This is a genomic window from Isorropodon fossajaponicum endosymbiont JTNG4 (genome assembly GCF_016592615.1).
Classification (GTDB): Bacteria; Pseudomonadota; Gammaproteobacteria; order PS1; family Pseudothioglobaceae; genus Ruthia.
Map to the genome: position 1 here is coordinate 575,151 of NZ_AP013043.1, position 113,119 is coordinate 688,269.

Below are 113,119 nucleotides of genomic sequence, written 5' to 3' on the forward strand. Positions count from 1 at the left end.
AGAAACAACTTTGGCGCGCACAAAGGGACAATGAAATCTTAAAAAAGGCAACAGCCTTGTTCGCTGTGGACAATCACCAAGTGATATGATTATCAAGATAAACAAGGCTTGCCAACAATACAATACTAAAGAATTATGAGCATTACTCAAACTTCCTCGCAGTAGTTATTACTATCAAGTCAAAGATAAGCGAGTAAACAACAACACCAACGCTATGATTAAATTAATCAAACAAACTGCTATTGAAGTTGGATACACCTATGGCAAACGCAGAATGCGAGTAGTTTTGAATAACCAAGGTTATAACATTGGTATTTACCAAACTGCAACGCTAATGAAAAAAGCCAATGTAGTTGCCATACGCCCAAGAAAGCGTCATTATTACCCTAATACTAGATTGATGTTTAAAAAGGCAAAAAACCTATTAAATCGTGTGTTTGAGCAGCAATCAATTAATACGCATTGGGTTGGTGATATTACCTATATCAAAACCTATCAAGGTGGGAGTTATTTAGCCAGTGTGTTGGATTTAGGCTCAAGACAAGTTGTTGGTTGGGCATTGTCAAAACAGCCTAATGCTCAGTTGGCAAAGGATGCGCTTAGTAATGCTGGTGTCTAGACACCAGCCCAATACAAATAAACACATGTTCCACTCTGATCAAGGGACTCAATACTCTTCTAAAGTTTTTATTGATTATTGCAACAAGAACAACATTACTCAAAGCATGAGCAGGCGAGGTAATTGTTGGGATAATGCGGTCATGGAGCGTTTCTTTAGAAGTCTGAAGACTGAGAGATTAAATTATCAAAGTTTTGCAAATCATAGTGAAGTCGTGCAAAATGTAGAGGGTTATATCTACTTGTATAATTACAAAAGGATTCATTCAGCGATTGGGTATTTAACACCTGCTCAAGAGATGGCTGAATTGAAAAAAGCGGCTTGAAATGTGTCCAAGTAGGTTAGAGCATTGCAACTTTTTTTACTAAAGGAGCTGCAAATCCAATAAAATATTTGAATTGTTAAAAGTGTAATGGCGTTAACTTACTTATGGTTTTAATAGCATTAGTAATGACTGATAATTCATCATCAGTAATGGTAAACGGTGGCATAGTGTAAAGTAGTTTTCCGTAAGGTCTTAACCAAATACCATTTTCAATTAAATAGTTTTGAGTTTTTTCTATATCGATTTCATCTACCAATTCTACAACACCAATAGCACCTAAAATTCGCACATCTTTGACTTGTGCGTGCTTTTGAAGAGGTAATAACTCTGTCTTTAATATTTTTTCAATATTAGCAATGTTGCTTCGCCAAGGGGAATTGAGTAATAATTCAATACTGGCATTTGCTACCGCACAAGCTAAGGGGTTAGCCATAAAAGTTGGTCCATGCATTAATGTGCCTATCACACCTGAAACATCATCGGTTGTTAGTGTGGCTGCAAGAGTCATATAGCCACCTGTTAGTGCTTTGCCTAGACATAAGATATCAGGCTTAACATTAGCATGTTCAAGTGCAAATAATTGTCCAGTGCGACCAAAGCCAGTAGCAATCTCATCTAAGATGAACAAAACATGATATTGCTCGCAAAGTGCTTTGGCTTTAAGTAAATATTGAGGGTTGTATGTTCGCATACCACCTGCATTTTGTATAACAGGTTCTAAAATCATGACTGCAATTGAATTAGCACTTTGCTTTAATACAACCTCTAAATCTGCTAATGCCTCATCCATGAATACGATAGATGGGCTTTTAACAAAAAAGTGTTGTGGCAATACGCCTGAAAATAAGTGATGCATGCCGTTATCTGGATCGCACACGCTCATGGCGCCAAATGTATCGCCATGATAGCCTCCCCGAATGGTAATAAATTTTTGCTTGTTAGCTTGGTGCTTATTATGCCAATATTGGAGCGCCATTTTGAGTGCAACTTCTACTGATACTGAGCCAGAATCGGTAAAAAATACCTTGGTTAAATTATCAGGCGTGATCCTCAATAACGTTTTAGTAAGCTCAATCGCAGGCTGGTGGGTTAGCCCACCAAACATCACATGGGACATTTTCCCTAGCTGGGTTTCAATTGCTTTATTAAGTACTGGATGGTTATAACCATGAATGGCTGACCACCACGAACTCATGCCATCAATAACGCGCTTACCACCTTCTAAAGTTAAATAAACGCCTTTGGCTGATTCAACTAAATAGGTGGGAAGCTCGTTAGGAATTTTGGCATATGGATGCCAAATATGTTGGTTATCAAATGTATTCATATGGATACATTTTACTGATACTGGCTATAAATAATCTTTAAGTTCAGCCATTGAATCAATCACCAAATCTGGATTGGCATTTCGAATATCCTCGCCGTGATTGTACCCATACGACATACAAATAACTTCAAATCCAGCAGCGCGTGAGGCGGCTACATCGCTGATTGAATCACCAAGCATTAAGCAATCTTGTGGATTGATATTAAAAAATTCAGCACTGTGTAATAGTGGCAATGGGTCTGGCTTTTTCTTTGCCAAAGTATCGCCAGAAACCACCAGCCCAAAATAATCAAAAATACCCAAATCTTTTAAAATTGGCAAAGTGAATTGCTCGGCCTTATTGGTCACACAACCTAGTATATAACCTTGTTTTTTAAAATAATCCAGACCCTCTTTTACGCCACTATATAAACACGAACGCACAGAAGTATTAACACTATACAGCTCTAAGAAAATTGGATAGGCTTTGTCAAAATCTTGTTTATTAACGCTTGCTTCAAGCTCGCCAGTGAGTGAGCGTTCTACTAGTTTTGGAACGCCATTACCAACCCAATGACGTACCTTGGCCTCGCCCCATGGTGCTCTATTCATTGCTTTCATCAATTCATCAACACAATAGGCCAAATCTGGAACACTATCAACCAAGGTTCCGTCTACATCAATCATAATTAATTTGGGGTTAAAATTTTTCATTGTCATCCTTGTATTTTTTAACAACACTATTTTGGTAGAATATACATTATATTATTTCTTTAAACATTCGTTATGCAAAACTCACTCATCGGTTTTATCGGCGCTGGCAACATGGCACATGCTATCATTTCTGGACTTATTAACAATGGTACTAAGCACAATCAAATCAAAATTAGTGACACCAATGAGGCGTTATTATCCTTTCGAAAGGCTGAATTTAACCTTGAGGTTTTTACGGATAATGCCAAACTCGCAACACAGTGTAACGTTATTGTTCTTGCTGTTAAACCACAGGTATTATCTAGTGTTTGTAAAGACTTAAAAGACAAACTTACAACCAACACGCTCATTATATCCATTGCTGCAGGGGTTAGATTGCGTGATATTGAACGCTGGCTAGGTGATAGCCAAGCCATTGTACGCACAATGCCCAACACACCTGCCTTGCTTAATCAAGGCATCACAGGTTTATTTGCTAATGAGCAAGTGTCAGACAAACAAAAATCTTTAGCAGAGAACATACTCAACTCTGTGGGCGAATGCTTATGGGTAGACGATGAGGACTTATTAGATGCAATCACGGCAGTTTCTGGTAGTGGTCCTGCGTATTTTTTCTTAATGCTTGAGTCAATGACTAAAGCTGGTGCGGCATTAGGGCTAGATGAGGCAGTGGCACAAAAATTAAGCATTCAAACTGCACTGGGTGCAAGCATGATGGCAAGTAGCTCTGAAGATTCACCTCAACAACTCCGCAATAAAGTCACCTCAAAAAATGGCACAACTCAAGCGGCAATTGAGTCTTTCCAAGATCAAGATTTTGAAATGATTATTGCCCATGCAATGCGTGCTGCTTTTGATAGAGCAAATGAGATAGGTATAGAACTGGGTCGTGATAAGTGAATCATTAAACATTAAACATTTTTCTTAAACCCTCAAAAAGTTATTTTATTTTATCAACGCTGTTACACCTATTAACTTTGTTTGTTGCTTGGCAGTACGCATTTAATTTATACACCAGTATTGTTATTAGTGTATTACTTGTTGCACATTGGTATTATTTGAATAGGCAAATTTTATTACTAACAAACAATGCCATTAAAGAAATCAACCTTACCAAAGGCTTAGTTAAAACAACAAATAACCATCATCAGACTCATGAATATCCTCAAGCTTATTGTGTATATCAATCTAGATTTTTAGTAATAATCAACCTTGGTAAGCAGTCACTGGTGATTTTTAAAGACTCTGTTGCCAATCACTCATTATCACAACTCAATAGGATTTTAAATGCTGAGCACTGAAGATACTCTTAAACTAAATGTTCTGATTGCCACCTCAATTGCAATTCGTATTGATACTTATAAATTGGTCGTCGTTGGACTCAATGCACAATTCAAAGAACGAGTGATTGATTTAAACCCAACGGGTGATAGCGACGCCTATATTAAGGCAGTTAAAAAACTTCTGATTAACCAAATACTAGGTACAATAGGTGGCTATCCATCGTATTTAAAACGCTGGTCAAGAATGGGGCAAGTAGCATCATCAAACCTTGCATCATTACTCAAGCTGGGCGAGGTTGAAGCAGTTGTGGCGGTGTCAAATGCAACCAACCTTGATAAAGATGTGCTAAAATTGGCTTGGTGGTGTGCCACTAATACTGACAATCAAGCCGAAATTGGACGCTTCCTGCTTACTAAAGATTTGTGTGTTAATACCGAAGTTGGCAAAGATATTGCCCACTATTTACTAGAGTTTTTGCCATTTACACAGGATGTAGAACAATTAATTGATACCACTAATTTAATATTACAAAAAGATTTGATTAGCAAGGAAGAAAAGGCTAAATTATGGAAACAAGGTCAAAGGAAAACAGCAATTTTGGTTGGTTTTATTGAGCGCATGAAAAACAATCTACCCAGCAAAGTTAACATAATTTCGCTTGATTTCAAACATCAAGACCTGCAAATCGTTTCTAGCGAACAGGCGCAATTACTATTAGAAACTTCGATTCACATCTTAAAAAAAATCAACCAAGAAACTATTTTGTATCGCACATTGGACGCGCTTGGACAGTATTTATCTCACCCCTTAATGACTTGTAAAGAATCTATTGACGATATTATTAATCAAGCCAATGTCATCACTCATGATGTCAAAGATGAAAAAGAAAAACTCTTTGCTAGAATGTTATTAGCAGGTGTGAGTGAACGCTTAGTCGTCAGTACCATTTCAGCGTACCATTTAACAGGCTCTGCTATTCGTAAAAAACTCTCTAATGTGCTTGAGCCTATTCAAAATGCTTTAAAATTACTAACAAACCAATAGCATTCAAATCTATGCGCTACAGAAAATGCAGGCATTATTATATTCCTGCCTATAAAGTCCAACCTGAATAACCAACAATCTATTGATACAACAATACAAAACACCATTTTTCATTGGCAAAAATTGCAACTTTTTGGTAAAATAGACCCCAATTCCTTGCAAATATTTTGTCAAAAATGAAGCCTAAAAATACCCTCATACCTCAAGATGATTTGTTTAAAAATCGACTTGAAAATATGATTGATACTAAACACAAATTAGTTGCTCTATCAAAGCTAATTGATTGACAAAGCTTTGACAAAGCTTTGATCAAGACTGGGGCAGTTGTTTCTCTCAGACCAAGGTGCGCCAGCCATACCAACAAGAATGATTGCAGGGTTGCATTACCTTAAGCACCTTTATGATTTATCTGATGAACAAGTTGTTGAACGTTGGGTTGAGAATCCGTACTGGCAGTACTTTACTGGTGAACATTTCTTCTTACACATTCTGCCCATCCATCCAACGTCAATGACCAAATAGCGTAATCTCCTTGGCAAAGACGGTGTTGAAAAGCTATTAGTGGAAACCATCAATACTGGACTTAAAAGCAAAACCATCAAACCAAGCAGTTTGACAAAAGTAACGGTTGATAGTACTGTACAAGAGAAGAATATCACCTTCCCAACCGACTCAAAGTTGTTTAACAAAGCTAGAATAAATTTAGTCAAAGTCGCCAAAGCACACAACATCAATCTCAGACAAAATTATAATCGAAAATGCAAAACCTATGCCTTAATGGCAGGACGCTATGCGCACGCTAAGCAATTCAAAAGAATGCGGGCAATGAATAAGAAATTAAAGAGCAGACTGGGTAGAATTGTTCGAGACATTGAACGCCAATTACCAGTAGACAATCCATTGCTGCAACAAGCCTTTAATCTGGGTTTAGCGCAAGCCAAGCAACTGATTAACCAACAACAAAATAGCAAAGGCAAGCTCTATTCATTACACGCCCCAGAAGCTGAGTGTATCAGCAAAGGCAAGGCGCACAAAAAGTATGAGTTTGGGATTAAGGCATCAATTGCTGTTACCAACAAAGGTGAAATGGGTGATATGCAAAATGTTATTTTATGTGCTAGTGGGCACAACTTAAGGAAGATTCTTAATAAGTTGGTAGATTCTTCTAGGGATTTTTTGTCTCAATTTACAGAGCCTGGTTTTGGATTGTGGACGGGCTTAAAAGACCAAACATAGTGCCATTGGCTGGTTAAGTTTTTGGTTTATTCAGGTTGGACTACTTAATCGCCCGATAATTAATTGAAAATATCTTGATCAAAATATTTTATATAATCTACACTATTTTTAATAAAAAAAGTGATAATATAAAATATAGTATTAATTTAAAAATACCAAAAGGCACTGTTGACTATTTAAACGCTGGTAACTTTGAATTACAAATTTTCAAAGGGGTGGTTACTCCAAGCAATAGTAATGTTTCGACATGCGTTTGGGCAAAAGTAGCTTTTCCAATTGAAACCATTAACATTTCGTGGGATGAAAATTACAATGGGTATTTTAGCACCTCAGCTCTTAACCCTGGTGTTACTATTAATATGAGTAACTATGATGAAATGGATTTAGGTCAGAGATACAATTTAACTAAAACGGGAAGTGCTCATATAGAAAAAAGTTCTCAACTAGACGCATATGAATTTATGATGGAAAAAGAAGAAGCAAGAAGGAATTGGGCTTGCCGGGGATAGCGAGCGTTAGTAAAACTCCTAATAATACAGATTTGGTTCCGCTTGTAGGGGTTGATATTAAGGTAACCTTTACTTATTTTATGTCACCTCATGAAAAAATATTAATGTTCTTCTCTATTGAAAAAATGGATCTTGGGACTGTAAGACTTTTATCTGAAGGTGATTGCATTATGATGGATTTTCCAGCCGATGATAGGAGTATTGGTCTTCTTTTTTGATGCAGATGATGGGTGGAGTTCTAAAAACTTTCATTTCATGGATTATCATTTAATTCATCAAGATTCAATTGGCATTGTCTTGGACAATGCACGCCAATATCGAGCTTTACGCGAACCAGATTTGGCAATTAGTATTCATATTGATGCGATTGCGTTGAGTGATAATCAAGATGCTTTGGTGGTCTATATTTTGGCTTTAACAGACCAGTATTCACATGACGGTACTAAAGTAAAAGATAAGAAAATTATCCAAACCATTGCTAAATTAGACTCAGAATTTCATCGGCATTATTACACAGGGATTTTTCTTGAGCGAAAAGCTAGGGCCTGGCTTAAAAACCCAATGTCTCAATCTTTTGCTTATGAGGGGTTAATAGAGGCAATTGGTCAGTATGAAATGGCTGAAAAAATAGCACCATCTCATTGTTCAGACCCTATTTTGCGTTATAACAGTTGCCTTAGAACCATTGAGAAGGAACGTTTGTAGTCTAGAGTGGAGTTTGATGAGCTTTACTAGTGCTACTTTAAAAAAACTGATGGCCTTTGCAGGGCTTTTTTGGTTTTCTTATATTATTTTTCACATGCTAAGCTTGTTAAATTTTCACTTTGGCCAAAGTGCTTTTGATGGTTTTTATGATTGGCTTAACCAGTTGTTGGCTTACTATTTAATGGTACTAATATTGATTGTGTTGCTTGGTTTTCATGTTATTGTGGCATTGTCTCGTCAACTTGTTAATAATATTAGCAAAGGGCAGGCTTATCAAAAATCTTATCCTCAGGGCGTTCCTAGATTTGTTGCTTGGACTGGCGCTGGTACGTTATTTGTGTTTATCATTTTTCATTTTATACAGATGAAATTTTCAGGTGAGCCGAGTTTGTACCAATGTATGGTTGAGTTATTCTCCCAACCTGTGATGTTAGTAATTTACACACTAGGTGTGATAACGCTTAGTGCGCACCTACATCATGCGTTGCCTAGCGTATTGCAAACGTTAGGCATTTCAAGCAAACCCTACCATTTAGTGGTTATTTTGCTTGTATTAATTTTGTTGGTTGGTTTTATTTCTATTCCAATGAGTGTGGTTTTATGAGTCAATTAAATTCAAACGAACCTGTTGGGCCTTTAGAAAATCGCTGGAAAAAGCACGTATTTGATTTAGCATTAATCGCACCACAAAATTGAAAAAAGCACAAAATTATTGTGATTGGCATAGGGCTTGCAGGTAGTTCATTATCTGCAACACTGAGTGAAGCTGGCTAAAAGGTAAGCTCATTTTGTTTTCAAGATTTTGCTAGGCGGGCGCATTCTATTGCTGCTCAAGGCGGGATTAATGCCACTAAAAATTATCAAAATGATGGCGATAGCGTGCGGCGTTTGTTTTATGACACCATAAAAGGCGGGGATTTTAGAGTAAGAGAGCCTAATGTTTATCAAACAAGTCACACATAGGTGTCTTACTTAGCATCTCTTGCTAAAGCTTGTAGTAGTTGATTGCCAGTTTCATCACCTGCTTGTTCTCCTATTGTGAGTGTGCAATGCTCTAACCTACTTGGACACATTTCAAGCCGCTTTTTTCAATTCAGCCATCTTTTGAGCAGGTGTTAAATACCCAATCGCTGAATGAATCCTTTTGTAATTATACAAGTAGATATAACCCTCTACATTTTGCACGACTTCACTATGATTTGCAAAACTTTGATAATTTAATCTCTCAGTCTTCAGACTTCTAAAGAAACGCTCCATGACCGCATTATCCCAACAATTACCTCGCCTGCTCATGCTTTGAGTAATGTTGTTCTTGTTGCAATAATCAATAAAAACTTTAGAAGAGTATTGAGTCCCTTGATCAGAGTGGAACATGTGTTTATTTGTATTGGGCTGGTGTCTAGACACAGCATTACTAAGCGCATCCTTTGCCAACTGAGCATTAGGCTGTTTTGACAATGCCCAACCAACAACTTGTCTTGAGCCTAAATCCAACACACTGGCTAAATAACTCCCACCTTGATAGGTTTTGATATAGGTAATATCACCAACCCAATGCGTATTAATTGATTGCTGCTCAAACACACGATTTAATAGGTTTTTTGCCTTTTTAAACATCAATCTAGTATTAGGGTAATAATGACGCTTTCTTGGGCGTATGGCAACTACATTGGCTTTTTTCATTAGCGTTGCAGTTTGGTAAATACCAATGTTATAACCTTGGTTATTCAAAACTACTCGCATTCTGCGTTTGCCATAGGTGTATCCAACTTCAATAGCAGTTTGTTTGATTAATTTAATCATAGCGTTGGTGTTGTTGTTTACTCGCTTATCTTTGACTTGATAGTAATAACTACTGCGAGGAAGTTTGAGTAATGCTCATAATTCTTTAGTATTGTATTGTTGGCAAGCCTTGTTTATCTTGATAATCATATCACTTGGTGATTGTCCACAGCGAACAAGGCTGTTGCCTTTTTTAAGATTTCATTGTCCCTTTGTGCGCGCCAAAGTTGTTTCTCAAGCAGTTGTATTGTTTGTTGTTCAGAAGTCAGCGCTTTGCCTGACTCTGGTGTTTGTCCACCAAGCTCTGCTAGGTATTGTTTTCTCCATCTGCTAACTGCTGAGGAGCAAGCTCCTGATATTATCATGATTTTTTTTATTGGTGTAATTCTCATGCACCATGAGTTTGGCATAATCTAGTGTTCCCCCTCAAGGGGGTATTGAACAGAATGTTCAACGGTAAAAGTCACTCGTTGTTTTCTTGATTTATATTGTGTCATTACTGACCTCCTTATGGTTTGTATTATAAGGCTATCTTTGTGTCCAATAAAATTAGACTATTGCACCGGCTCACATGCTATAGGTAAGTGGGTAAATAAACCACAGACTGGTTATATCAGTGATTATGATGTTTTAGTGATTGTTAATCAATTTGACTTTGGTCATAAATTATGACTTGTGGGATACCATTGAGGATAAAGTTAGAATCTTCTTGCCACCACCTTTTAAGCTAGAGTGTAATTTAATTGTACACACCTTGGACGAGGTAAACAGTGCCTTAAAAGAAGGACAATACTTCTTTACTGATATTAAAGAGCAAGGGATCATTTTCTATATGAGTTAAGTAGAAAAGAATTGGCAATACCGGAGGACTTAACCCAAGAAAAATGCAAAAAGATGGCGGTTCGAGATTATGAGTGCTGGTTTGGTATTGGAAGTGATTTTTTTGAACAATACCAACACACATTCAAACGCAAAAAGTTAAATGTAGTAGCCTTTGAACTCCATCAAACTACTGGACACTATTATTCTTGCTTATCTTTAGTGCTAACTCAATACAAACCCTATACTCATAATTTAAAACAACTTAGCTCAATGGCAATCCATCAAAATGAAGTATTAATTGATATCTTTCCACAAGATGATAAGTTTAAACGTCGTTGTTTCCAGTTACTTAAACAAGCCTATGTTAAAGCACGTTACTCGGAACATTATAAAATCAAAGAAGAGGAATTAAACTAATTAAGTGAAAGAGTGATTCACTTACAAGCTTTAACCAGACGGCTTTGTGGAGAAAAGATTAAGTCGTTTGATTAACTCGTGTATCGGGTTTTTATGACAGATAAATCAAGCGTAGGTTGTTTTGACTACTTTATCTTGGCTAATAACTCCTCTTCAGTTTCAACACGATCAGGGTCAGACAAACAACAATCAACTGGGCAGACTTCAACGCATTGTGGTTCGTCAAAATGACCTTTGCATTCTGTACACTTATCGCCATCAATCTCATAAATTTCATCGCCCATATAAATGGCGTCATTGGGGCATTCTGGCTCACAAACATCACAATTAATGCATTCGTCTGTAATCAATAAGGACATGGTCTTTTCCTAAAAAAGTTGTAACAACAAATTTATTTGTCTTATTTTACCGTACTGTTGGTATCTTGTCTAATCAGTTTTTAGGTATCATAATTGTTTTTCATCAACCATATTATTAATATGATATATCGCTTATTCTTACTGTTAGCATTGATTATTTCACTGCCATCACAAGCCAAATTAGAAGAGGGTTTGTATGCCAATTTACACACCAATCAAGGGGATATTATTGTCAAACTTGAGTTTGAAAAAACACCACTAACCGTGATTAATTTTGTGGGTTTAGCGCAAGGCAAAAAGCACTCAAACATTCAAATCGGAAAACCTTTTTACAATGGCTTAAAATTTCATCGAGTGATTGATAGTTTTATGGTTCAAGGAGGCGACCCAAAAGGCAATGGCACTGGTGGTCCAGGTTATCAATTTATGGATGAAATTACCGACCTGAAACATGATGGTGGCGGTATTTTATCCATGGCAAATTCTGGCCCTAATACTAATGGCTCGCAATTTTTTATCACTCATAAAACCACACCTTGGCTAGACGGCAAGCACACTATCTTTGGTCGTGTTGTTAAAGGTATGAATGTGGTTAATCGTATTAAACAAGATGACTTTATTCGCAAAGTTAATATTATTCGTATTGGCGACAAAGCAAAAAACTTTCAAACTGACGAAGCGGCATTTCAAGCAACTAATGCAAAATACACAAGTAAAGAAGAGCAACAACTGACTCAGAAAAGACAGAGCTTAGTCAAATTTGTCAACCAAACCTATCCAAATACCAAACTGATGACAGCAGGACATCTTGTTGAAATTAACCAAATAGGTAAAGGCAATCAACCCAAAAAAAAGATTTAGTTAAGGTTAATTTATCCATTGATTTAGGCGATGGAACAAGTATGCGAAAAGCTGAAAAACCATTGCCGTTTGCTGCAGGTTCTGGCACTATTATCAAACTTATTGATGATGAAGTACTGCAAATGACACCTGGTGAAAAGCGCACCATTATCGCCCCTTTTAACCAAATTTATGGCAACAGCAAGCGTGGTAATCTCTCTCAAGACTCTATTTTAATTTTTAAGTTAGAGTTGTTATCAATTAACGACATTCACTAAACTCTATGTTTTTAGAATTAATCAACTTTCTTGCTCAGTTTGACGCTGGATTTAGCGTCTTAAACTACTTAACTGTTCGAGCTGTACTGGCCATGCTAAGCGCTTTGTTTATTAGTCTTATGCTAGGGCGTGTTTTTATTAATCGCTTGCAACAATACCAAATTGGACAAATTATTAGGACTGATGGCCCTGAATCACATCTAATCAAAGCAGGCACGCCAACCATGGGTGGCATACTGATTTTATTTGCATTTATGGTTAGTGTTTTAATTTGGGGTGATTGGTCTAATATCCATCTATGGATTGTTATTGTCACTGCTATTATATTTGGCGCTATTGGTTTTACGGATGATTATCTCAAAATCAGACATAAATCATCAAACGGTTTAAGTTCTTCAATAAAATTTCTAACTCAATCATTAGGTGCTATTGTGATCAGTACTTGGGTTGTGCTAATCTCTCAAGATTCTATTCAAACGCAATTACTTATCCCATTTTTTAAAGATGCAATGCTACCATTAGGTGTTGTTGGTTTTTTAATATTGTCATATTTTGTCATTGTTGGGAGTTCTAATGCGGTTAATTTAACTGATGGTTTAGACGGCCTTGCCATTATGCCGGTCATACTTATATCAGGTGCGTTGGCTATTTTTGCCTATCTTAGTGGTCATTATAATTTTTCAAGTTATCTTAATATGTCCTTCATGCCAGGCACTGGTGAATTGTTTGTTATTTGTGCAGCACTCATTGGTGCTGGATTGGGATTTTTGTGGTTTAACACCTATCCTGCTGAAATCTTTATGGGCGATGTGGGTTCGTTGTCTTTAGGTGCTATTTTGGCAGTCATTGCTATTTTAATTCGCCAAGAGATTTTATTATTTATTATGGGCGGTGTGTTTGTGGCTGAAACCTTATCTGTGATTATTCAAGTAGGCTATTACAAGCGATATAAGAAACGTATTTTCCTAATGGCGCCTCTTCACCACCACTTTGAAAAAAAAGGCATGTCTGAGCCAAAAATTATCGTGCGTTTTTGGATGGTGACTTTAATCTTAGTACTGGTTAGCTTGGCATCTATTAAAATACGCTAATTATGAGCATATTAGACAAATGGGATGAGCGCTACTTATCACTAGCAAAAGAGGTTTCTACTTGGTCAAAAGACCCTTCTACACAAGTAGGTGCCATTACTGTAGGTCGCAAAAAAGAGGTTTTATCCCAAGGATTTAATGGTTTCCCAAGAGGGATTCATGACACTGATGAGCGTTATAATCATCGGGAAACCAAATATCAATTTGTGGTCCATGCAGAAATGAACGCTATTTATAATGCCACTTATTCTGGCACTTCTCTTGATGGTGCAACCTTGTATGTTTACGGACTGCCTATTTGCTCAGAATGTGCCAAAGGTATTATTCAAGTTGGCATTAAAAGAGTGGTGATAGAAAAATCAAAAGAGTTAGACAATTGGAACCAAAGCGTTGGACTCTCACAAGAAATGTTTATTGAGGCTGGTGTTGAATTGGTAATTAAAGATCAATGAACGAGATATCCAAACGCCGCACTTTTGCGATTATTTCTCACCCTGATGCCGGCAAAACCACAGTCACCGAAAAACTGCTATTGTATGCAGGTGCGATTAAAACAGCGGGTAGTGTTAAGGCACGCAAAGCCAGCATACACGCGACGTCTGATTGGATGGAAATGGAAAAAGAAAGAGGAATTTCTATCACTTCATCCATCATGCAATTTGAATATGATAATCATGTGATTAACTTATTAGACACACCAGGACATGAGGATTTTTCTGAGGATACCTATCGCACCCTCACGGCAGTAGATTCAGCACTTATGGTTATTGACGTTGCTAAAGGCGTAGAAATGCGGACTGTTAAGCTTATGGAGGTGTGTCGTTTGCGTGACACACCAATTCTAACTTTTATCAATAAGCTAGATCGTGAAGGCAAAGCGCCAATTGATTTACTAGATGAAGTAGAAACCGTACTTAATATTGAATGTGCGCCCATTACTTGGCCAATTGGCATGGGTAAACGCTTTAAAGGCGTTGTTCACTTGCTTGAAGATAAAGTTTATTTATATGAAACTGGGAAGAATTCTGAAATTGGTGAACATATTATTATTGACGGTGTTAACAATTCTCAACTTGATGAAATTTTAGGTGAAGATGTCACTCTTGAAATGCGTGAAGAGGTTGAGCTTATTCGCGAGACAACTACGCCATTTAGTGTAGATGCGTTTCTAGCTGGCAAACAAACCCCAGTATTTTTTGGCTCAGCCATTTCAAACTTTGGTATTCAAAATCTGCTTGATGGCTTTATCCAGTACGCACCTATGCCAAAAAATCGTGAATCAGACACGCGAGAAGTCAAGCCCGATGAAGACAAACTGACTGGCTTTGTTTTCAAAATTCAAGCTAATATGGATCCAAAACACCATGATCGTCTTGCTTTTATGCGCATTGTTAGTGGGCAGTACAAAAAGGGCATGAAAGTCCTGCAAGTATCAACCAACAAACAAATCAAAATTAGTAATGCAGTGACTTTTATGTCGCGCGAACGCACCTGTACAGAGGCGGCCTACGCTGGCGATGTGATTGGTATTCACAACCATGGTGGTATTAGCATTGGCGATACCTTTACCCAAGGCGAAAAACTCACTTTTCAGGGTATTCCAAATTTTGCACCAGAGCTGTTCCGTCGCGCTCAACTTAAAGACCCACTCAAAGCCAAAGCCTTACAAAAAGGCTTAAATCAGCTTTCGGAAGAAGGCGCAACCCAAGTATTTCGTCCAATTATCAACTCATCGCAAATTCTAGGTGCTGTTGGTATTTTGCAATTTGATGTAGTTGCACATCGCTTAAAATATGAATACGGTGTTGATTGTCAATTTGAAACCATTAACATTGCAACGGCGCGCTGGGTGATAGGCAGTGACAAAGACATCGAGCAACTTAAAATCAAAGCAGGTAATAATGTTGCTATTGATGCAAAAGGCATGCTCACTTATCTTGCACCATCTAGTGTTAACTTGCAATTAACCATAGAACGCCACCCTAACTTGGTTTTTTCAGCAACCCGTGAGCATTAATTAAAAAAATTGCTTGAATGGCACACAAGGCTTCACCACGCCATTTACTCTTAAATTCTCTTACCTAGCATCCTTTTTAAAGTACTGTCTTTATCCATGAAGTGATGCTTAATAGCACCCGCTAAATGTAGAAAAATAGCGATAATCATAGTCCAACCAGCATTGGCATGAGTGCCACTCATAAAACTAGCAAGAGCAGCATTATGTGCAATTGCTTTTTTAGCCACTGGATCAAAATTAGCGGCAACAATTTCCAAACCAAACACTGAAACGCCATAACCGCCTGCGCCTGACATAATAAATCCTGAAATTGGCATAACAATCGTTGCAATAATTAACACCCAGTGTACAATTTTTGATAAATTATATTCAATCTTTGTGTAATTAGCTGCAGGTTGCAACCAGCCATTAACAAAACGCCAATAAATTCTAATAACAATCACGACAAAAATCAAAACACCAATTGACTTATGGATAGGATAAAGTGTAAACACTTCATTCTCGCTCATATAAACACCAATTACCTCTAAAGTGATGATTACCAAGCCAACTACCCAATGCAACAGCACTGTCAAGCCAGATAATTTTTGTTTCGTATCTTTATTTATCATAATATTTACTTTTCATCCTTAAAAAATTATTAAGGCGTGCAAAAAACTCTTAAACCTGTTATCACTTCTCAAATTTAAAAAAGAAGATTTTTATAATCCAATTGCAAACTGTGATATTTGAAAAGATTGCTAAAATACGACAACTTTACATTTTGCTCATTAATTTGAGATTCTATCACGTATCTAAGTTCGGTATTGCCATTGGCATATTTTTTTTCGAACTCTTGTGTTTTTGTTGTATTAATTATGAGTTGCTCCTTATTTATATCAAGAATTTTTTCAAAGCGCTTAATTGCATCAAGGTACTATCATTACTATCTTGTAACTCTAAGATCTTATCTTTCCTACTTAAATTTAATATTCTTAACTCGTTTTTTTTGAAATCAAACCACTATTAAGAGATTTTTTTAATGGAAAAGCAATGCTAAACCCTACATTCAAAATATTATCATTTCTAGTACTACTAAAAATAGATTTACTACTTCTAACTGTTTGCGTACCTAGACTTAAATCCACTTTTGGCTTACTTTGATTGCTCAAACTACGTATCTTTCTATGAATTTTAGTTTTTTTAAATTCTAAATTTTTAATGGTGTTTAAATTATTAATTTTCAACCCATCAACCACATCTATAATTTTTCTAGTTTTAGATCATTATTTTTAATTTTAATGCCTGTTAAATTTTGTAATTCTTTATTAATACTTTGTAATTCTCGCTGGACCTCCTCTATCAGGCTAATATTTTGATTTTGATAATTATTTGTTTGCAACAACACATCTGACTTATCTACCAAATTACTTTTAAATCTTTGGTTTATCAAATTTAATTGTCTTTTTCCATTGGCAAGGCTTTTATTGGCGATATTTACCTTGTGTTCTAAAAATTTCATTTTCCAAAACTTTTTTAGACTATTGTTAATAAAATTATTTGTATTAATTTCCACTTGCAAATTACCTATTTTTTGATTGATAAGCGCTAAATCTGTATCAAGCGTGGTATTGATGCCTGCTTTATTTTTTGCCAAGCCGTTAGAAGTGTCTATTTTTCTAGAAAAGTTCCAATCAAGATATGAATTTGCAATATTATTATCAATCGACAAACCATCATTAATACTATTTTGAATTTCAATATTGATTAAATACAAGCAGGGCAATAAAACCAGTGTTAATATTGAAGCAAATAACAAGCCATTGCCCATTGCCATTGGTCTAAGCAATAAATCTATGCCCCCGAACCATACACCATTGGTAAAATTCCAGCCAAGGTTGTTAGTGTTGTTAACACAATCGCTCGTAATCTATCTTTAGTACCAGAAGCAATTAACCCAATTATTTCTTCCTTTTCTTGTGTTGGATTAATTTTCTTGTGATTTAAATGATTAACTAATACAAGAGAGCCATTAACAACAACACCCACTAATGCCAACGTACCCAACATTGAAAAGAAACTTAACGAGTCACCATGGAGGAAAAATGCCCAAATAACGCCAATTACCCCAGAAGGGATTGATAACAAAACCAATATAGGTTGTGAGTAGGAATTAAATAATAGACTTAATAACAAAAACATTGCTAATATAAAAGCATTTTTAAAGTCTTGCATGGATTGTTTATCCTCTTTGCCGCCGCCTTCTACCACGGTACGAATGTTGGGAAATTTCTGTTTGATGTTAAATTTTTCAAAAATATCTTTAATCGCAATGGATGAACTTGTTGCTTTATCATCAATACTGGCGCTGATTAAAACTGATTGCTGCCCTTGATAATGGTTGTAATCTGACTCTCCACTGATGTGTTGTAATGTTGTAAATTGAGCAAATGCAATTGCTTTTAATGTGCCTGCAATATGTTTCGCTTATTCTTTATTCATGAAATTATTTTATCATTCAAATAGAAAAAAAATTAATCATTGACTTGTTTCTTAAAACAATAAAGAAGTAATATCAAAAAAACCAAATTCATTTTGAATTACCCACAACAACCTGAAATAGCACATACCATACTGCAATAGTCTAATTTTATTGGACACAAAGATAGCCTTATAATACAAACCATAAGGAGGTCAGTAATGACACAATATAAATCAAGAAAACAACGAGTGACTTTTACCGTTGAACATTCTGTTCAATACCCCCTTGAGGGGGAAACACTAGATTATGCCAAACTCATGGTGCATGAGAATTACACCAATAAAAAAAATCATGATAATATCAGGAGCTTGCTCCTCAGCAGTTAGCAGATGGAGAAAACAATACCTAGCAGAGCTTGGTGGACAAACACCAGAGTCAGGCAAAGCGCTGACTTCTGAACAACAAACAATACAACTGCTTGAGAAACAACTTTGGCGCGCACAAAGGGACAATGAAATCTTAAAAAAGGCAACAGCCTTGTTCGCTGTGGACAATCACCAAGTGATATGATTATCAAGATAAACAAGGCTTGCCAACAATACAATACTAAAGAATTATGAGCATTACTCAAACTTCCTCGCAGTAGTTATTACTATCAAGTCAAAGATAAGCGAGTAAACAACAACACCAACGCTATGATTAAATTAATCAAACAAACTGCTATTGAAGTCGGATACACCTATGGCAAACGCAGAATGCGAGTAGTTTTGAATAACCAAGGTTATAACATTGGTATTTACCAAACTGCAACGCTAATGAAAAAAGCCAATGTAGTTGCCATACGCCCAAGAAAGCGTCATTATTACCCTAATACTAGATTGATGTTTAAAAAGGCAAAAAACCTATTAAATCGTGTGTTTGAGCAGCAATCAATTAATACGCATTGGGTTGGTGATATTACCTATATCAAAACCTATCAAGGTGGGAGTTATTTAGCCAGTGTGTTGGATTTAGGCTCAAGACAAGTTGTTGGTTGGGCATTGTCAAAACAGCCTAATGCTCAGTTGGCAAAGGATGCGCTTAGTAATGCTGTGTCTAGACACCAGCCCAATACAAATAAACACATGTTCCACTCTGATCAAGGGACTCAATACTCTTCTAAAGTTTTTATTGATTATTGCAACAAGAACAACATTACTCAAAGCATGAGCAGGCGAGGTAATTGTTGGGATAATGCGGTCATGGAGCGTTTCTTTAGAAGTCTGAAGACTGAGAGATTAAATTATCAAAGTTTTGCAAATCATAGTGAAGTCGTGCAAAATGTAGAGGGTTATATCTACTTGTATAATTACAAAAGGATTCATTCAGCGATTGGGTATTTAACACCTGCTCAAAAGATGGCTGAATTGAAAAAAGCGGCTTGAAATGTGTCCAAGTAGGTTAGAGCATTGCAAAGCGTGGTGTGATATACAAATGGCAGAAAAAGATGCCAGCCTAAATGATAAGGAAAAAAGTGACATCAAGCCAATAGAACGCACCAAAATGGTTATGACCAGAAGCAAGGACGATCCTAAAGAAATGTATGATTGGCTAGGCACAAAAGAGTACCGTAAAGAGTTGGACAAGCAATTTAAAAATGAAAAATCTAATTTTAAAATAGCCATTGTGGTGGATATGTGGCTGACAGGGTTTGATGTGCCATTTTTGGACTCAATTTATATTGACAAGCCAATCAAACAGCACAACTTGATTTAAACCATTTCTCGAGTTAATCGAAAATTTAAAGGAAAAAAACAAAGGCTTGGTGATTGATTATATTGGTATTAAAAAGCAAATGAACCTTGCTTTAGCTAAATACAATCAAGGCGAAAGAGAAGACTTAGAAGAATCTTTAATCATCGTTAGAAATCATTTGGATTTGTTGGATAAAGTTTTTCATCAATTTGATGGCTCGAACTATTTTAATGATACCGCATTAGAACAGCTAGATACTTTGAATGGGGCAGTTGAATACGTGCAACTCACCAAAGTGCTTGAAATTCGTTTTATGGGGTTGGTAAAACACTTAAAAGCCGCTTATGATATTTGTGCAGGTAGTGAGTAATTAACGCCAATAGAAAGGGATTTTGTGCATTTTTATTTAGCTATTCGTTCAATCGTTTTTAAGCTAACAAACGACAATGCACCTGACACCACCCAAATGAATGCTAAAGTTCGTGACATGATAAGAAATGCTTTAAAAAGTGATGGCGTTGAAGAAATTTTTAAACTTGGTAATGAGGCAGAAACTGAGCAAGATATTTTTGATGAAGATTATTTGGCAAAAATTGATAAAATAAAACTACCCAACACAAAGATAAAGTTACTACAGCAACTCTTAGCGCAAGCCATTGCAGAAATTAAAAAAGTTAAAAAAGTTAAAGGGGTTGATTTTTCTAAAAAATGCAATCTTTAGTTGAACGCTACAATGAAAGAAAAGAAGACGACGTATTGCGTGGTGAAGTTTACGAAGAAATGGCCAATCAACTCACTGATTTAATTTGTCAAATTAAACAAGAGTTTTCAGCAGGTGATGTGCTGGGGATTGATTTTGAGCAAAAAGAATTTTACGATATTTTAAAAGACTTGTGCATTAAATATGATTTTAAATACCCTGAGGACAAGCTTATTGAATTGGCAAAATCAGTTAAAAATTTAGTCAATGAACAAGTCAAATTTTCAGATTGGAACAAACGAGATGATATTAAATCTGCTTTAAAGGTGGGACTGATATTATTGTTAGATAAATACGGCTATCCACCTGTGGAGCGGGACGAAATTTACAAGGATATTTTTGAACAGGCTGAAAATTTTAAAAAATATCATTCAGGCGATTCAATAAAGTAAAATACCCATCTTTTATTTTTATAATTTTTTTCATGCCGATTATCACCCTGCCAGACGGAACCCAAAAAACATTTGAGCAGGCGCTTAGCGTTGCGCAAGTGGCAAAGTCTATTGGCTCGGGTTTGGCTAAAGCTGCATTGGCTGGTGAGGTTGGTGGTGAGTTGGTTGATACGTCGTTTTTAATCAAGACAGATGTTAATCTTGAGATTATTACGGCGAGTGATGACAAAGGGCTTGGGGTTATTCGCCATTCTACAGCGCACTTATTGGCACAAGCCACGCAAATGCTTTATCCAAAGGCACAAGTGACAATTGGTCCTGTGATTGACAATGGTTTTTATTATGATTTTGCATATTCAGATGGCTTTTCAGAGGGTGATTTAGCCAAAATTGAAAAAAATATGCACAAACTGGTTAAGCAAAATCTTAAGATTGAAAGATTTGAGATGGGTCGTGATGAAGCGATACAATTTTTTAAAGATAAGGGCGAGTATTACAAAGCTGAAATTATTGAGTCAATTCCTGTGGATCAAACATTATCTTTGTATAAGCAAGGGAATTTTATTGACCTTTGCCGTGGACCACATGTACCTTCGACTGCTAAGTTAAAAGCCTTTAAATTAATGAAATTGGCAGGTGCTTACTGGCGTGGTGACTCTAATAATGAAATGTTACAACGTGTGTATGGCACAGCTTGGGCAACCAAGCAAGATTTAGAAACACATTTGCACAGATTGGAAGAAGCTTCAAACCGCGACCATCGTAAAATTGGCAAAATTCAAGACTTGTTTCACATGCAAGAAGAAGCACCAGGCATGGTATTTTGGCACGCCAAAGGTTGGACATTGTACCAATTGGTTGAGCAAACTATGCGCGGTATTTTCAAAGATAATGGCTATCAAGAGGTACATACACCACAATTAATTGATAAAAGCCTTTGGGAAAAATCAGGCCATTGGGATAAATTTGGCGATGCTATGTTTACCACCAGCTCTGAAAATCGTGATTATGCAGTGAAACCCATGAATTGTCCTGCACATATCCAAATTTATAACCAGGGCTTAAAATCTTATCGTGATTTACCACTGCGCTTGGCAGAGTTTGGCTCGTGCCATCGCAATGAGCCTTCAGGTACGTTGCACGGTATTATGCGTGTGCGTAATTTTGTACAAGATGATGGCCATATTTTTTGTACGCCTGAGCAAATTCAAGTTGAGGTTTCAACCTTTATTGATTTGACTTTTGCTGTGTATAAGCATTTTGGTTTTGATAACGTTGATATTAAACTTTCAACTCGTCCAGAAAATCGTGTGGGTTCAGACGAGGTATGGGATAAAGCCGAGGCGGCATTAGCAGAAGCACTTGATGCCAAAGGTATTAAATGGGAATTGCAAGAAGGCGAAGGTGCATTCTACGGGCCTAAAATTGAGTTTGTATTAAAAGATTGCCTAGAACGACAGTGGCAGTGTGGTACATTGCAAGTAGATTTTTCTATGCCAGAGCGCCTAGGCGCGCAATTCATTGATGAGAATAGTGTAAAGCAAACCCCTGTCATGTTGCACCGTGCAATTTTGGGTTCGCTAGAACGATTTGTGGGTATTTTAATTGAACATTACGAGGGCGCGTACCCTTGTTGGTTAGCACCTATTCAAGCAGTTATTATTAATATTTCTGAAAAACAAGCAGATTTTGTTATCGGTACAACTAAAAAGTTAAAAAAACAAGGACTTAGAGTCATTTCGGACTTGCGGAATGAGAAGATAGGCTTTAAAATACGCGAGCATTCATTACAACGTTATCCTTATATTTTAATCGTGGGTGATCGTGAAATGGAAAATAGTCAAATTTCAGTACGGCAACGTGGCGGTGAAGATTTAGGTGCAATGAGTATTGAAGCGTTTGTAGAAAAGGTAAACCAGGAGACATTATTAAAAAAACAAATAAAGTAAAAACTCGAATTAATGACACCATTAGAGTAGCAGAAGTTCGACTGATTGACGCTAAAGGCGAGCAACTTGGTATTGTTGATACCGATATTGCGAAGCAAAAAGCAACGCAGGCTGGGCTAGATTTAGTAGAGGTTTCTCCCAATGCTCAGCCACCTGTTTGCAAGATTATGGATTTTGGTAAGTTTCTTTATGAATTAAAGAAACAAAAGAAAGAAGCTAAGAAGAAACAAAAAAGAAACACAGTTAAAACCATTAAGTATCGTCCAGGCACCGAAGAGGGTGATTATCAAATTAAATTTAAGAATTTGGTGAAATTTTTAGACAATGGTGACAAGGTTAAAGTTAGTATTTGGTTCCGCGGTCGCGAAATGCAACACAAGGAACTAGGCATGGAAATGCTAGACAGAATTGAAAAGGACACAGAAGAATTTGCCAATGTAGAGCAAAAGGCAAAATTAGAGGGTCGTCAGCTAGGCATGATGCTGGCACCCAAATCAAAGAAAAAGTAAGACTTAAAAAGTCTGAAAATAAAAAAAGCCTGATAGGGCAATAAAAGGAGTAAATGATGCCAAAGTTAAAAACCAATAGAGGGGCTGCAAAGCGCTTCAAAAAAACTGCCAGTGGTGGTTATAAATGTAAACACTCTCACCTACGTCATATTCTGACCAAGAAGAGTACTTCTAGAAAACGCAGTTTGCGCGCACCAGACACGGTTGAGAAAGCCGATGTACCAATGGTTCGTAAAATGTTACCGTATAGTTAATTTAGGAGTATAAGAAAATGGCAAGAGTATCAAGAGGTGTGCAAGCACACGCTAAACATAAGAAAATTTTAAAGAAAGCCAAGGGTTATTATGGCGCAAGATCTAAAGTATATCGCGCTGCTAAACAAGCGGTTATTAAAGCAGGGCAGTACGCGTATCGTGATCGTCGTCAAAGACGTCGTCAATTTCGCCGGCTTTGGATTGTGCGTATTAATGCTGAGGCACGTAATAACGGTTTAAGCTATTCAAGAATGATTGATGGCATGAGCAAAGCAGGCATTGAAATTGATCGTAAAGTTTTATCAGACATTGCTATTTTTGATAAAGCGGCATTTGCAAAAATTGCAGATCAGGCAAAACAGGCTTTAGTTGCATAATAAATAATAATAGGAGTTAGATATGAAGAATAAAATTGTTTTATTAGCGTTATCCGTTATATTTTTATCATCTTGTCAATCGTCAATGAATCGATTTACTCAAGATGAAAGAGGTGCAAATACGTATTCTTCTGCCGAAACTGGTCAATTATCTAGCGTACTAGAAGGGCGCATTATTTCTATTAAACCTATTAAATTATCAGGCTCTAAAGCTTTAGGCGCTGGTGTTGGTGCAGCTTTAGGCGCTGGTGTTGCGGCAAGTGCCGTGGGTGGTGAGAGAGATAAGATACCTGCTGCTATTGTAGGTAGTCTACTTGGCGCTATGGCAGGTCGAGCTATTGAAGAAAATGCAACTGCTGAAACTGGATTTGAATTTTTGATTAAGTTGAGTAGTGGGCAAATCAAAGCTTTTGTGCAAAAATCTCAACAAGAGCTAAGAGTAGGCGGATCAGGTTTATGTTATTCATGGTGGACAAACAGTGCGTCTGACACGTCAATAGTTTGATTGTGATAGGCGCTATTCTTGATAGGGCTAAGACCTCTATTGCAAAAACACAAAACCTACAAGAGCTTGAAGATTTAAGAGTCAGTTTTTTAGGTAAAAAAGGCGAACTAACTGCTTTATTAAAAGGCTTGGGTAAACTCTCAAAAGAGCAATGCCCTAAAATGGGCGAAGCCATTAATCAGGCTAAAGTTAGCATACAAACACTACTAACTGATAAAAAAAATCATTTAGAGCTTATTGCATTAGAAAAGCGCTTATTAGCAGAAAAAATTGACGTCTCCTTACCAGGGCGACATGCTGAAATGGGTGGGTTGCACCCAATCACAATAACGCTTAATCGCATTCAATCTCTATTTGCAAAAAATGGTTTTGAAGTGGCGATAGGCCCTGAAATAGAAGACGATTTTCATAATTTTACCGCGCTTAATATCCCTGAACATCATCCAGCACGTGCTATGCATGATACGTTTTATTTTGATAAAAATACGGTACTAAGAACACACACATCCCCTGTGCAAATTCGCACATTGGAAAAACAAAAACCACCAGTGCGTATCATTGCACCTGGGCGGGTTTTTCGTTGTGATTCAGATATTACACACACCCCGATGTTTCACCAAGTTGAAGGTTTGATTGTTGATAAACATGCAAATTTTGCACAGCTTAAGGGTTTATTGATTGATTTCTTGCGTGCTTATTTTGAAAAAGAAGCATTGAAAGTACGCTTTCGTCCTTCGTATTTTCCATTTACTGAGCCATCTGCAGAAGCTGATATTGAATGCGTTATTTGTAGTGGTAAAGGTTGTCGAGTGTGTAAAAAAACAGGCTGGCTTGAGGTGTTAGGTTGTGGCGTTGTTCATTCTAATGTGTTGTCATTAGTCAATATTGATTCAGAGGTTTATACTGGGTTGGCATTTGGCATAGGGATTGAGCGTTTGGCAATGTTGCGTTATGGTGTGAATGATTTACGTCTTTTCTTTGAAAATGACAGTCGTTTTTTAAGGCAATTTAGATGAATATTTTATCAAACTGGTTACGTGAATGGGTAAATCCTAATGTAACTGATGAAACATTAGCAGAACAATTAACCATGGCAGGGCTTGAGGTTGATGGTATTACACCTATTGCACCAGCTTTTAAAGGTGTTGTTGTGGGTCATGTTGTTTCTTGTGATAAGCATCCTGATGCTGACAAGCTAAATTTGTGCCAAGTTGATGTGGGTGAGGCTGAAAATTTGCAAATTATTTGTGGTGCTAAAAACATCCATTCAGGCTTGAAAGTAATTGTTGCTACGGTTGGCGCTAAGTTGCCAGGTGGTTTAAAGATTAAAAAAGCCAAATTGCGGGGCGTTGAGTCGTTTGGCATGATTTGCTCAGAATCTGAATTAGGCATGATTGATTCATCACAAGGCATTGCTGAGCTTGAAGATGATGCGCCCATTGGGCAGGATATTAGAGCGTATTTAAATCTTGATGATCATGTTATTGAATTAGACATTACACCTAATCGTGGTGATTGTTTTTCAGTTTTAGGTGTTGCCCGTGAAGTGAGTGCTAACTATAATTTGGCTTTTGATTTGCCAGAATTTGAAGTATTTTCGCAAGGCGATTGCGCCATTGGTGCTAGTGTTAGTAATACGCAAGCTTGCCCAAAGTATTTAACAAGAACCATCACAGGTATTGACAATACAGTTAAAACACCTAAATGGATAGCTGATAAGCTAGTACGCTCTGGTCAACAACTTCATTTCCCTGTGGTTGATATTACCAACTTTGTTTTATTAGAATTGGGTCAGCCCATGCATGCGTTTGATTTGTCAAAGTTAACAGGTGATGTTAAAGTTAGAATGGCAAAATCTGGTGAACGACTTGAGTTGTTGAATGAAACCACGCTAAAGCTAAAAGAAGATACCCTGGTCATTGCTGATAGCGATTCAGTGCTTGCTATTGCAGGTGTTATGGGCGGCATGGCCAGCGCTACTCAAAATAATTCTAGCAATATATTATTAGAAAGTGCTTTTTTTGAGCCAGTATCCATTGCAGGAAAGGCCAGAAGTTATGGCTTGCATACCGAGTCATCCTTGCGTTTTGAGCGTGGTGTGGATTTTAATATGACTGAGTTGGCAATGGAGCGCGCCACACAACTTATTGTTGAAATTTGTGGCGGTCAGGCAAGTAAAGTTAATGCTTGTATTGACAAGAGTGCATTGCCAGAATTAAAGCCAATTACCATTAGTCAAGAAAAAATTCAAAAGATTTTAGGCTTTGAGTTAGATGCCAAATGGATTGAGCAAAAATTTATTAATCTTGGGTTTGAAATATCACAACAAACCAATAATTCATGGACCATTATTCCGCCAAGTTTTAGATTTGACATTCGCATTCCTGTTGATTTAATTGAAGAATTGGCAAGGCTGTATGGCTATGACAAATTACCCGTACAAAAACTGTCTTTAGAATCCAATATTAGCACCACTTCTGAGGCTGATATTGACCAGTATGATATTATGCAAAGCTTGGTTAATCGTGGTTATCAAGAGGTTATTACTTATAGTTTTATTTCTGAAAAGTATCAAAATTTAATCAGCCCAGATGCAAAAAAAATCAGACTTTCAAACCCAATTTCAGCTGATATGTCAATCATGCGCTCCTCGCTTATATCAGGCTTATTGCAAACAGTAGAATCTAACCAAAGGCGCGGACATGTAGATGCTAGGTTCTTTGAAATTGGCCTGTGTTTTGATGGTATTAAGGCGGATGAACAATCTAATAAATTAGCCGCTATCGTGACCGGTAATCGCTTTGATGCACAGTGGTCGGCTGATTTACAGCCCCTAGATTTTTTTGACATTAAGGCCGATTTGGAATCATTACTGGCATTAACGAGTGCTGAACTTTCCTTTGAAGCAGCGCAACACACAGCCTTACAAAAAGGGCAAACAGCCAAAATTATATTAAATGGTGAACAAGTAGGTTGGATAGGTGCACTATCACCGATGGTGCAAAAACAATTGTTATTACCTAAATGTTATTTGTTTGAAATTGACTTGGCCAGTATAAAATCGCGCAATATTGCTCAATATAAAGCACTTTCAGCGTATCAACAATCTGGGCGTGATATTGCTTTAGTACTTGATGAAGCTGTGCCTGTGGCTGAGTTAATTCAAAGCGTTAAGGCCATGCAGCAGCAATATCTTGTTGATGTTAACTTGTTTGATGTTTACATAGGAGAGGGGGTTGAGTCAGGCAAGAAAAGTGTTGCACTTAGTTTAACTTATCAGTCACTAGAAGGCACATTAACAGAGACTCAGCTTAATGCTAAAGTTGATGAAGTACTGGTGTTAATGCAAGTTCAATATTCAGCCACACTTAGATAATGTCAATTACTAAAAAAGATATTGCCAGAGCATTGGTAAAAAGCATGGACATAACCCATGTCCATGCATTGGCAATTACGCATGATTTTTTTGACCAAATCAAACAAACGCTAGCCTCTGGAGAGTCAGTAAAACTGTCTAGCTTTGGTAACTTTGTGATTAGAGAGAAATCTGCCAGACCAGGTAGAAATCCTAAAACTGGTGAAGTGGTTGAAATTTCAGCCAGAAAAGTGGTGGTGTTTAAATCAGGACCAAAGTTTAAATCAGCCACTCAAAAAGGCGAATAACCGTAAGCACATCTTAAAGAGTGCAAGTTACAGCGCTAAAATCCCGCCAATATTATTAAAGACTATTTAGAATTGGTTGTTAATCCGTAATAGCTGACATAAAACCTTTTAATACCGGCATTATCTTGTCAATAATTTCTTGATTTTTAGCCACATTGTTCACATGACCTTTGATGGTTTTTTTTGTCTCTTGTAAGGTTGTGTTGTAATCATCATCAAATTCAAAATTTATAAAATAAAAGCCTTTGGCTTTATCTCTAACAGACCTAACTGATAAAAAATCAGTTTCCCAAGCGAGTTCTGCTTGATAGACAGCGTCTGAATTTGTTGTATCTTTTTGTAGTAAAACAAGGGTTGAGCCAAAATGAAAAATAAAGTGACTTGCACTGCAATTTGATGCAGGCGTTGTGTTTAATTCGCCACTTTGAAGTGCATTGGCAATTTGCTTAAGTTGAGGGTTATTCAGTTGGATATATTTTGCATCTAAATATTCTTCAATATTGGCATTAGGATGATTATTTTTAAAAAATTCAACAAGTCTTTTAAGCATGGTTATAGCACTTGGTTAAAACCCATTATTATAGTCAAATATAATGAGCTATTCTTGGTAAGCATACTTATGAGTCAAATCTATCTTTATTATATTTGATGCTATAAATATCAAAAATACTAATGGCCATTGCAGCAATAATAGGACCAATAAATAAACCTAAAATACCAAATTGTATAATACCAGCCAAGGTAGATAGCACTGTGATTAGAGTATGGTCTAGTGTATTTGCGCCATTGGATTTTTTAGATAAGAGCTTGATAATGCTAGGTCGAGCCAAATTATCAACAATAAAGCCAAGCACGACAGCACCAGAGAGTGCCACAATCAACGTATCAGTGGTTTGACCTTGGGCGTATAAATACAAACTCAACGGTAGCCAAATAATTAAACCGCCTAATAAGGGTATAAAACTAGCCAATGCCATTGCAATACCAAAATATAGGGCAGGTAATCCAATGATCATAATCGTGATTGAGAATATCACGCCTTGTAATAGCGCAATCAAAAACACACTGCCTACTAGTGTCATGGATAAGTTTTTAAACTGATTGAGTAAAATATCGTTTAAATGTGTTTCAAGTGGTGATAAGCTTTTAATGCGTTTTACAATTTTTTTACCATCGATATAAAAGTAATAAAGCGTAAAAGTAACAATGATTAAAAACAATATAAAATGTGATGATAGCGATACAATACTTTTAAGTATGACAATGGAGAAGTCTTTAACACTAATAAGAAAAGTCCCTAAATTGTTATTTAATGCAGTGCTTAAAGTACTTTTAATGGCATCTGATAAGGGGAGTTTGGCAACAGTTTGATTAAAAATTTGAGTGATTTTATCAAAGTCAAAATCATGGTTGATGGCTTGTATCGAAGTAGAAATTTCCAGCGTGCTTATTAATAAAATATAACCCAGTGGCAAAATTAAAACAATCGTTACCAGTAGTGTGGTTAGCAATGCTGAGTTATTGGATGAGAATCTATTTTGTAATTGTTCGTACTTTGAAAAAGTTGCAATGGCAATCATCAGTGATAAAAACAAGGCTGAGATAAAAGGGGTAAATAGCCAAATTAATCCGCCAATAGCTAAGAGTAATAAGCTCAGCATAAATCCATGCTCAAAAGGTTTTTGTGTATTAGTATTCATTGATTTTCCATTTTAATAACAGCGTAAGCCACTTGCTCGTAAGGGTGTGCAGACTTCATAGCACTGATAACTGAGCTAAGATGATTGCTTGCACATATCATCTCTACTTTGTATTCTTTAACAGTTTCAAGTTTATCCAAACACCCAATTGCAGGATTGGCATTTTTAATGGGTTTAAATTGACCCATGCCAATCGTTTGCCAGGTGCAATTTTCATAATCATTAAACCTGCCAGCACCTGCTTCAAACATGGCATTTTTTATAAGTTCTAGTTTTGTTTCAGGGACATAAAAACTGATTTGAAACATTAAAATTTACCTTTAAAATAGAGCAATCTTTGGTTATCAGTCATGCGCTCTATGGCATATCTTAAAGTCGTTCTGGGTAATTGCTTGTAATTTTCTTGCAAAAATAGCTGTGTTGCTTGATGGTCTTTTTTGTACACTCCCCTAAGCATCCAGCCAATAGCTTTGTGAATTAAATCATGAGTATCAGCCAATAAGGCTTTGGCAATTTTAAAAGTGGGTTCAAATTCACCTTGCTTAATAAAAGCAAAGGTAGCGACAATGGCAATACGTTTCTCCCATAAATCATTGGATTTTGAAAACTCAAACAACAAGGGCAATTGGTCTTGGTGGTGGTAAATATAATCCCCCACAATATGAGGCGTGGTGGTATCAACCAAATCCCAATTATTAACCGAGTTGATATTTTTTAGATAATACTTAAAAACAGAGGTCTCATCATCCGATTGATATTTATTCACTAATATAATCAAACCACAGTGGCGTATTTCATGAATGGGATGATGAATGAGTTTGTCTATTTCAGCATAAGCAATACCTTCAAAATACTGCTTAGCAACTTGCCTAATTTGAGGCATACGCACACCCATAAATTGGTCAAACTCAGAATACTCACCCTTACCAGTTTTAAAAAACCACTCATTGGTTTGTCGTCTTTGCTCGGTTGCAAAAGATTTTAGTTGCGAGATAATCTTATCACTGCTCATCAGTTATACTAATACTTTAATTTATTAGTGGACAATCATACATGCAAATAGCCTACTTTGCTGGTGGATGTTTTTGGTGTGTTGAAGCAATTTTTCAACGCATTGAAGGGGTTGTTAAGCTCACCTCTGGTTATTGCAATGGCAACACTGTCGATCCTACTTATCAAGATATTTGTACAGGTGCAACTGGGCATGCTGAGGTGGTTAAAATTGAGTTTGATGAGTCAAAAGTATCTTTCAAGACATTACTAAACGTTTTTTTTGAAACGCACGACCCGACCACACTAAACCAACAAGGTAGTGATCGTGGCACGCAGTATCGTTCTGCCATTTTTTATACCAACGACGAGCAACAATCACAAGCAATTGATATGATTAATCATATGAGTGATAAGATTGTAACGCAATTTATAAAACTGGATGTGTTTTATCCCGCTGAAAATTATCACCAAAACTATTTTAATGACAATTCATTACAACCTTATTGCCAAATGCTAATCGCACCCAAACTAGCCAAATACTTTAACTAATGAACGACCAAGAACTGCTTAGATATTCTCGCCAAATACTACTACCCCAAATCAGCATTGAAGGGCAACAAACCCTTAAAGATGCCACTTTATTGTTAATTGGCGTAGGTGGCTTGGGTTCGCCCAGCGCCCTATATTTAGCTGCTGCTGGTATTGGGCATTTAATCATTGCTGATTTTGATGAAGTTGAATTGTCAAATTTGCAACGGCAAATCATCCACTTTACAGACGATATCGGTAGAAAAAAAGTCGATTCTGCCAAAGATAAAATGCTTGCTATTAATCCCAACATAAAAGTTACTACGATTGAAAAACTAAATCAAGATAATCTTAATGGTTGGGTGGCTAAAGCCGATGTGGTTTTAGATGGTACGGATAATTTTGACACCCGCTTTAAAGTTAACAAGGCTTGTGTTGTACAAAAAACACCCTTAGTATCAGCAGCAGTCATCCGCTTTGAGGGGCAATTGTCCGTATTTAAAGGTTACGAACAAACACAGCCTTGCTACCAATGCTTGTATTCAGTTGAAGGAAATTCTGATGAGAATTGTACCAGTAATGGCATACTATCACCCGTTGCAGGCATGATGGGCTCGTTGCAAGCCTTGCAAGCCATCAAAGTCCTTTTAAATTTGGGCGAGCAATTAGTGGGAAAATTAATGCTAATTGATGCGCTAGACCTTTCTTTTAGAAAAATTAAAATAAACAAAGACGAGTCTTGTAAAATCTGTGCTCACGGGGCGTAGCGCAGTCTGGTAGCGCACCACACTGGGGGTGTGGTGGTCACAGGTTCAAATCCTGTCGTCCCGACCAATTTTAACCTTTGATATCAACGAATTAAAGCATTTCTATAAATCAAGTACAATATTAAAATTCTACTAAAATGCCATAAAGTGCTATAAAATTAGCACACTTTTAGCACACTTTTAGCACACTTTTAGCACACTTTTAGCACACTTTTAGCACACTTTTAGCACACTTTTAGCACACTTTTAGCACACTTTTAGCACACTTTACTTGATTTAAGCATGGCAACAATTTACCCAAGAGGGGATGTATGGTATTTGAATTATAGTGATGCACGAGGGCAGCACCGTAAAAGTCTGGGAAAGATATCTGAGCATTTGGCTAAAGTTAGATTAAAGCAAAAAGAATATGAGCTTTCTATGGGTATAAATTGCAACTCTCATAGCGCAATTAGCTTTAGAAGAGAGTATGCAACAATATATTTAACGTGGTATGAAGAAACTTATCCCAGCTCTTTTCAATTAGTGCTTTATGCTGTGCTTGATTTTTGAAAAATATTTCAATATGCGCCTTAATGAAATTTCGCAAAAAGATATTGATATTGCCGTTAAAAATCTGAAAGAAAAAGGTCTAAAGTCAGCGACCATTAATAGAAAAACAACAACATTAAAAGCAATGTTTAGTAGGGCCAAGAGGGGCGGCTTTTTGGTTGCTAATGTTGAAATTGAAAAAATACCCGAATTAAAAAGTAAGCCACCAAAATATTATTCAAAAAAAGAGCTTAAAATGATTTATGAGTTTGATAAAGAAACAGAGCATTGGTGGAAATTTTTGGCAAATACAGGGTTAAGGCTAGACGAGTTCTATAACTTAAAGTGTGAGAATATTACCGAGACAGGTATTTATGTAATCTCAACTGACGAAAATAGGAACAAGTCTAAAAAATGGCGAAAAATACCGGTATCAATGGGCGTTAATAAGGTTTTAAAAGATTTTGATTTAACCCAAGAATACTTGTTTCCACGATATTCTGACAAAACGTATTACAATAAAAAATTTAGAAGATTAAAAGTTTCAAAAAATAAAGGGCATTTAAGCCCCTCTATTCTATCAAAATTTTTAATAGATTTATCGTGGAAATCTTCCTCTTTAGAGGGAAGTTCGTATTCATTACTAGACACTAAGACCTTGGTTGAATATGGAGAAAAACCAAAAACATCCCTTAAAAGAGATGATTTAATGATATTAAACCATATAGATGCTATTAAGCACTTGGTTCAAATTAAAAAAATAAACAGTGAAGAGATTAAAGTAATCAATCAATTTTTGTTAAAAGATGGATTGGACGAGTTTGACAGGGGTGGAATATTAAGGGGCTTTACTGAACTTGAGATAACTCATTCAACTTATATTCCTGCAACAGATGGCGTTTTATTAAATAAAATTTTGGATGATATCGTGGGGGTGCTAAATCAAAAAACCCCAATTGAGCAATCTTTTTATTTGTTTTCTAGAATCCCTTATGCACAGTTTTTTTCTGATGGAAATAAACGCTCTGCCCGTCTTTTGTGCAATCAGCCTTTATTGTCTGCTGGGTTGTCGCCTATTTCTATGGTTGACATTAACAAGAATAACTACTTAAAAAGTTTACTGGTCTTTTATGAGCTAGGGGATGATAGGTTATTACAAGAGGTTTTTTTAAAAAGTTATATAGACTCCATATTGAGATACAGCAACTTATCACAAGAGCAACGAATTGAACTTGCTAAAGACAAAGAAAACATCCAAAAACAATTATTTAATTGTTTTACTAGCAAAGGAAAACCTGTACCATCTTTTTTTAACTGTAACAACAATGGGCAACAAAGCTAGCCTTTTCAATCGCCTTAAACTTAAAAATGTCAATAAATAAAAATTATAAATCTTTGCAGTCTTTGTTCGCAAAAGGCTTGATTACATATCCACGCTCTAATTCAAATGAGATATCTCAAGCTTCAACACAGGTCTTAAAGGCTTTTGCACAAGATAACGACTTTAGTTTTACCAACACAACAACACCTCTGGAGCAGTTTAAATTTGCTCATGAAGCGCCAACACTTACTTTAGAAGGGGTGAGCCTTAAAAAAAACTAAACAATCGGGTGCCAAGCCTACAACAGAACTGATTATTTTAAATTATATCGCTTTGCTGCAGTTCAAAGCGTTTGTCCCCAAACAAACAAAAACCATTGTTTTAAATGAAAAAGGTCGGTGATATGCTAAAAAATTAGTACCTGAGCATACAATTGAAAATATTAATAAATCAGAGGTGGTTATGCTCAATAATAATGATAAAAAATCAAGTCTTGCGCCAAGTGTTGAGCAGGTGATTGGTGAAGGCAATGCTGCCATGCTTATTCCTGCAAGTTTTTAACAAAAACAACAGAAAGAACAAAAGCAACAAGATGAATCGAGAATAAAAGCCTCATGAAAAATCAAAGAAAGTTAGTACATGCCTCACAAGCCTGCTCTGTAGGTTTGTGAATTGTCCTTGAACCTCAGCGAAAGGCAACCCTAAGCGGGAGCGTAGCATAAAACAAGTTCTGTCGATTGAGTGCACCGAACTCTCCAAGCAGGTAAAACCTGCTTAGTAAAAGTTTAAAGTCTCAGTAACTAACGGACTATCATTTACTGGCACTTTGCTTTTTTTCAAAAAGAGCAAGGCTGCTGGCTGATGCGCACAAGTTACAACCGCAGTAGAAAAAGCATTTAAAGATTCAAATCTAGTTGCATAAATGTATAAAATATTTATCTTTAAATGGATATTTATATATAATGTAATTTATTTTATACATTTATGCATGATGGACTATAAAACTTTGGGTGATGAGATTCTAAGTATTAGAAGACAAAAAAAAATATCGCAAGCTTTGATAGCCAAAGACCTTGGCATTACGCGAATAACCATCAGCGCTGTTGAGAACGCCAAGGGCAATGTTGGTATTAAAACGGTTATGCAGATTGCTGATTATTTGGGGCAGCAGTTAACGCTATCTCAAGCTTCATAATTTCCAACCTTTGAGGCGTTAAAAAATGGAAGATAAAAACACGTGGTGAAATAACGCCACAAGAATTGCTAGCAGTATTTAAAACTATTGAAAAGACAGGTGCGCTTGAAACCTTGCAAAAAGTTAGAAGCCACACAAGCCGAGTTTTTCGTTATTGTGCTGGTCTTGGAATAGTGGAGCGAGACCCAACTAGAGACTTGCCTAGCGATATTTTTCAAAAACCAAAAGTTAAACACTACACAACCATTACAGACCCTAAAGAAATTGGAGGACTTTTGCGAATGCTTGATGATTATCAAGGTAGTTATCAAATTGCATTTTCTTTAAAGATAGCGCCTTATTTATTTTTACGCCCAAATGAGTTAGCTGGTCTTAGGTGGGATGAAATAGACTTTAATGACAGAATGATTAGAATAGGTGTAAAACGTATGAAAATGGGTACAGCGCACCTAGTTCCATTGCCTCACCAAGTTGTTGCTTTATTGCAAAAAATTAAGAGCATTAAATCTAATAGTGAATTTGTATTTCCAAGTATTCGTAATAAAAGCACTTCCATCTCGCCTGAAAGTTTAAGGGCTGGTCTTAGACGATTGGGACTGGATAAAGATGAGTTTACAACCCATGGATTCAGACATATGGCCTCAACTAGACTTCATGAGCTTGGGTTTAGAGGTGGTGTTATCGAACGTCAATTAGCACACGCAGAAAAAAATAAAGTAAAGGCTGCTTATAACCATGCTCAATACTTAGTCGAACGTGTGACAATGATGCAAGAGTGGCTGATTATCTTGATAGGTTAAAAGGCAATACTAATAAAAAAATTAAGACTGACAATGTTTTCGTTCAAAAAACCAAGGAATTAACAAAAAATGTTAAAAAAATATATACATCTATAAAAACTCTATTTGCACAGGCGAAAAAAAGGCTATCTAATGATAACTTGATTTTATAGATGGTGCCGAAGGCCGGATTCGAACTGGCGACCTACTGATTACAAATCAGTTGCACTACCAACTGTGCTACTTCGGCATAAGGTTGAGAATTATACTTAAAAAAAAGATAAACAAATGAAAAAACAAGATGATAAGCAGATATTTATAGATCATTCAAATTTAATAGAAAATAAGGCTTCAAATTTTTGGTTTGATGATGAGACAAAGCTTCCAATAGATCCCATGAGCGAAGAACATCAAACAATAAGTTTAAAAGCGTTCCTGTTAAAGAGAAAGAATTATTGTTTGATGGGCTAGAAAGTGTTTATAAAAATTATCCTGCTAGCATGTCAAGGCTTGCTCAGAAGTGGATTGAGGTTGGAATTATTACAGGCATAAGGCCAAACGAGTGGAAAAATACAAAAATTAGGGGCAATGTTTCGGATTTTTATTATTCAGAAAACCATGATCAGGTGTTAAGAATGGTGGTGCAAAATGCGAAATATTCAAAAGGAAAGAACAGGTCAAATGGAAAACATAGAACATTGATTATGACTAGCCTTAGTGAGCAAGATATTATTAAAATTCTTGATTTTAACAGTTTATTGCAAAAACACATTAAAACCAAGGGTGGTTTCGAGGAGATTTACTATTCAGTTAGAAAGTGCTTGTATTATGCAAATCAAAAAACACTTCCAAAAAGCTCAAAATACATAACGCTGTATTCAGCTAGGCACCAGTTTGTTTCTGATAGAAAGTCAATGAATGAGCATCCAGCTTACACCGCAGCTCTATTGGGCCATGCTTCAATAAAAACAGCGCAGAGCACTTACGGACGAAAAACCAGCGGCAAATCTAGATTTAGCAAGGTAATACCACTTGATACTGATGTTAAAAATATTCTCAAGAACACGCCAAAATCAATCATGAATGAAATTAATAGATTCTCCTTTAAACCGACACCGATAGAACAATGAATACTCTAGACAATCTTGTTTTTAAAACTTATTATTTAATAGATAAATTTAGTAAATTAATAAGCAAGAATACAAAAATAGATTTATCTGATTATAAGCAAATAATTAATGATCATACTTTACTTTCAGACAGTGGGTATATCGCCACAACAATTGAAATAACAGGAATTATTGGCAATGTCGATAATGATTTATATCAAGACATCATTATCAACATTGCCAATATAATTGATGATTACCTTAAAACCGGTGTGCAGTTCAACATTCAATTTTCAGTCAATAGCAAAAATCCTATTTTATTGAGCAAAAACATAGAGCAATTATTAATTGCGAATCAGAATGTAGGGCTTGGACTGGAGTCGTGTATTTTATCACTGGAAAAGAAAATACAAAAGTACCTGAACAATGAGAAAATTTTACTAATCGTTTACAGCTCTCAATCTATTGTAGAAGAGCACACCTTAAAAAACACCTTAATGAGTTAAAAACAATTTCATTTCCACCGACAGGAAATGAGGCCTTAAATGACTTTTCAAAAACTGTTAGCGCAACTCAGAGGCAAAACCACAACGCCACTGTTGATGCTGTTATTGGTAAAATTAAAAAATATTCCCATGCAAAAATTCTCAGCTCGCTAGAGACATTAAGAACATTAAAGGAATTTACCAGCATCTCTGATCAGGGGCACTGGCATCCGACTACAGAGTTGGATGTGCCAGAGACATTTTTTTTAAACGATGTTGAGAATAAAAATCCTGACAAAAATGATGCCTCTTTGTTTTTGCCACCGCCTTTAGCCTCCCAAATAGTGCCTAGAATTGAAAAAATATCAAACGATATTTATAAAGTTAATGATTGGTTTTTTTCAGCCATTGAAATACAAATGTTCCCGACCAAAAGCGTGAATTTTGAGGAGTTAAAAGCACTTACTCTTCGTAAGAAAATGTCAGCATATATTAATTTTGTTCTTCTGCCCGATGGCTTTGATTCTATCAGAGGCGACTTTAAAACAAAAATGGCAAGGTTTGCCGGCTCTGTTACTTTTGATGATGAGGCAAAGTATCTTGGACAGGTTCTAAGCAATGCAAAAAAAGAAAGAAACTCAACTGCAATACAGTGGGACATATCATTCTTTTCAAAAGATATCAATAAGCTTGAAGCAGACAGAAGCATATTAAGCAAATACATTGTTGGTTGGGGAGGCTCTTTGCCAGACATGGCAGGCGATGTACTAAGGACAATATTAACATCTCTTGGATTGAAAAGAACAAGTATAGCGCCTAAGGCATGTACAGTGCCATCTGAGATAGCGCCATTGTTACCATTATTAACAACAAAAAAACCATTTTCAGAAGGAAACATTCTTTTTAGAACGGTTACCGGACACATCTACCCTTATTCAACACAAATGAGTAGACAATCTGGTGCAACACTAATTTATGGTCCGATGGGATATTCAAAATCTGTTTTATTAGGCCAAATTGTAAAAAGCGTTGTCAATGATGCGGCGTTGAAAAGTAACCAGTTACCCAAGATTGCTTTTATTGATATTGCCAAATCACCTTCTGGCATTATTCCTTTTTTAAAAAATGTGATTAAACCAGAAATGAGAGAAGAGATATCTCACACCAGACTAAACCATGTCAGTTAATAACAATATTAATCCAATGGACACTCTGCTTGGCGTTAGGACGCCCATTGTTGAGCAGATAAATTCTATAAAAGGAATTTTTGCACTGTTTACTATTGACAATGTTAATGATCCAATTCAAGACGGCGTGTTAGGTGTTTTAGAGTACGCCATAAAAACAAGCTACAAAAATAAAGAAAAAAAATCTGCAAATCTTTATCAAAAAGGCATTCGTTTAGATATTGACAACATTGTTGATTCATCAGACATAGCAGTTGATGAGTTTACAACTTGGTGGGAAGTGGTTGATTATTTGTTTGATAAAGGCTTTATCAATGAAGCTGAACATGCGCAAAGATACGCATCGCCTTTAATTAGTGATATTATTGCCGTTGTTAGGAGTCCAGAAGCCGCCTCTATTTATTCATTTAAAACAAAAACACAAGAAACACTGGTTGATTTTGTCATCAGAAAACTGACCGAAGCATCAGAAGCTTATCCAATCATAACAAAGCCATCAACAATATCTAGCAAAGCAAGGATTTCATATATTAATTTAAACGATGTCTCACCTGCAAACAACCCAAAACAAACAGCTATTATGTACCTGCTTGCTAGAATGGTTTTGGTTAAAGACTGGATGTTATTTTGGGGCAGTTTAGAGCCACTACTTGAAGATAGATATAAAAAATTCTATCAAAGGAAAATTGAAGCTGATATTGGCATACCAAAGGTGCTTATCTACGATGAATTTCATAGGACTGGCGGTATTAGATCAGGTGGAGATAGACGTCCTAAATTTGCATGGTTTGTTGTTTTATCAACACAAAAAATTTCAGACTTAAATAGCGCAATGTCTGGTTTAAGCAGCTCTGCTTTTATCCTCGGTGGAAGTAGTGAAGAAGAACAGGTTCAAACAAAAAAATATTTGGACTAAAAGACAGTGAAATAAGACTAATGAAAACATTAGGAAAGCCTAACTCTGATGGCGCTGAACTTATTTTATGGCTCAACCAGGGTGATAAAAAGTACGTCCAAAAACTAATATCAACATTGCCGGTCGAAGACCTTTGGATGCTTGACTCTAACCCTGATGAATCAAGTATTAGAGATAAGTTATATGAGAATTTTGGCGTGACAGAAACAATAAATTTTTTATCTAAATTTTATCCCTCTGTGTCTTTTAAAAAGAGCAAAGAGGAGATTCAAACGAAGCTGCAACTTGACCCTGAAGCAAAAGAGTATGACAGCTCTGACGTTATGCCGATTTTGTTTAAAAAGATTAAAAAAGAGTTTAAACAAAGTCAGATTAAAAAATGAGTAGCAAGCATAGGTTTATTTTTAACGAAAAAAAGGAGAGCAAAATGGTAATAAAAACAAAAGTGAACAAAATAATAGTAGAAGCACAGGCGAGCTGGAAATGATTTAAATTTACAAAATAGAATTTACAGTTGGTGATGATTACTTAAGCAAGATAAAAGAAACTTTGTTATTTTTTAGTGACGGCGAAGAGTTAATTGCTTGCCAGGGTAATAATTACTATAAAGCATTAACTTTGTCGCTTTGTCAATTTTCCGTATTTGCTGATATTATTAGTGGTGATGAGTTAGAGGAAAAAATAGCAAATGCAGAAGGTTATTATCGACTTAGTGAAATGGGCTGCAAGGTTGTTTATTTTGAAGGGCTATTCAAACCAGAAAGAGACGATTTTGAAATTTCGATTTTGGATACCTAAGAAGGTATTAAGTTTATGGAATTTAACGGCCGCTTTGGCGACCCCGAAGGGCTAAACATTCTAACCATTTTAAAAAGCTCTTTTGCTGATGTGATAAGGCACATGCATGTGGCACAAAACACTTTCAGAAGATAAAGTTGATTTTATCAAAAAGGCATCTGTTATTAAGTATCTTGTAGCAAAAGAATACCCTCAAGAAAGCAATAAGGCAACAATGTTTACTATGGATGAGCAAGCCATTAATGAGATGGGGGTTAATATCTTTTTTGCCTCTTCTGTTAAAATATCTGATGGCACATACCAAACACTTAAAAAATCAAGAGCTATTGCTTTTGGCGCAGTAGCAGAAAAAATAGAAGACGCTGGAAATCTGGTGAATCAAGCTATAGAGAAATTTGTTCATGCCGATTTGGAATACAGAAGAGATATAGGCTCTAGGGAAAACTTAGACAAACTCTCAAGTTACGATTTTAACGATAGAGAAGAAGCGCCTTCTCCAACATTACACCCAACATAATTGGTAATAAGACAGCGCAAATGACAAAGCACAACCAAAAATTAGAAAAAAAGATAGACAAAAATAGAAGTAGCTCGAACCTAACCATTAAAGAATAAATAACATGGATGCTTATCTTATTATTTTATATCTTTTAACTACTTACCTTTTTGAACAATTAGACTTAATTACAACCTAAAAAAGTATTAAAATAGATATTAATTTAAATACTAATTATACAAACAATGAACCAAATACTATCAAGTTACACAGCAAGTACAACTGAGTTAAAGACTTCTTTAAATAGCATTCTTAAGCAGTCAGAGGGCGATACGGTGGCTATTCTCAACCACAATACCGTTAGTAGTTACTTAGTATCACCTAGCGTTTATGAAAAACTACTTAATATTGCTGATGACTACCTCCTATCTAAAGAAGTTGATAAAAGACTATCGCAGAATGTTGAACCAATAACTGTATCGCTTGATGAATTATAAATTAGAGTTTCTGCCTAAAGCACTTAGTGAATGGAAAAAACTAAATACCAATATCAAGGAACCACTTAAAAAGAAACTGAAAAAAAGACTTGCCAATCCAAAAGTAGCAAAAGATAAACTTAAGGGCTATGAAGATGTTTATAAAATCAAACTTCAATCGTCAGCTACCGACTAGCCTATCAAGTTATAGATGAGTGTGTGGCAATCTTAGTAATAGCAGTTGGGAAACGAGAAGATAAGAAAATCTATAAACTACTACAACAAAGATATTAAAAAACGGAATGTTCGCCTAATGGACGGGTTCAAATTTCATGTGATTTATTTTGCATCACCCACCCCTAAAAAGTTTGACATAGAGACTGGTTTGGCGTATATTTTGACATTAAGAGGCTTTCAAACCTTTACAAGCGGATATCCGCTCCCGTCAGACTTAGCGGTTTTTTTATGTCTGAACCATTAAAAATGGTTTCATTTAAAAATTAAAAAGTTTATGAGGGAGGCTGGAATCCAGCAATGCTCCAGGCTTGGCTTGTACAAGTTGAAACCTCCCTCACCATACAACAATGCATGGTGAAATCCTAAAAGGAGGTCATCATGACTAGCGATACACAGCTATACTCTAAGAGTATTAGTAATACATGCCCCGCAGGAAATACCCTTGGGGTGCAGCGGCACTATCAGCACCCTATTGAGTTATCTGACTCAGAAAGAGTGCGCTTTAATACCTATCAGCAGCAACAGGAATATACGTCAGCAGAACTTAAACGAGAACACATTCATGATAATTTAACAATAGCATTCTCAGCGGTAGCGGTGTTATTACAAGGAGGTGTATCGTGAGCAATATCACCAATATGTCACAGGTGTTTAATTTTGATAATCATCAGATTAGAACAACGGTTGACGATAAAAACAAGCCTTATCTTGTAGCAAAGGATGTGTGTGAGGTTTTAGAGATTAAAAATTCTAGAGATGCAATTAAACAAGTTGAAAGTCGTTTAAAAGAAGCGGGTTTAAAGGGGGTAGTTTCAAACGACACCCTTTTAAAAACCACTGGCGGCAAACAAACTCTGATAACAATCAACGAACAAGGCCTATACGAACTCATCTTTACCTCACGCAAAAAACAAGCTGTTAAGTTTAGGACATGGGTCACTGGTGAAGTTTTGCCAGCCATTCGCCAAACAGGCACCTTCTCCCTACCAGAACATCTAAGCCTTGCACAACTCGACCCAAAACAAGCCGACCTAACTCGACAAAATCATGATTGAGTTTATTAAGGACTATGGCCATCGTCACACCCCAAAAGGATTTGCTGTTGATCCACAATACGCCATAAAGTTTGTACATAAGTTTGTGCGTAATTATTACAACATCTCTACTTATAAAAACCTAAGTTTGGGTGATGTTAAAAACCTCAAGCAAGTTTTACTAGACAACGAGCGTATTGTACTTGGCAATGCGAAAGGCATCTTTGGCGTTGATATCAACAAAGACCCAAGAGTTGCGATTGAGCAAGAAAATGAACACAGCGTTTCATTTAGAACCTTAGGCAGGCAATATTATCAAACCTTTACCATTGACTACATTCTTAATCAAAGTGCATGGGTCGGTCAGATTGATGTTAAAAATAGAGCATTAGAGGTTGAGTTAAAACAATCTCAGGCCGCACTAGAACAATGCCAAGCACAAAAAGGCATAGCTACTGAGCCTACTGAGACTGCTTTAGAGATCTATTCAAGCATGACTGATATTGATGATATCACCGAAATACAAGCACTGACCGAAGACAGCTCTAAATTTGAGTCAGAAGGCTTGTTATTAGACAGTATCAACCTAGCCAAAAACATCAGTGCATTGGTCAAGAGTGGTCCTGAGTATTTAATGGCATTAAGGGCACTGCTTGATGAGAATATGGATTTTCTACTGCTTAAATTGCAAAAACTAAAGTGTCTTTTTATTATAAATAAGGAGGTTTGTCATGACTAGCAGCGACACACAACACTCTAAGAGAATCAATAAACAACACTCAAATGCAGGTGCACCGACTTGGCAGGGCTTATTACCAGAGACAGACACCTGGGAAGGCTTATCACGAGCGTTAGACTTTTTGGGCTGTATTGAACCAGGTATTACTAAAGCTGAGTTTAAGCCTTATCAAGCTATTCTTGAACAAGCGCAGCGGTTGTTAGAAGGTAGTGACCCTGATGATGGGATGAGGCTTAAGCTTGAGGAGCTTGAGGCGTTTGATGCGTGGATGGATGGGGTGGGGTGATTTTGTTAAACACAAACAAAGTAAGCCCGACTTATTAAAGTTCATAAAATGTGTATAATTACACACGATGACGAGCAAAGAAATTATTAAAAGGCTTAAAAAGGATGGTTGGCTTAGGGTTGGCGGTAAGGGCGACCATGAAAAATTCAAACATCCAGGCAAGCAAGGTCATGTGATTGTGCCACATCCGCGTAAAGATTTACGTCCTGGCACACTAAATAGTATTTTTAAACAAGCGGGGTGGAAATAATGAAATATCTAGGTTATGTAGAAAGTGGTAATGATAAGTGCGCTAGCAGTGTTGTATTGCCTGACTTTCCTGGGTGCTTTAGTGCAGTGGATAATGAGCAAGATCTAAACTCTAGCGTGCAAGAGGCAGTCGAGCTGCACTTTGAAGGGGAAGAGTTTGATTTACCAACACCTCTCACGCTTGGTGAAGTTCAAAATTTACCAGATTTTGATTATTCGGGTGTTTGGATGTGGTTTGATATCGACACTGACAAAATCTCAACCAAATTACAACGAGTGAATATCACCATGCCGAAAAATATCCTAACTAAATTAGACACATTAGCGACAAGTCAGCATATTTCACGTTCTGGCATGGTAAGGCAATTAGTTGAAGGTGTTCAATAGTAGATTTTCTAAATCTTGTTTAATTAAACATAAACAACACAAACAACACATTAAACACTATAAGGAGACCATATTTTTACATTCTATAAAACCTTATTTGACGAATAGTAAAAACAATGTAAAATCAACACTGTGAATATTAAGTATAACAAGCAAGCAAAAAAATATTTAGACAGACTGCCAAAAAACACAGCTAAAAAAATTATTACCGCCATCAATAAGCTGCCAAATGATGGAGATATTAAGCCTTTAACTGGCTTTAATAACGCTTACAGGTTGAGAATAGGTGCAAATAGAATTATTTGGGAGATGGATAATTTAAATATTTACATTAGAAAAATCGCCCCACAAGGACAGGTTTATAAAAAATAGGAGAATTATTATGAACACTTTAACAATTGAAAACAAGGAATACGCCGTTGTTCCTATGGATGATTATCAGTCAATGCTTTTATTGCAAGAGAATTTTGATGATACTTTGGCCTTAGAAAAAGCAAGAGAAGCTGTGCTAAGTAATGATGATGAATTACTACCATCAGATTTTGTGGAAAAATTAGTCTTGAGTGACGAAAATAAAGTCAAATTATGGCGCAAATACCGAGATATTAATATCACTCAACTTTCACAACAAACTGATATCAATATCGCAACAATTTCACGTATTGAGAATAACAAAAGAGAGCCAACACTTAAACAAGTAAAAATTTTAGCGAACGCGCTTAATGTTGATATTGATGATTTGGTTTAATTAAATATAAACATTACAATCAAAAGAGTGACACTTACCTTTGAATAAATTTAATGTCAATATCGCAATCAACCGCATTGGCGTACTTGTTGATTGTTGCAAGAGATGGTGATAGTTTGCCACTTGCAAGAGAGGATTCAAGTCTAGTAATTGCTGTTTGTTTTGTTCCCATTCTTTCAGCGACTTCAGTTTGACTAAGTCCAATATTTTTTCTGGCTGATAGCATTTGGTTAAGTAAACTAAATTCTAGAGATAGATCGTCATATTCTTTTTTAACACTGGCATTAGAAAGTGCTTTTTGTTTTAGTTGTTTGTGTGTCATCATTTTTTCATCTCCTTTAATCTGGTTAGCGCAATTTGCAAAACATTTCTAGGTATTTTTTTAGATTTTTTTACATAAGAATGTAGCATAATAATTTCTTGATTTGTTTGGGTGCAATAAAAAACTCTTGCTATCCCATTCTTGCCTTTTAATCTCAATTCAAACAATCCGTTACTTAATGATTTGGTGTGTGGGTGTCCTAAATTTGAACCATGAATTAACATCATATCTGTAGACTTCAAATATCTAGCTAACAGAGACAGAGACGCTGGTAAATTTAAAATATCATTTTGCACCGCATCATTAAAATAACTTATCTTATAACTCATATTTTTTATTATAACATATTTGTTATAATAAAGACTGTTTTTAATTTAATTAAACACAAACAATATATTTAAAACATAAAAACCCAACCAATGAAATTAAAAGTAATACAACATGCGAATAGTATGACACTAAAACAACAACAAGACTTTGTAGGTGGTTTTATTGAGGTTTTACAAATAAAAAACAAAGGCATTTTTAATAGTTAATGAAAATCCAGACAAGGTTGCTAGTAATCTTAACACGGGAGCTGGTTATATATACTCTTTGTCTCTAGGACGTGAATATCCAATATGGGGTAATGCTATATTGGCAATCAAAGACGATAAAACAGAGGCTGAAAATGAATATAGATGACTTAAATAATAAATTAGCAAACACTTTGGTCGCACTAAAAAGAAAATCTGAGCAGACTACCAATGAGAACGAAAAAGAAGTTGCAATCAGATTTTTAAACAGCCAGCTAAAAAAGCATGGCCTGGACATGTCTATTTTTGACGACATGTTATTAGAAAAAAAACAACGATACGAATTAAAGCACTATGGCATGTTTGGCATAAAATTAAAAATTCAAATACTGTGGTTTTTGGGATATAAGACTATTGGAACTTTTCCCTGTTGCTTATGTCCTATAAGGACATTTTAAGTTTTGTAAAGCATTATTTTAATTTATTTACGAAAAATAATGATAAACTAAAATTCTTTAGGAAGGGCTAATTTTACAAAGAAATTAACTAAAACTACCAGGAGTAAAGACTATTTAAAAAATATAATAGATTCATAAAAAATAGTCACAGTTAAGAGCGCAAGCGCAAATTCTGCAAAAATACGGTAAATATTAATAGGTTTCAGTGCTTGATTTACAAAATGTCTTTGTTGATACGCCAATTTTGCTTCTTTTTTAGTAAAATTAGTGTGACTGTTTATAAATTCTTGTGTTTTTTAACACTTCAAGCGATACCCACACTGCTTATTATATCCACCTAAATGATTTTACAACCATCTCTTATATTCTTTTTTCCTTCCTTTTGTTCCCTTGTTATAAAGAAGCTTCACGAGCAAAGCTCGTGAAAAGCCTTTTTTGTTATCTTGTTACTTTTTGTTTTTCTTGTTTGGGCTTTGCCTACAAAACAATTTGTTAGCAGTCGTATTTTTTCACCTAGAAATTAATCAAATTTGACTACTTTGAATGCCAGTTTAGTATTTTCTAAATATGCTTATTCAATAGATTTAGGTAAAGAAAGGGTGACCCAAAAGCTTCTTTCGGTGCTTACTCAATGTGTTGCATATTTTAGGATTATCTCAAGATATGGACTTATTGCTGCCCCTGAGTTTGATGAGCTGGGTCAACACTTAACAGAAAAGTCATTACCTAAAAGGATTAGAATCCAGAAAAAAATCTAAAAAACCTGAGTGGTGTAAATCAAATTTGGGCTTCTCTAATCAATAAATTGATTTATGCAAAGGTCTCTTATAAAGACAGGCGAAAATCGGGGGGAGGGGGTAATGTTGAGTTAAATTTTTTCACTTTGTTTTTGCGTCCAATTTCTAATATTTTGAGTTAATTCTTTGGCAGATTTTTCTTTTATATTAATTGGCTTGCCAATAATCACAGTGATGGTGCCGGGGTGTTTTATAAAATTACCTTTGGGCCATACTAAACCAGCGTTGTGATAAACAGGTATGACATCGCAAGAGGCTTTTTTGGCAATGGCTATAGCACCATTTTGATATCGTCCTAGTTTTTTATAGGGTTGACGAGTACCTTCTGGAAAAATCACCACAAAAATACCTTTTTTTAGTCGAACCTCTCCTTGTTTTATAATTGTTTTTAGCGCTTTTAATTTCTCGCCACGATTAATCACAATAGGGTTAAATAACGCCAATCCCCAGCCAAAAAATGGGATCCATAATAAGGTTTGTTTAAGTACCCAGGTTTGTGGTGGGAATATTTGCTGAAATCCAAGTGTTTCCCAGGTAGATTGATGGTTAGAAACAATTACACAAGGCTTGGAAGGAATATTTTCTTTGCCAATTACTTGGAGCTTGATATCAAGTGTAAATGCCAACCACCATAAGCAAAACATTGACCACTTAGATAAAATAGCGTAGCGAAACTTGAATGGCAAGAAGAACAAAATTAGTCCAATGGTTACTAAAATTATCAAGGCAATAAACGAGCCTAAAAAATACAACAATGATCTTAAAAACAGCATGAGAAATTGCGAGCGTAAACGTTATAATTTGTAAACCTAGAATTTTAACTGATAGAGATTGCCGCATGAGTATTAACACCATTTTATTTGACTTAGACGGTACACTAATTGACACTGCACCCGATTTGGCTTATGCATTAAATACAGTACTTAAATATAGTGGTCTAAGTGAAAAACCTTATGAAAAAATCAAGCCTCTAGTTGCATTAGGAGGCAAGGCGTTAATCAAGTTTGGCTTTGATTGTGATGAGTTTCATCCTGATTTTATTGACAGGCATCAAAAAATATTAAACATTTATAAAGATAATATTAGTCAATTTTCTAAAACATTTTCAGGCATTGATGCACTTATTAAAACCATTAAAACTAGGCAGATGTTCTGGGGGGTGGTTACCAATAAGCCTGAAAATTTGACTCATCTATTGTTAGAAAAACTTGACATAAATCCTGATGTGGTGGTTTGTGGTGATACATTAGCATTTAACAAGCCACATCCAGCGCCGTTATTGTATGCTTGTGTACAATTAGCAATTAACCCAAGCCAATGTTTGTTTGTAGGTGATGATAAGAATGACATATTGGCAGGCAAAAATGCTCACATTAAAACTGTGGCTGTTACTTACGGTTATGGCAAAGTAAAAGAAGATTGGTATTATGATTATTTAATTAATGAAGCAGAAGAATTGTTGGAATTGATATAGTGGATATATTGAGTTTTTTATTAGGGCTAGCTGCTGGTGTAATGGTTGTTTATTTTTATTTAAGCGCTAAATTACAAGCATTAAAATCTGACAAAATTCGTCTTGAAGTGCGCTTAGATGAAAAAATCAAGTCTTATGAAAACCAAATTGATTTAATTAATATCGCCAAAGTGCAGATGAGTAAAGATTTTAAAGCCATAGCAGGTGATATTTTAGCAAAAGATCGCCATAATTTGAGTGTTAAAAATTCTGAATTATTAACTCCTTTACAGACACAACTTAAAGAGTTTCGAGATAAGATTGAAATCATTACTAGCGAGCAAATTAAGGAAAGAGCGATCCTATCTGCGCAGATAGAAAATTTGAAAAAGACCAGTATTGAAACACAAGAAACCACACAAAATTTAACCAATGCTTTGACTTATGACAACAAGCAACAAGGCGACTGGGGTGAGATGATTTTAAGTTCTATTTTGTCCAGTTCTGGCTTGCGAGAAGGGTATGAATTTGACACACAAAAACAGTTTGAAAATGAATCAGGCGATGTATTTAAGCCTGATGTGGTTTTACATCTCCCTGAAGAAAAAGATATCATTATTGATTCAAAAGTCTCGTTAAAGGCTTATAAGGATTATATTACTAATCAGTCAGACAAGCGATTGCTTAAGGCACATGTAGTTTCTATTGAGGCGCATATTAATGGCATTAGTATTAAAGAATATGAGAATTTACAAGGCGTACTAACGCTTGATTTTATTTTTGTGTTTATTCCAATTGAATCTGCACTTTTAATCGCACTTGAGCAAAAGCCAGACTTATTCACCATGGCATTAAAAAAGAACATTGTTTTAGTGTCACCTTCAACGTTGATGATGAGTCTTAAAACGGTGCATCATATTTGGCAAACTGAGCGTCAAAATCAAAATTCTGAAGAAATTGCACGTCAAGCAGGCGCGATGTATGACAAATTATTTGGCTTTATTCAATCAATGGATGATATTGAGAAGTACCTTGATAAGGCTTCTAAAAGTTACAAAGAAGCTAGGAGCAAGCTCTCTGATGGTAAGGGCAATCTTATTGGTCGTGCTGAAAAATTAAAAGAATTAGGCGTTCAAAGTAAAAAGGAGATAAGTTAATGGAAATTTCAACTAATTATTCAATCACTAAAGATGAATTAAAAGATAAAGTTATTTTAGTGACAGGTGCAAACCGTGGTTTTGGTAGGGTAATAACACTGGATCTTGCCAAAGTAGGTGCAAGCGTTATTATGCTAGGGCGTGATTTAGGCTCGCTAGAAACCACTTATGATGAAGTGCTGGATTTGGGCTATCAAGAACCCATTCTTTATCCGCTTGATTTAGAAGGCGCAACCCCTGAGCATTATCAGCAGTTACAAAAAAATATCTTGGATAATTTTGGGCAACTTAATGGGCTTATTCACAATGCTAGCATTATTGGCACAATGATGCCAATTGAACAATATGATATTAAATTATGGTATTCAACCATGCAAATCAATGTTAACGCACCTTTTATGCTTACCCAGGCGTTAATTCCTGCACTTAATAAATCAAGTGATGCCCGCGTGTTGTTTTTGTCTTCATCAGTAGGGCGTGCAGCTAAAGCATACTGGGGAGCATATGGCGTGAGCAAATTTGCCATTGAAGGTATGAGTAAAACCTTATCTGAAGAATTAGAAAAAACCAATATCCAAGTAAATTCACTTGATCCAGGGCGGATGCGCACCAAAATGCGACAAATTGCTTATCCGGCTGAAAATGCAGATAATAACCCATTGCCTGAAACAAAAAGCCCAGCAATTGTGTATCTAATGAGCGAAAAAGCTAAAAAACTGAATGGAGAGCGGCTTATCTTATCTAGCGTTTAATGAAATTTGAAACAAATAAAATAAGGTAAATAGAGACCTTTGCGTAATTCATAATTCCCTCTCCAAAATTCCATTCTTTTTTTCTAAAAAATTTACCCTTTACTGCAATGCTCTAACCTACTTGGACACATTTCAAGCCGCTTTTTTCAATTCAGCCATCTTTTGAGCAGGTGTTAAATACCCAATCGCTGAATGAATCCTTTTGTAATTATACAAGTAGATATAACCCTCTACATTTTGCACGACTTCACTATGATTTGCAAAACTTTGATAATTTAATCTCTCAGTCTTCAGACTTCTAAAGAAACGCTCCATGACCGCATTATCCCAACAATTACCTCGCCTGCTCATGCTTTGAGTAATGTTGTTCTTGTTGCAATAATCAATAAAAACTTTAGAAGAGTATTGAGTCCCTTGATCAGAGTGGAACATGTGTTTATTTGTATTGGGCTGGTGTCTAGACACAGCATTACTAAGCGCATCCTTTGCCAACTGAGCATTAGGCTGTTTTGACAATGCCCAACCAACAACTTGTCTTGAGCCTAAATCCAACACACTGGCTAAATAACTCCCACCTTGATAGGTTTTGATATAGGTAATATCACCAACCCAATGCGTATTAATTGATTGCTGCTCAAACACACGATTTAATAGGTTTTTTGCCTTTTTAAACATCAATCTAGTATTAGGGTAATAATGACGCTTTCTTGGGCGTATGGCAACTACATTGGCTTTTTTCATTAGCGTTGCAGTTTGGTAAATACCAATGTTATAACCTTGGTTATTCAAAACTACTCGCATTCTGCGTTTGCCATAGGTGTATCCAACTTCAATAGCAGTTTGTTTGATTAATTTAATCATAGCGTTGGTGTTGTTGTTTACTCGCTTATCTTTGACTTGATAGTAATAACTACTGCGAGGAAGTTTGAGTAATGCTCATAATTCTTTAGTATTGTATTGTTGGCAAGCCTTGTTTATCTTGATAATCATATCACTTGGTGATTGTCCACAGCGAACAAGGCTGTTGCCTTTTTTAAGATTTCATTGTCCCTTTGTGCGCGCCAAAGTTGTTTCTCAAGCAGTTGTATTGTTTGTTGTTCAGAAGTCAGCGCTTTGCCTGACTCTGGTGTTTGTCCACCAAGCTCTGCTAGGTATTGTTTTCTCCATCTGCTAACTGCTGAGGAGCAAGCTCCTGATATTATCATGATTTTTTTTATTGGTGTAATTCTCATGCACCATGAGTTTGGCATAATCTAGTGTTCCCCCCTCAAGGGGGTATTGAACAGAATGTTCAACGGTAAAAGTCACTCGTTGTTTTCTTGATTTATATTGTGTCATTACTGACCTCCTTATGGTTTGTATTATAAGGCTATCTTTGTGTCCAATAAAATTAGACTATTGCAAATACCAGCAACACCCAATATCAAAGAAAAAGCCCCTAGTGGCATAAACATACTTTCGTGTAGCCAGCCTTGGGTGTCTATATATTGGTAAAAAGTATTTTCAAGAAAAAGAAAAACAGAACCCAAAAGTAGTAAAAATAAAGAAATTTTTAAGACTTTATTTTTAAATGGTATTTTTTTAACGTTGTAAATCAGTTGTTAAATGTGGATGAATGGTTTTTAAAATGGCCTTAAAAACTTGGTCATTACCAGCCACCACGTTGCCTGTTTCTAGGTATTTATCTCGTCCTGAAAAGTCACCTACAAAACCACCCGCTTCTTTGACTAAAAGCACACCCGCAGCAATATCCCAAATATTAAGCTCAATTTCCCAAAAGCCATCCACCCGACCTGCAGCCAAATAAGCCAAATCAAGTGCGGCAGAGCCAGCACGGCGAATGCCAGCAACTTTTGGGTGAATGGCTTTAAACATATTTAAATAAGCATCTAAATGTTGTGGCGCTTTGAATGGAAAGCCTGTGCCGATTAGTGTATTTTCAAAACCATTGGTATGAGTGGTGCGAATTCTTTGTTCATTTAAATAAGCACCTTCGCCTTTAGAGGCAGTAAATAACTCCTCTTTAAAGGGGTCGTATACTACGGCGTGTGTTGGCTCATTATTTTCATACAAGGCAATGGATACTGCATATTGCGGAAAGCCATGTAAGTAGTTAGTGGTGCCGTCTAGTGGGTCAATAATCCATTGAAAACGACTGTCGCCTAAAATTTCACCATTTTCTTCACCCAGTATTGAATGATTGGGAAAGACGTATTTCAACTCGTCTATAATGGCATCTTCAGCGGCTTTGTCCACTTCGGAAACAAAGTCATTAGTTGCTTTATTTTCAATCGTTAAAATATCAATTTGGTTGTGATATCTTAAGATGATGTCGCCAGCTTTTCGAGCGGCTTTAACGGCAATATTGAGCGTAGGATGCATAACAGAAGACAAAATGAAAAAAGAAACAGATTATACCTTTGATAACGTACGTGTGGTTATGGTTAATACTACCGAGCCTGGTAATATCGGTGCGGCAGCCCGTGCGATGAAAAATATGAGTCTGCTGCGTTTGTATTTGGTTAATCCAAAAGGTTATCCATCGGCTGCAGCCACTGCTAGAGCTAGTGGTGCAGATGATGTACTGTCAAATGCTGTAGTTTGTGAGTCTTTAGAAGAGGCTTTGAAAGGTGTGCATTTAGTGATTGGTGCTAGTGCACGTCAGCGCAATATTAAATGGCGGCAAATGGATGTCGTGGGTGCTTGCAGTGAAATTCAAAAAACCATTATGGTTGAAAGCCAAAAGGTTGCAGTGATATTTGGTACGGAAAGAGCAGGATTGACCAATGAGGAGTTAGACTTGTGTCAAATACTCATGACCATTCCTGGCAACCCTAATTATTTTTCTTTAAATGTTGCCTCAGCTATTCAGGTATTTGCCTATCAAAATTACGTTTACAACACCACAACTAAATTTGAAAAAAGTGCTAATAAATTAGCCAACTTTGACGAATTAGAAAGTTTTTACACGCACCTTGCTCAAGTGTTAGAACACATTGAATATTTTGAGGATAAGCGCCCCAAAGCTTTGCTAATGCGTCGCTTACGTCGTTTTTTTACCAGAGCGGCGCCTGAAAAAGAAGAAGTGGCAATTTTTAGAGGTATTCTTAGAAACATTAAGCCTTTTAAAAAACCATAAAAAGCCCGAAATCGGGCTTTTTATGGTTTTTTAAAAACTGATTAATTAATCAGTTTATTCATACGCTTTACGAATTCAGCCGGGTCTTTAAGTTGCCCGCCTTCTGATAAAACGGCTTGGTCAAATAAAACCTTTACCAAGTCTTCATCAATTTTGGTTTTAAGTTTTTTAACCAATGGGTGGGTTGGGTTGATTTCAAGAATTGGCTTGGTGTCTGGCACATCTTGACCTAAGGATTTCATGATTCTTTCCATGTTGCCACCCATTTCATTTTCATCAGCCACCAAACAAGAAGGGGACTCGCTAAGACGAGAAGACACTTTAATTTCTTTAACCTGAGCATCAAGAATTTTTTGCATTTTTTCGATGACTTTTTCAAAGTTTTTAGCAACTTTTTCTTTGGCTTTCTTTTCTTCTTTAGAATCAAGATCTTCTAAATCGCCTTTAGCAATTGATTTCAGTGGAATACCGTCAAATTCTCCAAAATTACTCACCATCCACTCATCAACACGGTCAGATAGTAGTAGCACTTCAATATTTTTTTGGTTGAAAATTTCTAAATGTGGTGAACCCTTGGCAGCTTCATAAGTTTCAGCAGTGATGTAATAAATGGCTTTTTGGTCTTTTTGCATACTTTTTACGTAGCATTCAAGCGTTGCTGTTTGTGTGGCATTTTCACTTTTATTAGTGGTAAAGCGTAAAAGTTTTGCAATTTTGTCTTTGTTGGCAAAGTCTTCAACCACTCCTTCTTTCATTACCATGCCAAATTCTTGCCAAAATTTTGCATAATCTTTGGGTTTATTTTTAGCCATTTTTTCTAATTCTTTTAAAACTCTACTAACTGAGGCTTTGCGGATAGTATCAACCACTTTGTTGCCTTGTAAAATTTCGCGAGAAACATTTAATGGTAAATCAGCTGTGTCAATCACACCTTTAACAAAGCGCAAATACAAAGGCATTAGGGCTTCATTATCTTCCATAATAAACACACGTTTAGCATAGAGCTTAATACCACCTTTGCGCTTAGGTTCCCACATATCATAAGGCGCTTTTGATGGGATGAATAACAATGAGGTGTAGTCTAGATTACCTTCAACTCTATTGTGCAATTGAGTTAGCGGTGCTTCAAAGTCATAAGTAAGTGACTTATAAAACTCATCATAATCTTTTTGCTTAAGGTTGCGTTTATCTTGAGTCCAAAAAGCATTGGCTTTATTGATGCGTTCATATTCAATATCTTTGCCATCCTCTCTGGCTTTAATCATCATAATTGGCACGGTGATGTGGTCTGAGTATTTTGAAACAATGCCACGCAAGCGATAATCATCTAAAAATTCTTTTTCATCTTTTTTGATGTGTAAGGTTACTGTCGTGCCAAAATTTGGACAATCAACACTTTCTATTGAGTATTTTCCCTTGCCAGTAGAGGTCCATTTTGCACCTTTTTTACCTTTACTGCCAGCTTTTCTAGTAATTAGTTCAACTTTATCAGCAACAATAAAGCTAGAATAAAATCCCACGCCAAATTGGCCAATTAAGTTAGTGTCTTGTGCTTGTTTTTCATCTAAGCTTTTTAAGAACTTCTTAGTGCCAGAATTAGCAATGGTGCCGATGTTCTTATTAACTTCTGCTTCAGTCATGCCTATACCATTGTCAGTAATGGTAATTGTGCTGGCATCTTTATTCACATCAATGTGAATTTGCAACTCTTCTTTACCCTCAATCAAAGTATCATCTGATAAGGATTTGAATTTTAATTTATCAACTGCATCAGAGGCGTTAGAAACTAACTCACGTAAGAAAATCTCTTTGTTTGAATACAAAGAGTGAATCATCAAATCTAATAGTTGCGAGACTTCCGTTTGAAAAGTGTGCGTTTGTTTTTCTGCCATTTTTTTTTATTCCTGTTTTGTGCGTAAAATGTATCAATATGGGTGAATTACAAAAAAACAAGGGTTATTTTGCATAAACAAATTACTAATTTTATTCAGTATTTGAAAGTTGAGCGTCATTACGCCATTAATACGCAGCAGGCTTATAAGCGTGATCTTGAGAAGTTGTTAGTATTTGTACATAAGAAAAGTCTTGAGCAGTGGTCAAATCTTACCAGTGATCATCTTAATTTGTTTGTGATGGAGATGCGTCATCAAGACATTAGTGCCCGCACTATCCGCAGGAATTTGTCCTCAATTCGTGGATTTTTAGCCTATCTTGTTAATCATGAGCAGTTGAGTAATAATTGCGCCATTCATTTACAATGCCCAAAAATTGATCAAAACTTGCCCAATATACTTAATTATGACAACATACTACTTATGCTCAAGCCTAGATCAAACACTTGGCTTGAATTAAGAGATGTGGCAATGGTTGAGGTGATGTACTCTTGCGGTCTTAGAGTGTCTGAATTGGTTGCTTTAAATGTTAATGACGTGGATTTAAATCAAGGATTTTTGCGCGTGGTTGGAAAAGGCGCTAAAGTTAGGTATACGCCAGTTGGTAAGGCGGCTCAGCAGGCAATTAGTCGTTTGTTGAATCGCTCAAATCATGCGTTATTTGTGAATAAAAAGCAGCAAAGAATAAGCATAAGAGCTGTGCAAAATATGGTCAAAAAACGTGCACTAGAGGCTGGTATTAAAGTTAATGTGTATCCACATATGTTACGCCATGCAGCAGCAACTCACTTTTTACAATCCAGTCATGATTTACGTTCTACTCAAGAATTTTTAGGGCATTCCAGTATTAAATCTACCCAAGTCTATACCCATCTTGATTTTTTAGAACTATCCAAAGTGTATGACCAGTGCCATCCAAGGGCTAAAAAATCATGAATTTTCAGACCAGATTTGCAGTATCTTGTTTAAAAACAGGTGGTGTGATTAGTAATCCTACTGATACCATCCAGGGGTTGACTTGCTTGCCAAAATTTGAGTCTTCCATAGCTAAAATACTGCAACTTAAACGCCGTTCAAGCGCTAAAGGTTTAATACTACTAGCCAGTGATGTACGTTATTTTATTGATTATGTTGAGGATGCTTCTTTGTTGGGTAATATAACAATGGGTACTCAGCCAACTACTTATTTACTCAAGGCGAATGAGCGGGCTTCTAAATTATTAACAGGTGGTTTTGATACAATTGCACTTAGATTGACCAATAATCAACTCATTACTAATTTATGTGTAGCCACTAATAGTGGCTTGGTTTCAAGTAGCGCCAACATTACAAGTAAACGCAGTGCAACAAGTATACTGGATTTAAAAAAATTCTTTAGCGATAAATTAGATTTTATTATCTCGCCAAAAACTTATAATACCCAAGCATCAAAAATTATTAATTTGCAAACTGGAGAGAAAATTAGGTGATTGAACAAATTAAAAAATATTTATTAATGTTGCAAGCTGATATTTGTGAACAACTTGAGCAAGTAGATGGCAAGGCTGAGTTTATTAAAGACGCTTGGAAAAAGCCAAGTAAGACAGGCAATGGATTAACCCGAGTGCTAAGTAATGGCGCTGTGTTCGAACAAGCGGGTGTTAATTTTTCAATCGTCCATGGTGATGATATGCCGGCCTCAGCCACCGCATTAAGACCAGAGTTAGCAGGGCGACGTTTTGCCGCTTTAGGTGTATCATTAGTGATTCATCCACACAACCCTTATGTACCAACTTCGCACGCCAATGTTCGATTTTTTATCGCCGAAAAAGAAGGCGAGACACCTATTTGGTGGTTTGGCGGTGGCTTTGATTTAACGCCGTATTATGGTTTTGACGAAGATGCCATTTTTTGGCATCAGTCAGCTAAACAAGCGTGCGACCCATTTGGTGAAGAGGTCTATCCAAAGTACAAAAAATGGTGCGATGATTATTTTTATTTAAAGCATAGGAGTGAGCAACGTGGCATTGGCGGTTTGTTTTTTGATGACCTTAATGAAGGTGGTTTTGATGAGTGCTTTGCTTTTATGAAAAGTGTAGGTGATGGCTATATTAAAGCTTATCGCCCCATTGTTGAACGTAGAAAGGACACGCCTTATACAGACCATGAAAGGCAATTTCAGCTTTATCGTCGAGGGCGTTATGTTGAATTTAATCTAGTTTATGATCGGGGTACTTTATTTGGCTTGCAAACAGGGGGTCATAGTGAATCAATTTTGATGTCGTTACCACCATTGGTACGCTGGGAGTATCGATACGAGCCAGAGCCGGGTAGCGAAGAAGCAAGGTTATACACACGTTTTATTCAACCTCAAGATTGGATTAACATCTCTCAAGAGGGTGTGAAATAAAGTGAAACATAATCTTGATGTTAAGCGCTTGTTGTGCCCTATGCCAGTGATTCGCTTAGGCGAGATGATTGAAAAAATTAAAAGTAATGACACGATTGAAATGCTTGCCACCGACCCTGGTGTATTACATGACATACCTGCTTGGTGTAAAGTACATGGGCATAGAGTGATTTCGATTAATGAAAAAACCGATGAGATTATTCTACTTGTAGAGAAAATAGGGTAGAATTGTCCGCTGTTTTTATAAAAAATAAAACCAACAAAGAACAATGCTTGCAACGGCGCAGGCTATTTTGACAAAGACTGTCAGCAAATATAAATAGTCAAAAAAGGAGAAAGCATGTCTGTTAAAAATGTAATGAAAATGATTGAAGACAATGAAGTGAAATTCATTGATTTTCGTTTTACTGATACCATTGGTAAAGAACACCACGTGAGCGTTCCAGCACACGCTGTTAATGCTGAAAAATTAGAAGATGGTCAGATGTTTGATGGCTCATCAATTGCTGGTTGGAAGCCTATTAATGAATCTGACATGATTATGATGCCAGACACAACAACAGCGGTAATGGACCCATTTACTGAAGAATCCACGCTTAATATCACTTGTGATATTATCGAGTCAAATGATATGAAGGGCTATGAAAAAGACCCTCGTTCTATCGCAAAAAGAGCTGAAGCTTATTTAAGTGAAACTGGCATTGGTGATACTGTATATTTTGGTAACGAGCCAGAGTTTTTTGTTTTTGACAGTGTTAAGTGGGATACAGGCTTCGGTTTGGGTAAGGCATTTTATGAGATTCACTCTGAAGAAGCAGATTGGGAGTCAGGCTCTGATTTAGAGGGTGGCAATAAAGGACACCGTCCTAGAATTAAAGGTGGTTATTTCCCAGTCCCACCAGTAGATTCATTGCATGATTTGCGTTCGCAAATGTGTTTAGCAATCGAAGAAATGGGTGTTACTACCGAGGTTCATCACCACGAAGTTGGCACTGCTGGACAGTGTGAAATTGGCGCACTGTTTAACACATTAGTGAAAAAAGCTGATGAGACTCAAATCTTAAAATATTGTGTACATAATGTTGCGCATGCTTATGGTAAAACAGCAACGTTTATGCCTAAGCCAATTGCCGTTGATAATGGCAATGGCATGCACGTTCATCAGTCAGTTTTCAAAAATGGTAAGAATTTATTTGATGGTGATGAATATGGCAATTTAAGCAAAACAGCACTGTACTATATTGGTGGTATTGTCAAGCACGCTCAAGCACTTAATGCCTTTACTAATGCTTCTACCAACTCGTATAAGCGTTTAGTACCAGGCTTTGAAGCGCCAGAAATGCTGGCATATTCAGCTAAAAATCGCTCCGCTGCTATTCGTATTCCTTTTGTGTCCAATCCAAAAGGTCGTCGTATTGAAGTGCGTTTTCCAGATCCAACAGCCAATCCATATCTTGCATTTGCAGCAATGTTAATGGCAGGTCTTGATGGTATTAAGAACAAGATTGATCCAGGAAAACCAGGTGATGAAGACTTGTACGAATTAACAGAAAAAGAAAAAGCCTCTATCCCTAAAGTGTGTAGTTCATTAGATCAAGCACTTGAAGCACTGAATAAAGACCGTAAGTTTTTAACACAAGGTGGCGTATTCACTGATAATGTGATTGATTCATTCATTGAGTTAAAAATGACAGAAGTGACTGCACTACGTGCTTCTCCTCATCCGGTAGAGTTTGACATGTATTACAGTGTGTAAAATTTAAAATAACGATAAAAAAGTAAGCTTGTCTTTATAAATTATTATTTTAAGTGAAATTGTTTTTCTTTTCAGAAACCTTTTAATTCTTTTATTAGTTTAAAGTAGTGCAATGCTCTAACCTACTTGGACACATTTCAAGCCGCTTTTTTCAATTCAGCCATCTTTTGAGCAGGTGTTAAATACCCAAAAATTAGAGCATTGCAGTATGGTATGTGCTATTTCAGGTTGTTGTGGGTAATTCGCTAACTTTAGAGACTCGTGAGGTGTTCTATACTCCAGCTCATTATACGGGTTTGTGGGATATGCGATTAAATCTTAGGAAATCTGAGAGTTTAATTACTAAACAACAGAAACAACAGAACAAGCAACACTCATCGATTCGTTATATTGTTGAGCGAACCTTTGGTTTGCTCAAGCTTCATCATGGTTTAGGCAAGGTAAGATACCTTGGTTTAGAAAGAAATAAAACCAGGGCTCAGTTAATTGCCATGAGTCACAACTTGAAAGACTGGCATGAATATATTCAAACGAATGCAAAGCCTGAGGGGTTGTTGTGTTTAAAGGTTGGAATGGTGTAAAAAATAAGAAAAATAAATGCTAAAAGCATCTATTTAAAAGGTGGTTTGTTAGATTTTTATGCAAAGATGAGAAAATCTGGTAAATTTTTTAGAAAAAATAAAAAGAATGGAATTTTGGAGAGGGAATTATGAATTACGCAAAGGTCTCTCTTTATTTTTCATGCCAATAGATAAGGAGCTCAAGTTTACTCGAAGAGAGGCTAATAAACTATTTGGATGGGCATCTAGTAATGAAAACCTAAAATTTATCAAAATATGATTGGAGGCGGGGCAGGTGTTGGTAATGAGTGGTCTGTAGAATTGGCATTGATAGAGGCATCTGGTAATTTTAAAAATCCAGAAATTATCAAAACATTACTAAAAGCAGGTGCAACTGTAAACAAAATGCAAAAGAGAAGTATTCTTGGAAAAATATTAAATGGTAAAAGCTATGTTGCTTTAAGTAAAGAGAAACAACAAATTTATGATTTGATTAAAAATCAAAAAGCTACTCATTAAAATAAGGTAATTGGTTTTTATTAAACTATGAAAAGCCGTGCAATTGCACGGCTTCTTTGTTGTATAAGGCGGTAAAATATCGACAACAAATTTACATTAAACCCATTATGGCAGAATTAAGAAACGATTGGACTCTAAAAGAGGTTGAGGCATTATTTGTATTACCTTTTAATGATTTATTATTTCAAGCACACAGTATTCATAGACAGAATTTTGACCCTAATCAGGTTCAAGTTAGTTCATTGTTAAATATCAAAACTGGTGCGTGTCCAGAAGATTGTTCATATTGTTCACAAAGTTCTAAATACGACACAGGGCTTGAGCGTGAAAAATTAATGGAGGTTGATTTGGTGCTTCAACAAGCCAAACAGGCGCAAGACAAGGGTGCAACGCGGTTTTGTATGGGCGCTGCATGGCGCAATCCTACTGATAAGAGTCTAGATAAAGTCATCCCCATGATTCAAGGTGTGAAAGCCATGGGCATGGAAACATGCGTAACCTTGGGTATGTTGACCCAGGAACAAGCATTTACCTTAAAAGAAGCGGGTCTAGATTATTATAATCATAATATTGACACTTCAAAAGAGCACTACTCAAATGTGGTTACTACGCGTAATTTTCAAGATCGTTTAAACACTTTAGAATCAGTACAAAATGCCGATATTCATGTTTGTAGTGGTGGCATTTTAGGCTTGGGCGAAAATCAGACTGATCGCGCCTCTATGCTTAGGTCATTGTCTAGTTTAAAATCACATCCAGATAGTGTGCCACTTAACTTATTAGTACCCATCCCAGGCACGCCATTTGAAAACATTGAGCCACCAACTGAAAGTGAGTTTATACGTACCATTGCAGTAGCACGCATCATGATGCCAAAATCAGTTGTACGCTTATCAGCAGGACGCACTGAAATGGGCGAGGCTATGCAAGCGCTTTGTTTTTTTGCAGGGGCTAATTCTATCTTTTATGGCGAGCAATTACTCACCACTGATAATCCAAACACAAGCAGCGACCAAGATTTGTTTGCAAGGCTAGGGATTAATCAAAAGCAAGCAGATAATCTACAATCTGTTTAGCCGCATTGGGTTTGGTAAGTTTGAGCGCATTAGTAGACATTTGTTTAATTTGATTTTTGTTAATATTGAGTAAGGTTTTTTCTAACAGTTCAATCGTTAAATTTTTTTGTTCAATCAATATGCCAGCGTTGCTATCTGCCAAAATCTTGGCATTATACAATTGATGATTGTCAATGGCATGAGGCAGGGGGATCAAAATACTAGGCGTGGCTGATAGCATCAATTCTGAAACTGTCATTGCGCCCGCTCTACAAAGCACAATATCTGCCCAAGCATAGGCACTTGCCATGTCTTTAATAAATGCAGTAACTTTCACAGTATTGTTTTTGTATTGGGCTTTAACTGCATCAAAATGCAGCCCTCCTGTTTGATGCCAAATATTAATATCAATATTGAGTTGTACGGTGATATCGTTAATAGGCTTTGAGCCTAAAGAGCCGCCGATGATTAATAAGTTTAATTTATTGTTATTATTTTGTCTTTCAACAGGATTGAACGCGACAGGATTGCCAGAAGTGGTGGCATTTTTAATAAAAGTATCATTAAATGCTTGAAAGGTTTTTGTGGCTATTTTATTGAGTATTTTATTGGTTGTACCTGGTATAGAGTTCTGTTCATGAATCACCAGTGGTACTCTAAAAATACAAGCCACCAAACCGCCAATGCCAGAGGCAAAGCCACCCATGCCAAGTACAATATCTGGTTTAAACTTTAGAAAAATACCCATCACTTGCAGCGTTGCATAACTAAGTAAAAAAGGCGCTTTTATCAGGCTAACAATACTTTTACCACGCAAGCCAACACTATTCACTGTGTGTAGTTTGATGTTGTGTTTAGGCACAATTTCATTTTCCATACCAGTATTTGAGCCTAACCATTGAATATGAGTTGAATGATTTTTAAGTTCGTTAACAATAGCAAGTGCAGGAAATATATGCCCACCAGTTCCACCAGCCATAATGAGAATTTTTTTAGACATAATGTTTTTGTTTAGAATATTCACAACGATTTTCCATATCAATTCTGAGTAATATAGCCAGTGATATCAGTGCAAATATCATACTTGAACCGCCATAACTAATCAGTGGCAAGGTAAAGCCCTTGGGTGGAATTAAGCCAAGATTCATGGCAATATTAACGCTAAATTGCATGCTCAGCCAAGTACAAATACCAAAACCAACATAGGAACTGTATTTGCGATTATTTTTAAGGGCGTCTTTGGCAATTTTAAAACCTTTAAGAATAATATAAGCAAAGGTAAACAATACAAACAACATACCAACAATACCTGTTTCTTCGCCAATAATAGCAAAAATCATATCGGTATGTGGCTCTGGTAGTTTTGTGTATTTTTGAATACCATTACCCAATCCAACGCCAGTCCAATCACCTCTAGCGATACCGATTAATGCTTGTTTGGTTTGCCATACTTTTTCAGATTCGTTAAGCCATAAATCTTCTCGCCAAAAGGAAGTTAGCCTTTCAACTCGATTGGGAATTTGGAAAAGAATGACAATAAAAACAGCAACAACGCTTGCACCAACTATGAACAATTGCTTTAAGTAAACACCAGCAGTTAGCAGCATGGCAAAAGCAGTTGCGGAAATAATAAAGGTCGCGCCAATATCTGGCTCTAGTAATAACAAAAAACTTGATGCACCAATGATAATAAGCGTTTTAATAAAGCCCATATAAGGCTTTCTTAGATCCTTTTCCTGCCTAACCAAAAAGCCCGCCATGAATAGAATCATCACCAATTTCATCATTTCAGAAGGCTGAAATTTAAACAACACAAAGTTAATCCAACGCGTTGAGCCTTTAACGGTTTTGCCAATAGGCTCTGGTAAAAACACCAGCGCTAAGCATATCAAAGTAATAATAAAAAATAATTTAGAATGATTTTTGTAAAAATATAAGGGGACTTTAAGCACAGTGTAACCAAGGCTCAAGCCTAGGATAATAAAAACAGTTTGTTTTATAAAAAAACCGTAACTACTAAAATGTCCAAGCGAGGCAGAAAAAGACAATATCCAGCCAAAGGTCAACAGTGTCAAAATCGCAAAAAGTAGATTTTTATCAGGCAGTTGACCAGTTTTTTCGATGCAATGCTCTAACCTACTTGGACACATTTCAAGCCGCTTTTTTCAATTCAGCCATCTTTTGAGCAGGTGTTAAATACCCAATCGCTGAATGAATCCTTTTGTAATTATACAAGTAGATATAACCCTCTACATTTTGCACGACTTCACTATGATTTGCAAAACTTTGATAATTTAATCTCTCAGTCTTCAGACTTCTAAAGAAACGCTCCATGACCGCATTATCCCAACAATTACCTCGCCTGCTCATGCTTTGAGTAATGTTGTTCTTGTTGCAATAATCAATAAAAACTTTAGAAGAGTATTGAGTCCCTTGATCAGAGTGGAACATGTGTTTATTTGTATTGGGCTGGTGTCTAGACACAGCATTACTAAGCGCATCCTTTGCCAACTGAGCATTAGGCTGTTTTGACAATGCCCAACCAACAACTTGTCTTGAGCCTAAATCCAACACACTGGCTAAATAACTCCCACCTTGATAGGTTTTGATATAGGTAATATCACCAACCCAATGCGTATTAATTGATTGCTGCTCAAACACACGATTTAATAGGTTTTTTGCCTTTTTAAACATCAATCTAGTATTAGGGTAATAATGACGCTTTCTTGGGCGTATGGCAACTACATTGGCTTTTTTCATTAGCGTTGCAGTTTGGTAAATACCAATGTTATAACCTTGGTTATTCAAAACTACTCGCATTCTGCGTTTGCCATAGGTGTATCCAACTTCAATAGCAGTTTGTTTGATTAATTTAATCATAGCGTTGGTGTTGTTGTTTACTCGCTTATCTTTGACTTGATAGTAATAACTACTGTGAGGAAGTTTGAGTAATGCTCATAATTCTTTAGTATTGTATTGTTGGCAAGCCTTGTTTATCTTGATAATCATATCACTTGGTGATTGTCCACAGCGAACAAGGCTGTTGCCTTTTTTAAGATTTCATTGTCCCTTTGTGCGCGCCAAAGTTGTTTCTCAAGCAGTTGTATTGTTTGTTGTTCAGAAGTCAGCGCTTTGCCTGACTCTGGTGTTTGTCCACCAAGCTCTGCTAGGTATTGTTTTCTCCATCTGCTAACTGCTGAGGAGCAAGCTCCTGATATTATCATGATTTTTTTTATTGGTGTAATTCTCATGCACCATGAGTTTGGCATAATCTAGTGTTCCCCCCTCAAGGGGGTATTGAACAGAATGTTCAACGGTAAAAGTCACTCGTTGTTTTCTTGATTTATATTGTGTCATTACTGACCTCCTTATGGTTTGTATTATAAGGCTATCTTTGTGTCCAATAAAATTAGACTATTGCAGTTTATTTTGACTGGCTAAGTAGTCTTCATAATTGCCAGAATAATAATGCATACTGCCCTCTTTAAGCTCTACCACCTTGGTAGACAGTGAGGAAACAAACTCTCTATCATGACTAACAAAAATCAAAGTGCCTTCGTAATTATCCAGTGCTAGATTAAGAGCTTCGATAGACTCCATATCAAGATGGTTGGTAGGCTCATCCATCACTAATACATTGGGTCTTTGCAGCATGAGTTTGCCAAATAGCATTCTACCCTTCTCACCACCAGAGAGTGATTTAATGCTCTTTCCAGTATCTTCTTTGCCAAATAACATTTTACCTAGTACTGCGCGCATTGCCTGTACATCGTCTTTTTCGCTTTTGAATTGGCTCATCCAATCAAGTACATTCATATTAGTTTCAAAATCTTTACTGTGATCCTGTGCATAGTAACCAATATTAATATTTTCACTCCACTTAATTTTGCCTTTGTCGGGCTTGATTTCACCAACCAAAATACGTAGCAATGTGGTTTTTCCGATACCATTTTGACCAATGATAGCAATGCGATCACCCACCTCAAATAAGAAATTAATATCTTTTAGAACTTCAAGCTTATTATCCTTTTCAGCCTCTCCTTGAGGCGTGAAACTCTTAGACAAGCCTTCGACTTCTAATATATTTCTGTGTAACTTAGTTTCTTGGTTGAAAATAATATAAGGGCTTACCCTTGAAGAGGGTCTAATATCGTCCAGTATAATTTTATCTAATTGCTTTAATCTTGAAGTGGCTTGCTTAGATTTAGAAGCATTGGCTGAAAAACGAGACACAAAATGCTTAAGCTCTTTAATTTTAGCTTCTTTTTTAGCATTATCAGTTTGCATTTTTTCTTGAATAGCGGTTGATGCAATCATGAAATCATCGTAATTACCAGGGAAAGTATTAAGTGCGCCATAGTCTAAATCAGACATATGTGTACATACGCCATTTAAAAAGTGCCTATCATGAGAGATGATAACCATGGTTGCCTTGCGTTCTTTTAATACGCCTTCTAGCCAACGAATTGAGTTAATATCTAAGTTGTTTGTTGGCTCATCAAGTAGTAGGATTTCTGGGTTTGAAAACAGTGCTTGAGCCAGCAAAATACGCAACTTCCAACCTGGTGCAATCTCACTCATCAGTCCATAATGTTGCTCTTCTGGGATGTCTAAGCCTAATAACAACTCACTGGCAGAAGACTCTGCCATATAACCATCCATTTCTGCAAATTGCATTTCAAGTTCTGCAACCTTGATGCCGTCTTTCTCGCTCATTTCAGGCAGGGCGTAAATCCTATCTCTTTCTTTTTTAATTTCCCATAATTCACCATGACCCATAATCACCGCATCAACCACACGAAAATCCTCAAAGGCAAACTGGTCTTGGCGAAGAACACCCAAACGCTCGCCATCACTAATATGAACCGTGCCATTGCTGGGTGTAAGTTCGCCCGTTAAAATTTTCATAAAAGTTGACTTACCACAGCCGTTTGCACCAATTAAACCATAGCGGTTACCGCCTTGAAATTTAATAGAGATATTTTCAAATAAAGGTTTTTCACCAAATTGCATGGTGATATTGGCAGTAGAAATCATAAGCTTTGTTGTTGTTTTTTACAAAAAACAACATTATCCCATAATAGTAACAAAAAATGCAATAGTCTAATTTTATTGGACACAAAGATAGCCTTATAATACAAACCATAAGGAGGTCAGTAATGACACAATATAAATCAAGAAAACAACGAGTGACTTTTACCGTTGAACATTCTGTTCAATACCCCCTTGAGGGGGGAACACTAGATTATGCCAAACTCATGGTGCATGAGAATTACACCAATAAAAAAAATCATGATAATATCAGGAGCTTGCTCCTCAGCAGTTAGCAGATGGAGAAAACAATACCTAGCAGAGCTTGGTGGACAAACACCAGAGTCAGGCAAAGCGCTGACTTCTGAACAACAAACAATACAACTGCTTGAGAAACAACTTTGGCGCGCACAAAGGGACAATGAAATCTTAAAAAAGGCAACAGCCTTGTTCGCTGTGGACAATCACCAAGTGATATGATTATCAAGATAAACAAGGCTTGCCAACAATACAATACTAAAGAATTATGAGCATTACTCAAAACTTCCTCGCAGTAGTTATTACTATCAAGTCAAAGATAAGCGAGTAAACAACAACACCAACGCTATGATTAAATTAATCAAACAAACTGCTATTGAAGTTGGATACACCTATGGCAAACGCAGAATGCGAGTAGTTTTGAATAACCAAGGTTATAACATTGGTATTTACCAAACTGCAACGCTAATGAAAAAAGCCAATGTAGTTGCCATACGCCCAAGAAAGCGTCATTATTACCCTAATACTAGATTGATGTTTAAAAAGGCAAAAAACCTATTAAATCGTGTGTTTGAGCAGCAATCAATTAATACGCATTGGGTTGGTGATATTACCTATATCAAAACCTATCAAGGTGGGAGTTATTTAGCCAGTGTGTTGGATTTAGGCTCAAGACAAGTTGTTGGTTGGGCATTGTCAAAACAGCCTAATGCTCAGTTGGCAAAGGATGCGCTTAGTAATGCTGTGTCTAGACACCAGCCCAATACAAATAAACACATGTTCCACTCTGATCAAGGGACTCAATACTCTTCTAAAGTTTTTATTGATTATTGCAACAAGAACAACATTACTCAAAGCATGAGCAGGCGAGGTAATTGTTGGGATAATGCGGTCATGGAGCGTTTCTTTAGAAGTCTGAAGACTGAGAGATTAAATTATCAAAGTTTTGCAAATCATAGTGAAGTCGTGCAAAATGTAGAGGGTTATATCTACTTGTATAATTACAAAAGGATTCATTCAGCGATTGGGTATTTAACACCTGCTCAAAAGATGGCTGAATTGAAAAAAGCGGCTTGAAATGTGTCCAAGTAGGTTAAACTATTGCACTAAAGTAGTAGAACATATTGGTTTAGAAGGGTACTTTGACTCTCAGTCTAAAAAATATATGGAGCAAATAGAAGATTATTTAAAACTCGACCCAAAGAGAAGGGATACATCTACTAGTCAATTAATCACAACATTTTCTTTATCTGAAAATGGCAGAACATTGTCTAAAAGATTAAGAGTGCAAAGAATATATCTACGCGATGAATATAAAAAAACTAACACAAAGGAAGACCTTGTTAAAACCACCTGCCTTACCAACGCTTTTGTGCATAATCAAATGATTGTATGCATGAATTTGCCTGAGCCAAGCGTTTTGTGAATCCCATGGAGTGATACATTGCCATAGGGCGTTGAGTAATTGCATTTAAAGGAAATGCATTAATGTCTGTATGTTGAAATTCAATCGGGTCGTGATATAAAGGCAAGGGGTCAAAAAATTCTTTTATGCGAGCACGGAGCTCTTCTGGTGGTTGTTTGCCTTTGCCTTTGCGCTTGCCTTGTGCAGCTAATTTGAATTTTTGTAATACTTCTGAGTACAAGTGGATTTGTACAGGTTCAGCGTAGCTGAGTTAGCCCGTTGTGCTTTGTCCATTGGAGATAGCCTAGATTCCAGTTGCGCATATATTGATATGATTTTGGCAATTTATAATGAAAAAAACAATCATTATCGATGTATTTTTTCCATTGGTTTTTGCTAGGCTCGCCTTTCATCTGTTTTTCGCCATTTTTGCCACGCCAACCTGCTAAATAGCCAATGTCTGAGCCTTTGGTAGTTTCGTAATTGATGATAAAACCTGGTAATCTTTGTATTTTCGATTGCCATTTTCATCAACAAAAGCAGGGAATTTAAGCCTTGATGCTAATTCAATCAGCACTTCTTGGAAAGGTTTACAATCGCCTGTTACTGGCAATACTGGCACACGTACAGAATCCACTGGACCATCAAATTCTGAAATAGGTCGATCCAACATACTCATTACGTCGTGGCGTTCTAAGTAGGCGGTGTCAGGTAAGATTAAATCAGCAAAATCAACAGTTTCTGATTGAAAGACATCACAGACAATAATAAACGGAATTTTGCACTCACCATCTTCATTTTTATCAACCAACATTTTTCTGATTTCAGTTGTGTTCATGCTTGAATTCCATGCCATGTTAGACATAAATAACATCAATGTGTCAATAAAGTATGGGTCACCACGCCAAGCGTTGGTAATTGCATTGTGCATCAAGCCATGTACTGAGAGTGGATGTTCCCATGAAAACCCTTTGTCAAGGCGTACTGGCTGGCCTTCGTCATCAACAAATAAATCATCAGGATCTGCAGGAAAGCCAAGTACCATAGAATCTAGTGGCATGTTTGGCTTAATATCATCGGGTGATTTTGGTGGTTTAGCACAAGGCGGAATAGGGCGTGGAAAAGGGGCTTTATGTCTAAATCCACCGGGTCTGTTAATGGTGCCTAATAGCGTCATTAAGATGGATAAGTTACGAATGGCATGAAAGCCATTTGAGTGGGCGGCCAAACCACGCATTGCGTGGAATGCAACGGGTGCGCCAGTAACATGGTCGTGTTCCTCACCCAAAGCGTCTATCCAAGCAATAGGCAGCTCAATTTTTTGATCATGCGTAGCAATGCCCATTTCATAAGCAAGCCTGCGAATAGCCCAAAATCATCACTGTCTTCATTTATATTGACCAATTCGGCAGCGTTGGTACATTTAATTAAAAATTCACGGTCAAACAAACCTTGCTTGATTAATTCATGATTAATTGCCATAAATAACGTACCATCAGTGCCTGGTTTAATAGGTATCCACTCATCAGCAATAGCAGAATAACCAGTACGTACTGGGTTGATTGAAATAAATTTACCGCCATTGCGTTTAAATTTACTCATCTCAATTTTCATTGGATTGGAGTGGTGATCCTCAGCTGTGCCAATCATAATAAAGAGTTTTGCTCTTTCTAAGTTTGGGGCGCCATATTGCTTGGCAAACAATCCTGTTAATGCTTGCACTTGGTCACAACCTGTAAATAAAGCGAACTTTTTAGGGTCTGTTGCGCGGATGTGGGACAGGCGTTTTTCCATAATTTCAAAAGCCTCGTCCCACTCATTTTGCCTCAAATTGTGACTCGCCACGCTTGCGCACCTTCTTTTCTTTTAAGTGGCTTGGTTAAGCGCGCAGGCGAGTATTGTTTCATAATGCTCAGCTGAGCCCTTGGCACAAATCACACCTTTGTTTTAAGGGTGGTTTGGGTTGCCTTCAATATAGCGAATTTCACTATTTTCAATCGTGACATTAATGCCGCAACGACAAGCACACATATAGCAAGTGGTGCTTTTTATCTCTTTATTTGTCGGCTTATTTTGTTTTTGGCATGTTTTGTGTTTATCAATAAAAAATTATTTGAAGATGTGTATTTTAAAGTATTTAATTCAATTGATTAATATTAATAAATATTAATATAGACTACTAAGAAAAACGGTTTATATACTTGTTAAATAAGGATAAAATAGAATTTCTCTTTACTTTTTTATGGCGTAATTGTATGACTGATTGTTTGTTTTGTAAAATGATTAATGGTGACATTCCAGTCAATAAAATCTATGAAAATAAAGATGTTCTGGCCTTTCATGATATTAATCCACAAGCGCCCCATCATTTTTTAGTCATTCCAAAAACACATATTAAAACTTTAAATGATACTGATGATGCGCAATTGTTAGGCAAATTAACATTAACAGCAAGCCGTATTACTAAAGAGTTAGGTTTTGCTGATGAGGGTTATCGAGTGGTGATGAATTGTAATGAACAAGGTGGGCAAACGGTTTACCATATTCATCTTCATTGTCTAGGTGGGCGGGCACTGACTTGGCCACCAGGGTGATAAGTGTCTTTTTGAAAAGGTGTTTATAAGCCTTATTTTTTACAAGGAAAACAAATCTCTAATCAGATAAAATTTAGCTCTTAAATTTATTGAAATATTTTATCCATTATGAGTAACGAATTTTTAGCCAGACATCTTGGTCCAAGTACAAATGATATTGAGACTATGATAAGCAGCATTGGCTGCTTATCTGTTGATGAGGTGATATCAAAAACGGTGCCTAAAAATATTTTATTTGGCAATCGAATGGCGCTTGATGAAGGTATGACTGAGCGGGACACTTTGGCATTGGCCTCAAGCCTTGCTGCTAAAAATATCTTAGCAACTAACTTTATTGGTCAAGGTTATTATGGCACGCTAATGCCGAGCGTTATTCAACGCAATATTTTAGAAAATCCGGGTTGATACACGACTTACACACCTTATCAAGCTGAAATTTCTCAGGGTCGTTTGGAAATGCTGCTTAATTTTCAGCACATGATTATTGATTTAACAGGCATGGATATTTCCAATGCTTCATTATTAGACGAGCCAACTGCTTGTGCTGAGGCAATGATGATGGCTAAGCGTGCTAATAAAAAGAATAAATCCAACCAATTTTTGATTGATATTAACACTCATCCACAAACCATTACTATTTTGCAAACTCGTGCCAAGCCATTAGGCATTGAGTTGATTATTAAAGACATTCAACATCATGATTTTAGTGATTGTTTTGCTTGTTTAATGCAATATCCAGGTACAAATGGTGACGTTCGAGATTTAACTGCTGACATTACTAGGGCAAAAGATAATGATGTATTAACCATTGTTGCTTGTGACCTTTTAGCATTAACACTGATTAAAACCCCTACAGAAATGGGGGCTGATATTGCCAGTGGGTAGCTCGCAACGCTTTGGCGTGCCTATGGGCTTTGGTGGGCCACATGCGGCATTTTTAAGTGCGCGTAATACGTTTAAACGCATGATACCAGGTCGGCTTATTGGCATGTCTCAAAGATGTTTTAGGCAATCCAGCAATGCGCATGTCACTACAAACTCGTGAGCAGCACATTCGTCGAGATAAAGCCACTAGTAATATTTGTACTGCTCAAGTTTTATTAGCAGTGCTCGCCGCCGCTTATGGTATTTATCATGGCGCTAAAGGTTTGAAAAAAATTGCATTAAGTGTGCATGCTAAGGCCAATAATCTTGCTAAAAGCCTGCTTGATGCGGATTTTGAATTAGCCACAGAACAATTTTTTGATACAATTACTATTAACACGACCGATGCTATTAGTTTATTTAATTCAGCACAATCAAATAACATTAACTTGCGTTTAATTAATGATAACCAATTAAGTATTGCACTTGATGAAACTACAACAGTTGATGAATTATCAAGCCTTGTGTCGGTTCTATCAATAGGTAAGGCTGCTTATTATCAGTCAGAAAATTTGCTTTTGAATATTGCTAAAGATAATTTACGTACTTCAGATTATTTGACTCACCCTGTGTTTAGCAACTACCACTGTGAGACTGAAATGATGCGCTATTTGAAGCGTTTGGAAAATAAAGACATCGCGCTTAATCATTCAATGATTGCACTAGGCTCTTGCACTATGAAGCTTAATGCTGCCACACAAATGTATCCAATCACACTGCCTGGTTTTTCTGATTTGCATCCATATGCACCAGAAGATCAAACCAAGGGCTATCAGCAATTGTTTAAAGATTTAGAGCAGGCATTAGTAGAAGTTACAGGCTACGATGCAGTTTCTCTGCAGCCCAATGCAGGCTCCCAAGGTGAGTTTGCAGGTCTTCTAGCAATTAAGTCGTATCATCAATCCAAAGGCGAGGAAGGGCATAATATTTGCCTGATTCCTCAATCAGCACATGGTACTAATCCTGCCAGTGCAGTTATGGCGGGCATGAAAGTGGTGATTGTTAAATGTGATGAATCTAGCAATATTGACATTCAAGATTTAACAATAAAGGCTGAGAAATACGCAGATAAATTATCAGCCATTATGGTGACTTACCCTTCTACCCACGGCGTATTCGAGGTTGAAATTAAGCAAATATGTGAGATTATTCACACCCATGGCGCACAAGTATATTTAGATGGTGCCAATCTAAATGCCATGGTTGGCATTACTCGTATGGGTGAATTTGGTGCAGATGTGTCACATATTAATTTACACAAAACATTTGCCATTCCGCACGGTGGCGGTGGTCCAGGTATGGGGCCGATTGGCGTTAAAGCACACTTGAAAGAGTTTTTACCTGGCAATCCACTAATTAAAGATTCTAATGCCGTATCCGCAGCCATGTATGGCAGCGCTTCAATTTTGCCAATTTCTTGGTCATATATTAAGTTATTAGGTAAATACGGCATGCAAAGGTCTACCGAAGTTGCCATTGTGAGTGCTAACTATATTGCCAACGAATTGAAAGATTATTTTCCAATTTTGTATCAAGGTGAGCATAATATGGTTGCACATGAGTGCATTATTGATATTCGCCCTTTAAAAGAACAAAGTGGCATCTCTGAAGAAGACATTGCCAAGCGTTTGATGGACTATGGTTTTCATTCACCGACCATGTCATTTCCAGTAGCAGGCACACTCATGATTGAGCCTACAGAAAGTGAATCGCTACGTGAAATTAATCGTTTTATTAAGGCAATGATTAGTATTTATATCGAGATTCAAAAAGTAATTAAAGGCGAGTGGGACAAGGACAACAACCCGCTTAAAAACGCCCCACACACAGCAATTGAGATGGCTGGAGAGTGGCAATATCCTTATTCACGAGAAGAGGCGTTATACCCAATAAATTCACTAAAACAAAACAAATATTTCCCGCCCGTTAAGCGCATTGATAATGTGTATGGCGATCGAAATTTATTTTGCTCGTGCCCAGACATTAAGGGTTTTGAGTAGATGGCTTTGCGCCTTATTTTGATACTTTATTTGGGTATTTTAGCTGGTTAGTTTGCACGTGGTTATTTTAATAAAATAGTGTTACCCATTCAAGCGTTACCCTAAATAACCACCTATACTAATCCTATTATTAGCCAAAAATCTGGCGAACAATCAATATCAATTCTGGCGAAAAACTAAGTTTAATTTTGAAAATCAATCAAGCACTTAGTCTTTGGTGATTTAAAATTAGCCAAATATTTTATTGCTTAAATTAATTGAGCAACAACCATTTGAGCCTCAGACTCTGATTTTATCAGCCAAATATTTATACTAAAATACAGAATATTTAGCAGTATTAGATGCTTTAGAGGTAATTAATAGTCAAGTACAAGATAACTATTCTTTAGCAGAAATAGAATAACTTATTTTAAACATTGCTCAACCTTATCTAAACCAACTTAGTGAAGGTAGAACAGATGAAAAGCTCCATTTCCTATACAGAATTGTTGATTTATTACCCAATCATCCAACCTTTCGCTATCAATTGAGCGAGTTACTATTAATGCTTGAAAAATATGACGAGGCTACATTTCAGCTAGATTATCTAGCCACTAATTCACAATGGAAAAAACAATTCAAACGTTTAAAAAATGCCTTAAATTATGCACAGATTTTTACCCAAGGTGAATTGAGCATTCCAAGCATCAGCACTAATTCTAAATGACACTGTACCATAGGCAGGGATTGTGCTAACTTCTGAATAAGCCTCTTTGATATTTAGATAACGATTAGCCCAATCTAATGTAGGAGCAGTATCAAAAGAAAATGCAGCAATGAATCTTTTAACCAGGCAGAGAAAATCACTTTAAGTACTGCAAATGGCACTATTACAGCCCATAAAATTAATATTAAAGAATTTACAGTGGGTGCAATCACAAAACAAGATTTTCTCATTGCTGTTCTACCACAAGCAAAACTACCTTCCAATATTGATGGTTTATTAGGCACTGATTGGCTCCAAGCCTTTTACTTTGTAATTGATAAAAAACAATTATTATTACGCCTTACACCTCATTAAATTCATGATTGCTTAGTTTTTTTTAATCAAAACCTTTCAACACAACTTGCCATTAATGCTAAACTAATTTTAAAATCAATACAAAATTCTATTTCCATATTAAGGAGAACGCCCAATGAATTCATTGCTCATCACCAAAAGTTTCTCCCGTATTTTATTACTAATAGCAACACTCTTCACCTTATTTAACCACCACTGTTCACGCTGTTACCACTGGCTTAGTCCTCAATAAACCCACCACACAATCCTCCACAGGTTGGGGTGGTGTTTCTTCAAGAGCGGTTGATGGCAACACTAGCGGCAACTATAACCACAAAAGTACCACCAACACCCAAAACCGTCAAGGTGTGTTTGGTGGCGTGTTGATTTACAAAGCGATCAAACCATTAATCAAATCGTTATTTACAATCGTACTAATTGTTGTAAAGGCAGCAGATTGACTAACTATCGAGTCAGTGTTGCCACTGATGCTGATTTTAATGCCATCACCTATCAGCAAGACTTTCATGCCTATCCTAACCCCGGCACAACAATTGACTTAGGTGACGAAGGCACACAAGGTCGTTATGTTAAAGTCCAACTACTCGATAAAAACTTTCTCTCTTTAGCAGAAGTTGAGGTCATAGGTAATATAGACAACAAAGGCGAGAAAGGAGGCAAGGGTGATAAAGGTATTCAAACTGCAATGCTCTAACCTACTTGGACACATTTCAAGCCGCTTTTTTCAATTCAGCCATCTTTTGAGCAGGTGTTAAATACCCAATCGCTGAATGAATCCTTTTGTAATTATACAAGTAGATATAACCCTCTACATTTTGCACGACTTCACTATGATTTGCAAAACTTTGATAATTTAATCTCTCAGTCTTCAGACTTCTAAAGAAACGCTCCATGACCGCATTATCCCAACAATTACCTCGCCTGCTCATGCTTTGAGTAATGTTGTTCTTGTTGCAATAATCAATAAAAACTTTAGAAGAGTATTGAGTCCCTTGATCAGAGTGGAACATGTGTTTATTTGTATTGGGCTGGTGTCTAGACACAGCATTACTAAGCGCATCCTTTGCCAACTGAGCATTAGGCTGTTTTGACAATGCCCAACCAACAACTTGTCTTGAGCCTAAATCCAACACACTGGCTAAATAACTCCCACCTTGATAGGTTTTGATATAGGTAATATCACCAACCCAATGCGTATTAATTGATTGCTGCTCAAACACACGATTTAATAGGTTTTTTGCCTTTTTAAACATCAATCTAGTATTAGGGTAATAATGACGCTTTCTTGGGCGTATGGCAACTACATTGGCTTTTTTCATTAGCGTTGCAGTTTGGTAAATACCAATGTTATAACCTTGGTTATTCAAAACTACCCGCATTCTGCGTTTGCCATAGGTGTATCCAACTTCAATAGCAGTTTGTTTGATTAATTTAATCATAGCATTGGTGTTGTTGTTTACTCGCTTATCTTTGACTTGATAGTAATAACTACTGCGAGGAAGTTTGAGTAATGCTCATAATTCTTTAGTATTGTATTGTTGGCAAGCCTTGTTTATCTTGATAATCATATCACTTGGTGATTGTCCACAGCGAACAAGGCTGTTGCCTTTTTTAAGATTTCATTGTCCCTTTGTGCGCGCCAAAGTTGTTTCTCAAGCAGTTGTATTGTTTGTTGTTCAGAAGTCAGCGCTTTGCCTGACTCTGGTGTTTGTCCACCAAGCTCTGCTAGGTATTGTTTTCTCCATCTGCTAACTGCTGAGGAGCAAGCTCCTGATATTATCATGATTTTTTTATTGGTGTAATTCTCATGCACCATGAGTTTGGCATAATCTAGTGTTCCCCCCTCAAGGGGGTATTGAACAGAATGTTCAACGGTAAAAGTCACTCGTTGTTTTCTTGATTTATATTGTGTCATTACTGACCTCCTTATGGTTTGTATTATAAGGCTATCTTTGTGTCCAATAAAATTAGACTATTGCAATCACGGGTACCTATGCCTTTGGCATATAGGCTTAATATCTGACTATCAAAAGCACCCAATCGGCGTTTGACCTTTTTCAATAATTAAAGGTTCAAAGCTACCTCTGCGGTCTCTTGGGATAGCAAGTTCAACTTCACCATGATTGCCTTTGACGGTTTTAGGGTAATAGCCATTACGAGCATTGCTGTCTGTATTAAGCTCGCTGCTATTTTGCCCATATTTTGGATAACCAAGATGATGTTCCATCTCAGCACCTAATGCTGCTTCAATGGTCATTTTAACCAGTGAAGCAGCTAGATCTGCTAAATCATCTTGGGTGTGGATGTCTTTGGCAAGTTCATCAGCAAAAGCACGGAGCTTTTTCTGGTTGATGCCTGTGTTGTTAAGTTGCTTTTTTTTGTTTCTTGGTATTGTGTTACTCATGTTTTTTCTCCTTTTCGGGGATTATAAAATATGAGGGTTTACACAATCTGGTTTACAGGGTCAAATAATACCTTGTTGTTTAGCAAAGTAGTTTGTTGCTTCAACGTAGCCTTGGATGCTACCACAATCAAATCGCTTGCCTTTAAATTTATAAGCAATCACTCGGCCTTGTTTTGCTTGGGTGAGTAGTGCATCGGTGATTTGAATTTCACCACCTTTGCCAGGTTTGGTTTGTTTAAGGATATTAAAAATATCGGGTGTTAGGATATAACGACCTATGATGACTATATTGGTAGGTGCATCCTTTGGTGCTGGCTTTTCAATCATATCAGTAACGCGGTACGTGTCATTAGTATTGTCAACTAAGTTACCAGCAATGACACCATACTTATGGGTTTGATCTATGGGCACTTGTTCAATAGCCACGATTGAGCATTGATATTTGTTGTACACTTGAATCATTTGAGTTAGTACACTATCGTTTTCTGATGTGCACAAATCATCGGCTAGATGAACAGCAAATGGCTCATTGCCAATTAGCGGTTCGCCAGTGAGAATGGCATGCCCCAATCCCAACATTTGTTTTTGCCTGACATAAGTAAAAGTGGCTTTGTTGCAAACGGCATTGATTTCTTTTAATAACACTTCTTTTTGCGTGCCTTGAATTTGAGCCTCCAACTCTAAAGCTCGGTCAAAATGGTCTTCAATAGCTCGCTTTCCTTTGCCAGTGACGATGGCCATATTGCTCATGCCAGCATCAAGTGCCTCTTCTACGGCATATTGTAATAATGGCTTGGTTAGAATAGGCAGCATTTCTTTGGGTACTGCTTTCGTGGCAGGTAAGAATCTAGTACCAAAGCCTGCTGCAGGGAAGAGGCATTTTTTAATCATAGTTGTTGTAATTTTTTAATCATAGTTGTTGTAATTTTTTAATCATAGTTGTTGTAATTTTTTAATCATAGTTGTTGTAATTTTTTAATCATAGTTGTTGTAATTTTTTAATCATAGTTGTTGTAATTTTTTAATCATAGTTGTTGTAATTTTTTAATGAGGATATTTTTGCCAGATTCGACACCGGGCTGATTATAAGTATTAATATTAAGTAAATCCCCAACAAGTGATGTTAGCAACTCGTAGTAATAAATCAGTTGACCAATGCTGAATTCATCTTGCTTTTGCAAGGTAATTTCATCAAGCGGAATTCTTGTATGTTCTTTTAAGGATTTTATAATAGCGTCAGCTTGCATATTAATCAAGGTTGAAAATTCAACTTGATTAATTAAATCTAATGCTTCTAATTTTTCTAAGGTAATGTCGGGTACTTTTTGGTGATTGTCAAAGGTTTTAAGTTTAATAAAGGTGACACTTTTATCTCGAGTCCCTTCAGATAATAATTGTAAAAAAGAGTGCTGATCTTTAGGTCCAGTTAGGCCAATAGGTGTTAATCCAACATTAAAGGCCGAGTTTTTTTGTTTCTTACCTAAGCTTTCTCCCCATAATTGTACATACCAATCATTAAAATATTTAAGTGAATCGGTATAAGAAAACAAGGCATTAATGTTGTAGTTTGAAGAATTACTGGCATAAAAAGTTGCTTTTTTGAGCAATACATTTTGCATATAGCCTTGATTAAAAAAGCTGTCTTTAATCTTTGCAGCACCCTTTAGCAAACAATCAATTTTTATACCTGTTAATGCCAATGGGATGATACCTGCACTACTTAGGAGTGAAAATCTGCCACCAATATTTTGTTGGATGTTAACAATTAAGCCACTAACTTTTTGAGCATGTTGTGCTAGTAGTGAGTTTTGGTCGGTAATAAAAGTAAAGGGAAAATACGAAAGTTGGGCGCTTTTAGTGATTGCAAGAATGTACTTATAAGCCGCAATCGTTTCAATGGTTGTGCCTGATTTAGAGATAACAATAAAATGTGTTGAGCCCATGTTTAGACTATTGCAAATATTGGCAATAGTAACAGGGTCGGTGCTATCCATAAAATGCAGGTTTCGTTTTAATTGCCTGATGGGTTTAATAAAATGATAAACCGCTTTGGCACCTAAGCTTGACCCGCCAATGCCGATAACAACAACATCACTAATGCTGTTTAAATCTTGCCTTTTGTCTAATTGCTTTAAATAATGATGAATATAAGCGGTATCTTGATTAGGTAAATTGTAATAGCCAATCTGTTTTTTTTCATTGATAATTCGACCTAAAAGACAAGGGTCAAAATCAGAATCAAAGCCTAGTGTGTTAATCATAATATTATGCTATTCTACAGTGACTGATTTAGCCAGATTGCGAGGTTTATCAACATCAGTGCCTTTGATTAATGCGACGTGATAGCTGAGTAATTGCAAAGGAATGGTAAAAATAATAGGCGCTGTAATTCTACCAAGGTTGTGTGTGATTGACATGACGGTCATATTTTTCATCGGAGGCACATTGGACATTTCATCTTCAAAAACAATCATTTGTGAGCCACGAGATTTGACTTCTTGCAAGTTTGATTTGAGCTTGTCTAATAGTTGGTCATTAGGCGCAATTGCAATAACAGGCGTGTCCTTATCAATCAGAGCAATAGGACCATGTTTAAGTTCACCTGCTGGAAAAGCTTCCGAATGAATATAGCTAATTTCTTTAAGTTTAAGCGCACCCTCCATGGCAATAGCATGCATTGTACCCCTTCCTAAGAAAATGGCATTAAACTTGTCTTTAAAAGATTGTGCGAGTTCAATAATTTGATTTTCTTGTTCGAGTGTTTTTTTAATCAAGCCTGGCAAGCGATTTAGACCATATACAATAGAGGCTTCTTGTTGTCTATCCACTTGTTTATGGCATTTTCCAATGGCAACTGACAACAATGCTAAAGACACTAGTTGTGTGGTAAAGGCTTTAGTAGAAGCCACACTAATTTCAGGGCCGGCATGGGTTAACAAGGTAAGTTCAGACTCACGTGTTAGGGAAGATTCTGCACAATTGCAAATGGTTAATGTGTGAATATTCTTGTGACGCTTTTTGATAGATTTTAGCGCCTCTAAAGTATCAGCAGTTTCCCCGCTTTGGGAAATAGTAATCAACAAAGTGTTATCAAGCACAATCGGATTACGGTAGCGATACTCACTAGCCACTTCAATATTAGTTGGCATTTTTGCAATGTCTTCAAGCCAGTATTTAGCGACTAAACCTGCGTTATAACTAGTGCCACAAGCAATAATTTGAATGTGCTTTGTATTTTTAAAAATAGTTTCAGCATCATGACCAAAGGCAGAAAGCAACACAGTGTCTTTGGTAATGCGCGATTCTAACGTGTCACGAATTGCTTGCGGTTGTTCAAAAATCTCTTTTTGCATGTAATGTTTATAATCACCTAGCTCAATTTGTTTGCTGTTAAGATTTGAAGTTTTAATGGCTCTATTAACTTGTTTGTCATCTTTGTTGTAAATAGTAATTGAGTCAAGCGTAATATCGGCAATATCTCCTTCTTCCAAAAAAATAAATTTCTTGGTGATGTCCAGTAAGGCCACCTGATCTGAGGCAATAAAATTACCTTCATTACTAACGCCTATAATGAGTGGTGAGCCACTTCTAGCAACAACGATATGTCCTGGATATTCTGATGATATCACCCCTAAACCATAAGCCCCTTCAAAGGTTTTAACAGCTTTTTGAGTGGCTTTAAGTAAATTTTCTGAGGTTTTCAGAGCTTGATGAATACTATGAACAATCACCTCAGTATCGGTATCTGAAGTAAAAGCATAACCTTGTGCTTTTTGTTTCTGCTTGAGTTTAAGGAAGTTCTCGATAATGCCATTATGTACAACACTAACCGTGCCAAAACAAATATGAGGGTGTGCATTTTGTGTTGATGGTTCGCCATGGGTTGCCCAGCGAGTGTGTGCAATGCCAACACTACCTTGTATTTTCAGACTTTGTTTTTGAATGCTAGTTTCAAGGTTAACCACCTTGCCTACTGCGCGCACACGGCTTAGTTTATTGTCATTTGACAAAACCACAACACCCGCTGAATCATACCCACGATACTCTAAGCGTTTTAACCCACTAAGTAGAATTGGGGTGATGTTGTCTTTACAGATGCCGCCAACGATTCCGCACATGGTGTTGATTGTGTTAAGTAGTTATGTTTGAGATTATAGCCAATTACGTTTGCAAAACAGATAGATTATAATAAACAACTTATGGTCATCGACTTACACAATCACTCGTATTATTCAGACGGGGTTTTATCGCCTACTGAAGTGGTGCGCTTAGCCAAAAAACAAAACTGTGATGTGTTTGCATTAACAGACCATGATACGATTGATGGACTTGCTGAAGCCAGTCTTGAGGCAAATAAATTAAATTTAGAATTTGTATTTGGTACTGAAATATCAGCCATGTGGAACAATATGACGATTCATATTCTTGGGTTAAAGATTAACCCAAATAACAAAGCATTGCAGGCTGGGCTTAAAAAACACCAACAGCTTCGAGAAATTCGCAGCGAAAAAATAGCGCGTAGTTTGGGTGGGGCTGGCATTATTGGTGCTATGGAAAAAACCAAAGCACTTTCTAAAACAGGCATGATTACTCGCATACATTTTGCCCAAATGCTGATTCAAGAAGGTATTTGTAAGGACATGAAATCAGTATTCAGACGTTTTTTAGCAGGTAAAAAACCAGGTGGTGTGGGCGTCAAGTGGGCGCAATTTGATGAGGTGATTGGGTGGATACGCGTTGCAGGTGGCGTGGCAGTGTTGGCACATCCTTTTCGTTATAGAATGGCACATACTAAAGTTAAACGCATGATGAGTGATTTAGCTGTTAATGGTTGTGGCGGGATTGAAGTGGTAACAGCCACAAGCAGTGCTGATGAAATCAGACTTACCAGTCAATGGGCGAGTGAACTAGGGTTGTTAGCGTCAAGTGGTTCTGATTATCACGGCTGGTCCAATCAAAGAATACAAATGGGTTGTTTGCAAGATTTGCCTAATTTTGAACAAGCAATATGGAGAAATTGGACATGGCAAAATTATTAGAAATTCACTCGCAAAACCCACAGTTGCGCTTGATTGAACAGGTCGTTGATGAGTTGCGTCGTGGTGCGGTGATTGCCTATCCAACAGATTCTGGCTATGCATTAGGGACAACGTTAGGCAATAAAAACGGGTTAGAGCGTATTAGACGCATTCGTAATCTTTCAAAACAACATCACTTTACCTTGATGATGCGTGATTTGGCGCATATCGGTGAATATGCCAAGTTGGACAATACTGCTTTTAGACTGCTCAAGAAAATTCTACCTGGTGCATATACATTTATCTTGCAAGGTGCACGCGACATACCCAATCGCTTGTTACATGCTAAGAAAAAAACCATTGGTCTTAGAGTGTCTAATCATGGTGTAGTGCAGGCTTTATTGGATGCATTAAATGAGCCAATGATGAGCGTGTCATTAATTATCAAAGATTGTGAGTTTTTTGATATTGATGATGTACGCAATGCATTAGAAAAGCATGTAGATGTGATTATTGATGGGGGTTATTGTCCATTAGAGCCAACCACTGTGATTGATTTATCTTCAGGCGGTGCTGATATTATTCGCCAAGGTGCAGGAGATATTTCCCTTATTGGATAGGCTTTTACGGCGTATAATGCGCACTTTTTATCAAGCACTTTTGGCAAAATGAAAACCGCACAAATTAGACAAAAATTCTTAGATTATTTTGAATCAAAAGGTCATACGATTGAGTCTAGTGCATCGCTTATTCCTCATAATGATAAAACTTTATTGTTTGTTAATTCAGGTATGGTGCCGTTTAAGGATGTCTTTAGTGGTGTGGAAAAGCGTCCATATACGCGCGCTGTATCGGTTCAGCGTTGTGTGCGCGCTGGCGGCAAGCACAATGACCTTGAAAATGTTGGCTATACAGCACGTCACCATACTTTTTTTGAAATGTTGGGTAATTTTAGTTTTGGCGATTATTTTAAGCGTGAAGCCATTCATTATGCTTGGGAATTTCTCACAAAAGAGCTAAACCTACCCAAGGAAAAGCTTTGGGTGAGTGTGTTTGAGCAGGACGATGAAGCAGAAAATATTTGGGTTAATGAAATTGGTTTTCCCAAAAATAGAATCTCTCGTTGCGGTGCTAAAGATAATTTTTGGCAGATGGGTGATACAGGCCCGTGTGGTCCGTCAAGTGAGATTTTTTATGACCATGGTGAGCATATTGCCGGTGGTCCACCAGGGCATGCTGATGAAGATGGTGACCGATATATTGAAATCTGGAACTTGGTATTTACACAATTTGATAAACAAGAAGATGGCTATTTAAAACCATTGTCCGCACCTTGTGTAGACACGGGTATGGGCTTGGAACGTTTAGCAGCTGTGTTACAACACAAGAATAACAATTATGATACAGATGGCTTTCAAAGCCTGATCAAAGCTGTCGTGAATTTAACACCTAAATCCAATAATGTTAAAAATGATAATGCCTCGGTGCGTGTGATTGCTGATCATATTCGATCTACTGCTTTTATGATTGTTGATGGTGTTATTCCTTCAAATGAAGGCAGGGGTTATGCACTTCGTCGTATTATTCGTCGCGGTATTCGTCATGGACATAAGATAGGTATTTATAAAGTATTTTTCTACCGTTTAGCGCCAGTATTGGCACTGGAATTTAAAGATGTTTATCCAGAATTAAAACAAGCTTTGCCCAAAGTTGAAAAGATACTAAAGCGCGAAGAACAACGCTTTGCACAAACGCTAGACCAAGGTATGAGTCTCTTAGAAGAGGCAATCACCAGTCTTAAATGTAGTGAAATTGATGGCAAAACAGTCTTTAAACTTTACGACACTTATGGCTTCCCAGTGGACTTAACAGCAGATATTGCTCATGAGCGTAATTTAACCATTGACATGTTAGGTTTTGAGATTGAAATGACCAAACAAAGAGACCGTGCCCGACAAGCAGGTGATTTTAAAATATCGAAAAAAAAGGTTGATATTAGTGAGGCAACCGAGTTTCTAGGTTATGAACAGTTAGAGAATGTTTCTTCAATTCAGGCATTTGTTAAAGATGGAAAACTGGTTGAAAAAATTGAAGTAGGTGGGCATGGTGTTGTCGTTTTAGCTCAGTCAAGTTTTTATGCCGAATCAGGCGGTCAAATTGGCGATAGTGGCGTGTTGTCTAATGCGCAAGTTGAGTTTAGAGTGGGTCATACGAATAAGCAAAAATCAGGTGCATTTGAGCATCACGGTGTTCTAAATAAGGGTGTTTTAAAAGTGGGTGATGCGGTACAAGCCAATGTTGATAAAAAATCTCGCAAATGCATTGCTAGAAACCACTCAGCAACGCATTTATTACACTCCGCACTTCGCATTGTACTGGGTGAGACAGTAACGCAAAAAGGTTCTTTGGTTGATAGTGAAAAACTGCGTTTTGACTTCTCGCATGATGAGGTGATTACTAAGTCAGATTTAGAAAAAATTGAAAGCATGGTTAATCGTAAAATTTTAGGAAATACAAAAGTACACACCGATATTACTAATATTGAAAATGCAAAGAAGAAAGGTGCAATGGCACTATTTGGTGAAAAATACGGTGATACTGTGCGTGTTTTAACCATGGGTAAAAATAATTTTTCAGTAGAATTGTGCGGTGGCACCCACGTTCGCCAACTTGGTGATATTGGACTTTTTAGAATTACCTCAGAAGGCGGTGTTTCTGCTGGTGTGCGTCGTATTGAAGCGTTAACAGGTTATGATGCATATCAATTTGATAATCAAACACAAAATAGCTTGAATGAAATTGCACAAATAATCAGGTCAAGCAACGCACAAGTGGTAGAAAAAGTCACGCAATTGATTAAACAGCAAAAAGAATTAGAAAAACAAATTGCCATTTTAAAAAAACAATTAGCCAGTAACCAAGGCGATGATTTGGTTGGACAGGTTCAAGAGGTAAATGGTATTAAATTACTATCAACTGTCGTAGTAGAAGAGGTGAGTGGCAAAGATTTGCGTGATATTGCCGATAAACTCAAAAACAAGTTAGGCTCGGCTGTTATCGTATTAGCAGTAGTAAATAATAATAAAGTATCCTTAGTTGCAGGCGTAACAAAAGATTTAACTAAGCAATATCAAGCTGGAAAAATTCTTAACCATGTTGCGCAGCAAATTGGCGGGAAAGGTGGTGGTCGCCCAGGTATGGCACAAGGTGGGGGCACTCAGCCTGAGAATTTAACCAAGGCACTTGCCTCAGTTAAATCATTAATTTAATTTATTTTAAGTCAGAGGTTAAACACAACCCGTTGGTTGAGGCATGCCACCGTATTTGGTAATAGGTTTCATCGGGCCAGTTAACCATTCTTTAAATAGGATTTTTTTATCAATACCCACAACTTTAGCAAAAGTTCTAATGGGCGGCACTGATGAATTTTCCTCAAAATACTCTCTAGCTACAAGGATTTGATTAACCATACTTTCAGTTAATTCAATGTCATCTTCCTTAGCCATTTCATGCATAATATCTTGCGTCCAAATTGTTGGATCGACTAAGTAGCCATTGCCTGTTCTTTCTAGTCCCATTTCATTACCTTGTTATTTTGTGAAAAAGTGAACCTATTATACCTATTACCTTAATATTTTACTAGGTTTTTATATAAATATCCATTAAGGCTGTAAAGAGGGTATGTGATGAGGTATTAGCAATATTCTGTAGGGTATAATTTGCTCGCTATGGATTGGATGCAACTCACTATTAGAATAAACAAAGACCAGGCAGATTTTATCTCTGAGGTGCTGATGGGTTTGGATGCTTTATCCCCATTACCTTTAGTGATTCATTTGATGATGCTATTTTTGAGCCACCTGTGGGCGAAACGCCTTTATGGCAAGATACGACAATCAGTGCTTTATTTAATATAAATGTCGAACAAAAGCATGTGCAAATGATGTTAAAGCAAATTTGTAATATTGAACAAAGCTCTTTTGAACTACTAAAAAATCGTATTTGGGAAGATGCATCCACTCTGCCAAAAGAGGCTGTTATTATTGACATGAACCCTGGTTTGGCATTTGGCACAGGCACGCACCAAACGACAGATTTATGCTTGCAATATTTGGATCAAAACCCACCAAAAAATTTAACTGTGATTGATTACGGTACAGGTACTGGTGTTTTGGCAATTGCTGCAGCCAAGTTAGGTGAAAAAGAAGTCATCGCTATTGATAACGGCCCACAAGCAGTGCTTGCTACTACGAACAACATTCAAACTAATCATGTTGACTTATTGATTGCTAATATCTTGGCCAATCCTTTGGTTGGTTTGTGTGAGCACTTTTCTAGGCGAATTAAATCAGGCGGAAAAATTGTACTATCTGGTATTTTGCAAGACCAAGTAGAGATAATTTTAGACACGTATGGTCATTATTTTTTAACATTAAGCGTTAAGCAAAAAGGTGATTGGTGTTGTGTAGATGGTATTAGGAAGCCCCAAATATGACAAACAAACAAATTAGAGCGGTGTCGCTAATCTCAGGCGGATTAGATTCGCTATTAAGCACTAAACTAATGCTTGACCAAGGCATTCATGTAGAAGGCATTAACTTTTTTACTGGCTTTTGTGTGGAAGGGCATACACACGCCATTCGCAAGCAAAAAAAAGACAAGCCAAAACGTAACAATGCTTTATGGGTGGCAGAGCAATTGGGTATTAAATTACACATTATTGATGTGATTGAAGAATATCGTGACGTACTTTTAAATCCTAAACATGGTTATGGTAAAAACATGAACCCGTGCCTAGATTGCAAAGGCTTTATGGTCAAAAAAGCCAAACAGTGGATGATTGAGCATGAGTTTGATTTTATTATTACAGGCGAAGTCATGGGTCAACGCCCTATGTCACAATGCAAAGAGGCCATGCCCATTGTCCAAGCAGAATCAGGTGCGAATGATTTACTCCTAAGACCCTTATGTGCAAAACATTTACCAGCCACCAAAGCAGAACTTGAAGGTTGGGTGGACAGAGAGAAATTATTAGATTTTTCAGGGCGTACGCGTAAGCCACAAATGGCTTTAGCAAAAGAATATGGCTTTGATGATTACGCTACCCCAGCAGGTGGTTGTTGTTTTCTAACCGATAAGCAATATTCTGATAAATTGGTCGATATGTGGCAATCACGCGGTAATCGTGATTATCAATTGGATGATTTAATGATGCTCAAAGTTGGCAGACACATTCGCCCAAATCCACGTTTTAAAATGATTGTTGCCCGTGAAGAGGGTGAGGTTAAATTCCTAGAAGGTTATCGTAATCAATATGCCAATTTGTATCCGACCAGTTGTAATGGTCCTTTAGCATTGATTGATGGTGAACCCAATCAAGAAGATTTGAAAATTGCTGCTAAAATATTAGCACGCTATTCTCAAGGTAGAGAAGAAAAGTTAGTTGATGTGGAAGTTAAACTCAATGTTGGCGTGGTACAACAATTAAGCGTTAAGCCGTTTTCTGCTGATGAAATCCAAAAAGATTGGATGGTGTAGTAAAGAAAGTATTATGATAGTATTACTTTTAGTATTATGAAAACAATTACCCTAAAAATCCAAGACGATTTTTTTGAGCAAATCAATCAAATGGCGTTGGATGCCCACCTAAACAATGCTAAAACTTTATATTTGTTTTGTAATGGTTCGTGTCTAAAAGTGCATTAATTCGTAAGGCTATTAAAGCTTATCAAAAGCAAATAAAAAACAGAGAAATGACCAAAAGAATGCAAGCAGATTCTTTGCGTTCTAGAGGCTTACATGACGAATTGATTAGAGATTTTGAAGCTATAGATGATGGATATCTGCTCTACCACCTTGGGAAGGAAAATGAATGTGGTTAGAGGTAGTATTTACCTAGCAAACCTCAATCCCTAGTAGAGGTTCTGAGAGTGGTAAAATCCGCCCAGTTTTGGTTATTCAATCCAATAACTTAAACTTTAGCAACCATAAAACGGTTAATATTTTGCCTTTAAGCACAGCACTGATTGACGACTCTATACTACATTTTAGAATAAAAAACGCGATAGATTAAAATATAATTCAGATATTGTTTGTGATTATATTCGTGCGATTGATGTTAATAAATTTACCTCAGATGCACTCACCAAACTCACTAAAATTGAGAGGATGGCACCGATGGTCGTAATGGCGACCATTATGTTCGTTTGGTACGTTCCGAACAGTGATTTTTATTTTTTATTTTCCCCTAGCCTTTTGGTGAATGTGTGTTTTATTTTTTAAAGGAGAAGTTATGAAAAAGTTAATAATAAGTGTTGCGGTGTTTGTAACATTTGGATTGAGCGTTGTTTGTGCAACTCCACCAGAACCAAATGTAGTTCAACGATTTAGTAATACAATCGCGTATGGTATTTATAAAGCAGCATGGCCTACTGCAAGATATTCTGATGTTGAAGTAGAGAATTATGGTGAAAAATCCAATGGTGACTATTATTTAGAATTAAAACTTTCAGGCAATGGTCGTGTGTGTTTTATTGGTAAATGCCCTTTGTGGTCAAAGCTTTTAATTACTACAGATACGGGATTTAATATTAAAAATATGCGTGTGTTAAAACATAATGCAAAAATGGTCGAATAAAACTATAAAAAATGTACTCACTCAAACAAATTGAAAAGCAACAGGTTGGGCTTAAGCCTTCCTACTTATTTAGTCAAAGAAATGGATGAATTAACCAGTGATTATGATATTAATCGCTCAACCTTTATTGCTGAGGCAATCCAGAGTTTTATTAAAGAACAAAAGGAAAAAATCTTTTATGGAGGGTTAGAACAAGCAGTTAAAGAGATGAAGATGATGATGATGGATGGTAAATTGCCAAAAACAACATTGACAGACTTGATAATTGAGCTTAAAAATGAAAATCAGTAGTATTTCAACCTTTACAAAATCTGCAAAAAAACTTGCTAAAAAATACAAAAAACTAGCCCATGATTTAGAGGCTTTAGATGATGAACTACAAAATGGTGCTAAAACAGCAATAAATCTAGGTGATGATTTTTATAAAATTCGCTTAAAAAATAGCTCTATTCCCCAAGGTAAAAGTAGTGGCTTTAGAGTAGTTTATTTTTTCAAAACTAAAAATAATGAAATTTATTTACTAGATATTTATACCGAAAACATCATTGAAAATATTAACAAAGATAAGCTGTTAGAGCTGGTTCAAATTTATGATCTACTTTAGGGCTTAACCGCCACCAACAGCCTTAATAATCTCACAAATATCGCCTTCGTTTAGGGCAAACTTAGTATGTTGGGATTTAGGAATAATGACTTCATTGACTTCTAGTGCAATGCGTTGATTTTCATAACCCAGTTGAACAATCAAATCATGTGTGTTTAAGTTCTCAGCTACCTTTAGCGACTCGCCATTTAAGGTGAGTGTCATGTATCCATTCTGCCAATGGCACAAAAAACAAAGGATTTTTCTTTGGCTTTGGCAGAATTAAACCCATGTACTGAATCAATTTCAGGATAGCCAAGATTGAGTAGAACTTTGACAACTTCGGCTTTTTTAGCATCGTCTACGTCAAGATTTATAATGCCTTGTTCAATGTTGATATCGATATTTTCGGTATCGAAAGTTGAGGTTAATTTCTTAGTAATGGTGCCTGCACAGCCACCACATTTGATATTATCAACGGTTATCTTCATAACGCTTCTTGTTTGGTTTTTAAAACGTTATTATATCACTTTGATTTGTGCATTTGGATGTCAGAGTAGTGTGATGATATGGTAAAATTATTGAAGTTTTTCATTCGGGAGTATTTGGTGTCACAAGTTGCCTTACTAGCATTAGAAGATGGGAAGATTTTTCATGGAAAATCTATTGGCGCTAATGGTGAAACTTTAGGCGAAGTGGTGTTTAATACTTCAATGACGGGTTATCAAGAAATTTTAACCGACCCATCGTATGCGCAACAAATCGTTGCACTAACTTATCCACATATTGGTAATACAGGCACCAATCCAGTTGACGAAGAATCAGATAAGATTCATGCAGCAGGTTTAATTATCCGTGATTTGCCTTTAGCGGTAAGTAACTGGCGCTCAAATATGTCTTTAGGTGCGTATTTAAAACTAAATCATATTGTTGCCATTAGTGATATTGATACACGCGCACTAACACGCCACTTACGTAAACAAGGCTCACTTAGAGGCTGTATTGTTGTGGGCGATGATATTGACCAAGACGCAGCCATTGCCAAAGCTCAATCGTTTGCTGGTCTTAAAAATATGGATTTGGCAAAAGTGGTTTCAACCACTCAGTCGTATGAGTTTAATCAGGGTTCTTATTCGTTAGAAAATACCAAATTTAATGAGCTAAATGCTAAATTTAAAGTCGTGGTTTATGACTTTGGGGTGAAGAAAAATATCTTAAGAATGTTGGTAGATAGAGGATGTGCATTGACTATTGTTAATGCACAAACACCAGTGGCTGAGGTATTGGCAAGCAATCCTGATGGTGTATTTTTATCTAATGGGCCGGGCGACCCTGAGCCGTGCGATTACGCCATTAAAAATATTCAGGTTTTGTTAGAAAAAGATGTGGCGTTGTTTGGTATTTGCTTAGGGCACCAATTATTATCTTTGGCAGTTGGTGCAACAACGCAAAAGATGAAATTTGGTCATCATGGTGCTAACCATCCTGTGCAAGATTTACACACCAAGCAAGTGATGATTACTTCTCAAAACCATGGATTTTCAGTATCAGAGGACAATATACCCAATGATTTAGAAGTGACACATCGCTCGTTGTTTGACAATTCTATCCAAGGTATTAGTGTTGTTAATAAAAAAGCATTTGGCTTTCAAGGGCATCCTGAAGCCTCGCCAGGACCGCATGATATGAGTGGTTTATTTGATACATTTATTAAGGAGATGAGCGAATGAAAAAATTATTAATGAGTTTTTTGTTGTTGGTATTTGGTGCAACTACTATGGCTGAAGATGTTGATCCATTTGAGGCGTCAAATAGAGCAGTTTTTGAGTTTAATCAAACCTTAGATGAAAATGTTTTTGAGCCTGCAGCTAGAACTTATAAAGAATCTGTACCTGAAACAGCGCAAAACCGAGTCAGTGATTTTTCCTCTAATTTAGATGATATTACCACACTGGGTAATGAAATTTTGCAGTTTGAATTATTTGACAGTGTGAGTACGTTTGGTAGGATTTTAGTGAATAGCACCATAGGATTGGCTGGCTTGTTTGATGTTGCTAGTGATATTGGGCTAGAAAAAACCGATGAAGATTTTGGTCAAACAATGGCAGTGTGGGGCGTGCCAAGTGGCCCTTATGTGGTTTTGCCAGTTTTAGGTCCATCAACCATGCGTGATTCAGTGGGTATTTATGTTGATATTACTGAAAATGTTGATGTAACCAAGGGATTAAATACCACTGAAGAAACAGCATTATTACTCACCAGAGCCGTTGATACTAGAGTCAAATTATTGCCAGCAACGGATTTACTTAAAAATTCAGACGATGTTTACATTGCAACACGCTCTTCTTATTTACAAAAGAGACAATTTGATATTCTTGATGGCAATCCGCCTATTGAAGATGATGATTTCTGACCTAATTTAAAGCGCAACACTAATGCCAAAAAGACAAGACCTTAAAAGTATTTTAATTATCGGCGCTGGACCTATTGTGATTGGTCAAGCTTGCGAGTTTGATTATTCTGGTGCGCAAGCCTGCACGGCACTGCGTGAAGAGGGATATCGTGTTATTTTGGTTAATTCCAACCCAGCCACCATCATGACTGACCCGAAAATGGCGGATGCGACTTATATTGAGCCAATTGAGTGGCGTACGGTTGAAAAAATTATTGAAACAGAAAAGCCCGATGCGTTATTACCGACCATGGGCGGGCAAACCGCACTTAATTGCGCACTAGATTTAGAGCGTCATGGTGTGCTTAAAAAACATAATGTGGAAATGATTGGTGCTACAAAAGAAGCCATTGATAAAGCCGAGGATCGTGATTTATTCCGTGAGGCGATGTTAAAAATTGGTCTTGATATGCCTAAAGCCGCTGTGGCTCATAATATGGAGCAAGCACACGCTGTACAAGAAACAGTCGGCTTTCCAACTGTTATCCGCCCTTCATTTACCATGGGTGGTAGTGGTGGTGGCATTGCTTATAATAAAGAAGAATTTGTTGAAATTTGCGAACGAGGTTTAGACCTCTCACCGACTAATGAGCTTTTAATTGAAGAGTCTATTCTTGGTTGGAAAGAGTTTGAGATGGAAGTGGTGCGTGACAGTAAAGATAATTGTATTATTATTTGCTCAATTGAAAATCTTGACCCTATGGGCATTCACACGGGCGACTCGATTACTGTTGCACCTGCACAAACACTAACTGATAAAGAATACCAAGTGATGCGTGATGCTTCATTAGCAGTACTTCGTGAAATTGGGGTTGATACAGGTGGCTCAAACGTGCAATTTGCGCTTAATCCAGAAGATGGTCGTTTAACCATTATTGAGATGAACCCACGTGTGTCTCGCTCATCAGCATTGGCATCAAAAGCAACAGGCTTTCCTATTGCTAGAGTGGCTGCAAAACTAGCCATAGGTTACACTTTAGACGAACTTGATAATGAAATTACGAATGGTAAAACACCCGCTTCTTTTGAGCCAAGTATTGATTATGTAGTCACTAAAATTCCAAGATTTGCCTTTGAAAAATTTCCCAAAGCGGATGACCGTTTAACCACGCAAATGAAGTCTGTGGGCGAAGTAATGGCTATTGGCTCAACCTTCCAAGAATCTTTACAAAAAGCATTAAGAGGGCTAGAGACCGATAAGGTCGGATTAGACCCTATTGTTGATTTGAACGCTGATGATGCGCGCAATAAAATACGTTCTGAGTGCATTTCAGCTCGAGGCGAACGCATTTTCTATTTGGCTGATGCCTTTAGATTGGGCATGAGTGTTGAAGAGGTGTTTGATTTGTCTAAAGTTGATCCTTGGTTTCTAACGCAAATACAAGATATTGTTTCAACTGAGTTGCAAATTAATGGCACAAATATCACTGATATTGATGCTGACAAAATGTTTACCTTGAAGCGTAAAGGTTTTTCTGATGCGCGTTTGGCACAATTATTCTGTTGTAGCGAGTCCTCAGTACGTGAGCGTCGTCGTGCACTTAATATTAAACCTGTGTTTAAGCGAGTGGACAGTTGCGCGACAGAATTTGACACCCAGACTGCTTATTTATATTCAACTTATCAACTTGAGTGCGAAGCCAATCCAACGGATAAGAAAAAAATTATGATTTTGGGTGGCGGGCCTAATCGTATTGGGCAAGGCATTGAGTTTGATTATTGCTGTGTGCATGCGTCATTAGCGTTACGTGAAGATGGGTTTGAAACGATTATGGTAAATTGCAACCCTGAAACAGTCTCAACTGACTATGATATTTCAGACCGCTTGTATTTTGAGCCCTTGACTTTAGAGGATGTTTTGGCTATTGTTGATATTGAAAACCCAGATGGCATTATTGTGCATTATGGTGGTCAAACGCCACTTAAATTGGCTGATGCATTAGAAAAAAATGGTGCTAAAATTATTGGCACAACGCCAGATGCTATTGATTTGGCTGAAGATAGAGAGCGTTTTTCTAAAATGTTGCAAGAGTTAGAACTTAAGCAGCCACTAAATGGTACAGCGCGTTCATTAGAACAAGCACAAGATATTGCAGATGCAATTGGTTTTCCATTAGTAGTTAGACCTTCTTATGTACTTGGTGGTCGGGCGATGGAAATTGTTTATGACAAAGACAGTCTTGAGCGTTACATGCACACAACAGTTCAAGTATCAAACGATTCCCCTATTTTGTTAGATTCGTTTTTAGACCATGCCATTGAAGTTGATATTGATGCAATTTGTGACGGTGAAGATGTGGTGATTGGTGGTATTATGCAACATATTGAGCAAGCAGGCATTCATTCAGGCGATTCTGCTTGTTCACTACCCCCTTATTCGCTAGCCAGTGACGTATTGGATGAAATGCGTACTCAGGTTGTTGCTATGGCTAAAAAAATAAACGTGGTTGGTTTGATGAATACTCAACTCGCCTATCAAGATGGTGAGATTTATATTATTGAGGTTAATCCACGCGCTTCACGCACAGTGCCTTTTGTGTCTAAAGCAATTGGCATACCACTGGCTAATATTGCTGCACGTGTGATGTCAGGTGTGTCGCTTAAAGCTCAGAATTTTACCAAAGAGATTATTCCCAAGCACTTTAGTGTCAAAGAGGCGGTATTCCCATTTAATAAATTTTTAGGCGTGGACCCAATTTTAGGCCCTGAAATGCGTTCAACAGGCGAAGTAATGGGCATCGGCAAGGATTTTGCCTCAGCTTTTGATAAGGCTCAATTAGCAACAGGCAGTCGTGCACCAGAAAGTGGCAAAGTATTTGTTAGCTTGCGCAGGCTTGACCGTAACGAGTTGATTGCTTTGGGTAAAAAATTATTAGCACAAGGCTTTAATTTGGTTTCAACGCGTAGTAATAGAGACATGCTAAATGAAGCTGGACTTGAGTGTGAAGTGGTCAATAAAGTATCAGAAGGATCGCCTCATATTGTTGATATGATTAAAAATGATGATATCGATTTGATTATTAACTCAACTGAAGACACCCAAGGCGTGGAAGATGCTACAGCAATTTGTTGCCAAGCATTGGTGCATAAAGTGCCATTTACTACCACAGTGGCAGCTGCATTTGCCATGCTAGATGGTCTAAAAGTCAACAATAAACTCACCATAACCAAACTTCAATCACTACACTCATAATGGAAAATATACCAATGACCGTTTTTGGTGCCAAAGCACTAGAAGCGGAATTACTTAAACTTAAAGATGTTAGTCGCCCCCGCGTTATTGAAGATATTGCCACAGCGCGCGCTCATGGTGATCTTAAAGAAAATGCTGAATATCATGCCGCTAAAGAAGAGCAAAGCTTTATTGAAGGTCGAATCAAAGAGGTCGAATCAAAACTTTCTCGTATGCAAGTGATTGATGTTGCTAAACTTAACCAAGATGGCCGCTGTGTTTTTGGTACTACTATTACTCTAATGAACATTGAAGATGATAGTGAAACCACGTATCAAATTGTGGGCGAAGATGAGGCTGATATTGCACTTGGTAAGATTTCGTGTCATTCACCAATCGCCAGTGCATTAATGGGCAACGAAGAGGGTGATGAGGTCACAGTGAAAGCGCCCAAAGGTGATATTATTTATGAAATACTAAGTGTTGAATATATTTAAGATTTTTTAAATTGTGCTACAATAATCACAGATAGGAAAAATATTATGAAAGACAACCAACGAATTACAACTGTTGTTTTATTAGCTGCTGGCACAGGGGCTCGCTTGCGACCACTGACTTTTGGATGCACCAAAATGTCTTACTATTATTAATAGACAAACCTATTTTACAACACTTAATTAGACACATTTCGTATTCAAGGTGTTAAAAAAATAATTATAGCAACGGGCTATTTAGAGCACCGCACTCGTGAATATTTAGAGCAACATGCTGGCGATATAAAAATAGAATATATTTTTAATGCTGATTACCAAATAACCAATAATATTTATTCTTTGTGGCTGACTAGGCAAGCCATTCAAGAGGATTTTATATTAGTGGAAAGTGATTTGGTATTTGATGCTAGTCTTTTGGATAAAAAAGATGTATCCAAATCGGATTTGCATCATCAAATATTTTACCATGGATGAATGGTACAACAGTGTCGTTAAATGATGATAATAAAGTGAATATATTTCACATGTCTGCTAATATTTCAAACAACTCACATTGTAAAACCGTCAATATTTGTAGTTTATCTTTAGATAGTTGGTACAAGGTGCTAGATAGATTGGATAATTATATTTCTGCAAAAAATCTCAACACTTATTATGAGGCTGTTTTTACAGACTTGGTAGCAAAAAAGACCCTATCCTTTGAAGCTATTATGTTTGATGAGAAAAAATGGTATAAAATTGATACCATTGAAGATTTAGAGGTAGCAGAAGAGCTTTTTAGTCACTAATGAGATATTTTTGTTTAAAAATATAGCCAATGTTGTTTCAATCTTAGGTGTTCTACCTTTGACTTCATTGTATCTAGATGGTGGGTATCAGTATTTACTTCCACTGATTCTTGACCCTGTAAACCAGATTGTGTAAAGCCCTCGTTAAAAATCAGACATAATCCTTTAATCTATCCTCATGCAGGATTATAAACTAATTCACTGCTTGTGACCAATTTCTAATTGGCATCGTCCATTTCTTACTGGCTGCTTCAATGGCCAAAAAGACAACTTTAAAAGCAGAATCATCGTGATTAAAAATCTTTCTATTCTTGATAGATTTACGAATCACTGAGTTTAAGGATTCAATGGCATTGGTGGTATAGACTGCCTTTCTAATGGCTTCAGGATAAGCAAATATTGTTGCTACATTATCCCAATGACGTCGCCATGATTTGGCAATGCTTGGGAACTGTTTACCCCACTGGTGTTCAAACTCATCTAATGCGAGTAAAGCCTCATCTTCACTGATGGACTGGTAAATTTGTTTAAGACTACTGGCAACCTGCTTTCTGTCTTTGTAACCCACATATTTAAGGGAGTTTCTAACCATATGCACAATACACCGTTGAACATTCTGTTCAATACCCCCTTGAGGGGGGAACACTAGATTATGCCAAACTCATGGTGCATGAGAATTACACCAATAAAAAAAATCATGATAATATCAGGAGCTTGCTCCTCAGCAGTTAGCAGATGGAGAAAACAATACCTAGCAGAGCTTGGTGGACAAACACCAGAGTCAGGCAAAGCGCTGACTTCTGAACAACAAACAATACAACTGCTTGAGAAACAACTTTGGCGCGCACAAAGGGACAATGAAATCTGAAGCATGCCCTTGGCTTTATGCTTGGTTTCTTGCAATTCTTGTTTGGCAATAGAGTCAAACACAATGCCTGCCCCTGCCCTTAAAGTTAATAGATTATCTTGTTTACTAATGGTACGAATAAGAATGTTAAAATCCATTTTTCCGTTACTACTAATATAACCCAGCGATCCTGTATAGGCTTGGCGCGGCATCTGTTCAAGTTCTTGAATAATTTGCATACAACGAATTTTAGGGCAGCCAGTGATGGTGCCGCCTGGAAATAATGCACTGATTAGGTGCATTCTAGTTCTTGTCCTCATTAAGCATTTTTTTAGATTGGTGCGTGGAAAATCATTGTCCATTATGCCAATCAACTGATTAAAAATACTATTTTAAGAACCAAGATTCAGGCTATTTTATTTACGCTCAATGTGAGTTAGTTTTTGCACCTGTTGAATATCATTTAAGTGGTATTCAAGAAAAATCTAGGTACGATTTACATCAAAACAACCCCTAAGATTTACATTATCGACAGTTTCTATCCAAAGTTTTCAATCCAGTATTAAAACACATTCCAGCAAATGCTATTGGGCTTGATTTTGGCTCTGGTCCAGGTCTACACTCTCTGTTATGTTTTCAGAGCAAGGACATCATGTGGATTTGTTTGATAAGTTCTATGCAAACAATCCCTTAATTTTTAATAATCACTATGATTTTATTACCTTAACTGAAGTAGTGGAGCATTTTGACAAGCCTGGATTTGAGTTAGATAGACTTTTTGCTATGTTGAATGATGATGGTGTCTTATCCATTATGACCAATATGCTAAATAGCGACACCAATTTTGAACACTGGCATCATAAGAATGATCCAACGCATATCTGCTTTTTTAGCCAAACGACTATGAATTACCTTACCAATAAATGGAGCGCAAAGGTTAGATTTTATGGTGATGATGTTGTTTTGTTCTTTAAATAAAATTCAAGTAGCCAGCTTATTTAATTTAAGCGTATAGTTATAAAATATTTTATATAAATAAGAAAAAAACTGATGAAAAAAATTTGGATATTTATAGCATTAAGTGGCGCTTTAGCAGTGACAATAGGCGCAATGTCAACGCATATTTTAAAGGATATTATGCAAGCAGAAGATATTACACGCATACAAACAGCGGCAACTTACCAAATGTACCATACTTTAATGATTGCAGCATTAGTTGTGTGTTCGCAGCGTATTTCATTTAAGTCTATTGATCAAAGCATTTGGCTTTTTATAGCAGGTATTGTACTATTTTCAGGTAGTTTGTATTTATACACTTTGACCAAACTACATGGCTTTGTTTTTGTTACACCGGTAGGTGGTGTGCTATTGATACTTGGTTGGTTAAGCGTGGCAAGGCTTGCTTTTGTTTGTGCCAAACTAAAATAACACCCGCCTGTTTTAATCTTTATCTCTGTAAAAAAGATAATTCCAGTATATTGGATTCTTACCTGTCATAATTGTTGAATATTTTTTACCCAAGGATGGAATGATGCATCGTTATTTTTTAGCAATTAGCTGTATTTTTATACTGATTAACACTCATGCTGATATTGGCATTATTAGTGGTAATCAAATGCTAGAATCAGTTAATAAGCAAATTATCAATACTAACACAGATGAATTAAAAACCATTCTTGATACTGACCTAAATGTGGTTTTGATAGATGTACGTACACCTTTTGAATTGGCTAAATTAGGTACAATTAAGCGTGGTTAAAATATAAATATTGCCAGAGGCTGGCTAGAGTTTCGAGTGGGTGATTATGTTAAGTCGAAGGACACACCAATTATTGTTTACTGTGGAAAAAACCTACGCTCACCATTAGCCAAAAGACCTTATAGAATATGGGTTATACCAATGTTAAAAATTATGCTGATGGCTATTTTGCATGGAAAAAAGCGTCTTATCCCGTCAAAATTAGTGATTATGAAACAAATAATATTTTATATAGAAAGCCCATTCAAATTGCTAAAAATCTTTATTCTGCTATTGGCGCCACTCAGCCGCCTACTTATGAAAATTCAAATCATAATAACAATTTATCATTCATTGTAACAGCAGATGGCGTTTTGGTGTTTAATGCAGGTGGCAGCTATATGCATGAACAGATTAAAAAAATTACGCCTCAACCTGTCAAATACGTAGTGCTGGAAAACTCACAAGGGCACGCTATTTTGGGCTCAAATTATTGGAAAGAACAAGGGCGACTTTAATCGCATATACTAAAGCTTACAAAGAAATACAGCACAGATCTGAAGACATTTATGTTCGTGCATTAAGAACGCAAAAAGATAAAATGATTGGCACAAAGGTTATTCTTCCTGACCAAACTTTTGAAGATAAAATGATTTTAAATATGGGTAATACCACCATTGAATTATTGCGCCTTGGTGCTTCTCATTCGCCTGATGATATTCAGCTTTGGCCCCCCCAAGTAAAAATTGTTAATTAGTGGCGATATGGCATTTAATGAACGTATGTTGCCAGTGTTTGTTCATACTAATACGACTACTTGGATTAAAGCTTGAAGCCTTGCAGCCTAAAATTATTGTCTCAGGACATGGCGCACCAACAGACTTAGCAGGCGTTACTAAATTTACTAAAGATTACTTGGTTTATATGCGCACTCAAGTTAGCAAAGTATTAGATGATGATGGCAGTTTGCTTGATGCTTATCATACTTGACCAATCTGCTTATCAAGATTGGGGTACCTATAACGAATTGCATAAACAGAATGCTGAGCGTATTTTCAAGCAAATGGAATTTGAATAATAATCTTGTTTTATGATGAAACTAGCGCCAAGTAAGATTGGTAGCGCTTCTGGTGAATTTTGCCTGATTTGACTGCTGATTTAATTGCGCATTTTGGCTCAAAAATATGAGCGCAGTTTCTGAATTTACAAGTATTAATAAGCGGTTTAAATTCTTTAAACCCGTTTAAAATTTCTTGATTGGTAAGTTCATCTAATTGAAATTCACGAATGCCTGGAGAGTCAATTAAATCACCACCTGAAGGGATGTGATAAAGTGTGGTGTTAGTTGTCGTATGCTTACCAAGTTTGCTTTTGGCAGATATTTCGTTAACACGTAAATTTAAATTAGGTATTAACTCATTGATTAGTGAAGATTTTCCCACGCCAGATTGGCCTAAAAAAATATGGGCCTTGTTGTTAAGTTGAGTTTTAAGTTGATTAATGTTGATTTGTTTTTTAACACTTAAATAACTTACCGAATAGCCAATATTTTCATACATAGAAAAATCAAATTTAATTTTTTTCATATCACTTGCCAGCTCAATCTTATTGACGACTATATTAATAGGCAATTTTGCATTTTCAGCCACCACTAAATAGCGATCAATTAATTCAAACTGATAATGCGGTTCAATGGCAATTACTAACCACAGTTGGTCGATATTGGCAGCAATGAGTTTGTGTGCACGATGAAGTTGATTATGACGCTCAAGCAGGGCGGTGACAATGCCTTGATTGGACTGCGTTATCTGAAAGATGACTTGATCGCCAGCAACAGATAAGTCAATATTACGCCTAGCAGTGCATTGATATAACTCGCCTGATTTTGATTTGACTAATAAACGTTGTCCATAGCGAGTGATGACCAAGCCTATTTGTGCTTTATCAGAATTAAGGGGTAATTCTTCAAAATTTTCTGAGGCTTTGTTTGCCCTAGCAATACGCTCAGCTTGAATTTTTTCAAGTCGCCACTTTTGACGGCGTGTTAGAGACAAAGCTGTGTGCTATTTTTTGAACTTATAATATTCATTATTTAAATGATCCACAACTGATTTTTCCTCATCAGGAAACCAATCAATGCTAAATGCACTGACACAATTACTCACTTGGCGACGTAACTCAAAATGATTGTGTAAACGCGAATTGTCCCGTGTGTAAAAAGCATCATCATGTTCAATAATATGGCAAGCAATACAAGATTCATTGTGTAATTCTTTGCCTTCTTCATTGGCAAATGAAACACTTGATGCGATTAACATTGTGCTTAGCAATAATTGATTCATAAACTTCTCCTCTAGTTGGTTTTTAAGTATACCGTTTATTACTTATAAGTCTTAAGCTGATTAATCCGAATTGACGCACTTGGATGAGAGTCATGAAAAGCAGAGTATAAATAATCTGGTGTGAGGGTTGCGGCATTATCTTTATATAACTTCACTAGCGAAGATACTAAATCATCTGCATTAGCATGTTTAGCGGCAAAGGCATCGGCTTCAAACTCATGCTTTCGTGATAGATAATTATTAACAGGTGCAATGAAAAAACTAAATACTGGCATGGTTAGTGTAAACAAAATAAGAGCTATATGATTTGATGGATGGCTAATACCAAGCCCATGAAAAAACCAATCTTGATTAATCAAATAACCAAGCAATGCTAAACCAAGCAAGGAAATTGTAAATGAACTAATCATGTGCTTTTTGATATGTTTATGATGAAAATGCCCCAGTTCATGAGCAAGAATTGCTTGAACTTCATCATCATTCATGCCTTTAAGTAGCGTATCAAAAAACACAATGCGCTTATTTTTACCAATGCCTGTAAAGTAGGCATTGCCATACGATGACCTTTTAGACCCGTCCATTACAAACACGCCATCACTTTGAAACCCTGTGCGTTTGAGTAAGTTGTCAATTTTAGTTTTTAACTCAACATTACCTAGTGGCTTGAATTGATTAAAAATGGGCGCAATATAAGTGGGATAAAGCCAAAACATCAATAGCGAAAATCCGGTGAGAACCAGCCAAACATAAATCCATCAGTATTCACCCATAGCGCCCATTAAATAAAGAATGGTACAAATCAGTGGTAAGCCAACAATACAATACTAAAGAATTATGAGCATTACTCAAACTTCCTCGCAGTAGTTATTACTATCAAGTCAAAGATAAGCGAGTAAACAACAACACCAACGCTATGATTAAATTAATCAAACAAACTGCTATTGAAGTTGGATACACCTATGGCAAACGCAGAATGCGAGTAGTTTTGAATAACCAAGGTTATAACATTGGTATTTACCAAACTGCAACGCTAATGAAAAAAGCCAATGTAGTTGCCATACGCCCAAGAAAGCGTCATTATTACCCTAATACTAGATTGATGTTTAAAAAGGCAAAAAACCTATTAAATCGTGTGTTTGAGCAGCAATCAATTAATACGCATTGGGTTGGTGATATTACCTATATCAAAACCTATCAAGGTGGGAGTTATTTAGCCAGTGTGTTGGATTTAGGCTCAAGACAAGTTGTTGGTTGGGCATTGTCAAAACAGCCTAATGCTCAGTTGGCAAAGGATGCGCTTAGTAATGCTGTGTCTAGACACCAGCCCAATACAAATAAACACATGTTCCACTCTGATCAAGGGACTCAATACTCTTCTAAAGTTTTTATTGATTATTGCAACAAGAACAACATTACTCAAAGCATGAGCAGGCGAGGTAATTGTTGGGATAATGCGGTCATGGAGCGTTTCTTTAGAAGTCTGAAGACTGAGAGATTAAATTATCAAAGTTTTGCAAATCATAGTGAAGTCGTGCAAAATGTAGAGGGTTATATCTACTTGTATAATTACAAAAGGATTCATTCAGCGATTGGGTATTTAACACCTGCTCAAAAGATGGCTGAATTGAAAAAAGCGGCTTGAAATGTGTCCAAGTAGGTTAGAGCATTGCAACCATCATGGATACTAGAAGAGAAAGTCTATTATCCGAATACTTACAAAGGCGACAATTGGCTTTTAACAGATGCGACTAATTGTGCCACGCCCAAGTGATTATAATAACCTTTGTGGCGTTCATATCAATAGTAGCGTGGCAAATAAAATGTTTTATTTGTTATCTGTGGGCGGTGTTCATAATGGTGTTGATGTTACTGGTATTGGCATTAGCAATGCAATCAAAATTGCTTTAAATGCTAATAAAAACCACTGGCCACGAAATAGTACTTTTCATGCCGTCAAGGTGGGCATGATTAGTACTGCTTCTGGTTATGGCGATACTGAAAGATGGGGTTGATATGCAAGAACAGGTTAGACTGGCTTGGGAGGCAGTTGGTGTGACTGATGATAATCAATAAAATTATTTATTTTTAAGTGCTAGGCGAATAATATCTTCGGTGGAAAGTGTTTTGTCATTGATGACAGCCAACATCCTTTCAGACTCTTTGGCTTTAAATCCAAGTGCTTGTAAAGCGGCTGATGCTTGCTTAATATTGGAGTTTGTATTAGGATTTGTTTTAATATTTTGATGATTTTGACTGCTCAATTCTAGTTTTTCTAAACGGTCTTTAAGCTCTACAATGAGTTTTTTTGCTGTTTTTTTACCAATACCTGGCGTTTTGGCCAGTAATACATCATCTTCATCAGCAACAGCATTCATTAATGAGATAATATCAAGGTGAGATAAAATAGCCAGCGCTACTTTGGGGCCAACACCATTGACTCTAATCAGTTCTCTAAATAAGGTTTTTTCATCTTTGAAGATAAAGCCATACAAGGTATGTGCATCTTCTTTAATTGATAAGTGAGTGTATAACGAAAGCTGTTTTTCATCACCCATTGCATAAAAACTGGACATTGGACATAGAATTTCATAGCCAATACCACTCACCTCAAGCAAGATCTCAGGCGGGTTTTTTTCTAAAACGATACCTGTGAGTTTACCAATCATAACCAGTTGTATTTATTAAAATAGTCTTTCTCAAAGGTTTTAATATCATCTGCATATTGCAAGGTTAAGTCAATATCATCAAGACCATTGATTAAGCGTCTTTTTCGTTCTGTGTCTATTTCAAAAAGATAAGTTTTATTATTCACATAGATACTTTGAGCATCAAGATTAATCGTTATTTCATCAGTTGAGGCAAACAATTCATCCATAGCATTGTTATCTTGCACAATAGGCAAAATACCGTTTTTAAAACAATTGTTATAAAAAATATCTGCAAAACTAGGCGCAATAATTGCCTTAAAGCCATAATCTTCTAACGCCCAAGGCGCATGTTCACGACTTGAACCACAACCAAAATTCTCTCGTGCTAGTAGTATTTTTGCACCTTGGTATTTTTCTTGATTCAACACAAAATCCATATTAAGCGGACGTTTAGAGTTATCCGTACCAACTTCACCATGGTCTAGGTAACGCCACTCATCAAATAAATTAACACCAAAGCCAGAGCGTTTAATAGATTTTAAAAACTGTTTGGGAATAATTGAATCGGTATCAATATTGGCACGCTCAAGTGGTGTGGCAATTGAAGTAAATGTGCTAAATTTTTGCATTATTCAACCTCTGAAAAATGACCAGAAATGGCACTTGCAGCTGCAATGGCAGGGCTGACTAAGTGAGTAAACGAGCCATAACCTTGACGACCTTCAAAGTTACGATTTGAGGTGCTTGCGCATCTCTCTCCTACTTCTAGTTTGTCAGCATTCATGGCTAAGCACATTGAACAGCCTGCTTCACGCCATTCAAAGCCACTGTTTATAAAAATCTTATCCAGCCCTTCTTCTTCAGCTTGTTTTTTAATCAGTCCTGAGCCAGGCACAACCAAGGCAAGTTTGATATTATTGGCAATTTTTTTATCTTTTAAAATACTGGCTGCAATACGCAAGTCCTCAATTCGTGAGTTGGTGCATGAGCCAATAAAGACTTTGTCAATTTTAATGTCTGATATTTTTGTATCAGCAGCGAGGTGAATGTAATTAAGTGCATTTTCCCAGCTAACTTTTTCAGTCTGATTTTTGGCGTTAGCAGGGTTGGGCACATACTCATCAATTGCTACTACCATTTCTGGAGATGTGCCCCAAGTAACTTGAGGTTTAATGTCTTTTGTATTAAAACGTACGACTTTGTCAAAGTGTGCATCTTTGTCAGAATGTAGTGTGTGCCAATATTCGACTGCTTTGTTCCATCTAGCACCTGAAGGTGCTAGTGGGCGACCTTTGACATAGTCAATGGTTTTATCATCAACGGCAACTATGCCTACACGTGCACCTGCTTCAATTGCCATGTTGCATAAGGTCATACGACCTTCAATGGATAAATCTTGAATGGTGCTGCCACTAAATTCAATTGCGTAGCCTGTGCCACCCGCAGTGCCAATTTGACCAATAATGTAAAGTGCAATGTCTTTTGCACTGACGTGCTTATTGAGCTTGCCACTGACTTCAATATTAAGGTTTTTAGATTTAGATTGCCACAAACAACCTGTGGCTAAAACATGTTCAACCTCGCTGGTACCAATGCCAAATGCTAATGCGCCAAGTGCACCATGGGTTGAGGTGTGTGAATCACCGCAGACAATGCTCATGCCTGGCAGGGTAGCGCCTTGTTCAGGGCCAATGACATGTACGATGCCTTGGCGAATATCGTTCATGGATATTTCATTAATGCCAAAAGTTTTGCAGTTCTTGTCTAGGGTTTCAATTTGCAATTTTGAGATAGGGTCGCTAATGCCACTAACGCCTGATGAGCGATTGGTTGTGGGTACATTATGATCAGGCACTGCTAAGTTGGCACTTATGCGCCAAGGTTTTCTGCTTGCCATTGCTAAACCTTCAAATGCTTGAGGTGAGGTTACTTCATGAATAAGTTGCCTGTCAATATAAATAAGTGCTGTTGAGTCATCTTTACGTACGACGTGTGCATCTATCAGTTTGTCATAGAGTGTTTGAGCCATTACTGATACACAATACTTGATAAAATATCCCATTTTACATTTTTATTAAACTTTATGTGCGGACTTTGTGGGCAGTTAAGATTTGACACTCAAGTAGTGAGTGGCGATGGACTTAAGGCAATGATGCAAAAAATTGCGCGTCGTGGTCCTGATTCTAGTGGTCTTTGGGTTGATGGTCATATTGGTTTTGGGCATCAAAGACTTGCTATTATTGACTTATCTGATCACGCTCATCAACCAATGATTGATAAAAATCTTGGTTTGGTTTTGGTTTTCAATGGCACGATTTATAATTATCAAGCTTTACGTCAAGATTTAACCAAGCAGGGTTATCAATTTTTCTCACATTCTGATACTGAAGTGATTATCAAGGCTTATCATCACTGGGGTGAAGATTGTGTCACGCATTTAGATGGCATGTTTGCTTTTTGTATTTGGGATAAGGCTCAAAACCAGTTGTTTGTTGCTCGTGATCGAATGGGGATTAAGCCGCTTTATTTTAATCTAACAAACCAAGCATTTAGTTTTGCTTCTAACATGCAGGCGTTAGTAACGCAAGGTGTAGATAAAAGTATTAATCCTATCGCCCTGCAGCAGCAACTTTCATTGCATGGTGTTGTGCCAGCGCCTAATACGATTATTAATGGCGTGAATAAAATTAAACCAGCAACCACGTTAACCATTAGCGTTAAGGGTAAAGTTGTTGAAAGAACCTATTGGCAGCCAAAGGCCATGCGCCCAAAAGAGGCATTGACAGATGAGCAGTTTATTCAGCGCACGCATGAACTTTTAACAGACAGTGTTTTAAAACGTATGAATGCTGCAGATGTGCCAATTGGCGTGTTACTTTCTGGTGGGTTAGATTCATCACTTTTAGTCGCATTACTTAGAGAAGCAGGGCATGAAGATGTGCGCACATTTTCAATTGGTTTTGAAGATATTGATGATGAGGCTGGGTCTGAATTTGAATATTCTGACCAAATTGTTGCCCAGTTTAAAACCCAGCATGAAAAATATGTCATTAGTAACTCACAAATACTGCTACGCCTTGGTGAGGCGGTTGCAAATATGAGCGAGCCAATGGTGGCTCAAGATGCAGTGGCATTTTATTTATTATCTGAACAAGTATCTAAGCATATTAAAGTGGTGCTTTCTGGTCAAGGTGCAGACGAAGCTTTTGCAGGTTATTTTTGGTATGAGCGCATGCAAGCGCAGACAGGATCTGAGATTGAGCGCTTTACCAAGCATTATGTGGATAGACCACATGAAGAGTATTTGCAAACGGTTAATCAGCAATATCACAGCGGCAATCACACTGAAACTTGGTTTCATCATGAATTTACTAAGGCAGGTGCAGATACGTTTATGGACAAAGTTTTCCGCACTGATATTACTCGTTTAGTGGTCGATGACCCTGTGAAAAGAGTAGATAACATGACCATGGCTTGGGGCTTGGAGGCGCGCGTACCATTTATGGATTATAAACTGGTAGAGCACGCTTTGAGTATGCCACCGAGTTTGAAAATGCTTAATAAAGGTAAGCACCCTCTTAAACAAATTGCCAGAGGCTTGCTACCTAATAGTGTAATTGAGCGTAAAAAGGGTTATTTCCCAATGCCAGCACTTAAATATGTGCGTGGTGAATTTTTAGACTTTATGTCAGACATATTAACTTCAAGCAAATGCATCAATCGTGGTGTGTTTAATCAGGCATTTATTGCCAAAGTAATCAATAAACCACAAGATTACATGACCGCACTTAATGGTTCACGTTTATGGCATTTAGCATTATTGGAATATTGGCTACAAATAAATATTGATGAATAAAATAATCATTTATACAGATGGCGGTTGCCGTGGTAATTCTGGCATTGGTGGCTGGGGCGTGTGGCTTAGATATGGCGATCATGATAAAAAACTTCAAGGTGCGCAACAAGATACCACTAACAATCGAATGGAGTTGACTGCAGCTATTAAAGCACTGGAGGCAATTAAATCTAGCGACATTGCCATTGATTTATTTACCGATTCTAAATATGTAATGACAGGTATTAGTGAATGGATTAAAAACTGGAAAGCCAAGGGTTGGAAAACTGCCAATAGAAAACCAGTTAAAAATATAGACTTATGGCAGCGCTTAGATGTGCTTAATAATCAGCACAATGTTGTTTGGCATTGGGTCAAGGGCCATAGTGGCGATAAGGGTAATGACATGGCGGATGCATTGGCTAATTTAGCCATGGATAAAATCAGTAATTGAGTTGAAATGTTTAATTAACAGTTGCTGATTTGAGTGATTAATAATTAGAATATTTAAATAGTCTTAAAAAAACTTGCAATCAAAAATAGTGATGGTATAACGGTAATTCTTGACTATTCAAATAGGAGATTGAGTGTGAGGAAATTAGTTATATTGTTCGGATTTTTTTTAAGCTTTAACGCTTTTGCCGATGCAAAAGACGGGGTGAAACCACTAAGTGCCAATCCTACAGAAGCACAAAGACAAGTCATTCGTGATGCTGCAAAAGATTCTTGTGATGGTCAAGAAGACGACCAACGTGAAGAGTGTGTCATGGACTATTTCGCAAATCACAATTTGGAAGAAGAACCTAGTTGCGATTAATCAATAAGAATTTTTAGTTTTCGCCATTTGGAAGACTATCAATAAAAAACTCGATAAAGAGTTATTTTTTATAATAAAGAGGAGAGGAGTATGAAACTTCAAACATTAGTAATTAGCGTTGCATCAGTAGCATTTTTAGCATCAACAGCAGTCACTGCCAAACAACCACAGTTGGTATTGTAAAAAATTGCAGGCATTTCACGTAATCAAGACAAAACGAGGCACCATTGTCCTGCGTTTGCAAAAACGTCTCGTCCTTGCCCGCCGTTTTGTATTCAGCCAGCGCATCCGTTTGCGCCAGCTGTCGTTGAAACGGTAACAGAGTTAGATGTTATTCACGCTGTACGTGATATTGCTAATGGTGGCGATAAGAGTGTCTTAGTGATTGATGCGCGTACACCAGGTTGTGGGTTAAGAAAGGTACAATTCCATTGGTTATGATTAATTCGCTTCAAGGTCGCAATGAAGATGCTTTTAGTTGGATGTTACGTGCCGCTCAGGAAAATCATACTACTGTCCAGAATAATATTGGATTGAGTTATCTACATGGGCTTGGTGTTAAAAAAGACAATGCCAAGGCATTTATTTGGTTTAAGCGATCTGCTGAACAAGGATTGCCTTATGCTCAAAGTAAGCTTGCCATGCTTTATTATCAAGGCAGGGGCGTTAAGAAAAATATACAAAAGGCATATGATTGGTGGTTAATTGCAGCCAAACAAGAAGATGAGTATGCGCAATTTAACCTTGCCTCGTTATTGTTAGAAAAAAATAAGGTCAAACAAGCGTATTATTGGTTTAATCAAGCAGCTAAGAACAATCATCCTGGCACTCAAGAGGCGTTGAAAAAATTAGGAGAGGTGTATGTTAAGTAAATATTTATTGGTTTTGATTGTGTTATTTTCTCAGATGAGTATTGCGTTTATTCCAAATATACCGCAATTACCAGAATTACCAATATTTGGTGATTTTAACCCGAACCAGCTTAGAAGAAATTTCAATGAATTTGTAGGTTCTGAGCCTGATTATGCGCGTGAAACACGCATAGTTTCTCAAATTGAAGACGCTGTTTTAGATGGGGAAGTTGAATACTTAAGTTTAAAAAATAAGCGTCAATTTTTTAGTATTTACATGCAAAGTGAGTTAGATAAATCCAAAGGCGGGGTGATTATTTTGCACAATCGTGGACAACACGCGAATTGGGGTGATTTGATTAAGCCACTTAGAGTTGGACTCGCAGAAAAAGGCTGGGATACTTTATCAGTACAAATGCCAGTATTGGATAAACAGGCAAAATATTACGATTATGTTCCTATTTTTCCATATGCTCATGAGCGTATAGAGGCAGCGATTAACTTTTACAAACGGCTCGGCATTGATAATATTATTTTAATAGGGCACGGTTGTGGCGCACATATGTCAATGAGTTATATTGATAAGTTTGGTGATGATAAATTTTCAGCTTATGTTGGTATTGGCATGGGTGCTACTGATTATAAGCAAAAAATAGTTAGGCCATTTCCATTGGATAAAATGCACATCCCAGTATTAGATGCATTTGCTGAAAATGATTTTGCTGGTGTTATTCGTCTTGCAAAATCCAGGAAAGCTTTAGTGGAGGCTGCTGGTAATACGCACAGTACACAATTAGTTATTAAAAATGCAGGCCACTATTATCAAGAACAAGGCGCGGTTAAAAATCTAACCAATCAAGTGGGTATTTGGCTTGATACGCTATAAATTTTTATACCTAAAGCCTTACAATAAACAAGCTTCATCTCATTTTAAAACAAGGTGAAGCTTGTCTAGGATTGCAAATAATCTAATTCTTGCTGAGAAAAATTAGCAAGCTTCCTGGTTTCAATATTAAAAGGGCCTCTAAGTTGATTGCCAATGTGTTTTTAACTAATTGGTCAAAGGTTTGTATTGGGTCTAAAAAGCGTTGTTGGCAGAGGACGTGAAACCAATAATTGCCAATTTTTACATGAGTTAATCTCATCAGCAAAAATAGTGTCTAAAATTTTTACCATGGCTTTAAAGTTTGAGTGTTTGAATTTTTTTTGAATATTTGGTGTGACATCCAACCCTCTAGCCTCAAGCACTCTGGGTACCAATGCCATTCTTGCTAATACGTCATAGTCGGTATCTTTTGTCATTTTCCACAAGCCATTGTGTGCCTGAAAATCACCATATTGATAGCCAATTTTAATTAAATAGTGATTAATCAAGCTAAAGTGCTGAGATTCTTCAAAAGCGACTTGTATCCAGTCTTGATAGAATTTACCTGACATATCTTTGAATCGATAAACCGCATCAAGGGCTAAATTAATGGCATTAAATTCAATATGGCAAATGGCGTGAATGGTTTTAATAAACCCCATGTCTGATTTATCTCGCTTAGGCACAGATTGAAATCTGACTAAAATGGGCTTTTCTGGCTTGCCAGGCGTGGGTATGGATTGTTGATGAAAACTTGATTGATAATCCAAAACTTGGTTGTTTTTAAAACCATTTAGTTGATTGACCAAATTGATTTTTTCATCAATTTCTGTACTCATTAATGCCTGATAAGCCAGTTCAAAGACGTTCATAAGCCCCCGGTTTTATATCGCCCAATTGCCAATTTGAGATCTAATTAGTCGCAGAGTTGGCAAGCCAACATGGGCTGTCATACGCCTAATTTGACGATTTTTGCCTTCGGTAATGGTTAGCTCAATCCAAAAAAAAAGAGGTGGGGATGTTCTTACGTATGCGTATGGGTGGTGTGCGATTCCACAGCTAATCTAGCTGATTGATAATTTTGGCTTTCGCAGGTTTGGTTTTACCGTCTTTTGATACGATGCCAAGCGTCAAGCTATTGATAGTAGTATTAGTAATATTGCCATCAACTTGTACAATATAGGTTTTTTCCTTGTCAAATTTTGGATTAGAAATTTTATGTTGTAATTTGCCGTCATCAGTTAATATAACCAAACCTTCTGAGTCCTTATCTAGCCGTCCAGTAGGGTAGATATCTTTAATGGCAATATAATCAGACAAGGTATTACCCCCACTAAATTGGCATAAAACGCCAAATGGCTTGTTAAATAGATAGGCTTTAGCCATAGACTTGTTTGGCCCTTGCTATGAATGCATCCAGTTGAGAGTTGGCAATTGAGGTAAAAATAGGCGATATGGCAATGCCTACCAGTTTTGATGAAAAGCCAAATTCTAAGTTGAGTTCAATTTTGCAGACACTATTACTTAGTTTTGTGAATATCCAAGCACCACTTAGATGTTTAAAGGGTCCTTCCTTCAGTTGCATATCAATTTTTTGATGGGGGGTTAACGTATTGATTGTTGTGAAAGTTTGATTAAAACTCCCTTTATTAATCTTAACCGAGGCTATGATTTGACCGTCAGATTGCTTTAAAATAGAAGCATCTGAACACCAATTAAGAAATTCAGGGTATTGATTAACCTGATTAACCAATTGATACAATTGTTCACAAGAATAGGCAACAATGGCATTTTTAGAAATATGATGCATGGCTAAAAATAATAATGGCTAAAAAAAATAAAAAAATAAAAACAAGTTCAAACACCATTGCACTTAATAAAAAGGCAAGACATGACTATTTTATCGAACAAACCTTAGAAGCTGGTTTAAGTTTAGAGGGTTGGGAGGTAAAAAGTTTGCGAGATTCTAAAGTCCAAATCAAAGAAAGCTATGTTATTTTAAAAAATAACGAGCTGTTTTTGTTTGGCGCACATGTTTCGCCACTTAAGAGCGCGTCAACACATGTTAATGCCGACCCTACTCGTACTCGAAAATTATTACTTAATCGTTTAGAGATTAATCGTATTAAGGACAAAATTAACCAAAAAGGTGCTACCGTTGTACCACTTAAGCTTTATTGGGGTAGGGGCAAGGTGAAATTAGAAATTGGCGTGGCTAAGGGTAAAAAATCTCATGACAAGCGTCAAGACATTAAGTCAAGAGATTGGCAAAGAGAAAAGCAAAGAGCGTTAAAAGAGACAAACAAATAAAGATTTTAGTCTTGATTGGTGATTATTTTTTTGTAAATTTGTAATTTATTAAGAAGAATACCTTTATAATCGAAAGGGCTAAATGCTGGATGGTTGGCACATAGATAGTTTTTATTTGCTTTTCATTCTCTACCTCCTTTTAATGGTCGACCTTTAGCATTTAGTACTTTTACAAATTAATTTTTCGAGGAGAAAAAAATGAACAAATCAGAATTGATCGATGCGATTGCATCAGCAGCAAACTTATCTAAAGCAGATACCTCTCGTGCATTAAATGCAACAACAGAGGCTATTACTGGCGCTATGGCCAGTGGTGACGGTGTACAACTTACTGGCTTTGGTAGTTTTGTTGTTAGAGATCGTGCAGCG

Annotated in this window: 127 protein-coding genes, 2 tRNA genes and 19 pseudogenes (2 of these 148 only partly in view); 104 read left to right on the plus strand and 44 right to left on the minus strand. The window is 36.8% G+C overall.

Going from position 1 to position 113,119, the window contains the following annotated elements; all coding sequences use genetic code 11:
• A pseudogene (locus CVFO_RS03360) lies at nt 1-944 on the plus strand (IS3 family transposase) (it extends 215 nt beyond the left edge of the window).
• A gap of 76 nt (nt 945-1,020) precedes the next feature.
• Here the strand turns inward: CVFO_RS03360 and bioA are convergent.
• Together bioA and CVFO_RS03370 are read right to left on the minus strand one after the other, a co-directional pair.
• Nucleotides 1,021-2,271, minus strand: coding sequence for an adenosylmethionine--8-amino-7-oxononanoate transaminase (gene bioA / locus CVFO_RS03365; RefSeq protein ID WP_201340183.1), 1,251 nt, complete (start codon nt 2,269-2,271; stop codon nt 1,021-1,023).
• Nucleotides 2,272-2,295: 24 nt separating this feature from the next.
• Nucleotides 2,296-2,964, minus strand: a complete 669-nt coding sequence (locus CVFO_RS03370; protein WP_201340184.1) for a phosphoglycolate phosphatase — start codon at nt 2,962-2,964, stop codon at nt 2,296-2,298.
• Between the two features lie 72 nt (nt 2,965-3,036).
• On the opposite strand from CVFO_RS03370, the gene proC reads away from it, so the two are divergent.
• The 10 genes and pseudogenes from proC to CVFO_RS03420 form a co-directional block, all read left to right on the plus strand.
• A complete protein-coding gene (gene proC / locus CVFO_RS03375; protein ID WP_201340185.1) occupies nt 3,037-3,864 on the plus strand; it encodes a pyrroline-5-carboxylate reductase in 828 nt (275 codons plus the stop codon).
• A 77-nt stretch (nt 3,865-3,941) separates the two neighbouring features.
• A complete protein-coding gene (locus CVFO_RS03380) occupies nt 3,942-4,265 on the plus strand; it encodes a hypothetical protein (RefSeq protein WP_201340186.1) in 324 nt (107 codons plus the stop codon).
• A complete protein-coding gene (locus tag CVFO_RS03385; RefSeq protein WP_201340187.1) occupies nt 4,252-5,292 on the plus strand; it encodes a hypothetical protein in 1,041 nt (346 codons plus the stop codon). The genes CVFO_RS03380 and CVFO_RS03385 overlap by 14 nt, the downstream gene beginning before the upstream one ends.
• 324 nt (nt 5,293-5,616) lie before the next feature.
• Entirely contained in the window at nt 5,617-5,814 is a 198-nt protein-coding gene (locus CVFO_RS03390; RefSeq protein ID WP_201339599.1) for a transposase, read from the plus strand.
• Between the two features lie 90 nt (nt 5,815-5,904).
• Nucleotides 5,905-6,528, plus strand: coding sequence for a hypothetical protein (locus CVFO_RS03395; RefSeq protein ID WP_225879312.1), 624 nt, complete (start codon nt 5,905-5,907; stop codon nt 6,526-6,528).
• A gap of 74 nt (nt 6,529-6,602) precedes the next feature.
• Nucleotides 6,603-7,037: a hypothetical protein gene (locus CVFO_RS03400; RefSeq protein WP_201340189.1), complete on the plus strand. Its 435-nt coding sequence runs from the start codon at nt 6,603-6,605 to the stop codon at nt 7,035-7,037.
• On the plus strand, nt 7,019-7,255 hold the full coding sequence (locus CVFO_RS03405; protein ID WP_225879313.1) for a hypothetical protein: 237 nt from the start codon (nt 7,019-7,021) through the stop codon (nt 7,253-7,255). Before CVFO_RS03400 ends, CVFO_RS03405 begins: the two co-directional genes overlap by 19 nt.
• Nucleotides 7,227-7,742: a hypothetical protein gene (locus CVFO_RS03410; RefSeq protein ID WP_225879314.1), complete on the plus strand. Its 516-nt coding sequence runs from the start codon at nt 7,227-7,229 to the stop codon at nt 7,740-7,742. Before CVFO_RS03405 ends, CVFO_RS03410 begins: the two co-directional genes overlap by 29 nt.
• Nucleotides 7,743-7,758: 16 nt before the next feature.
• Nucleotides 7,759-8,346, plus strand: coding sequence for a succinate dehydrogenase/fumarate reductase transmembrane subunit (locus CVFO_RS03415; RefSeq protein WP_201340192.1), 588 nt, complete (start codon nt 7,759-7,761; stop codon nt 8,344-8,346).
• Nucleotides 8,343-8,690: pseudogene (locus tag CVFO_RS03420) on the plus strand (FAD-binding protein); the annotation flags it as partial. The gene CVFO_RS03415 and the pseudogene CVFO_RS03420, both read left to right, overlap by 4 nt.
• Before the next feature lie 126 nt (nt 8,691-8,816).
• Here CVFO_RS03420 and CVFO_RS03425 read toward each other — a convergent pair.
• Nucleotides 8,817-9,923, minus strand: a pseudogene (locus CVFO_RS03425) (IS3 family transposase).
• Between the two features lie 453 nt (nt 9,924-10,376).
• Between CVFO_RS03425 and CVFO_RS03430 the strand changes: the two are divergent.
• Nucleotides 10,377-10,763 carry a HEPN domain-containing protein gene (locus tag CVFO_RS03430; RefSeq protein ID WP_201340193.1) on the plus strand — a complete coding sequence of 129 codons (387 nt, stop codon included), beginning with the start codon at nt 10,377-10,379 and terminating at the stop codon, nt 10,761-10,763.
• A 125-nt stretch (nt 10,764-10,888) separates the two neighbouring features.
• On the opposite strand, the gene CVFO_RS03435 is transcribed toward CVFO_RS03430, so the two are convergent.
• On the minus strand, nt 10,889-11,122 hold the full coding sequence (locus CVFO_RS03435) for a YfhL family 4Fe-4S dicluster ferredoxin (protein WP_201340194.1): 234 nt from the start codon (nt 11,120-11,122) through the stop codon (nt 10,889-10,891).
• A gap of 150 nt (nt 11,123-11,272) precedes the next feature.
• Here CVFO_RS03435 and CVFO_RS03440 point away from each other — a divergent pair, with 150 nt between their 5' ends.
• From CVFO_RS03440 to CVFO_RS03455, 5 genes are read left to right on the plus strand one after another with little or no spacing between them, the layout of a single operon-like run.
• On the plus strand, nt 11,273-11,983 hold the full coding sequence (locus tag CVFO_RS03440; RefSeq protein WP_225879315.1) for a peptidylprolyl isomerase: 711 nt from the start codon (nt 11,273-11,275) through the stop codon (nt 11,981-11,983).
• A 41-nt stretch (nt 11,984-12,024) separates the two neighbouring features.
• Nucleotides 12,025-12,240: an FKBP-type peptidyl-prolyl cis-trans isomerase gene (locus tag CVFO_RS08775; RefSeq protein ID WP_245394596.1), complete on the plus strand. Its 216-nt coding sequence runs from the start codon at nt 12,025-12,027 to the stop codon at nt 12,238-12,240.
• 5 nt (nt 12,241-12,245) lie between these two features.
• A complete protein-coding gene (gene mraY, locus CVFO_RS03445) occupies nt 12,246-13,331 on the plus strand; it encodes a phospho-N-acetylmuramoyl-pentapeptide-transferase (protein ID WP_201340195.1) in 1,086 nt (361 codons plus the stop codon).
• A 2-nt stretch (nt 13,332-13,333) separates the two neighbouring features.
• Complete coding sequence (locus CVFO_RS03450; protein ID WP_201340196.1) at nt 13,334-13,783, plus strand: deoxycytidylate deaminase; 450 nt, start codon at nt 13,334-13,336, stop codon at nt 13,781-13,783.
• Nucleotides 13,780-15,348, plus strand: coding sequence for a peptide chain release factor 3 (locus CVFO_RS03455; protein WP_201340197.1), 1,569 nt, complete (start codon nt 13,780-13,782; stop codon nt 15,346-15,348). The genes CVFO_RS03450 and CVFO_RS03455 overlap by 4 nt, the downstream gene beginning before the upstream one ends.
• A 50-nt stretch (nt 15,349-15,398) precedes the next feature.
• Here CVFO_RS03455 and CVFO_RS03460 read toward each other — a convergent pair whose 3' ends face one another.
• From CVFO_RS03460 to CVFO_RS03475, 4 genes are all read right to left on the minus strand, one after another.
• Nucleotides 15,399-15,959 carry a cytochrome b gene (locus tag CVFO_RS03460; RefSeq protein ID WP_201340198.1) on the minus strand — a complete coding sequence of 187 codons (561 nt, stop codon included), beginning with the start codon at nt 15,957-15,959 and terminating at the stop codon, nt 15,399-15,401.
• Between the two features lie 363 nt (nt 15,960-16,322).
• Nucleotides 16,323-16,574 carry a hypothetical protein gene (locus tag CVFO_RS03465; RefSeq protein WP_225879316.1) on the minus strand — a complete coding sequence of 84 codons (252 nt, stop codon included), beginning with the start codon at nt 16,572-16,574 and terminating at the stop codon, nt 16,323-16,325.
• A 14-nt stretch (nt 16,575-16,588) separates the two neighbouring features.
• Complete coding sequence (locus tag CVFO_RS03470; protein ID WP_225879317.1) at nt 16,589-17,176, minus strand: TolC family protein; 588 nt, start codon at nt 17,174-17,176, stop codon at nt 16,589-16,591.
• A gap of 5 nt (nt 17,177-17,181) precedes the next feature.
• Nucleotides 17,182-17,805, minus strand: a complete 624-nt coding sequence (locus CVFO_RS03475; protein ID WP_201340394.1) for an efflux RND transporter permease subunit — start codon at nt 17,803-17,805, stop codon at nt 17,182-17,184.
• A 321-nt stretch (nt 17,806-18,126) separates the two neighbouring features.
• On the opposite strand from CVFO_RS03475, the pseudogene CVFO_RS03480 reads away from it, so the two are divergent.
• The 10 genes and pseudogenes from CVFO_RS03480 (at nt 18,127) to CVFO_RS03525 (ending at nt 27,952) form a co-directional block, all read left to right on the plus strand.
• Nucleotides 18,127-19,233: pseudogene (locus CVFO_RS03480) on the plus strand (IS3 family transposase).
• A gap of 34 nt (nt 19,234-19,267) precedes the next feature.
• A pseudogene (locus CVFO_RS03485) lies at nt 19,268-20,695 on the plus strand (DUF3387 domain-containing protein); the annotation flags it as partial.
• Nucleotides 20,696-20,727: 32 nt separating this feature from the next.
• Nucleotides 20,728-22,644 (plus strand): threonine--tRNA ligase, encoded by a 1,917-nt coding sequence (gene thrS / locus CVFO_RS03490; protein WP_201340201.1) that lies wholly within the window; start codon nt 20,728-20,730, stop codon nt 22,642-22,644.
• Nucleotides 22,620-23,153, plus strand: coding sequence for a translation initiation factor IF-3 (gene infC, locus CVFO_RS03495; RefSeq protein WP_201340395.1), 534 nt, complete (start codon nt 22,620-22,622; stop codon nt 23,151-23,153). The genes thrS and infC overlap by 25 nt, the downstream gene beginning before the upstream one ends.
• Nucleotides 23,154-23,209: 56 nt before the next feature.
• On the plus strand, nt 23,210-23,407 hold the full coding sequence (rpmI, locus tag CVFO_RS03500) for a 50S ribosomal protein L35 (protein WP_071563888.1): 198 nt from the start codon (nt 23,210-23,212) through the stop codon (nt 23,405-23,407).
• 17 nt (nt 23,408-23,424) lie between these two features.
• Nucleotides 23,425-23,784: a 50S ribosomal protein L20 gene (gene rplT / locus CVFO_RS03505; RefSeq protein ID WP_201340202.1), complete on the plus strand. Its 360-nt coding sequence runs from the start codon at nt 23,425-23,427 to the stop codon at nt 23,782-23,784.
• 22 nt (nt 23,785-23,806) lie between these two features.
• Complete coding sequence (locus CVFO_RS03510) at nt 23,807-24,289, plus strand: outer membrane lipoprotein (protein WP_201340203.1); 483 nt, start codon at nt 23,807-23,809, stop codon at nt 24,287-24,289.
• A gap of 5 nt (nt 24,290-24,294) precedes the next feature.
• Nucleotides 24,295-25,305: a phenylalanine--tRNA ligase subunit alpha gene (pheS, locus tag CVFO_RS03515; protein ID WP_425352124.1), complete on the plus strand. Its 1,011-nt coding sequence runs from the start codon at nt 24,295-24,297 to the stop codon at nt 25,303-25,305.
• Nucleotides 25,302-27,665: a phenylalanine--tRNA ligase subunit beta gene (gene pheT / locus CVFO_RS03520; RefSeq protein ID WP_201340205.1), complete on the plus strand. Its 2,364-nt coding sequence runs from the start codon at nt 25,302-25,304 to the stop codon at nt 27,663-27,665. Before pheS ends, pheT begins: the two co-directional genes overlap by 4 nt.
• A complete protein-coding gene (locus tag CVFO_RS03525; RefSeq protein ID WP_201340206.1) occupies nt 27,665-27,952 on the plus strand; it encodes an integration host factor subunit alpha in 288 nt (95 codons plus the stop codon). Before pheT ends, CVFO_RS03525 begins: the two co-directional genes overlap by 1 nt.
• A gap of 79 nt (nt 27,953-28,031) precedes the next feature.
• Here CVFO_RS03525 and CVFO_RS03530 read toward each other — a convergent pair whose 3' ends face one another.
• The 4 genes from CVFO_RS03530 to CVFO_RS03545 form a co-directional block, all read right to left on the minus strand.
• Complete coding sequence (locus tag CVFO_RS03530; protein WP_201340207.1) at nt 28,032-28,502, minus strand: hypothetical protein; 471 nt, start codon at nt 28,500-28,502, stop codon at nt 28,032-28,034.
• 67 nt (nt 28,503-28,569) lie between these two features.
• Nucleotides 28,570-29,652 (minus strand): AI-2E family transporter, encoded by a 1,083-nt coding sequence (locus CVFO_RS03535; protein ID WP_201340208.1) that lies wholly within the window; start codon nt 29,650-29,652, stop codon nt 28,570-28,572.
• Complete coding sequence (locus CVFO_RS03540; protein WP_201340209.1) at nt 29,649-29,960, minus strand: YqfO family protein; 312 nt, start codon at nt 29,958-29,960, stop codon at nt 29,649-29,651. The genes CVFO_RS03535 and CVFO_RS03540 overlap by 4 nt, the downstream gene beginning before the upstream one ends.
• A complete protein-coding gene (locus CVFO_RS03545) occupies nt 29,960-30,664 on the minus strand; it encodes a DNA alkylation repair protein (RefSeq protein WP_201340210.1) in 705 nt (234 codons plus the stop codon). Before CVFO_RS03545 ends, CVFO_RS03540 begins: the two co-directional genes overlap by 1 nt.
• Before the next feature lie 41 nt (nt 30,665-30,705).
• Between CVFO_RS03545 and msrA the strand changes: the two genes are divergently transcribed.
• From msrA to CVFO_RS03585, 8 genes are all read left to right on the plus strand, one after another.
• Entirely contained in the window at nt 30,706-31,194 is a 489-nt protein-coding gene (msrA, locus tag CVFO_RS03550; protein ID WP_201340211.1) for a peptide-methionine (S)-S-oxide reductase MsrA, read from the plus strand.
• Nucleotides 31,194-31,940, plus strand: coding sequence for a HesA/MoeB/ThiF family protein (locus CVFO_RS03555; protein WP_201340212.1), 747 nt, complete (start codon nt 31,194-31,196; stop codon nt 31,938-31,940). The genes msrA and CVFO_RS03555 overlap by 1 nt, the downstream gene beginning before the upstream one ends.
• Nucleotides 31,931-32,007 (plus strand) — tRNA-Pro (locus CVFO_RS03560). Before CVFO_RS03555 ends, CVFO_RS03560 begins: the two co-directional genes overlap by 10 nt.
• 215 nt (nt 32,008-32,222) lie before the next feature.
• Nucleotides 32,223-32,492, plus strand: a complete 270-nt coding sequence (locus CVFO_RS03565; RefSeq protein WP_201340213.1) for a hypothetical protein — start codon at nt 32,223-32,225, stop codon at nt 32,490-32,492.
• Nucleotides 32,482-33,813, plus strand: coding sequence for a Fic family protein (locus tag CVFO_RS03570; protein WP_201340214.1), 1,332 nt, complete (start codon nt 32,482-32,484; stop codon nt 33,811-33,813). The genes CVFO_RS03565 and CVFO_RS03570 overlap by 11 nt, the downstream gene beginning before the upstream one ends.
• Nucleotides 33,814-33,890: 77 nt before the next feature.
• Complete coding sequence (locus CVFO_RS03575) at nt 33,891-34,073, plus strand: hypothetical protein (protein ID WP_201340215.1); 183 nt, start codon at nt 33,891-33,893, stop codon at nt 34,071-34,073.
• 707 nt (nt 34,074-34,780) lie between these two features.
• Nucleotides 34,781-34,987, plus strand: a complete 207-nt coding sequence (relB, locus tag CVFO_RS03580) for a type II toxin-antitoxin system RelB family anti-toxin (RefSeq protein WP_225879318.1) — start codon at nt 34,781-34,783, stop codon at nt 34,985-34,987.
• A gap of 50 nt (nt 34,988-35,037) precedes the next feature.
• Nucleotides 35,038-35,787, plus strand: a complete 750-nt coding sequence (locus tag CVFO_RS03585) for a tyrosine-type recombinase/integrase (protein ID WP_425352125.1) — start codon at nt 35,038-35,040, stop codon at nt 35,785-35,787.
• 153 nt (nt 35,788-35,940) lie between these two features.
• Here the strand turns inward: CVFO_RS03585 and CVFO_RS03590 are convergent.
• Nucleotides 35,941-36,016 (minus strand) — tRNA-Thr (locus CVFO_RS03590).
• 38 nt (nt 36,017-36,054) lie between these two features.
• Here CVFO_RS03590 and CVFO_RS03595 point away from each other — a divergent pair.
• The 18 genes and pseudogenes from CVFO_RS03595 to CVFO_RS03680 all read left to right on the plus strand — a co-directional run bounded on the left by CVFO_RS03595 (nt 36,055) and on the right by CVFO_RS03680 (nt 44,913).
• Nucleotides 36,055-36,237, plus strand: a complete 183-nt coding sequence (locus CVFO_RS03595) for a hypothetical protein (protein WP_201340217.1) — start codon at nt 36,055-36,057, stop codon at nt 36,235-36,237.
• The gene (locus tag CVFO_RS03600) at nt 36,222-36,896 is read left to right on the plus strand and encodes a site-specific integrase (RefSeq protein ID WP_201340218.1); all 675 of its coding nucleotides are present in this window, start codon (nt 36,222-36,224) and stop codon (nt 36,894-36,896) included. The genes CVFO_RS03595 and CVFO_RS03600 overlap by 16 nt, the downstream gene beginning before the upstream one ends.
• The gene (locus CVFO_RS03605) at nt 36,893-37,381 is read left to right on the plus strand and encodes a hypothetical protein (RefSeq protein ID WP_201340219.1); all 489 of its coding nucleotides are present in this window, start codon (nt 36,893-36,895) and stop codon (nt 37,379-37,381) included. Before CVFO_RS03600 ends, CVFO_RS03605 begins: the two co-directional genes overlap by 4 nt.
• A 221-nt stretch (nt 37,382-37,602) precedes the next feature.
• Nucleotides 37,603-38,547 carry a putative type IV secretion/conjugal transfer ATPase gene (locus CVFO_RS03610; protein WP_225879319.1) on the plus strand — a complete coding sequence of 315 codons (945 nt, stop codon included), beginning with the start codon at nt 37,603-37,605 and terminating at the stop codon, nt 38,545-38,547.
• On the plus strand, nt 38,537-39,463 hold the full coding sequence (locus CVFO_RS03615; RefSeq protein ID WP_201340221.1) for a hypothetical protein: 927 nt from the start codon (nt 38,537-38,539) through the stop codon (nt 39,461-39,463). Before CVFO_RS03610 ends, CVFO_RS03615 begins: the two co-directional genes overlap by 11 nt.
• Before the next feature lie 20 nt (nt 39,464-39,483).
• The gene (locus tag CVFO_RS03620) at nt 39,484-39,846 is read left to right on the plus strand and encodes a hypothetical protein (protein ID WP_201340222.1); all 363 of its coding nucleotides are present in this window, start codon (nt 39,484-39,486) and stop codon (nt 39,844-39,846) included.
• A gap of 166 nt (nt 39,847-40,012) precedes the next feature.
• Nucleotides 40,013-40,261: a hypothetical protein gene (locus CVFO_RS03625; protein ID WP_201340223.1), complete on the plus strand. Its 249-nt coding sequence runs from the start codon at nt 40,013-40,015 to the stop codon at nt 40,259-40,261.
• A 106-nt stretch (nt 40,262-40,367) separates the two neighbouring features.
• Nucleotides 40,368-40,778, plus strand: a complete 411-nt coding sequence (locus tag CVFO_RS03630; RefSeq protein WP_201340224.1) for a phosphoribosylglycinamide synthetase C domain-containing protein — start codon at nt 40,368-40,370, stop codon at nt 40,776-40,778.
• A gap of 224 nt (nt 40,779-41,002) precedes the next feature.
• Nucleotides 41,003-41,254, plus strand: a complete 252-nt coding sequence (locus CVFO_RS03635; protein ID WP_201340225.1) for a type II toxin-antitoxin system Phd/YefM family antitoxin — start codon at nt 41,003-41,005, stop codon at nt 41,252-41,254.
• Nucleotides 41,244-41,527: pseudogene (locus tag CVFO_RS03640) on the plus strand (type II toxin-antitoxin system RelE family toxin). The gene CVFO_RS03635 and the pseudogene CVFO_RS03640 overlap by 11 nt, the downstream one beginning before the upstream one ends.
• 321 nt (nt 41,528-41,848) lie before the next feature.
• Entirely contained in the window at nt 41,849-42,094 is a 246-nt protein-coding gene (locus CVFO_RS03645; protein ID WP_201340226.1) for a hypothetical protein, read from the plus strand.
• Nucleotides 42,091-42,525 carry a BRO-N domain-containing protein gene (locus tag CVFO_RS03650; RefSeq protein ID WP_201340227.1) on the plus strand — a complete coding sequence of 145 codons (435 nt, stop codon included), beginning with the start codon at nt 42,091-42,093 and terminating at the stop codon, nt 42,523-42,525. Before CVFO_RS03645 ends, CVFO_RS03650 begins: the two co-directional genes overlap by 4 nt.
• Nucleotides 42,518-43,243, plus strand: a complete 726-nt coding sequence (locus CVFO_RS03655) for a hypothetical protein (protein WP_201340228.1) — start codon at nt 42,518-42,520, stop codon at nt 43,241-43,243. The genes CVFO_RS03650 and CVFO_RS03655 overlap by 8 nt, the downstream gene beginning before the upstream one ends.
• Nucleotides 43,236-43,529 carry a hypothetical protein gene (locus CVFO_RS03660; protein WP_201340229.1) on the plus strand — a complete coding sequence of 98 codons (294 nt, stop codon included), beginning with the start codon at nt 43,236-43,238 and terminating at the stop codon, nt 43,527-43,529. The genes CVFO_RS03655 and CVFO_RS03660 overlap by 8 nt, the downstream gene beginning before the upstream one ends.
• Before the next feature lie 67 nt (nt 43,530-43,596).
• Nucleotides 43,597-43,779 (plus strand): type II toxin-antitoxin system HicA family toxin, encoded by a 183-nt coding sequence (locus CVFO_RS03665; protein WP_201340230.1) that lies wholly within the window; start codon nt 43,597-43,599, stop codon nt 43,777-43,779.
• Nucleotides 43,779-44,165, plus strand: a complete 387-nt coding sequence (locus tag CVFO_RS03670; protein ID WP_201340231.1) for a type II toxin-antitoxin system HicB family antitoxin — start codon at nt 43,779-43,781, stop codon at nt 44,163-44,165. Before CVFO_RS03665 ends, CVFO_RS03670 begins: the two co-directional genes overlap by 1 nt.
• A 132-nt stretch (nt 44,166-44,297) precedes the next feature.
• Nucleotides 44,298-44,537: a type II toxin-antitoxin system RelE family toxin gene (locus CVFO_RS03675; protein WP_201340232.1), complete on the plus strand. Its 240-nt coding sequence runs from the start codon at nt 44,298-44,300 to the stop codon at nt 44,535-44,537.
• A gap of 10 nt (nt 44,538-44,547) precedes the next feature.
• Nucleotides 44,548-44,913, plus strand: a complete 366-nt coding sequence (locus tag CVFO_RS03680; RefSeq protein ID WP_201340233.1) for a helix-turn-helix domain-containing protein — start codon at nt 44,548-44,550, stop codon at nt 44,911-44,913.
• A 34-nt stretch (nt 44,914-44,947) separates the two neighbouring features.
• On the opposite strand, the gene relB (CVFO_RS03685) is transcribed toward CVFO_RS03680, so the two are convergent.
• Together relB (CVFO_RS03685) and CVFO_RS03690 are read right to left on the minus strand one after the other, a co-directional pair.
• Nucleotides 44,948-45,238, minus strand: a complete 291-nt coding sequence (relB, locus tag CVFO_RS03685) for a type II toxin-antitoxin system RelB family anti-toxin (protein WP_342591029.1) — start codon at nt 45,236-45,238, stop codon at nt 44,948-44,950.
• Complete coding sequence (locus CVFO_RS03690) at nt 45,235-45,564, minus strand: type II toxin-antitoxin system RelE/ParE family toxin (RefSeq protein ID WP_201340234.1); 330 nt, start codon at nt 45,562-45,564, stop codon at nt 45,235-45,237. Before CVFO_RS03690 ends, relB (CVFO_RS03685) begins: the two co-directional genes overlap by 4 nt.
• Nucleotides 45,565-45,905: 341 nt before the next feature.
• Between CVFO_RS03690 and CVFO_RS03695 the strand changes: the two genes are divergently transcribed.
• On the plus strand, nt 45,906-46,208 hold the full coding sequence (locus CVFO_RS03695; RefSeq protein WP_201340235.1) for a DUF2786 domain-containing protein: 303 nt from the start codon (nt 45,906-45,908) through the stop codon (nt 46,206-46,208).
• 868 nt (nt 46,209-47,076) lie between these two features.
• On the opposite strand, the gene CVFO_RS03700 is transcribed toward CVFO_RS03695, so the two are convergent.
• Nucleotides 47,077-47,631, minus strand: coding sequence for a lysophospholipid acyltransferase family protein (locus tag CVFO_RS03700; RefSeq protein ID WP_342591030.1), 555 nt, complete (start codon nt 47,629-47,631; stop codon nt 47,077-47,079).
• Between the two features lie 212 nt (nt 47,632-47,843).
• On the opposite strand from CVFO_RS03700, the gene CVFO_RS03705 reads away from it, so the two are divergent.
• Genes CVFO_RS03705 through CVFO_RS03715 form a run of 3 tightly spaced genes read left to right on the plus strand, consistent with a single transcriptional unit; the run spans nt 47,844 to nt 50,367 of the window.
• The gene (locus CVFO_RS03705; protein ID WP_201340237.1) at nt 47,844-48,479 is read left to right on the plus strand and encodes an HAD family hydrolase; all 636 of its coding nucleotides are present in this window, start codon (nt 47,844-47,846) and stop codon (nt 48,477-48,479) included.
• Nucleotides 48,479-49,615, plus strand: coding sequence for a DNA recombination protein RmuC (locus tag CVFO_RS03710; protein WP_225879320.1), 1,137 nt, complete (start codon nt 48,479-48,481; stop codon nt 49,613-49,615). The genes CVFO_RS03705 and CVFO_RS03710 overlap by 1 nt, the downstream gene beginning before the upstream one ends.
• The gene (locus CVFO_RS03715; protein WP_201340238.1) at nt 49,615-50,367 is read left to right on the plus strand and encodes a YciK family oxidoreductase; all 753 of its coding nucleotides are present in this window, start codon (nt 49,615-49,617) and stop codon (nt 50,365-50,367) included. The genes CVFO_RS03710 and CVFO_RS03715 overlap by 1 nt, the downstream gene beginning before the upstream one ends.
• A 132-nt stretch (nt 50,368-50,499) precedes the next feature.
• Here the strand turns inward: CVFO_RS03715 and CVFO_RS03720 are convergent.
• The 3 genes and pseudogenes from CVFO_RS03720 to CVFO_RS03730 form a co-directional block, all read right to left on the minus strand.
• Nucleotides 50,500-51,606: pseudogene (locus CVFO_RS03720) on the minus strand (IS3 family transposase).
• 122 nt (nt 51,607-51,728) lie between these two features.
• Nucleotides 51,729-51,965: a DUF3955 domain-containing protein gene (locus CVFO_RS03725; RefSeq protein ID WP_342591033.1), complete on the minus strand. Its 237-nt coding sequence runs from the start codon at nt 51,963-51,965 to the stop codon at nt 51,729-51,731.
• On the minus strand, nt 51,949-52,749 hold the full coding sequence (locus CVFO_RS03730) for an inositol monophosphatase family protein (RefSeq protein WP_201340239.1): 801 nt from the start codon (nt 52,747-52,749) through the stop codon (nt 51,949-51,951). The genes CVFO_RS03725 and CVFO_RS03730 overlap by 17 nt, the downstream gene beginning before the upstream one ends.
• 13 nt (nt 52,750-52,762) lie before the next feature.
• Here CVFO_RS03730 and CVFO_RS03735 point away from each other — a divergent pair, with 13 nt between their 5' ends.
• Entirely contained in the window at nt 52,763-53,506 is a 744-nt protein-coding gene (locus tag CVFO_RS03735; protein ID WP_201340240.1) for an RNA methyltransferase, read from the plus strand.
• A gap of 41 nt (nt 53,507-53,547) precedes the next feature.
• Here the strand turns inward: CVFO_RS03735 and htpG are convergent, their stop codons facing one another.
• Entirely contained in the window at nt 53,548-55,398 is a 1,851-nt protein-coding gene (gene htpG / locus CVFO_RS03740; RefSeq protein WP_201340241.1) for a molecular chaperone HtpG, read from the minus strand.
• Between the two features lie 69 nt (nt 55,399-55,467).
• Here htpG and CVFO_RS03745 point away from each other — a divergent pair, with 69 nt between their 5' ends.
• From CVFO_RS03745 to bioB, 8 genes are all read left to right on the plus strand, one after another.
• Entirely contained in the window at nt 55,468-56,334 is an 867-nt protein-coding gene (locus CVFO_RS03745) for a tyrosine recombinase XerC (protein WP_225879321.1), read from the plus strand.
• On the plus strand, nt 56,331-56,867 hold the full coding sequence (locus CVFO_RS03750) for an L-threonylcarbamoyladenylate synthase (protein ID WP_201340242.1): 537 nt from the start codon (nt 56,331-56,333) through the stop codon (nt 56,865-56,867). Before CVFO_RS03745 ends, CVFO_RS03750 begins: the two co-directional genes overlap by 4 nt.
• Entirely contained in the window at nt 56,864-57,787 is a 924-nt protein-coding gene (hemF, locus tag CVFO_RS03755; RefSeq protein WP_201340243.1) for an oxygen-dependent coproporphyrinogen oxidase, read from the plus strand. The genes CVFO_RS03750 and hemF overlap by 4 nt, the downstream gene beginning before the upstream one ends.
• A 1-nt stretch (nt 57,788) precedes the next feature.
• Complete coding sequence (locus CVFO_RS03760; RefSeq protein ID WP_201340244.1) at nt 57,789-58,013, plus strand: sulfurtransferase TusA family protein; 225 nt, start codon at nt 57,789-57,791, stop codon at nt 58,011-58,013.
• Between the two features lie 114 nt (nt 58,014-58,127).
• Nucleotides 58,128-59,543: a type I glutamate--ammonia ligase gene (gene glnA, locus CVFO_RS03765; RefSeq protein ID WP_201340245.1), complete on the plus strand. Its 1,416-nt coding sequence runs from the start codon at nt 58,128-58,130 to the stop codon at nt 59,541-59,543.
• A 215-nt stretch (nt 59,544-59,758) separates the two neighbouring features.
• A complete protein-coding gene (locus tag CVFO_RS03770; protein WP_201339660.1) occupies nt 59,759-60,124 on the plus strand; it encodes a transposase in 366 nt (121 codons plus the stop codon).
• 255 nt (nt 60,125-60,379) lie between these two features.
• Nucleotides 60,380-60,622, plus strand: a complete 243-nt coding sequence (locus tag CVFO_RS03775; protein ID WP_201340246.1) for a hypothetical protein — start codon at nt 60,380-60,382, stop codon at nt 60,620-60,622.
• 107 nt (nt 60,623-60,729) lie between these two features.
• Nucleotides 60,730-61,698 carry a biotin synthase BioB gene (gene bioB / locus CVFO_RS03780; RefSeq protein ID WP_201340247.1) on the plus strand — a complete coding sequence of 323 codons (969 nt, stop codon included), beginning with the start codon at nt 60,730-60,732 and terminating at the stop codon, nt 61,696-61,698.
• Here bioB and murG read toward each other — a convergent pair.
• The 4 genes and pseudogenes from murG to CVFO_RS03800 form a co-directional block, all read right to left on the minus strand.
• Nucleotides 61,661-62,677 (minus strand): undecaprenyldiphospho-muramoylpentapeptide beta-N-acetylglucosaminyltransferase, encoded by a 1,017-nt coding sequence (gene murG / locus CVFO_RS03785; protein WP_201340248.1) that lies wholly within the window; start codon nt 62,675-62,677, stop codon nt 61,661-61,663. The genes bioB and murG overlap by 38 nt on opposite strands.
• Nucleotides 62,670-63,827: a putative lipid II flippase FtsW gene (gene ftsW / locus CVFO_RS03790; RefSeq protein ID WP_201340249.1), complete on the minus strand. Its 1,158-nt coding sequence runs from the start codon at nt 63,825-63,827 to the stop codon at nt 62,670-62,672. The genes murG and ftsW overlap by 8 nt, the downstream gene beginning before the upstream one ends.
• A 1-nt stretch (nt 63,828) precedes the next feature.
• Nucleotides 63,829-64,935 (minus strand): annotated as a pseudogene (locus tag CVFO_RS03795) (IS3 family transposase).
• A 156-nt stretch (nt 64,936-65,091) separates the two neighbouring features.
• Nucleotides 65,092-66,714 (minus strand): ABC-F family ATPase, encoded by a 1,623-nt coding sequence (locus CVFO_RS03800; protein WP_201340250.1) that lies wholly within the window; start codon nt 66,712-66,714, stop codon nt 65,092-65,094.
• A 221-nt stretch (nt 66,715-66,935) separates the two neighbouring features.
• Here CVFO_RS03800 and CVFO_RS03805 point away from each other — a divergent pair.
• A pseudogene (locus CVFO_RS03805) lies at nt 66,936-68,043 on the plus strand (IS3 family transposase).
• Nucleotides 68,044-68,314: 271 nt separating this feature from the next.
• Here the strand turns inward: CVFO_RS03805 and CVFO_RS03810 are convergent.
• Nucleotides 68,315-70,474, minus strand: a pseudogene (locus CVFO_RS03810) (molybdopterin-dependent oxidoreductase); the annotation flags it as partial.
• Between the two features lie 152 nt (nt 70,475-70,626).
• On the opposite strand from CVFO_RS03810, the gene CVFO_RS03815 reads away from it, so the two are divergent.
• The 5 genes and pseudogenes from CVFO_RS03815 to CVFO_RS03835 form a co-directional block, all read left to right on the plus strand.
• On the plus strand, nt 70,627-70,965 hold the full coding sequence (locus CVFO_RS03815) for a histidine triad nucleotide-binding protein (protein ID WP_201340251.1): 339 nt from the start codon (nt 70,627-70,629) through the stop codon (nt 70,963-70,965).
• Between the two features lie 108 nt (nt 70,966-71,073).
• Nucleotides 71,074-73,889, plus strand: a pseudogene (gene gcvP, locus CVFO_RS03820) (aminomethyl-transferring glycine dehydrogenase).
• A gap of 544 nt (nt 73,890-74,433) precedes the next feature.
• Nucleotides 74,434-74,595, plus strand: a complete 162-nt coding sequence (locus CVFO_RS03825; RefSeq protein ID WP_225879322.1) for a hypothetical protein — start codon at nt 74,434-74,436, stop codon at nt 74,593-74,595.
• 90 nt (nt 74,596-74,685) lie between these two features.
• Nucleotides 74,686-74,949 (plus strand): retroviral-like aspartic protease family protein, encoded by a 264-nt coding sequence (locus tag CVFO_RS03830; RefSeq protein WP_201340401.1) that lies wholly within the window; start codon nt 74,686-74,688, stop codon nt 74,947-74,949.
• A 346-nt stretch (nt 74,950-75,295) separates the two neighbouring features.
• Nucleotides 75,296-75,643, plus strand: a pseudogene (locus CVFO_RS03835) (galactose-binding domain-containing protein); the annotation flags it as partial.
• A gap of 16 nt (nt 75,644-75,659) precedes the next feature.
• Here CVFO_RS03835 and CVFO_RS03840 read toward each other — a convergent pair.
• The 5 genes and pseudogenes from CVFO_RS03840 to glmS form a co-directional block, all read right to left on the minus strand.
• Nucleotides 75,660-76,765, minus strand: a pseudogene (locus tag CVFO_RS03840) (IS3 family transposase).
• Between the two features lie 164 nt (nt 76,766-76,929).
• A pseudogene (locus tag CVFO_RS03845) lies at nt 76,930-77,302 on the minus strand (transposase); the annotation flags it as partial.
• 111 nt (nt 77,303-77,413) lie between these two features.
• Nucleotides 77,414-78,244 carry a UTP--glucose-1-phosphate uridylyltransferase GalU gene (gene galU / locus CVFO_RS03850; RefSeq protein ID WP_201340253.1) on the minus strand — a complete coding sequence of 277 codons (831 nt, stop codon included), beginning with the start codon at nt 78,242-78,244 and terminating at the stop codon, nt 77,414-77,416.
• A gap of 134 nt (nt 78,245-78,378) precedes the next feature.
• Nucleotides 78,379-79,614, minus strand: coding sequence for a glucose-6-phosphate isomerase (locus CVFO_RS03855; RefSeq protein WP_201340254.1), 1,236 nt, complete (start codon nt 79,612-79,614; stop codon nt 78,379-78,381).
• Nucleotides 79,615-79,623: 9 nt separating this feature from the next.
• Nucleotides 79,624-81,471: a glutamine--fructose-6-phosphate transaminase (isomerizing) gene (gene glmS / locus CVFO_RS03860; protein ID WP_201340255.1), complete on the minus strand. Its 1,848-nt coding sequence runs from the start codon at nt 81,469-81,471 to the stop codon at nt 79,624-79,626.
• Between the two features lie 81 nt (nt 81,472-81,552).
• On the opposite strand from glmS, the gene CVFO_RS03865 reads away from it, so the two are divergent.
• Genes CVFO_RS03865 through alaS form a run of 3 tightly spaced genes read left to right on the plus strand, consistent with a single transcriptional unit; the run spans nt 81,553 to nt 85,640 of the window.
• The gene (locus CVFO_RS03865; protein ID WP_201340256.1) at nt 81,553-82,392 is read left to right on the plus strand and encodes a PHP domain-containing protein; all 840 of its coding nucleotides are present in this window, start codon (nt 81,553-81,555) and stop codon (nt 82,390-82,392) included.
• Nucleotides 82,377-82,991, plus strand: coding sequence for an L-threonylcarbamoyladenylate synthase (locus CVFO_RS03870; protein WP_201340257.1), 615 nt, complete (start codon nt 82,377-82,379; stop codon nt 82,989-82,991). The genes CVFO_RS03865 and CVFO_RS03870 overlap by 16 nt, the downstream gene beginning before the upstream one ends.
• 48 nt (nt 82,992-83,039) lie before the next feature.
• Nucleotides 83,040-85,640 carry an alanine--tRNA ligase gene (gene alaS / locus CVFO_RS03875; RefSeq protein ID WP_201340258.1) on the plus strand — a complete coding sequence of 867 codons (2,601 nt, stop codon included), beginning with the start codon at nt 83,040-83,042 and terminating at the stop codon, nt 85,638-85,640.
• An 18-nt stretch (nt 85,641-85,658) separates the two neighbouring features.
• Here the strand turns inward: alaS and CVFO_RS03880 are convergent, their stop codons facing one another.
• Nucleotides 85,659-85,949: a TusE/DsrC/DsvC family sulfur relay protein gene (locus tag CVFO_RS03880; RefSeq protein ID WP_201340259.1), complete on the minus strand. Its 291-nt coding sequence runs from the start codon at nt 85,947-85,949 to the stop codon at nt 85,659-85,661.
• Nucleotides 85,950-86,099: 150 nt separating this feature from the next.
• On the opposite strand from CVFO_RS03880, the gene CVFO_RS03885 reads away from it, so the two are divergent.
• The 8 genes from CVFO_RS03885 (at nt 86,100) to CVFO_RS03920 (ending at nt 89,612) form a co-directional block, all read left to right on the plus strand.
• Nucleotides 86,100-86,288 (plus strand): hypothetical protein, encoded by a 189-nt coding sequence (locus tag CVFO_RS03885; RefSeq protein WP_201340260.1) that lies wholly within the window; start codon nt 86,100-86,102, stop codon nt 86,286-86,288.
• Nucleotides 86,289-86,311: 23 nt separating this feature from the next.
• On the plus strand, nt 86,312-86,866 hold the full coding sequence (locus CVFO_RS03890; RefSeq protein WP_201340261.1) for a 50S ribosomal protein L11 methyltransferase: 555 nt from the start codon (nt 86,312-86,314) through the stop codon (nt 86,864-86,866).
• Nucleotides 86,863-87,909: a tRNA (5-methylaminomethyl-2-thiouridylate)-methyltransferase gene (locus CVFO_RS03895; protein ID WP_201340262.1), complete on the plus strand. Its 1,047-nt coding sequence runs from the start codon at nt 86,863-86,865 to the stop codon at nt 87,907-87,909. The genes CVFO_RS03890 and CVFO_RS03895 overlap by 4 nt, the downstream gene beginning before the upstream one ends.
• A 149-nt stretch (nt 87,910-88,058) precedes the next feature.
• Nucleotides 88,059-88,253 (plus strand): hypothetical protein, encoded by a 195-nt coding sequence (locus CVFO_RS03900; RefSeq protein ID WP_201340263.1) that lies wholly within the window; start codon nt 88,059-88,061, stop codon nt 88,251-88,253.
• Between the two features lie 68 nt (nt 88,254-88,321).
• On the plus strand, nt 88,322-88,444 hold the full coding sequence (locus tag CVFO_RS09430; protein WP_201340264.1) for a hypothetical protein: 123 nt from the start codon (nt 88,322-88,324) through the stop codon (nt 88,442-88,444).
• A gap of 219 nt (nt 88,445-88,663) precedes the next feature.
• Nucleotides 88,664-89,008 carry a hypothetical protein gene (locus tag CVFO_RS03910; RefSeq protein WP_201340265.1) on the plus strand — a complete coding sequence of 115 codons (345 nt, stop codon included), beginning with the start codon at nt 88,664-88,666 and terminating at the stop codon, nt 89,006-89,008.
• Between the two features lie 81 nt (nt 89,009-89,089).
• Complete coding sequence (locus CVFO_RS03915) at nt 89,090-89,299, plus strand: hypothetical protein (protein ID WP_225879323.1); 210 nt, start codon at nt 89,090-89,092, stop codon at nt 89,297-89,299.
• Nucleotides 89,286-89,612 carry a type II toxin-antitoxin system RelE/ParE family toxin gene (locus tag CVFO_RS03920; protein WP_201340267.1) on the plus strand — a complete coding sequence of 109 codons (327 nt, stop codon included), beginning with the start codon at nt 89,286-89,288 and terminating at the stop codon, nt 89,610-89,612. Before CVFO_RS03915 ends, CVFO_RS03920 begins: the two co-directional genes overlap by 14 nt.
• A gap of 3 nt (nt 89,613-89,615) precedes the next feature.
• Here CVFO_RS03920 and thiS read toward each other — a convergent pair whose 3' ends face one another.
• Both thiS and CVFO_RS03930 read right to left on the minus strand, forming a co-directional pair.
• Nucleotides 89,616-89,816, minus strand: a complete 201-nt coding sequence (thiS, locus tag CVFO_RS03925) for a sulfur carrier protein ThiS (RefSeq protein WP_201340268.1) — start codon at nt 89,814-89,816, stop codon at nt 89,616-89,618.
• The gene (locus CVFO_RS03930; RefSeq protein ID WP_201340269.1) at nt 89,813-90,082 is read right to left on the minus strand and encodes a heavy-metal-associated domain-containing protein; all 270 of its coding nucleotides are present in this window, start codon (nt 90,080-90,082) and stop codon (nt 89,813-89,815) included. The genes thiS and CVFO_RS03930 overlap by 4 nt, the downstream gene beginning before the upstream one ends.
• 117 nt (nt 90,083-90,199) lie before the next feature.
• Between CVFO_RS03930 and carA the strand changes: the two genes are divergently transcribed.
• The 5 genes from carA to CVFO_RS03955 all read left to right on the plus strand — a co-directional run bounded on the left by carA (nt 90,200) and on the right by CVFO_RS03955 (nt 96,497).
• Entirely contained in the window at nt 90,200-91,321 is a 1,122-nt protein-coding gene (carA, locus tag CVFO_RS03935; RefSeq protein ID WP_201340270.1) for a glutamine-hydrolyzing carbamoyl-phosphate synthase small subunit, read from the plus strand.
• Nucleotides 91,318-92,004, plus strand: a complete 687-nt coding sequence (locus CVFO_RS03940; protein WP_201340271.1) for an MlaA family lipoprotein — start codon at nt 91,318-91,320, stop codon at nt 92,002-92,004. The genes carA and CVFO_RS03940 overlap by 4 nt, the downstream gene beginning before the upstream one ends.
• 22 nt (nt 92,005-92,026) lie before the next feature.
• A complete protein-coding gene (gene carB, locus CVFO_RS03945; protein ID WP_201340272.1) occupies nt 92,027-95,236 on the plus strand; it encodes a carbamoyl-phosphate synthase large subunit in 3,210 nt (1,069 codons plus the stop codon).
• Nucleotides 95,236-95,712, plus strand: coding sequence for a transcription elongation factor GreA (greA, locus tag CVFO_RS03950; protein WP_201340273.1), 477 nt, complete (start codon nt 95,236-95,238; stop codon nt 95,710-95,712). The genes carB and greA overlap by 1 nt, the downstream gene beginning before the upstream one ends.
• 521 nt (nt 95,713-96,233) lie before the next feature.
• Complete coding sequence (locus CVFO_RS03955; protein ID WP_225879324.1) at nt 96,234-96,497, plus strand: glycosyltransferase family protein; 264 nt, start codon at nt 96,234-96,236, stop codon at nt 96,495-96,497.
• 193 nt (nt 96,498-96,690) lie between these two features.
• Here the strand turns inward: CVFO_RS03955 and CVFO_RS03960 are convergent.
• Nucleotides 96,691-97,119 (minus strand): annotated as a pseudogene (locus tag CVFO_RS03960) (transposase); the annotation flags it as partial.
• 41 nt (nt 97,120-97,160) lie between these two features.
• Between CVFO_RS03960 and CVFO_RS03965 the strand changes: the two are divergent.
• Nucleotides 97,161-97,362, plus strand: a pseudogene (locus tag CVFO_RS03965) (IS3-like element ISSde8 family transposase); the annotation flags it as partial.
• Here CVFO_RS03965 and CVFO_RS03970 read toward each other — a convergent pair.
• A pseudogene (locus CVFO_RS03970) lies at nt 97,359-97,652 on the minus strand (chorismate-binding protein); the annotation flags it as partial. The pseudogenes CVFO_RS03965 and CVFO_RS03970 overlap by 4 nt on opposite strands.
• A gap of 346 nt (nt 97,653-97,998) precedes the next feature.
• Between CVFO_RS03970 and CVFO_RS03975 the strand changes: the two are divergent.
• The 6 genes from CVFO_RS03975 (at nt 97,999) to CVFO_RS04000 (ending at nt 100,072) form a co-directional block, all read left to right on the plus strand.
• Nucleotides 97,999-98,322 carry a methyltransferase domain-containing protein gene (locus tag CVFO_RS03975; protein ID WP_201340275.1) on the plus strand — a complete coding sequence of 108 codons (324 nt, stop codon included), beginning with the start codon at nt 97,999-98,001 and terminating at the stop codon, nt 98,320-98,322.
• A 72-nt stretch (nt 98,323-98,394) separates the two neighbouring features.
• A complete protein-coding gene (locus tag CVFO_RS03980) occupies nt 98,395-98,772 on the plus strand; it encodes a DUF423 domain-containing protein (RefSeq protein ID WP_201340276.1) in 378 nt (125 codons plus the stop codon).
• Nucleotides 98,773-98,872: 100 nt separating this feature from the next.
• On the plus strand, nt 98,873-99,103 hold the full coding sequence (locus CVFO_RS03985; RefSeq protein WP_225879326.1) for a rhodanese-like domain-containing protein: 231 nt from the start codon (nt 98,873-98,875) through the stop codon (nt 99,101-99,103).
• A 128-nt stretch (nt 99,104-99,231) separates the two neighbouring features.
• Nucleotides 99,232-99,600 (plus strand): hypothetical protein, encoded by a 369-nt coding sequence (locus CVFO_RS03990; RefSeq protein ID WP_201340278.1) that lies wholly within the window; start codon nt 99,232-99,234, stop codon nt 99,598-99,600.
• Nucleotides 99,576-99,839, plus strand: coding sequence for an MBL fold metallo-hydrolase (locus CVFO_RS08780; protein WP_225879327.1), 264 nt, complete (start codon nt 99,576-99,578; stop codon nt 99,837-99,839). The genes CVFO_RS03990 and CVFO_RS08780 overlap by 25 nt, the downstream gene beginning before the upstream one ends.
• A 38-nt stretch (nt 99,840-99,877) precedes the next feature.
• The gene (locus CVFO_RS04000) at nt 99,878-100,072 is read left to right on the plus strand and encodes a hypothetical protein (protein WP_225879328.1); all 195 of its coding nucleotides are present in this window, start codon (nt 99,878-99,880) and stop codon (nt 100,070-100,072) included.
• A gap of 98 nt (nt 100,073-100,170) precedes the next feature.
• Here CVFO_RS04000 and rsgA read toward each other — a convergent pair whose 3' ends face one another.
• From rsgA to CVFO_RS04015, 3 genes are read right to left on the minus strand one after another with little or no spacing between them, the layout of a single operon-like run.
• Nucleotides 100,171-101,136, minus strand: a complete 966-nt coding sequence (gene rsgA, locus CVFO_RS04005) for a ribosome small subunit-dependent GTPase A (RefSeq protein ID WP_201340281.1) — start codon at nt 101,134-101,136, stop codon at nt 100,171-100,173.
• A 9-nt stretch (nt 101,137-101,145) separates the two neighbouring features.
• Nucleotides 101,146-101,424 carry a hypothetical protein gene (locus CVFO_RS04010; protein WP_201340282.1) on the minus strand — a complete coding sequence of 93 codons (279 nt, stop codon included), beginning with the start codon at nt 101,422-101,424 and terminating at the stop codon, nt 101,146-101,148.
• Nucleotides 101,425-101,462: 38 nt separating this feature from the next.
• Nucleotides 101,463-102,137, minus strand: a complete 675-nt coding sequence (locus tag CVFO_RS04015; RefSeq protein WP_225879350.1) for a M48 family metallopeptidase — start codon at nt 102,135-102,137, stop codon at nt 101,463-101,465.
• A 140-nt stretch (nt 102,138-102,277) separates the two neighbouring features.
• On the opposite strand from CVFO_RS04015, the pseudogene CVFO_RS04020 reads away from it, so the two are divergent.
• A pseudogene (locus tag CVFO_RS04020) lies at nt 102,278-103,066 on the plus strand (IS3 family transposase); the annotation flags it as partial.
• A 100-nt stretch (nt 103,067-103,166) separates the two neighbouring features.
• Nucleotides 103,167-103,436, plus strand: coding sequence for a M4 family metallopeptidase (locus tag CVFO_RS04025; RefSeq protein WP_201340283.1), 270 nt, complete (start codon nt 103,167-103,169; stop codon nt 103,434-103,436).
• A 63-nt stretch (nt 103,437-103,499) separates the two neighbouring features.
• Here CVFO_RS04025 and ruvA read toward each other — a convergent pair whose 3' ends face one another.
• From ruvA to leuC, 3 genes are read right to left on the minus strand one after another with little or no spacing between them, the layout of a single operon-like run.
• The gene (gene ruvA, locus CVFO_RS04030; protein ID WP_201340284.1) at nt 103,500-104,090 is read right to left on the minus strand and encodes a Holliday junction branch migration protein RuvA; all 591 of its coding nucleotides are present in this window, start codon (nt 104,088-104,090) and stop codon (nt 103,500-103,502) included.
• Nucleotides 104,087-104,701 carry a 3-isopropylmalate dehydratase small subunit gene (gene leuD / locus CVFO_RS04035; RefSeq protein WP_201340285.1) on the minus strand — a complete coding sequence of 205 codons (615 nt, stop codon included), beginning with the start codon at nt 104,699-104,701 and terminating at the stop codon, nt 104,087-104,089. The genes ruvA and leuD overlap by 4 nt, the downstream gene beginning before the upstream one ends.
• The gene (leuC, locus tag CVFO_RS04040; protein ID WP_201340286.1) at nt 104,701-106,101 is read right to left on the minus strand and encodes a 3-isopropylmalate dehydratase large subunit; all 1,401 of its coding nucleotides are present in this window, start codon (nt 106,099-106,101) and stop codon (nt 104,701-104,703) included. Before leuC ends, leuD begins: the two co-directional genes overlap by 1 nt.
• Nucleotides 106,102-106,155: 54 nt before the next feature.
• Here leuC and CVFO_RS04045 point away from each other — a divergent pair, with 54 nt between their 5' ends.
• The 5 genes from CVFO_RS04045 (at nt 106,156) to CVFO_RS04065 (ending at nt 110,461) form a co-directional block, all read left to right on the plus strand.
• Nucleotides 106,156-107,928, plus strand: a complete 1,773-nt coding sequence (locus tag CVFO_RS04045; RefSeq protein ID WP_201340287.1) for an N-acetylglutaminylglutamine amidotransferase — start codon at nt 106,156-106,158, stop codon at nt 107,926-107,928.
• A complete protein-coding gene (gene rnhA, locus CVFO_RS04050) occupies nt 107,921-108,361 on the plus strand; it encodes a ribonuclease HI (protein WP_201340288.1) in 441 nt (146 codons plus the stop codon). Before CVFO_RS04045 ends, rnhA begins: the two co-directional genes overlap by 8 nt.
• Nucleotides 108,362-108,496: 135 nt before the next feature.
• Nucleotides 108,497-108,724 (plus strand): hypothetical protein, encoded by a 228-nt coding sequence (locus tag CVFO_RS04055; RefSeq protein ID WP_201340289.1) that lies wholly within the window; start codon nt 108,497-108,499, stop codon nt 108,722-108,724.
• A 437-nt stretch (nt 108,725-109,161) separates the two neighbouring features.
• Nucleotides 109,162-109,596 carry a tetratricopeptide repeat protein gene (locus tag CVFO_RS04060; protein WP_201340290.1) on the plus strand — a complete coding sequence of 145 codons (435 nt, stop codon included), beginning with the start codon at nt 109,162-109,164 and terminating at the stop codon, nt 109,594-109,596.
• The gene (locus tag CVFO_RS04065) at nt 109,586-110,461 is read left to right on the plus strand and encodes a DUF3530 family protein (RefSeq protein WP_201340291.1); all 876 of its coding nucleotides are present in this window, start codon (nt 109,586-109,588) and stop codon (nt 110,459-110,461) included. Before CVFO_RS04060 ends, CVFO_RS04065 begins: the two co-directional genes overlap by 11 nt.
• Before the next feature lie 173 nt (nt 110,462-110,634).
• Here CVFO_RS04065 and CVFO_RS04070 read toward each other — a convergent pair whose 3' ends face one another.
• From CVFO_RS04070 to CVFO_RS04080, 3 genes and pseudogenes are all read right to left on the minus strand, one after another.
• Nucleotides 110,635-111,312 (minus strand): ferritin-like domain-containing protein, encoded by a 678-nt coding sequence (locus CVFO_RS04070; protein ID WP_225879329.1) that lies wholly within the window; start codon nt 111,310-111,312, stop codon nt 110,635-110,637.
• 12 nt (nt 111,313-111,324) lie between these two features.
• Nucleotides 111,325-111,826 (minus strand): annotated as a pseudogene (locus tag CVFO_RS04075) (pseudouridine synthase).
• Nucleotides 111,819-112,250: a type II toxin-antitoxin system RatA family toxin gene (locus CVFO_RS04080; protein WP_201340292.1), complete on the minus strand. Its 432-nt coding sequence runs from the start codon at nt 112,248-112,250 to the stop codon at nt 111,819-111,821. Before CVFO_RS04080 ends, CVFO_RS04075 begins: the two are co-directional and overlap by 8 nt.
• 14 nt (nt 112,251-112,264) lie before the next feature.
• Between CVFO_RS04080 and smpB the strand changes: the two genes are divergently transcribed.
• Together smpB and CVFO_RS04090 are read left to right on the plus strand one after the other, a co-directional pair.
• Nucleotides 112,265-112,750 (plus strand): SsrA-binding protein SmpB, encoded by a 486-nt coding sequence (gene smpB, locus CVFO_RS04085; protein WP_201340293.1) that lies wholly within the window; start codon nt 112,265-112,267, stop codon nt 112,748-112,750.
• A 198-nt stretch (nt 112,751-112,948) separates the two neighbouring features.
• Nucleotides 112,949-113,119, plus strand: partial view of an HU family DNA-binding protein gene (locus CVFO_RS04090; RefSeq protein WP_201340294.1) — the 5' portion only. It continues 105 nt past the right edge of the window; only the first 171 of its 276 coding nucleotides appear in the window; it begins with the start codon at nt 112,949-112,951; its stop codon lies beyond the right edge, outside the window.

Excerpts from the sequence above, each read along its gene's own strand:
- bioA (WP_201340183.1), bottom strand. The coding sequence starts at position 2,271 with ATGAATACATTTGATAACCAACATATTTGGCATCCATATGCCAAAATT.
- CVFO_RS03370 (WP_201340184.1), bottom strand. The coding sequence starts at position 2,964 with ATGAAAAATTTTAACCCCAAATTAATTATGATTGATGTAGACGGAACC.
- proC (WP_201340185.1), top strand. The coding sequence starts at position 3,037 with ATGCAAAACTCACTCATCGGTTTTATCGGCGCTGGCAACATGGCACAT.
- CVFO_RS03385 (WP_201340187.1), top strand. The coding sequence starts at position 4,252 with ATGCTGAGCACTGAAGATACTCTTAAACTAAATGTTCTGATTGCCACC.
- CVFO_RS03410 (WP_225879314.1), top strand. The coding sequence starts at position 7,227 with ATGATAGGAGTATTGGTCTTCTTTTTTGATGCAGATGATGGGTGGAGT.
- CVFO_RS03415 (WP_201340192.1), top strand. The coding sequence starts at position 7,759 with ATGAGCTTTACTAGTGCTACTTTAAAAAAACTGATGGCCTTTGCAGGG.
- CVFO_RS03435 (WP_201340194.1), bottom strand. The coding sequence starts at position 11,122 with ATGTCCTTATTGATTACAGACGAATGCATTAATTGTGATGTTTGTGAG.
- CVFO_RS08775 (WP_245394596.1), top strand. The coding sequence starts at position 12,025 with ATGCGAAAAGCTGAAAAACCATTGCCGTTTGCTGCAGGTTCTGGCACT.
- mraY (WP_201340195.1), top strand. The coding sequence starts at position 12,246 with ATGTTTTTAGAATTAATCAACTTTCTTGCTCAGTTTGACGCTGGATTT.
- CVFO_RS03450 (WP_201340196.1), top strand. The coding sequence starts at position 13,334 with ATGAGCATATTAGACAAATGGGATGAGCGCTACTTATCACTAGCAAAA.
- CVFO_RS03455 (WP_201340197.1), top strand. The coding sequence starts at position 13,780 with ATGAACGAGATATCCAAACGCCGCACTTTTGCGATTATTTCTCACCCT.
- CVFO_RS03460 (WP_201340198.1), bottom strand. The coding sequence starts at position 15,959 with ATGATAAATAAAGATACGAAACAAAAATTATCTGGCTTGACAGTGCTG.
- thrS (WP_201340201.1), top strand. The coding sequence starts at position 20,728 with ATGCCGATTATCACCCTGCCAGACGGAACCCAAAAAACATTTGAGCAG.
- rpmI (WP_071563888.1), top strand. The coding sequence starts at position 23,210 with ATGCCAAAGTTAAAAACCAATAGAGGGGCTGCAAAGCGCTTCAAAAAA.
- rplT (WP_201340202.1), top strand. The coding sequence starts at position 23,425 with ATGGCAAGAGTATCAAGAGGTGTGCAAGCACACGCTAAACATAAGAAA.
- CVFO_RS03510 (WP_201340203.1), top strand. The coding sequence starts at position 23,807 with ATGAAGAATAAAATTGTTTTATTAGCGTTATCCGTTATATTTTTATCA.
- pheT (WP_201340205.1), top strand. The coding sequence starts at position 25,302 with ATGAATATTTTATCAAACTGGTTACGTGAATGGGTAAATCCTAATGTA.
- CVFO_RS03525 (WP_201340206.1), top strand. The coding sequence starts at position 27,665 with ATGTCAATTACTAAAAAAGATATTGCCAGAGCATTGGTAAAAAGCATG.
- CVFO_RS03530 (WP_201340207.1), bottom strand. The coding sequence starts at position 28,502 with ATGCTTAAAAGACTTGTTGAATTTTTTAAAAATAATCATCCTAATGCC.
- CVFO_RS03535 (WP_201340208.1), bottom strand. The coding sequence starts at position 29,652 with ATGAATACTAATACACAAAAACCTTTTGAGCATGGATTTATGCTGAGC.
- CVFO_RS03540 (WP_201340209.1), bottom strand. The coding sequence starts at position 29,960 with ATGTTTCAAATCAGTTTTTATGTCCCTGAAACAAAACTAGAACTTATA.
- CVFO_RS03545 (WP_201340210.1), bottom strand. The coding sequence starts at position 30,664 with ATGAGCAGTGATAAGATTATCTCGCAACTAAAATCTTTTGCAACCGAG.
- msrA (WP_201340211.1), top strand. The coding sequence starts at position 30,706 with ATGCAAATAGCCTACTTTGCTGGTGGATGTTTTTGGTGTGTTGAAGCA.
- CVFO_RS03555 (WP_201340212.1), top strand. The coding sequence starts at position 31,194 with ATGAACGACCAAGAACTGCTTAGATATTCTCGCCAAATACTACTACCC.
- CVFO_RS03565 (WP_201340213.1), top strand. The coding sequence starts at position 32,223 with ATGGCAACAATTTACCCAAGAGGGGATGTATGGTATTTGAATTATAGT.
- relB (WP_225879318.1), top strand. The coding sequence starts at position 34,781 with ATGATGGACTATAAAACTTTGGGTGATGAGATTCTAAGTATTAGAAGA.
- CVFO_RS03595 (WP_201340217.1), top strand. The coding sequence starts at position 36,055 with ATGAAAAAACAAGATGATAAGCAGATATTTATAGATCATTCAAATTTA.
- CVFO_RS03605 (WP_201340219.1), top strand. The coding sequence starts at position 36,893 with ATGAATACTCTAGACAATCTTGTTTTTAAAACTTATTATTTAATAGAT.
- CVFO_RS03615 (WP_201340221.1), top strand. The coding sequence starts at position 38,537 with ATGTCAGTTAATAACAATATTAATCCAATGGACACTCTGCTTGGCGTT.
- CVFO_RS03620 (WP_201340222.1), top strand. The coding sequence starts at position 39,484 with ATGAAAACATTAGGAAAGCCTAACTCTGATGGCGCTGAACTTATTTTA.
- CVFO_RS03630 (WP_201340224.1), top strand. The coding sequence starts at position 40,368 with ATGTGGCACAAAACACTTTCAGAAGATAAAGTTGATTTTATCAAAAAG.
- CVFO_RS03635 (WP_201340225.1), top strand. The coding sequence starts at position 41,003 with ATGAACCAAATACTATCAAGTTACACAGCAAGTACAACTGAGTTAAAG.
- CVFO_RS03645 (WP_201340226.1), top strand. The coding sequence starts at position 41,849 with ATGACTAGCGATACACAGCTATACTCTAAGAGTATTAGTAATACATGC.
- CVFO_RS03655 (WP_201340228.1), top strand. The coding sequence starts at position 42,518 with ATGATTGAGTTTATTAAGGACTATGGCCATCGTCACACCCCAAAAGGA.
- CVFO_RS03660 (WP_201340229.1), top strand. The coding sequence starts at position 43,236 with ATGACTAGCAGCGACACACAACACTCTAAGAGAATCAATAAACAACAC.
- CVFO_RS03665 (WP_201340230.1), top strand. The coding sequence starts at position 43,597 with ATGACGAGCAAAGAAATTATTAAAAGGCTTAAAAAGGATGGTTGGCTT.
- CVFO_RS03670 (WP_201340231.1), top strand. The coding sequence starts at position 43,779 with ATGAAATATCTAGGTTATGTAGAAAGTGGTAATGATAAGTGCGCTAGC.
- CVFO_RS03680 (WP_201340233.1), top strand. The coding sequence starts at position 44,548 with ATGAACACTTTAACAATTGAAAACAAGGAATACGCCGTTGTTCCTATG.
- relB (WP_342591029.1), bottom strand. The coding sequence starts at position 45,238 with ATGATGACACACAAACAACTAAAACAAAAAGCACTTTCTAATGCCAGT.
- CVFO_RS03690 (WP_201340234.1), bottom strand. The coding sequence starts at position 45,564 with ATGAGTTATAAGATAAGTTATTTTAATGATGCGGTGCAAAATGATATT.
- CVFO_RS03695 (WP_201340235.1), top strand. The coding sequence starts at position 45,906 with ATGAATATAGATGACTTAAATAATAAATTAGCAAACACTTTGGTCGCA.
- CVFO_RS03705 (WP_201340237.1), top strand. The coding sequence starts at position 47,844 with ATGAGTATTAACACCATTTTATTTGACTTAGACGGTACACTAATTGAC.
- CVFO_RS03715 (WP_201340238.1), top strand. The coding sequence starts at position 49,615 with ATGGAAATTTCAACTAATTATTCAATCACTAAAGATGAATTAAAAGAT.
- CVFO_RS03730 (WP_201340239.1), bottom strand. The coding sequence starts at position 52,749 with ATGCATCCTACGCTCAATATTGCCGTTAAAGCCGCTCGAAAAGCTGGC.
- CVFO_RS03735 (WP_201340240.1), top strand. The coding sequence starts at position 52,763 with ATGAAAAAAGAAACAGATTATACCTTTGATAACGTACGTGTGGTTATG.
- htpG (WP_201340241.1), bottom strand. The coding sequence starts at position 55,398 with ATGGCAGAAAAACAAACGCACACTTTTCAAACGGAAGTCTCGCAACTA.
- CVFO_RS03750 (WP_201340242.1), top strand. The coding sequence starts at position 56,331 with ATGAATTTTCAGACCAGATTTGCAGTATCTTGTTTAAAAACAGGTGGT.
- glnA (WP_201340245.1), top strand. The coding sequence starts at position 58,128 with ATGTCTGTTAAAAATGTAATGAAAATGATTGAAGACAATGAAGTGAAA.
- CVFO_RS03775 (WP_201340246.1), top strand. The coding sequence starts at position 60,380 with ATGATTGGAGGCGGGGCAGGTGTTGGTAATGAGTGGTCTGTAGAATTG.
- bioB (WP_201340247.1), top strand. The coding sequence starts at position 60,730 with ATGGCAGAATTAAGAAACGATTGGACTCTAAAAGAGGTTGAGGCATTA.
- murG (WP_201340248.1), bottom strand. The coding sequence starts at position 62,677 with ATGTCTAAAAAAATTCTCATTATGGCTGGTGGAACTGGTGGGCATATA.
- ftsW (WP_201340249.1), bottom strand. The coding sequence starts at position 63,827 with ATGTGTCCAAGTAGGTTAGAGCATTGCATCGAAAAAACTGGTCAACTG.
- CVFO_RS03800 (WP_201340250.1), bottom strand. The coding sequence starts at position 66,714 with ATGATTTCTACTGCCAATATCACCATGCAATTTGGTGAAAAACCTTTA.
- CVFO_RS03815 (WP_201340251.1), top strand. The coding sequence starts at position 70,627 with ATGACTGATTGTTTGTTTTGTAAAATGATTAATGGTGACATTCCAGTC.
- CVFO_RS03825 (WP_225879322.1), top strand. The coding sequence starts at position 74,434 with ATGCTTGAAAAATATGACGAGGCTACATTTCAGCTAGATTATCTAGCC.
- galU (WP_201340253.1), bottom strand. The coding sequence starts at position 78,244 with ATGATTAAAAAATGCCTCTTCCCTGCAGCAGGCTTTGGTACTAGATTC.
- CVFO_RS03855 (WP_201340254.1), bottom strand. The coding sequence starts at position 79,614 with ATGATTAACACACTAGGCTTTGATTCTGATTTTGACCCTTGTCTTTTA.
- glmS (WP_201340255.1), bottom strand. The coding sequence starts at position 81,471 with ATGTGCGGAATCGTTGGCGGCATCTGTAAAGACAACATCACCCCAATT.
- CVFO_RS03865 (WP_201340256.1), top strand. The coding sequence starts at position 81,553 with ATGGTCATCGACTTACACAATCACTCGTATTATTCAGACGGGGTTTTA.
- CVFO_RS03870 (WP_201340257.1), top strand. The coding sequence starts at position 82,377 with ATGGCAAAATTATTAGAAATTCACTCGCAAAACCCACAGTTGCGCTTG.
- alaS (WP_201340258.1), top strand. The coding sequence starts at position 83,040 with ATGAAAACCGCACAAATTAGACAAAAATTCTTAGATTATTTTGAATCA.
- CVFO_RS03880 (WP_201340259.1), bottom strand. The coding sequence starts at position 85,949 with ATGGGACTAGAAAGAACAGGCAATGGCTACTTAGTCGATCCAACAATT.
- CVFO_RS03885 (WP_201340260.1), top strand. The coding sequence starts at position 86,100 with ATGGATTGGATGCAACTCACTATTAGAATAAACAAAGACCAGGCAGAT.
- CVFO_RS03890 (WP_201340261.1), top strand. The coding sequence starts at position 86,312 with ATGATGTTAAAGCAAATTTGTAATATTGAACAAAGCTCTTTTGAACTA.
- CVFO_RS03895 (WP_201340262.1), top strand. The coding sequence starts at position 86,863 with ATGACAAACAAACAAATTAGAGCGGTGTCGCTAATCTCAGGCGGATTA.
- CVFO_RS03910 (WP_201340265.1), top strand. The coding sequence starts at position 88,664 with ATGAAAAAGTTAATAATAAGTGTTGCGGTGTTTGTAACATTTGGATTG.
- CVFO_RS03915 (WP_225879323.1), top strand. The coding sequence starts at position 89,090 with ATGGATGAATTAACCAGTGATTATGATATTAATCGCTCAACCTTTATT.
- CVFO_RS03920 (WP_201340267.1), top strand. The coding sequence starts at position 89,286 with ATGAAAATCAGTAGTATTTCAACCTTTACAAAATCTGCAAAAAAACTT.
- thiS (WP_201340268.1), bottom strand. The coding sequence starts at position 89,816 with ATGACACTCACCTTAAATGGCGAGTCGCTAAAGGTAGCTGAGAACTTA.
- CVFO_RS03930 (WP_201340269.1), bottom strand. The coding sequence starts at position 90,082 with ATGAAGATAACCGTTGATAATATCAAATGTGGTGGCTGTGCAGGCACC.
- CVFO_RS03940 (WP_201340271.1), top strand. The coding sequence starts at position 91,318 with ATGAAAAAATTATTAATGAGTTTTTTGTTGTTGGTATTTGGTGCAACT.
- carB (WP_201340272.1), top strand. The coding sequence starts at position 92,027 with ATGCCAAAAAGACAAGACCTTAAAAGTATTTTAATTATCGGCGCTGGA.
- greA (WP_201340273.1), top strand. The coding sequence starts at position 95,236 with ATGGAAAATATACCAATGACCGTTTTTGGTGCCAAAGCACTAGAAGCG.
- CVFO_RS03955 (WP_225879324.1), top strand. The coding sequence starts at position 96,234 with ATGTCTGCTAATATTTCAAACAACTCACATTGTAAAACCGTCAATATT.
- CVFO_RS03980 (WP_201340276.1), top strand. The coding sequence starts at position 98,395 with ATGAAAAAAATTTGGATATTTATAGCATTAAGTGGCGCTTTAGCAGTG.
- CVFO_RS03985 (WP_225879326.1), top strand. The coding sequence starts at position 98,873 with ATGATGCATCGTTATTTTTTAGCAATTAGCTGTATTTTTATACTGATT.
- CVFO_RS03990 (WP_201340278.1), top strand. The coding sequence starts at position 99,232 with ATGGGTTATACCAATGTTAAAAATTATGCTGATGGCTATTTTGCATGG.
- CVFO_RS04010 (WP_201340282.1), bottom strand. The coding sequence starts at position 101,424 with ATGAATCAATTATTGCTAAGCACAATGTTAATCGCATCAAGTGTTTCA.
- CVFO_RS04015 (WP_225879350.1), bottom strand. The coding sequence starts at position 102,137 with ATGTTTTGGCTTTATCCCACTTATATTGCGCCCATTTTTAATCAATTC.
- CVFO_RS04025 (WP_201340283.1), top strand. The coding sequence starts at position 103,167 with ATGCGACTAATTGTGCCACGCCCAAGTGATTATAATAACCTTTGTGGC.
- ruvA (WP_201340284.1), bottom strand. The coding sequence starts at position 104,090 with ATGATTGGTAAACTCACAGGTATCGTTTTAGAAAAAAACCCGCCTGAG.
- leuD (WP_201340285.1), bottom strand. The coding sequence starts at position 104,701 with ATGCAAAAATTTAGCACATTTACTTCAATTGCCACACCACTTGAGCGT.
- leuC (WP_201340286.1), bottom strand. The coding sequence starts at position 106,101 with ATGGCTCAAACACTCTATGACAAACTGATAGATGCACACGTCGTACGT.
- CVFO_RS04045 (WP_201340287.1), top strand. The coding sequence starts at position 106,156 with ATGTGCGGACTTTGTGGGCAGTTAAGATTTGACACTCAAGTAGTGAGT.
- rnhA (WP_201340288.1), top strand. The coding sequence starts at position 107,921 with ATGAATAAAATAATCATTTATACAGATGGCGGTTGCCGTGGTAATTCT.
- CVFO_RS04060 (WP_201340290.1), top strand. The coding sequence starts at position 109,162 with ATGATTAATTCGCTTCAAGGTCGCAATGAAGATGCTTTTAGTTGGATG.
- CVFO_RS04065 (WP_201340291.1), top strand. The coding sequence starts at position 109,586 with ATGTTAAGTAAATATTTATTGGTTTTGATTGTGTTATTTTCTCAGATG.
- CVFO_RS04070 (WP_225879329.1), bottom strand. The coding sequence starts at position 111,312 with ATGAACGTCTTTGAACTGGCTTATCAGGCATTAATGAGTACAGAAATT.
- CVFO_RS04080 (WP_201340292.1), bottom strand. The coding sequence starts at position 112,250 with ATGCATCATATTTCTAAAAATGCCATTGTTGCCTATTCTTGTGAACAA.
- smpB (WP_201340293.1), top strand. The coding sequence starts at position 112,265 with ATGGCTAAAAAAAATAAAAAAATAAAAACAAGTTCAAACACCATTGCA.